Here is a 115,343-nt window from a genome sequence, read left to right on the forward strand (position 1 = left end):
TTGATCTCCAGGCTGCCAAGCCAGTCCGGCAGGGTTGGCTGGTGCAGAGTCAGGCGGCCCTCAGCGGCATTGGGATGCAGTCCCAGCAGGGAGAAGAGCAGTGTCACGGGGGCGCCGGCTGCCCAGGCCTGCGGTGAACACGAAACCGGGTAGCGCGTAGGACCGTAGCCCTCGCGGCGCTCAAAGCCACAGTAGAGCTCGGGCAGGCGCGCATCGGGAAAATGCTGGCTGGCCTCAAACAGGCTCTTGAGCAGCTGACCGGCTTCCTGCTTGCCACCATAAAGCGCGAAGCCGCTGCCCACCAGGGCCGTATCGTGGGGCCAGACCGAGCCATTGTGATAGCTCAAGGGATTGTAACGGGCCGCCTTTGTGGACAGGGTACGCATGCCCCAGCCACTGAACATATCCTTACGCATCAGGCGCTCAATGATCTGGCGCGCTTTATCGTCTGGCAGGATGCCGGTCCAGAGGCACTGCCCGGCATTGGAAGCCACGACATCGCACGGCTCTTTATTCTCAGCCAGTGCCATGTAGACGCTCTGCTCAGCCTCCCACCAGAACTGCTCCAGAAAGTTTTTCTGCAGGGTCTCGGCCAGAAGATCCCAGGTGCGGGCCTCCTCGGCTCTTCTGAGACGGCGCGCCAGGTAGCTACCCGCGCGATAGGCTGCGTAGGCATAGCCCTGCACCTCGCACAGCGCCAGCGGCGAACGAGCGATCCTGCTATCGCTATGGGTCATGCTATCCCAGGCATCTTTCCAGCCTTGATTCGCCAGGCCCGTACTGGCCTTACGGCTGTATTCAAGGAATGAATCCCCATCCTGGTCCCCATAATTGATCATCCAATCAATGGCGGCCTGAATATGAGACCAATGCTGCTCCAGGAAGGAGATATCATCGGTCCAGCGCATATATGCCTCGAACAGGATTACAAACAGCGGGGTGGCATCAATTGTTCCATAATAAGGAATATAGGGAATTTCACGGCAGGCGGCCATCTCACCTTTTCGGAACTCATGAAAGATTTTGCCGGGCTCCTCATCGGTGAACGCATCTATCTTTGTGCCCTGGTAGGCTGCCAGGAACGCCAGGGTGCCACGGGCCACCTGTGGATATAAGGGTAGGAATTCCAGCGCCGTAATCAATCCGTCGCGCCCAAAGGGACAGTTGAACCAGGGGATGCCGGCATATGGATAATAACCGTGGGGTGTCATCGTGCTCAGCATCATCAGATCCTGAATGCCGCGCTCCAGCAAACGATTGAAGAAGGGATGGTCGGTTTCGAGCGTCGGCCGTTGCGTTTCCCGCCAGAGCGTGATGGCCTGGGCGGTCTCTATTGTTTCCTGGCTTGACTCGCTCATATGGAGCAGCAGGCTAATCTCTACAGGCTCGCCGCGCGTAAGCTGCAACTTCCAGTCCATCTGCTCGCCTTGATTGGAGGACGGTTCGGGAGAGGCCTGAATCGCCGTTGAACGCGTTACCTGGTCGAGTCCTTGATAACTGAGCTGCACGCCGTTCTGACCAATCTTGATCGGCTGCTGCACACCACGCTTCTCGCGCACCGTGCCACGCACTTCAAACATATCGCAATAATCAGCGCCCACCATAAGGCTTAGAGTCAGAGATAGATCAGTAGTATAAAAATTAGTGATTGTAAACGTTTGTTTGAGATAGTCTTGTTCTAGTTCGATAAAACGATCAACATGGACCACACCCTGTTCCAGGAGCGTCTCCTCTGTCAATTGTAATGGCATATTCGTCAGGTCGATATGGCATGCATCGCTCATTGTTGAGGTCTGATGTGAGAGAGCAACCAGTTTCTTCCCTTCCAGAAAAAGATTGCACGAACGCAGGAAGCGCGTCCCATGCCGGAATAGTCCCATTTCCTGGCGCGTGGAGAGAAGATCGCCACACACATCTAAGAGAAGGAAACTATCGCCGCACTTAAGCGTAATCGATGTAGCGTTAACCTGCTGTTGTTCTTCTTCCTCAATGAGCTTGATTGCCGCTGGTTGTACCTGCTGACCCTCAACTATTGGTAGCAGGGCCGCATGCATTTCATCATCTATCATGACAGATTTCCTACCTGGTATAAAGAAATGCCTACGTTTTACCGTAGGGTGAATGCACAAATGGGTAACAGTGGCGCGATGGCTTGCTACACTGAGAGGTCTACCACAAAGGGGTGCACCAAAAAGAATGCAGTGTGTCCAGAAAAAGTATAGGATGCACATTACATCCGGGGCATCTCTGCCTCCCTGGCACGGCTCCTGACGAAGCCGCTGTGGGTGTACTTCTACCTCTATGTCTAAGTACCCTTTGATACTTATCGTACCTCATGCTACCTATAACTATACATCAGAAGAGGAATATTTAGGCCAGAGTATTAGGACATTTAGTGTTTGGCTATAGTACCATAGTGTAGTCGGGCTATGAATTATAAAGATACTTAGTGGCACAGATTCGGGTATGCTGTAGAAAAATGATTGTATATATAAAGCGAGGGGGCGATTTGCAAATCGCCCCCTCGCTTTATATATACATATGATCTGTTTACCAGCGGGAGTGGACCTGGGCACGGATGCGTCGGTCGTAGAGGTCCTGGATGCGGCGCATGGTATCGTCGCTTAATGGTGCCAGGTTCGCGGCCTGGGTGTTGCCACTGGCCTGTTCAGGATTTTTGGCGCCCGGAATCACGGTTGAGACTTCCGGGAACATTAAGATCCAGCGCAGGGCGAACTGAGCCATCGTAGTACCTTCGGGGACCAGGTCGCGCAGTTCTTCGACCGCCTGCAGGCCGGTCTCATAATCAACGCCGGAGAATGTTTCACCCTGGTCGAACGATTCCCCATGGCGATTAAAGTTGCGGTGATCTTTGGCGTCAAACTGCGTATCGGATTTGAATTTACCGGTGAGCAGACCGCTGGCCAGCGGGACGCGCACAATGATACCAACGTTGCGCTCGCGCGCGGCGGCAAAGAATGCTTCGGCCGGTTTGAGGCGGAACATGTTGAAGATGATCTGGACCGTCTTTACATTGGGATACTGGATAGCTTTGAGCGCTTCTTCAACCTTCTCGACGCTGACCCCATAGTTTTTAAGTTTGCCTTCGTGAACCAGGGTATCCAGATGGCCGAAGACCTCTGGCATATCATAGACCTCGGAGGGCGGGCAATGGAGCTGCAGTAGATCCAGGGCCTCAACATCCAGGTTGCGCAGGCTGCGCTCTACAAAGCCTCTTAGATTCTCAAGATTGTTGTAGCCTGAAGCCACATGTGGCTTCAGGCGGCGGCCAGCTTTGGTAGCGATAAACAGGGGCTCGCTGCGTTCTTTGCGTACCCGGGCCACTAGCTGCTCCGAATGCCCATTGCCATAAACATCGGCGGTATCGATAAAGTTGACCCCTTCGTCGATCGCTTTATGCAAGGCCGCCAGCGCGACCGAATCATCCGTCTGCCCCCAGGCATCGCCACCGATACCCCAGGAACCGAAGCCAATCTCAGAGGCATTCCATCCGGTGCGTCCAAGCGTGCGATAGTGCATTGTGTCATCCTTTCTGGAACTTATCTAGCTCTCACTGTGTCCCTATAGCTTATCGCAGAGTAAAGGACAATGCCAAATCAACACGAGAGATTTTAATGTGTTTTTTATACCTCCGCAAATATTTCTATGTCCACAAAAGATGTGCTAATATTTTTATGGCTATTATACATGCAAAAATAGAGTAGTTATATAGTCCTGTATTTTGGTGGATTGTTTGACTCAATATCATGTTATTGATTAAAGTTTGTTGATGTAAGTACTAAATATTTTATGCGTCGTATGTGGTGCTTGCTTACATTCAGATTACTATGAAGCATAGATTGAGAAACATCTGAATGCGAATAAGTGTAGTGTTAGCTGTGTAAGATTGAAGGTAATTCGTATGTCGTTTAGAGATCGTGATGATAAAGTTGTTACTGGGGTTCACAAAAGCGCTGCTTCGGCAGAGCAAGTAGGTGGGAATACAGGCGAGTTCGTTGAGCAATTGTCGTTCCCTGAGCAGCAGCCATCTCCTAATACCGATGCATTGATGGCTGTTCCAACTGCGAAGAAGTCTATGTCTGTTGCTACTACCTCGGACGCTTCGATGATGCCAGGCTCGACACAGAGCAAGCTTACGACGACATCGGTACGTATGCCCATTGTTATTCCTGGAAATGGCAAGCCGAAGGCAGTTGCTACGCGCCCTGCGCTGAAGAGAAGAATGGTTGTCCATGCGGGTGTGGCGCTGGTGTTGCTATTTATTGTTGGGGGAGCATTGATGGCCGCGATTCCATCGGGAAAGAGCGAGGCATTCAACTTCGGTATGCCGTTCCAGCCATCGACAAGCAATGTGGTTGGGAGGCAGAATAATACAGCGCTGATTGCCGCGCAGGCCGCGACCGCGACCGCGGTGACGCAAGACGGTTTTGATCCGGGCAATGTGACCTATGCCGGTGTAAAGCAGAATCCGGTCCCGGTCGCTCCGGCGCCAGTTCCGACGCTGGCGCCGACACAGGCTCCGGTGACAGCTCCGGCTCCGGCTCCCACTCCCGCCCCAGTAACCACCCTTGGCGGCAATGCTGATAGCTCAGGCCGCTTCTTTGTCGGTCAGTGTACCTACTGGGCGAATATCCATTATCATGGATTGACTGGCTGGTGGGTTGAGTGGTTGGGCAATGCGAATGAATGGGCGGGCAATGCGGCCGCTTATGGCTGGATTACGTCGTCAGAACCCAATCCAAATGGCCCTTCAATTATTGTGCTGCAGGCGTATACGCAGGGTGCGGGCGCGTATGGACACGTTGGCGTGGTGGAATCTGGTGTGAGTGCGGCGAGCGCGAACGCGAATGGTGTGACTGTCAGCAACATGAACTGGAATGGCGGTTGGGATCAGGTAAGCTACGCGACATTCCATCCTGGACCTGGTGTTACTTTTATCTGGCATCCATAGACGAGCACCGATTTTAAGTTGTAGATATTTGCTTCTGCTAAATAAGGAGGCGGCGGGAACGAGCCAGAGCGGTTCCCGCCGCATCTCTTTTGTGTTTTGGGAAGGCGTATGCCACCCTTGTTTTTAGATCAGAGCACCAGCTTCTTGAGCAGGTGACTGAGCGCGTTTTCCGGCTGCTGGCAGAGTCCTGAATGGACGGGAGAGATTTGAATAATGGTGCTGCGGGGCGAGACCAGCCAGTGAAAGCGTTCCGACTGCGAGAACTGGCCGATGGGACCGCTACCCTCGTTGCCCGAGCAGACTAGCAGCAGGTGATCAAGCTGGGTTCGCACGGCTTCAAGATCTAAGGTAGGGGCAAACGCGCGAACGCGTGCTTCATCCAGATGTATGCGTGCTTCCATGAAGCGGCGCGTGCGGCAAAACAAAATTACCCCGACGTTTATGCATTCACCGCGCTCGACATCTGGCACAAGGCGGATAATTGCATAGTCATAAGAGCTGATCGCGGGCACGCAGGGCCTCCTCTACAAAAATTGATGAATGCTCCAGGCGATCCAGCAGATAATCTAGATATGCTTGTCGATGGAGGGCGGGTGTGGCGAAGGTGGCGTCCTGTTCCAACCAGGATTCCGGAATCAGATCGATGATTGCTTTGAGGTTGCTCGCATCCAGGCGGCTTTGGAGGTTCTGGTTAGCCTCCGGTAGCATGCTGGCCACCGGCAATAAGACGTGGTTCTTGATGGTGGTAAATGGAATGCGGCTGCGGGACATATAGTCTGCGTTGACGTGATGGAAATAGAGCGAGGCCCCATGATCGATCAGCATCAGGCGACGATGCCACCAGAGCATATTAGTATTGCGGGGTGTGCGATCCACATTTGTCACGAAGGCATCAAACCAGAGAATCGACGACGCCAGCATGGGATCAAGATTGACCGCGTCCAGGGCATCAAAGGTCAACGCCCCTGGTAGAAAGTCCAGGCCCAGATTCAGGCCCGCGCTGGCCTTCAGCAACTCTTGAATCTCAAAATCTGGTTCAGAGCGTCCCAGCACGGGGTCCAGTTCCATAAAGACAATTTCGGGCACAGGAAGCCCCAGCGTGCGCGCTATCTCGCCCGCCACCAGCTCAGCAATCAATGCCTTCAGTCCCTGGCCAGCGCCACGAAACTTCAGAACATAGAGGCCATCGTCATCGGCCTCGACCAACGCTGGCAGTGATCCTCCCTCGCGCAATGGGGTCACATAGCGTGTAGTGGTAATTGTTCTCAACATACCAGTATTTTAGCATAGCTTTACGCTGGCCGTATGCCGAGAATAAGTGCCGACATCACTGATGAGCTAAATGTCCCAATTTATTTTTTCGATTGTACGTTTGGTATCCCTTATTCGTGTTATAGCTATATACCAAATGCATCTATTTTCAAAAGATCCAGGCATATTTTTGTTTTAAAAGAGGTTTACAAGAACATATGGTAAATTTATTACAGGATAAAGTTGCCCTGATCACGGGAGCATCATCGGGAATTGGCGAAGCGTCGGCGCTCTCGCTGGCGGCCGAGGGGGCGTATGTGGCGGTCGTGGCGCGACGTGGAGACCGCTTGCAGGATTTGATTCGTCGCATCCATGAGCGAGGCGGCCGGGCGCTACCGATCGTCGCGGACGTCGCCGACGAGCAGCAAGTGGTAGCGATGGTCACGCACGTCAAAAATAAACTGGGGCGTATCGATATCCTGGTCAATAATGCTGGCGTGATGCTGTTAGGCCAGATTGATGGTGCCAACACCGAGGACTGGCGGCGCATGGTCGCTATCAACGTAATGGGATTGATGTATACGACGCATGCCGTCTTGCCGATTATGAAAGAGCAGAATCATGGGCATATCGTCAATATTTCTTCGGTAGCGGGCCGTGTCGCGCGGGCCGGTAGTGGCGTTTATAATGTGACCAAATGGGGCGTGGTGGCTTTTTCCGAGGCGTTAAGGCAGGAGAGCTATAAAAATAATATTCGCGTCACCGTGATCGAGCCGGGAGCGGTCGCCACCGAATTGACCGATCATATTACCGATGAGAACGCTAAAAAGCAGCAGGGGGAGTGGTTGCAGGGATTGACTCCGCTTGAAAGTGAGGATATCGCTGCGGCGATTGTTTATGCTGTGACGCAGCCCGAGCGTGTGAATGTCAATGAGATTTTGATTCGTCCCACCGGGCAGGATCGCTAGTTAGAGGGTATGGAAAAGGCACGTGCGCGCCTTTTCCATACCCTCTAGCTGTCAGCGGAAGCGTTTGTTGGTTTCAGCCTGAATGAGGTTTTTGATGTCGGTTGGGTGGAAGATGGCGATATCGCCCGGCGTGCAGCGTTTAAGAGCGGCCAGGGCGTTGCCAAATTCGAGCGGCGTCAGGCCGGTCTCACCACGCTGCGAGGCCAGTTCGTGGTAGAGTGACCCTTCCATATATGCATAAAGATAACCGGCGGCAAAGGCATCACCTGAGCCGAAGCGGGCGTTGCCCTCGGTCGGGAAGCAGGGGACGTGGGCGTATGTCCCATGGTCCAGGTGGGCAGAGCCCGCGCTGCCGAGCGTCAGAACCAGCGTCTTGTCAGAGCCGAAGCGCCCGGCCATCTGTTGTAGAACCTCGGCGGGCTCGCCTTCAAACCCCCATAGTTCGGCGGCGTCAGCACTGGCACAGAAGAGGATGCTGGACTGCTGACATGCCTGTTCGATCTGCCTGGCCGCCTCCTGCGGGGACCAGAGCTTGGCGCGATAGTTGACATCGAAAGAGAGTGGTACCTGGCTGGTGTGGGCGCGCTCCAGCAGACGCTGAAAGATCTGCCGCGCCTGGGGGCTGAGTGCGGGCGTAATGCCCGTGAGGTGGAGCATGCGCGCCTCATCGACCAGCGTATATGGCACCGTCGCGGGATCGATCAGAGCACAGGCCGAGGCGGCGCGATCATAGTAGACCTGCAGTCCCAGTGGCGATGGCGACTCCTCGGCATAGAAGGTTCCCAGGCGTGCCTGTGGGGAGGCCCAGCTAACGAAACTGGTATCAACACCATGGCTGCGCAGCTCGGTCTCTATGTGCTTTCCTAGCGGATTATCAGGCAGACCCGACAGCCAGCAGACCCGAAAGTTCAGACGCGCCAGGCTGGCCAGTGTATTAGACTCGCTGCCCCCGACATAAATATTCAGAGCTCGCGCGGTCTCAAGCCTGTTCCCACCTGGTGTAGTCAGGCGGAACATCGTCTCTCCGAAGCTAACAACATCTACTGGCATGCTCTTCTCTCTACCTTCCTTTTAGATAAAACATCAATTGCACTGTTTTTGTTTATTGATGCATCAGAGGGGCATCTACTACTCTAATGCATCAATACATATTTACCCTGGACTACGCAGATGCAAAAGCTCGTGTTTGCCCGCACACGCGCAGATGCTGCGCATCCGCGCGTGCGGGGGCGCGAGAGGACCTCCAGGGTGACGGAAGCCAGGCACATTCTGACACAAAATATGTTGCTCGGGATGTATATTGGTACATGATATAATGAGTTAACTGCAAAAGACAACTACATAAAGGATCGTGCTATGTCACAACGAAGCGTTACAACGCTTAAACCTCGCATGCCAATCGCTATTGTGCGCCTGGATAATCTGGATAACGCACTTGAGATCAGCGGCGCCTTGCTTGAGGGGGGCGTTGACACCATTGAATTTACATTGACCAATGCGAAAGCGAATGAAATCATCACGCAAGTACGGCATGAATTTGGTGACCGCCTGATTGTAGGCGCGGGTACAGTTCTGGATGGCGACATGGCTCAGGGTTCTATTGATGCCGGTGCTCAGTTCCTGGTGACGCCGATTCTGGCTCTGGACGTGATAGCGAGGGGGAAGGAACATGGCATCCCAGTAGTGTGTGGCGCGTATACCCCAACCGAGATCTGGACCGCCTGGAAGGCTGGTGCCACCCTGGTAAAAGTCTTCCCCGCCAGTCAACTGGGTCCGACCTACTTCAAAGATATCCTGGCGCCTCTGCCTGATCTACAACTGGTTCCAACGGGCGGTGTCAATCTGCAGACCTGCGGCGCCTTCTTAAAGGCTGGAGCTTATAGCGTCGCGGTGGGCAGCCAGTTGGTCAGCAAAGATATCGTCAATAATAAAGACTGGCCGGGTCTGGCCGCGCTGGCGCGCCAGTATCGAGAGGCATGCCAGTAAAGTAGACGAATCGGTTATCATCGTGAAGCTACTTGTGCCGATAGGCCGTGCCAGTGCTGGCGTTGAAAGGAAATCACATGATGAATAGTGTCGAGCATATCTTACCGTGTCGGGATAAGCTGGGGGAGGGACCAGTCTGGAGCGTGGACGAGCAACTTCTCTACTGGGTAGACATCGAGGGTGAGTGCTATCATCGCCTGGACCCGTTATCAGACAGGCACGAGGTGATTCCTGTGGGCGTGCCCATTGGTGTGCTGGCGCTACGCGAGTCGGGCGGCCTGGTCATGGCTACTAAAAAAGGTTTCGCCTTCTGGGATGAGGAGGAAAAGAAGCTTACCTACATTGCTCGCCCCTTTGGAGACAATCCCGATCTGCGCTTCAATGATGGGGCCGTCGATTGCCGGGGACGCTTCTGGGCGGGCACCATGGCTGATGGCCTTCTCTCACAGGCTCGCGGCACGCTCTATCGTCTGGACCCCGATGGTTCTGTCCATGAAATGATTCATGATATCGGTGTCTCCAACGGTATTGGCTGGAGCCCGGATAATCGGATTATGTATTTTACGGATTCCCCGACCTACACCATCGTCGCTTATGATTTTGACGCCGAGACCGGCAGCATCTCTAATCGCCGCATCTTTGTCGAGACGCCTGCCGAAGAAGGTGATCCGGATGGATTGTGCGTGGATACTGAGGGATACATCTGGAGCGCCTACTGGAACGGTTTTAAGGTGGTCCGTTATGATCCCCAGGGACAGGTGGACCAGGTAATTGAAATGCCCGTGCCGCGTCCAACCGCGCCGGTCTTTGGTGGCCAGTATATGGATGAGCTATATATTACCTCGGCTCTGCCAGTGGAGGAGCAGCGGTCAGACTATCCTTTGTCGGGTGACCTCTTCCGCGTCAAGGTCGGTATCAAAGGTCTGGCTAAATATAAATTCGCCGGTTAAGTATGTCCATGTGCTTTGCATAGCTGAAAAGAGGAATGCTCATGCATGTCCAGATTCCATATGGAAGTGTTACCCGTACAATTAGCGTGCCCGAGCAGGCGACTGTTTTACACTCACACCCTATTCCGCCTTTGAAGAATGAGAGGGAGACGTTCTTCAAATCCTTGCAGAATCCCATTGCCAGTGTGCCCCTGGTGGACCGCTTGAGCTCGAATGACCGTGTCGCCATTGTCATTTCGGATATCACGCGTCCGACGCCCAATGAGCGCATCGTCCCCTGGCTGTTAGAGGCGCTCTCTTTTATTCCACGCTCACAGATAGTCATTCTCAATGGCAACGGATCGCATCGGGCCAATACTCGCGAGGAACTGATTCAGATGCTTGGGCAGGAGATCGTCGATAGCGTTGAGATCGTCAACCACAATGCTTTCGCGCCCGAGGAACTTGTCTTATTGGGAGATAGCGTCTCCGGTGTGCCGGTGTGGGTTAATCGGCGTTACCTGGATGTTGACTTCCGCATCGTCACCGGTTTTATCGAGCCCCACTTCTTTGCCGGCTTCTCTGGTGGTCCCAAGGGCATTATTCCTGGCCTGGCCGGCATTCAGACTATCCAGGCTCTGCATAGCGCGCCCCTGATAGGAGACCAGCATTCAACCTGGGCTCTCCTCGAAGGAAATCCGATTCACCAGGGCATTCAGGACGCGGTCAGGTTATGTCCACCGGAATTTCTGGTCAATGTGACGCTTGATCAGGAGAGGCATATCACAGGAGTTTTTTCCGGAGATTATATTCGCGCCCATTATGTAGGCTGCGCCGAGGTGGCGCGAACCGCCACGCAGGCTGTGTCCAGGCCATTTGACATTGTAATCACCAGTAACAACGGCTATCCGCTCGACCAGAACCTTTATCAGAGCGTCAAAGGTATGACGGCGGCGGCGCAGATTGTGCGCCAGGGAGGGGCCATCATCGCGGTCGCCGAGTGTCGCGATGGCCTGCCCGAGCATGGCAACTTCAAGGCATTGCTGCAGATGCGCGAAGATCCGGCGGCCCTGCTGGAGATGATCAACCAGTCGGACTTCCAGATGCACGACCAGTGGCAGGCCCAGAAGCAGGCCCTGGTCCAGATCCAGGCCGATGTCTATCTGCACTCGAGCCTATCCGATGACGTGGTACGGGCCGCGCAACTGTTACCAGCACCTGATCTTCAGGCGACCCTCAATCAGCTAATCCAGCACTATGGACCCGATCCCTCAATCGCCATCCTACCCGAGGGTCCGGTGATGGTTCCTTATGTAGCCGCCCCGACAGCCACCGTCTGAGATCATGTTAAAGAGTGATGCGGAAGGCGCGATTGCGCGCCTTCCGCATCACTCTTTAACATGGGTGTTTTCTATATTTTCTAAAAGAGGTTAAAGACACCGCCGAGGCTCTCCCACCCACTGATCGAAGGATACCATGCAGAGCCGGTCCAGGCTTTATGGTACATGGCGTTATCGGTACCTAGTCCAAAGATATCGAGGCGATTGGGCCCCCAGGCTACTGCCCTGGGTGGACTGTTAAAGACGCCTCCGAGGCCTTCCCACCCACTGATCGAAGGATACCATGCGGAGCCGGTCCAGGCTTTATGATACATAGCGTTATCGGTGCCCAGGCCAAAGATGTCGAGACGATTAGGTCCCCAGGCCACCACGCAGGGATCACTATTAAAGACGCCGCCTAGCCGTTCCCATCCACTGATCGAAGGATACCATGCGGAACCGGTCCAGGCTTTATGGTACATGGCATTGTCAGTGCCCAATCCGAAGATGTCGAGACGATTAGGGCTCCAGGCGACCGCGCAAGGATTGCTGTTAAAGACGCCGCCAAGATTTTCCCAGCCACCACCGGAAGGATACCATGCGGAACCGGTCCAGGCTTTATGGTACATGGCATTGTCAGTGCCCAATCCGAAGATGTCGAGGCGGTTGGGGCCCCAGGCGACCGCGCTGGGATTACTATTAAAGACACCGCCAAGACCTTCCCAGCCTGTGGGTGAAGGCGCCCAGCGTGAGCCGGTCCAGGCTTTATGGTACATGGCGTTATCGGTGCCCAGCCCGAAGATATCGAGGCGATTGGATCCCCACGAAACAGCGCAAGGAGGGCTATTAAAGAGGCCACCGAGGTTCTCCCAGTCCGTGGGTGAGGGTGCCCAGCGCGAGCCGGTCCAGGCTTTATGGTACATGGCATCATCGGTGCCGATACCAAAGATGTCAAGCCGATTTGTACCCCATGAGACCGCGCTAGGAGGATTGATAAAGGCGCCACCCAGCCCTTCCCAGCCGGGGATTGAGGGGGACCAGTGCGCGCTGGCCCACGATTTGTGGTACATGGCATCGTCGGTGCCGATGCCAAAGATGTCAAGACGATTGGCCGACCATGTAGTGACGCCCGCGTTGGCACCGCGTGGATTAGCCGCGGCCAGCGCTTTGGCTGAGAACAATGGGAGTACACTCCCTGCAAGAAAGGTACCGCCAATCCCGGCCAGCACCACGCGCCGAGATATCAAATTGCCAGATAAGTCAGACAGATGCTCGGAGAGCACTTCATGCTTTTCCATTATATCACCCTCCCACATATGAATAACATGCTATTAATTTATTCTATTTATATTTTACTTATTCATCAAAAGTAGATCGGAAAGGAACGTGTCTGACTTGCGTCGTGTACGCCTTCTTTCCTCATGAGCTTTGGATTTCGGTGAGCTCGCCACCTTTTTGTATGTTGGTGCATGCGGGGCGCATCTGCGCCCCGCATGCACCAACATATAAAACCAGCGCGGCTGCGCAGCGGCCGCGCGTGCGGGGTATTCGTGTGCCCACAGGGTAACAAGAGTCTGATACTCTGTCAGGGGAATTGGAACATAAATTTTAAAAGCACTTAAAGCTAATTTACCGTTAGTTAATAATCAAATGTTATACTATGAATGATAGGGCTCCTTATAGAATAGATGCAACCTTAATGTTATTTAAAAGAGGGGATATTAATAGTGTTTAAATTTTGGCGTACGGCAGTTTCTGCCGTGGCTCTGGGATCCGTGCTGGTAAGCGGCGCTGTTGTAGCGAACGTATCCGCTAAATCGGCGGACGTGAATCCCCAGGCCCAGACACAAACCACTACACCAATTCAGCACGTGGTGGTAATTTTTCAAGAGAATGTATCATTTGATCATTACTTTGGTACTTACCCTAATGCCACGAACCCTGCAGGAGAGCCTGCTTTTTATGCCGCTAAAAACACGCCATCGGTAAATGGTTTAACGGCTGGTCTGCTGACGAACAATCCTAATGCCGCCAATCCACAGCGCCTGGATCGCTCACAGGCCGTGACCTGCGACCAGGATCATGCGTATACAGATGAGCAGAAGGCGTTTGATCATGGCCTGATGGATAAGTTTGTGGAGTCCGCCAGCGGTGGCAGCTGTGCAGACAAATCTATTGTGATGGATTATTATGATGGCAATACCGTCACCGGCCTGTGGAATTACGCTCAGAACTTTGCGATGAACGATAATTCCTTTGGCACTACCTTTGGTCCTTCGACCCCTGGCGCGCTGAACCTGGTTTCCGGTCAGACCCATGGTACGACGCCCGCGAACTTTGGCTATCCTGGTTATCCAGTGGCCTCGAATGGCACCCTGCTCAACGATATTGATCCAGCCTATGACGATTGTTCCGCTAAGGGCACGACCGTTGCTATGTCTGGTAAAAACGTTGGTGATCTGCTCAATGCCAAAAACGTGACCTGGGGCTGGTTCGAGGGTGGCTTCGCGCCATCGTCCACTACGAATGGACAGGCCGCCTGTGCCACCTCTCATGCCAATATTGCTGGCAAAACCTCAAAGGATTATATTCCGCACCATGAGCCGTTCCAGTATTACCAGTCGACCGCCAATCCTCACCACCTGGCTCCGACCTCGACGGCGATGATTGGTAAGACCGACCAGGCCAACCACCAGTACGACCTGACCAACTTCTGGTCAGCCGCCAACGCTGGTAACATGCCAGCGGTAAGCTTCCTGAAGGCCAGCGCTTACCAGGACGGCCATGCCGGCTACTCTGATCCCCTGGATGAGCAGCACTTCGTGGTTGATACCATCAACCGCCTGCAGAAGCTGCCTACCTGGAAGAATACCGCGGTCGTCATTTCTTATGATGACTCGGATGGCTGGTATGATCACGTCATGTCTCCGATCATCAACCAGTCGAATGATCCCAACGATGCTCTGACTGGCCCTGGACAGTGTGGCACAGCCAAGGCTGGCGCTTACTCCGGCCGCTGTGGATATGGCCCACGCCTGCCTCTGATGGTCATCTCACCATATGCCAAACAGAATTATGTTGACAATACCATGACGGACCAGAGCTCGGTCCTGAAGTTCATCGAGGACAACTGGCAGCTGGGCCGTATCGGTGATCAGTCCTTCGACGCCATCGCCGGTAGCATGACGAACATGTTCGATTTCTCTCATCCTGAGGGAGAAGGAAACCACACACTGTTCCTTGATCCACAGACAGGCGAGCCCACACATCGCTAGCATAGCGTTATATATCCGCTCTATCAGAGTCATGCCCCTCAATTTCTGAGGGGCATGACTTTTTATGCACCGTTTTATGAATGAGTGCTGCAGGGTCGCATTCGCGACCCTGCAGCACTCATTCATAAAATGATTCCCTGTTCGTGTTGGAGGAGCCAGTGTTTGCGCTGCAGGCCACCGGCGTAGCCTGTGAGCGAGGCGTTGGCTCCGATGACGCGGTGACAGGGCAAGACGATGGCGATTGGATTGAGGGCGTTGGCGGCCCCGACGGCGCGCGAGGCTGTCGGCTTGCCTAACCGGGTAGCCAGTTGACCATAGGTAGTAGTGGTACCGGCGGGAATGGCACGCAGGGCGGACCAGACCTGCTGTTGAAAGGTCGTCCCCCCGGTATTAACCGGAATAGCGTCCAGGCAGCGATAATCGCCCGCGAAATACGCGCGAAGCTGGCTGCTAACGCCACAGGGATCTGACGCGCGTGTCAGCTGGAACTCTCCGTAGCGTTTGCGCAACAGGGTCATCATACGCGACTCATAATCGGTGTAATCAAGTGAGCACAACTGATCTCCATCCACCACCAGCACAATGGTTCCGATTGGCGAATCGATTGTATCGTAGCATAGTTCTTTCATCTTCACCTACCCCTTTCAATTAAAGAGTTTGCCACCAACAATCATACTCCTCTTAAGCATCGGAGGCTAGCGTATCGCGGACATGATTCGGAGCTGGTATGCGCATTCTTCCTCACGATAATGGTGCAGCTTTTTTGTCGATGTGAAGGCGCAGGTGCTATGCTTAATGGGATTAGAGCCACAAGGGCAATAATGAGAAATTACTGGCATGTGAGAGCCGTATTATGAGAGGAGTGCGTTATGTTGCCATGGTCCGCACCGTTGAGCGGGCGCTTTGATGAAGTCGTATTTGAGAGCGAGGTCCTCAAGGACAATCCACTGCATGATCCTTATCAGCGCCCATTATGGATTTACCTGCCACCCGGCTATGACGAGGAGCCAGAACGGCGCTACCCCTCGGTGTACATGATCCAGGGGTTGACAGGGCAACTGGATATGTGGCGCAACCGTTCCGCGTTTCGCAAGAACTTTCCTGAACTGGCCGATGAGCTTTTCGCGAGCAAAGAGGCGCCACCCTGTATTATCGTGTGGGTAGACTGCTGGACCTCGTATGGGGGAAGCCAGTTTGTGGACTCGCCGGCGACTGGGAGATACCATACATACCTGTGCGATGAGATTGTGCCCTGGGTGGATGCGCACTATCGTACGCTACCGGCGCGCGAGCATCGCGGCATCGCCGGTAAATCGAGCGGTGGCTATGGCGCGATGATCACACCCATGTTGCGCCCCGATCTGTGGGGCGGTCTGGCCACCCATGCCGGAGACGCGTTGTTCGAGATGTGCTATCTTCCAGATTTCCGTCACTCCATCCGTACCCTGCAGAGCCGCTATGATGGTTCCTATGAAAAGTTCTGGCAGAGCTTCCGCAGCCGCGTGCCATTTACCCAGTCCGGTGACGAAGCGCCTATGAACGACTGGTGTATGGCCGCCTGCTACTCGGCCGATCCCGATGGCACCGTGCGGTTGCCCTATGATCTGCAAACCGGTGAACTGATCCCCGAGGTATGGGAGCGCTGGCTGGCCTGGGACCCCGTGCGTATGGCGCCCAAACACGCGGAATCCCTGCGCAACATGAAGGCGATCTATATCGATGCTGGCAATCGCGACCAGTACTATCTGGATCTGGGAGCCAGGGCCTTCTACAACGTTCTGAAGCGGCTTGGCGTAAACGAGGTTTTCTTCGAGTTGTTTGATGGCACACATTCCGCCATCGAGTACCGCTATCCGATCAGCCTGAAATACCTGGCCGAGCGTCTGGCCCCCTGATACCTCCTTGACGAATGACCAGCAGTCATCTATGATTAAGTGACTGATGGTCATTTATTATGTATGGAATAACAAGGTTGAGGGAGAAGAGAGATGGGATCGTTAGAGGGACGGCGGCGCGCTGTCCATGATGTACAGAAAGAGGAGCGGCGCCAGGCGATACTGGAGCAAGCCTGGCAGTTGTTTTTAGAGCACGGGTATGAGGCGTTGACGATGAGTGAGATCGCGGCCGCCACCGGTCTGGCTAAAGGAACTCTTTTCCTCTACTTTAAGACCAAGGAGACACTGTTTTTAACCCTGGTGGAGCAGCAACTGGATATCTTTTTTGCCCAGCTCAATATACGCCTGGAGGAGGCGCGATCCACGGTAACTAGCGCAGGCGTGGCGCGGCTGATCTGTGATGTACTGGTAGCCCATCCGGGCCTGACACGCCTGTTGTCGATCGTTCACACTATTCTGGAGCAGCACATACCCCTTGAGACTGCCCTCCACTTTAAGCAGATGCTGCTCCAGCATTTTCAACAGACAGGTAGTTTGCTGGAGGGTATATTGCCCTTTTTGCCTGCCGGAGAAGGCGCGCATGTCTTGCTGCAGGCTTATGCCCTGGCGTTAGGTGTCTGGCAGATCTCCGATCCTGCTCCAATTGTGCGGCAGGTTCTGGATAGCCAACCGGCGTTGCAGCCATTCGACGTGCAGTTCGCTCCTGAGTTTACGGCTGCCCTGCAGGCGCTTTTAAACGGCCTGGAGCAGGCCGTTCGGAAGATGGATTGATGGGAGCTTTGTGACTGCACATGAATCATACTGCACATGAATCATATATAACACAGGCATCGGGGGGGCAACCGCACCCCCAATGCCTGTGTTATATATGATTTTTTGATTATGTGGTGCCGAGTTTAGAGGTTGCGTACGCTGGGGTGATAGGAGCGCCATTTGCCGTAGCCGAGTTTGGCGTAGAAGTCGGTCAGCTCGACCCAGTCGATAAAGCAGTTGGTGACGCCGCGCTCTTTCAGTATTTCGGATGCCCCCGCTACCAGTGCGATGCCGATGCCGCGTCCGCGCTCGCTTTCCGCGACGCCCACGGCGCTCATCGCGCCCCCGTTTTCTCCCATCAGATTCTGCCAGATCAGATCGGTGCGTTCGGGATGTGACTGGGCCGTCGAGTACATAATCAGCGTACCCAGAATGCGGCCATCTTCATCCCGCGCCACTAGCAAGTCACGATAGTCACCCAGGTCGGCGCACAGCTCATATTGAGGGAGCCAGTTGGCGAAATTTTTGGCCTCGAAGGCCAGCACATCCGTCACGTTCTGGCTCTGCGCGCTGGCAATAGTGATCTTTTCTTTCTGCAGCCGCTGGATGACGCGCTCGGGAGTCTGGTAGTTGGAGAGGTCCTGGGACAGGTCGTAGACTGTGCTGGAGAGGTCCCAACCGCGACTCTTAAAGAAGACCACGGCACCGGGAAGGTTATCGGGCGCCCCGCACCAGAAGCGTGGGCTGACGCTACCCAGTCGTGCCGATTGCAGGTCCTGCGAGCGGAAATGCTCCATAGCGGCCTCATGCAGCGCGGTGCCAATACCCTGTCGCTGCATATCAGGATGAATCAGCAGTGCCAGCAACTGGCCTACTTTTTCTGTTCCATAAGAGCGTTTCAACGTGGCAACAAAGCCAACGATCTTACCGTTGATGCGGGCCACAAAATGCTGCGGTTCGTTGCCATTGAGCACTTTTTGCAGGCGCTCCTGCGTCAGGGGCCATTCCGAAGAGAGGGAAGCTTGCCAGAGCGCGTAGACATCCGCAGCATCGCGGTTCGCGTCGTAAGGCTGAATATGTTCAGTTGTGACTTGCATTTCGCGTATCCTATCTAACAGTGATCCAAGCAGCAGATTACGAAGACAGAGAGTATATGCCTGGGATGCTAACAGGGAGTTTTCCCTGCGCGGCGACCTCGCCGAAGAGCACGCTGGCTGCCGCGCGTAAGGCGGGCGGTGTGCATTCATACGTCACCAGATACGTCCCCAGCTGTGGCATCGCCAACAAATCGTATGGATTGTATACAGCCAGCCCGATGGTTGGTTTTCCGTATTGCAGCACGTGTCGGACAAACTCACCCTGGTAGTGATCCAGATTTGCATTTACTGTTACTACTATAATCATAGCAAAATCACTCACCCGTTGGTCAATCCCCCGCATGCTTTCCGTGGCATTTTCCGCCGTCACCACCACGCTCTCGATATTGGCGTGTCGCTGGCGCAGTTCGCTGACAAACGACTCGGTGGCCTGCGTTTTGTCGGCCGCGAAGGTATAGCTGGAAGGCTGCAGGATCGTCACCAGCAGGTGTTGCTCGGGAGCCAGGGCCAGGGGCAGGAGCTGTGGTGTATCGCGTACTATGGTGGTAGAGAGCGCGTAGGCGCGGTCACGCAGTGCCAGATGGTCCGGCTGACCAATGATGGTTAACTGATCCTTCGTGGGTAGCGTATCCCAGGATAGCATACGAGCTTTCAGGCGTAAAACACGTTCACAGGACTCCTGAATGGCCTGCGGCGTTATCTCACCCGTCTCCAGAGCCTGCATAGTAGCTTCGATGCCGCCTTTCTGGCGCGTGTATTGATGGGAGATCAGGATCAGATCGTTGCCAGCCTGCAGGGCCATGACGGCGCCGCGTTCAACGCCGATCGTTTCAGCGACGGCATTCATCTCCATGCAATCGGTAATGATCAGGCCCTGATAGCCAAGTTTGTGGCGCAACAGTTCGCGTACAATTGCTGGCGACACCGTGGCGGGCAGCATCCCATTGGCCGGCATCAGGGCGGGTAGATAGAGATGGCCGATCATGATGCTATCGGCTCCCGCTTTGATCCCTGCCTGGAACGGGATGAGCTCCAGGTTCTCCAAACGTTCGAGGGTGTAGGGAAGACTGGGCAGGGCCAGGTGAGAATCAATGGCGGTATCACCATGGCCGGGGAAGTGTTTCAGGCTGGTAATTACCCCAGTATCCCGGTAGCCCTCGACCATCGCCGCCACGTGGCGGGCCACGCGCTGTGGATCTTCTCCGAATGAGCGTGTGCCGATGACCGGGTTGGCTGGATTGTTATTGACATCGGCGACCGGGGCCAGGTTCATATTGATGCCCAGCGCCTTCATCTCACGGCCCGTGGCCTGGGCGATCTCACGCGTCAAATCTGGCGCATCGATGGCCCCCAGGGTCATGTTGCCAGGAAAAATGGTGGTGCTATCGCCAAAGCGGCGCACCATGCCGTTCTCCTGATCGATGCTGATCAAGAGGGGATAGCGATGGCCGGCCTCGCGAGCGATCTGCTGTAGAGATTGTGTCAGCTCTTGAATTTGCTGGATATCCTGCAGGTTGCGTTTGAATAAGACGATGCCACCTACATGGTAGCGCTGGATCAGCTCTTTGATCTCGGGTGTTACTGTCAGGCCGGGCAGTCCAGCGACAAATAGCTGGCCGATCTGTTCTTCCAGGGTTAAACCTTCGGTAAGATACTGTTGCATTGTGTGCTTCTTTCTTCCCTGTCTATACGCGAGTCCAGTGCTGGAAGCCGGTCAGGTGGATAATTGTGCGGGCCGCGCTGAGGGCTGGCTGCTCGATCTGCACTACCGGGTCCAGGGGTTGTACGCTGGCTAGTTGTTTTAGGAAGCGGTTCTGGAAACTGGCTTCGTTCAGCAATAAGCCGCCGCCCAGCGCCAGGGGTAGGGCTTGCCGGGGGGTAAAATCGAGTTTGGCGGCGACCGTTTTCACTACCAGTACCAGTTCGGCAATGGCGTTTTGTACCAGCGCGGCCGCGATCGCGTCTCCGTCCCGTTCGGCCTGCAGGACACAGGTCGAGAGGCGGGCGATCTTCGACTTATCCTCGCTGAAATAGACGGCGCCGATCAGTTCCTCCGCATTTGTGAGCTCCCAGGTCTGTAAGATACGTTCCAGAAGAATGGTTTGGGGCGCGCGCCCGTCGGAGGCGCGTACGGCGGCCTGCAGGGCCTGGATGCCCAGGGCATAGCCGCTGCCCTCGTCGCCCAGCAGATGACCCCAGCCTCCAGCGCGGCTGGTCAGGCTGTGGGCGTTGCGGCCCAGCGCGATCGAGCCAGTTCCGGCGATCACTACCACGCCAACCGCGTCCGGCAGTACGCTTAATCCCAGTTCCGCGTCATTGGTGAGATAGACTGTCCGGGCCAGATCTTGTAGCCGGGGCATCAGTGCGGCATGATCGGCTGGTCTATCGACCCCGGCAACTCCCAGCCATGCTTTTGAGATAGTGGTTTGCGGATCGAGGGCACTGAGCGCCTGTTGCGTCGCCGTATAAATATTGGAGACGGCGGTCGCCAGCCCTACGCCGGTATAATTCGCGCTACCGGCCAGGCCACGCCCGACCTCCTCACCCCGCTCATTCACCAGCACGGCCAGCGTTTTGCTGCCGCCACCATCTATCCCCAGATAATAAGACGCAGGCGATGTCGCCTGCGGAGAAGGATTATCGTTCGTCATCATGACTGCATTGCCTCGAGCGTGTTTCGCAAATTGTGGTTGTGTGCCGCCAGCTGCGCCCTGGCAACGTCGGGTGAGACGTGCAGGCGACCGACTACGATCGCCGTCTTTGTCTCTCCCTGTGTTGAGCGCAACAGGGCAACGGCCTGAGCGCGATCCAGTCCCGTTGCCTGTTGCACGATACTGCTGGCCCGCTGTTCCAACTTATAATTTGTGGCCACCACGTCTACCATCAGATTGCCATAGGTCTTGCCCAGCAGCACCATCGTCCCCGTGCTGAGCATGTTCAGCACCATCTTCTGGGCGGTGCCGGACTTCAAGCGCGTCGAGCCCGTGATGGCCTCGGGACCCACCAGCGGTACGATGGCGATCTCCACTCGTCGTTCAAGGGGGGAATGCTGGTTGCAGGCCAGGCCGATGGTCAGGGCACCCTGGTTCTTCGCGTACTCGATGGCACCCAGTACGTAGGGAGTGCGACCGCTGGCCGCGATACCAACCACAGTATCCAGTTCCGTCAGCCGCAGGTGTTCCAGTTCCGCTCGACCGGCGGCGGGATTATCCTCGGCATCTTCAACCGCGCTGGCGGTGGCGATGGGACCACCCGCGATCAGGCCGACGATCTGTTCTGGCGAGGTGCCAAAGGTGGGGGGACATTCCGAGGCATCCAGGATGCCCAGGCGACCAGAGGTGCCCGCGCCGATATAGATCAGGCGTCCTCCCTGGCTCATGCGGTCCGCGATCGCCTCGATGGCCCGCGCGACTTCTGGCAGCACCAGTTCAACGGCCCGCGCCACCTTCGCGTCCTCCGCGTTAAGGGCCTGTACAACCTCCAATGGACTCATGCGATCGATGTCAGCGGTGGCTGGATTGCTTGTTTCCGTAGCCAGGGTGCTGATGGCTGGGGTTCCCTCTGTATGAGGTACATCAGACATATGCTCACCTCTCTAGTTTCAGTACCCTCAACCGGGTCGAGAAAGAATGCTCATGCCTGCCGCCTCTGACGGACAGAGTATATTTCTCAAACTCGACAAGGTCAAGTGGAAATGCACTAGGGCATCAACTGCTCACGTTTAAGGTTGGTATAGTACGTGTATTTATTGCCACAGTACATAGCGCGGGCATACTCGATGGGGGTATCTCGTTCGGTGTAGGTCGTACGGCGTGTAAAGAGGGCGGCGCTATTGACCGGCACCTTCAGCAACTGGGCCGACGCCTCATCGAACAGACCGGCCTCAATCTCCTGCTCCGCCTCCACTAATGGAAGTCCATAGCGCGTCTCCAACAGTCGGTACAGGGAGTTCTGTTCCAGGTCCTCTTCCAGCAATTTCTCGCAGCCCATGAAGCTTAAGTGAGAGACCTCGACCGCCAGTGGCTCATCGTCAGCCAGGCGCAGGCGCTGCAGATAAAAGATGGGCTGCCCGGTTTTTATGCGCAGGCGTTCGGCCGTCGTCTCATCCGCCGGACTCATCTTCGCGGTCAACACTTTGGTGCCAGGCCGCTGACCACGGGCGCGGATATCCTCCGTAAAGCCGGTCAGATGCAGCAGTTGCTGTGTGATCTTATGGCGACTCACGAAGGTCCCCTTACCCTGTTCGCGGTAGAACAGACCCTCGTTGACCAGTTCGGTAATCGCCTGACGGGCGGTCATGCGGCTGATGCCATATTGCTCACCCAGTTCACGTTCAGAAGGAATCAAATCGCCAGGCTTCCACTCGCCGAGGCGAATCTTTTCGCGCATAATCTCTTTCAACTGATAGTAGCGGGGAAGCGGACCTTTACGAAAAACTGTGCTCATGTACTATTTCCAATCCTTTGTTGCTTCTGCTCCAATGTATTTTCCTACCGTAACAGATACGCACAAGATAGCCTTTCAGTGGCAGCAAATAGCTAATTTATCGCCGGGACCGTGGAATAGGCGACCTTCGATGCTCCCATGAGCCTGGGCAAGCTGGTATAATTGGTATATCGTCTATACCACATCTCTACCTTAGATAATCACAGATATTCTCGCAAACGTCAAGCTTTAAGACGAAACTGATAAAAATCAGACCGAAAAGTGAAGCCTGATTTTTTATTTTCGACCGGTGTAGAAAAGGAATGAGAGGTGGTATAATTGGCATATTGTATAGACCACCCTTAGTTACTATATTTGCATGCTAAAGATGGTATGCGCGTGAAGAGAAAGTCTGTGAAAAGAGGGGAAACTCAATGCGGTTTACATTACAGGGTGCTCATCTTGTAGACGCAACAATGGATGTTGAGCGAGGAAGTGTTGTTGTTGACGGTACACAGATTCAGGCTGTTGGCCAGGATGATGGCGCGGAGGGACTGCGTATCGACGCTTCCGATAGCATTATTTTGCCGGGATTCATCGAGGTACATACCCATGGTGGTGGTGGATTTAATCTGCACACGACTGATGTTGAAGAGGTGCGCTCATACCGTCGCTGGATTCCGACCACCGGCGTAACCTCTTTTCTGGTAACGGTGGTGGGGACGCCAAACGCCCTGCCGGAGGCGCAGTTGCAGACGGCCGTGGCCGCGATTGAGCAGGCCCACCAGAACTCATCCGAGCCCAGCGCGGAGCCGATAGGTATTTTTCTTGAGGGTCCTTACATCAGTGTCAAGAAGCGTGGCGCCCATCCTCCCATCTGGCTGCGCATACCAGATGAAAAAGAGACCGAGCGCATCCTGAAATTGACGCGTGGATATTTGCGGCTGCTAACGATCGCCCCCGAACTGCCCGGCGCCCATGATATGATTCGGCGGCTGGTCGAGGAGGGCGTAACCGTCAGCATTGGTCATACAGATAGTGATTATGAGCAGGCACGCGAAGCGATTCAATTGGGCATTACCCATGCCACACATTGTTTCAATGCCATGCGCCAGTTGGAGCACCGCGATCCGGGTCCCCTGGCCGCGATCGTGCAGGCCGAGCAGGTGCTGGGTGAGTTGATTGGTGACGGCGTACACGTGCATCCGGCCATGATGGATATGTTAGTCCGCATGCTGGGTTCGCAGCGCACAGTGGTCGTAACTGATGCCCTGGCCGGCGCTGGTATGACCGATGCCACCTTTGAGTTCGCGGGTCAGCAGGCGCGCGTTATCTGCGGAGCCGCGCGCCTGGAGGACGGAACGCTGACCGGAAGCGTTCTCACCATGGACCAGGCTCTGCGCAACATGCTGGACATGACGCCTATCTCCCTTTCCGACGCATCTGGCATGCTCTCGCTGAATCCGGCTCGTTCCGCCCAGGTCAAGGACCGCAAGGCCCTGCTCAGGGCGGGCTACGATGCCGACCTGGTCATCTACGATCGCTCTCTACAACTGCAGGCCACCATCTGCCGAGGGCAGGTCTGCTATGCCACCGACGCCTGGCGCCAGCGTCTCTCCCTCGATACCATCAAAGAAGCATAAAAGCAATCTCATAGTCATGAGTTACCCCGAACTTTAAGAACGGGAGTTCAGAGGTAGGAAAAAAGGGGGAAAAAGGCACCAAAGAACCCTTCTGAGATAAAACATATGTAGAACAAACCACTCAGGAGGGTTCTTTGTATGCACACACAGTATCGCACAGTTCCGGAACAGGAACAACTCATGACGCGCCTTGACCAGGAAGTGGCGGGCCAATTCGTCCATCGCTTGGATGCATGGCTCGCTCCGCTCTACGTCCTCTTAGATGCTTATCTCGATCGCCGCCTGGTTCGCACCTTTGCCGATGTGATTGTCAGCATCATCCAACTGCGGCATCGGGAAGCGGGTCTGTTGCAAACAGAATTGGGGGCTATGCTGCTGTCGCCCCAACATGCCCCGGCTGCCAGCAAGCGGATCCAGCGACTCTTGAGCAGCACCAAGTGGGGAGCCTGGCTCATTGACCAGTTTCTGTGGCAGCAAGCGACCAAGCAGTTAGAGACGTTGGAACACCAGGGGTGCCTGGCGCTGGTTCTCCATGATGGCAGTGAGTTGGAGAAACCCGAAAGTGTCAAGGTCGAAGGGTTGTGCCCGGTTCGTTCGTCCAAAGGACGGCGACTGAGCCGCCCGCGCCCCAAAGCCCACTGCATCAGCCCAACCAAGGGGGCTCCCATTCTGGTTCCAGGGATCCATTGGCACGGGGCCGTGCTCATCGGACTGCAGAGCCTGCCAAGTGTCATCAAGATGCACTACTGGAGCAGCCGCGGAAGCCATGCGAGCACGGGCCGGATTGAGGAAGAACGCGTGGTGCGTCACCTGGCTCAGCAGTGGGGCCGGAGGGTGATTCATGTCTTTGATCGCGGATGGGCTGGTGGCCCGTGGTTACAGGTCATGCATCGACTCGGGCAACGGTTTGTTGAGCGTTGGACGGGTCGCTATGAGTTGGTGGATGAGCAAGGTACCAAGCGCAAAGCGTGGGAAATTGCCCGGGGCAAACGCCAGAGCGTGCAAGGAACGCTCTGGTGGGCCGCGTTTGGTCGGGAGATCACCTTGACTATCAAATGGCGCCTCGTGCGGCATGCGGAGGTGGAAGGCATGCCGCTCTATCTGGTGGTGGCCAGTGCCAAAGAATGGAGCAGTCCCTGGTATTTGCTCACCAATGAGCCAGTTGAGGAAGCTGAAGCCGCCATGCGAATCGTGAACATCTACTGCCGCCGCTGGCAAATCGAGTGGAGCTTCCGCTTTGAGAAAAGTGAATTGGGGATCGAGCATATGCGGGTACGTGGATGGGAGAGGCAGCTGAAATTCCTGGGAATGGTAACGCTGGTCTATGCCTTTTTGCTCCAGCTGCTGATGTGTGAAGGGACGCTGGTACGTCTGTGGGCGCTCGATCGCTGGGATCATCAAACCGGCAAGCGGGCGCGTCAGACCCGGCAACCGCTCTATCGGCTGCGCCGAGGTCTCTCACGGTTATGGCAAGCGTACCGTCCGCAAGCGCAGGATCGGCCAGCGTGGCTCGGGGCCGATCTTGCGACGAGGACCCCGAACTTTTGTTCAGAAAGTTCGGGGTAACTCATGATAAATACTCAGATCCCTTTTCTCTATGAATTTTGGTCTAGTGGTCTAGATGTCTTGACAATGCTGCTAATCCATTGTAATCTATTTTCATGGATTAACCACTGATATTTCACCTGGCATACATCTATTTGTCACGTCTGCGGTACCCAGGAGTTATTTTTAAGTTGGTGCATAGGGTGCGCATCCGCGCACCCTATGCACCAACTTAAAAATAACACTGCGGCCGTGTAGCGGACGCCCGTGCAGGGGCGCTCATGTACCCTGACCGATGTTGCCCTTTTTGGTTGTTGGAGTGGCTGGATATGCCACACCTATAGTCTAGTAGTCTAGATAGCTATAGACATATGGTTTTATCATCTTTGACGCGCTGTTTTTTATAACCTTCAGGAGGTTTTAGCGTGGCTCCAACTCTCATCTCATCGATCAATGGGAAGAAAAGCAAGGCAGGGATGGCCTTCTTTTCGCTCCTGGTTATCCTGGCTCTGGCGCTAGCTGCGTGTGGAAATAGCAGCGGCAGCACCAGCTCAACTGGCAAGAAACATATTTTAACGATTGGCGCCCACGTAGGTGGCGACTTCACCAAAGCTCTGAGCCCTTACAATCCTACCCTCGTCAATGAAGGCATCCAGGGCATGGTCTATGAGACTCTCCTCTTCTTCAACCGCAACGATGGCAAAGTCACGAATCTACTGGCCACCGATTATAAATGGAGCGCCGATCAGAAGCAATTGACCTTCACCACGCGCGATAACGTCAAGTGGTCGGACGGCAAGCCGTTCAGCGCCTCAGATGTCGCTTTCACCTTTAACATGCTCAAGAAGTATCCGGCGGCTGACTCTAAAGGTATCTGGACCGATTTAAGTGACGTCTCGGCCCCGGATGCGAAGACCGTGGTGATGAATTTCAAGACCCCCAATCCTCCCCTGCTGTGGTATATTGGCGGACAGACATTCATCGTGCCCGAGCATATTTTCCAGAATGTCGATCCCACCAAGTTCGACAACAGCAATCCCGTAGGAACCGGCCCCTTCAAGTTCTCAAAATTTTCTCCTCAACTGCTTACTTATACCAAAAATCCAGGCTACTGGCAGGCCGACAAGGTCCAGGTAGACGAGTTGCTTTATCCAGCCGTTAAAGATAATCAGACCCTGCAGCTCAAGTTGATGAAGGGTGAGATCGACTGGGGAAGCTTCTTCGCGCCCGACCTGGATAAGACCTATGTGCAGAAAGACTCGACCCACAACCACTACTGGATGGCGCCAACTGATATGTTTACCCTGTATGTCAATCTGAGCAAGGCTCCATTTAACGATGTCAATGTGAGACAGGCTATCAGTGCAGCCATCGATCGCGCGCAGCTCTCCAAGCAGGCTGAAAGCGGTTATGTGTCTCCCGCCAGCACGACTGGATTGATATTGCCTAATGCACAGTCGTACCTGGACCCCAGCTACCAGAACGTGCAGTCCACGGCTGACGTGGCGAAAGCTGCCCAGTATCTGCAGAGCGCTGGCTACACCAAGGGCTCTGATGGCATCTATGCCAAAAACGGCAAGAAGCTGAGCTTCAGTATCAAGGTCGTCAACGGCTGGACCGACTGGGAGACGATGGCCTCGGTGATCAAGCAGAATCTGAAGGATGTCGGCATCGATGCCACCGTTGACGATATTCAGGATACCGCCTACTTTGATGCCCGCAACAATGGCAACTTTGATGCCCTGATCGGCGGTCTCTTTGGTGGTCCCACGCCTTACTACCTGTATGATACCCATCTGAATAGCGCCAACCTTTCACCCAAGGGCTTCAACTGGGGGAAATGGAAGGACAGCTCGACCGACAAATTGCTGCAGGACTATGCCAGCACCGTAGATCCGACCAAACAGAAGCAGGCCATCATGGGACTGGAAAAGATCTACGCCAGCGAGCTCCCGAACATCCCACTGGTAAACGCGGCCTCGTGGTATGAATACAGTACCAAAAACTTCACCGGCTGGCCCAGCAAGGATGATCCCTACGCCGTTGGCGCAGCCTACTCGGCCCCCGACAACCTGATGGTTGTCCTCAACCTGAAGCCAGCCGCTTAACACGTTCCGTCGGCGCCCTTCTGGCTGATGGATCGCGGGGAGGGCGCACGCAGAGCAGGGGAGGAGATGCTACCTGTCTTGTCAGATGTGAGCTGGTAGCGTCACCCCTGCATTTCCCCTTCACAAAGGATTCAGAGATACGTATCGAAGGAGTGCTTACATGCGCCATTTATTTCGCCGCATCTTCTTCTACCTGGTGGCGATCTGGATATCGGTTACTCTCAACTTTTTCATCCCCCGGCTGGCCCCCGGCAATCCCGCCCAGGCCATGCTCACTCGTCTGGAGCGCCGTGGTCCCATCAGTCCCGCTGCCCAGAAAGCCCTGGAGGCTGCCTTCGGCATCAACACCAGCGACACCATCTGGGTGCAATACTTTAAATATCTGAGCAACATGCTGCATGGAGACTTTGGTATCTCATATGTTCAGTACCCGGTCCCGGTTACCTCGATCATCGCCCAGAACATCATCTGGACCATCATCCTGGGCTCGGTCGCGGTGATGATCAGCTTTATCCTTGGTTGTCTGTTTGGGATTGTCATGGCCTGGAGGCGCGGCTCCATGATCGATACGGTGCTCTCGCCAGCGATGACCTTTCTCTCGGCTATTCCCTATTTCTGGTTAGCACTGATTATCCTGTATTTCTTTGGCTTTACCCTTAACTGGTTCCCCTTCGCCGATGGATACGACACTACGCTGGACGTGGGCTGGAGCTCCGACTTTATTATCAGTGCTATCTACCATGCGATCCTGCCGGCCCTTACCATTGTGCTCTCTTCGATCGCTGGCTGGATGCTGGTCATGCGCAACTCGATGATTACCACGCTATCGGAGGACTACGTCTTGATGGCGCACGCCAAGGGACTGACCCGCCGCCGGGTGATGTTCCTGTATGCCGCGCGCAACGCCATTCTACCTAATGTGACCGGCTTCGCCCTGGCAATCGGCTCCATTGTTGGTGGTCAGCTGTTGACCGAGATCGTCTTCTCTTATCCCGGAATTGGCTTCTCACTGTTGCAGGCGGTGCAGGGGCAGGATTATCCGCTGTTGCAGGGCATCTTTCTGATTATCGCGCTGGCGGTGCTAGGGGCGAACTTCATCGCCGACCTGGTCTATGTCGCGCTTGACCCACGTGTACGTCTGGAGAGGAGCGCTTAAATGGGAACATCTTCATCACAGTTCAGCGGATCGGTAAGCAACGGCTTTCAGCGCCAGCCGCAACGCTCTCCGAATACCTCCACCATTGAAGCTTTGCGCCATCCCTGGTATGAGCGCCTGGGACATGCCTTCCAGACCGTATGGCGTCAGCTGACCAGGAACAAGAAGGTCACCATCGGACTGGTGATCGTCTTCTTCTTTATTCTGGTTGCCGCCTTTGGTCCCCTGTTCATCCATAGCGATCCCAATCGCCTGTCGGAGGATGCGCAGGCCGCGCCATCGGCGGCCCACTGGCTGGGCACGACCGCTGTGGGGCAGGATATCTTTAATCAACTGGTCGTTGGGACTCGGTCCTCTATCTTCTGGGGCTTTGCTACCGGCATTGCCGTGACCGTGTTGTCGATTATCGTTGGATTGGTAAGCGGCTACTTTGGCGGGGTCATCGACGAGGTTCTGTCGCTGCTCACCAACGTATTCCTGGTACTGCCGGCGCTGCCGCTGGCGATCGTGCTGGCCTCATATTTTCCGCGTGGGCCTCTGACCGTCGCGCTGGTGATCACCTTTACCAGCTGGTCATGGGGCGCGCGCGTCCTACGCTCGCAGACCCTCTCGATGCGCAGCCGCGAGTTCGTGACGGCGGCGCGCGCCAACGGCGAGACCACCTGGCGCATCATCTTCTTTGAGATTTTTCCCAATGAGATCTCGATCGTGGCCGCCAACTTTGTCAGCACCACCCTGTACGTTATTCTGGCCTCCGCCTCGCTCGAATTCCTGGGATTGGGAGATCCCAACGGGATCAGCTGGGGGGATATGTTCTACTGGGCGCAGAAGGCCAACGCACTCATCTCGGGACTCTGGTGGTGGTTTATCCCGCCGGGCATCTGCATCGCTGTCCTTGGGGCGGGTCTATCCCTGATCAACTTTGGCATCGACGAGATCGCCGATCCACGCCTGCGTAAGGAGAGGGCGCCGAAGCTAATCACAGAGGGGGGAAATAAATGAAGAATGCTCCGTGCCGACGTTGCCAGCGGAGCAATACAGCGCAGGGTCTGGTCGAGAGTCTTATCATTCAAAAGGGTTGGTGTCTGATGCTGGTAGGGGCATCAGTTTAAAAGCTGCAGGTCTGGTCGACGATATAATCCACCAGAGCATGAAAATCACCAGTACGCTGATAGAAAGCATGCTGGCGACGAGCCCCATTACCCTCCTGTAATATGCGGTAGGTAGTGGCTGAGACGCGTTGCCAATCGCCTTCTGCTTCGAGCGCCGGCCGTAAAAAGGCCAGAAACTGCTCAACGCACTGCCGGGCTGGTACGGTACGCTGGGCCTGCACATCGAACAGGCGATCATCCAGACCATAGCGTGCCGCGCGCCAATGCATTGCTCGTAGCTGGTCGGTAGTCACATCTGGAAAAGGCATCTTGCGCATCACCAGGTCATATGCCGTGCGAACCAGGGCGCGGATCAAGCCGGTAACCATCACGGCCTCGTCGATGGTCATACAGACATCCATGATGCGAAACTCAAGCGTTGGAAAGCGTTCCGAGAGGCGTACATCCCAATAGATTTTGGTCGCATCGTCGATGCTCTCGGTCGCGATCAGGTGCTCAATTGTACTGCGGTAGTCATTATAAGAAGCAAAAGAGGGAGGAGGGCCGGCCAGCGGAACGGTCCACCACAGACCGGTACGATAATCTTGATAACCGGTGTACTCTCCCAGCCAGAACGGGGAATTGGCGGTCAGAGCAATAATCGGCGTGAGCCAGGAACGGGTATGATTGAGAACCTGGGTTGCCACCTCCTGATCAGGTATGCCGATGTGGACATGGCAGCCAAAGATAACCTGCTCACGTATCAATTGTTGATACGTCTCGATCAAAGTACGGTAGCGCTCTTTCGGGGTTACCTGTTGCTTATTCCACTGGGAGAAAGGATGGGTGCCAGCGGCCGCGATGAGTTGTCCCGCCTGATTGGCAGCCGCGATCACACCGCTGCGCATGCGCGTCAATTCATGTTGAACATCCGCCAGCGAATGGCAGATGGGGGTCGCGATCTCAATCTGAGACAAAATCATCTCAAACTGTACTTCATCCTCACTCAACGTGGCCTGGGCCTGTGGCAAGATCTCATGAGCCTTCTGGCTTAGCTCACGGGTATGAGGATCGATAATCTGATACTCTTCCTCGACGCCAATAGTAAAAGAATGAGATTGCAGGGACATAGAAACGCCTCCTTGCAATGATTATGGTCGGAACATATTACATACAATACGAAACCCTGCCCAATAAGTATACAGTATAAAGTGTAGTTTAGAGCTCTTATGCATCATAAGGCCGGAAATTCTTTATATGTTGCATACTTTTAGGGATTCTTTTTGTGCACAAATACCAGCAACGGCTGTCGAATAGCCTGTTTCTATTATGTAGCACTCCAAAAGTCCTTTACTTTAGTGCTATTTATTGACATATAATGTCTCTTTTAATTATAGTAACTGAGGCATGCCAGGCGTTCAATATGATACTAATTTGCTGTTTACATTAAGATATGAATTTCTATTATTTTGAATGCATGGTATATATATACTATTTTGCAGATATCATGCCTTTTTTTCTTTCTGCAAAAATCTTCTCTTTTTTTATTTGAAATAACTCCTTATGGAGATTAATGGTTCGCAGAACCAGGTGAACAATGAATACGATTTCGGGTCATGAACAAAAAACAACTCCAGACGAGTTGAGACCGCAAGCTCCACATCGACGTGGAAAAATTTTACTTTCTTCTGTTCTGGCACTGGTTGTATTAGTGGGTGCAATTTTTTCAATCAGTAGCGTTGTCACTCAGCACACACCTACCAAAGCTGCTTCCACCACAGGGCTCGTGGGTGATGTGGCGGCAATGCAAAAAGAGAACCAGCCGTACATCCATGCGATCCCTCCAACGCGAAAAAGTTTCCCGGCCAGAAACTTTGCCACGACAACCGCCGTGCCCGCTTTCAATAATGTTGGCATCAGCACCAGCAAGAACCTTTCAGCCGCGAATTTTGATGGCGCCAACCATAGTTATTCTTATGATGCTTTACTCTCCACCAACCTGGAGCCAGGGTTGCCATTCGTGTATGATGGACTCCAGTTCAACTGGCCAAATATCAATCATGTCGACTCGCCGACGTCTGCTGATAACTGGCAGGCCAATGGGCAGGTGTTGCCTCTGTCTCAGACAGGTACTGATGGACGGCTTGGTTTTATTGGCTCAGCCGCGAATGGTTCATATTATGGCAACCCCGTTATTACATTCAGCGATAATTCAACGCAGACTGTAGATCTGAACATGAGCGATTGGACACTCGGTGGAGGAACACAGCCTCTTGCCTATCGCAATAAAATTGTCTCTGCTATGTCCAAACGTGACGGCGCTGGTGGCGAACAGAATGTAAAGACCTATTTGTTTTACGACGTCATTTACTATGATGGTAGCAAAACACCGGTTAGCGTGACCCTACCAAAGTCTGCAGGCAATCGCCTTCACATCTTTGCCTATTCCAATACCTTTGCGCCAGATCCTGGATACAACAACGTTGGCATGAGTAACGATGCCTACACCACCCCGGGCAACTTTGATGGTGCTGGTAACAGCTATTCGAGCGCGGATATCAGCTGGGGAACGGGATATACCATTTACTCCGATCCCAACATTACTGGTGATAAATATGAAATGGCCTTTCAATGGCCAGATGTTTTGCCCGGTACACCCGATAACTATCAGGCAGATGGACAGACTATTCCGGTCACACCCGTTGCTGATGCCGCCAAAATCGGCTTTGTAGGAGCGGCCACCGGTGGTCCTTCCTACGGTGCTGGTTATATTAGCTATGACGATGGTACACGTCAGGCGTTTACTCTGGGTTTCAGCGATTGGACCCTGAACGCTTACACACATGCCCCGTCCTTTGGCAATCGTTATTTTGACGGTATGACCTATCGCAATACGCGTGGAGGTCAACAAAATACACGTGCCTTTTTATTCTATACCGATGTAGCTCTGTTGCCGGGCAAGACCGTCACAAGTGTCACACTTCCTGCCTCAACCAATCAAGGTAAGATCCATGTCTACTCAATCGCTACTGGTGTGGCTGGATTTTATGATAATGTAGGCGTTACCGCCGATAACAGTCCAGTGTTTGGCAATTTCGATGGGGCAGGGCACAGCTACTCAGGCGTAGCCATGAGCAATGCTGGCGTTACGTTTACAGCGCCGGGCGGCAGCAGTTCTATGCTTGTGAATGGTATTACTTTTAAACTAATGTATGGAGCAGGTGGATCTCCTGATAACTGGGTGGCACATGGTCAGGCGATCAGCGTCAATCCTATATATGGAATGTCAACTCTGGGATTTATCGGCTCAGCCGTTAATGGTAGCTCGACTGGTAAAGGGCTTATCACCTATACCGATGGCACGACACAGGAATATAGTCTGAGTTTCAGCGATTGGTGTGCTCCTACACCTCAGTATAATAATAGCGTTGTAGCAACCATGCCGTATCGTAATAGCCCTTATGGTACGCAAAGCGTTAAAAACCGCCTGTACTATACTGAGATTAGTGTACAAAGCGACAAGACTATCGCCAACGTTCAGTTACCTACAACCACTGGTGGTTTGATGCATATCTTCGCCGTAGCTGGACGGTCGGGTACCTATAACAATGTTGGTATTAGTAATCAGTACGCTACCAAACTGGGTAATTTTGATGGTGTTGGTAGCAGTTATGATGAGCACGCTCTGGCGCTTAATAATATTGCAAGCGGTCTGACTTATCAACATGGTGGCTTCAATTTCAGCTTTAGCGATTCAGGTCCAGGTTCTACCATTGCCGGTTGGCCTGACAACTATATCGCTAAAGGACAGACTCTCGATGTAACTATGCAGACTGTCTCTAATATGACCAGTATTGGTTTTATCCTTTCGGCGACCAATGGTGGGGCATCTGGAACCGCTACGCTCACCTATACCGATGGCACAACGCAAAATATCGTATTAGGAGCATCTGATTGGTGTGATAGTTCGACAGTAGCCAGGTATAACGTTTCTGTTGCGGCCTCTATGCCTTATCGCAATACACCTACTGGTCAGCAGAATGTGAAAAACTACCTCTACTTTAGTAGCTTTTCGATCAACTCAAGTAAGCGTGTGCAGACGGTAACATTGCCCAATGTTTACCAGCTACACATTTTCTCGATCGCCTTCAAATAAACTCGCAGATTGAAAAAGATCAGGCATCACTCCCATAGAAGTGATGCCTGATCTTTTTGTAGGTCAGGAGGGTATAATGGCCGGGTTAGAAAATATGATAGGATAAGAGCATATTGTGGGACAGTAGGTTAATATAGTTCTGCTTACACGTGGTATGTTCGTTTATGTGGGAGGAGATGATTACATCATGCAGAGCAAGACTTCTGTAAGTATGGTGAAGGAAAAGTGGCCGGCGTTACCATTTGAAGCCTGGAAAGAGACCTGCGAGACGCTGCACCTGTGGACGCAGATGGTGGGCAAGGTACGACTGGCGTTGAGTCCATACTGCAATCACTGGTGGCAGGTAGCTCTCTACGTCTCGGCGCGCGGCCTGACAACATCAACAATCCCCTACGGGCACGGCTGCTTTGAGATCAGCTTTGATTTTATTGATCACAAACTTCTGATCGCCACCGACGATGGTCGCAGCAGAACATTGTCTCTCTATTCGCGTTCGGTCGCAAATTTTTACCATGAATTCATGGCGTCCCTGCGCGCGCTCAATATTCAGGTTACCATTGATCCGCGCCCCTGTGAGATTGAGCATGCCATCCCCTTTGACCAGGACCTCAACCATGATACCTATGATCCGCTGTATGCGCAACGCTTCTGGCATATCCTGCAGCAGGTTGATCGGGTTATGAAAGAGTTTCGCGGTCGCTTCATCGGCAAATGCAGTCCGGTTCATTTCTTCTGGGGAAGTTTCGACCTGGCCGTGACCCGCTTCTCGGGCAGAAGGGCTCCCGAGAGGGAGGGAGCCGACCGCATTACGCGTGAGGCGTACTCACACGAGGTTATCAGCTGTGGTTTCTGGCCTGGCAGCACTGCCTCACCCCGGGCGGCCTTCTACGTTTACGCGGCCCCCGAACCGCCTAACCTGGGCAGCGCACCCATCAAGCCGGATAAAGCATTCCATAATGATGACCTGGCCGAATTCTTCTACCTCTACGACGACATGCGCCGGGCTCCAGATCCCGAGCAGGCATTGCTGGACTTTTTCCAGAGCACATACGAAGCCGCCGCCAACCTGGCCAACTGGAACCGCGCCGCGTTGGAGCGAAGTAGCTAGAAAAGCGCCCGCGAGGGGCGCACCTACGGGATATCCGACGGGGAAGCGCCCGCGAGGGGCGCACCTACGGGATATTCGACAATAGCGGTATGAATATGCTATGCTGTACGACAAAATTTTATCAAGACATGTGGTGAGCACGATTGATATAGTTTGATCATATTGTGGCTCATGGTGGGAGTATCGCATGCATATCATCCATGGTTTCTGGCTTCCTGACGATGCGCAGGAGTTCATGCAGGGTGGAAGTTTTTATCTCTGGGTTGAGACGGATACGGTGCAAGCTGTGGCGAAGTCGGGACCAGACACTGTTCATCCACGGCACCTGGCAAAGAATGCTCTGGAGACGTTTCTGGTGGAGAAGTTGGGCCTGCAAGAGCTTTTCCCTGGTACACTGGCGAATACCCTGTGCAGCCGCTACCTGTTGTTGCCAACCGTGGATAGCAGGCCCGTGCCCTCTTTTGAGCTGTTGCGCTACGTCGAAGAGGAAGAGCCACTCGAATTTGAGCTCAAGCCCTGGCCGATCTGTTGCTACCGGGTGACGGAGATCATTACTACCCTGAACGCTATTCATTTCAAGGCGCTCAATGGGGCTGAAGATTTCCAATTGGGGACGGATCTCCTGTTCTGGCAGCAATATACCCAGGCCCTCAAAGCGATCATCGCCAAAGACCAGTATATTCCGGCTTTAAAGTACCAGGCACTTGAGACGGTGGGGGAGAAGGGGAAGAGCGGCAAAAAAGCGACCCGTTTCACGCTACATCCAGCCTGGGAGTTGATTTCAGATAGTTATGAGACGAGCATCCAGCGCTACCTGGCCGCCATGCCGGGGGCGTGTGTGGCCGGAGCCCATAGTCCAGAGAGCGCGGCCCTCTTCGACAAAGAAGCGTTGTTGCGCCATTTCTCTGAATGCCTGCTCCACACCATTGTCACAGGCACCCCTTTCACCGGTACCTTTGATCACCAGATCGCTGACACGCTGCTCTACCGGTGCATTTATCCCTACCGTCCCACACCTACTCAAGAACGCGCCGAGGCACTGCAGGAGTATAAGGGCTGGCTCGCCTGGCGCAATAATCTGACGCAGGCACATACGGGGGCCGGATTCACGCTTTGCTTGCGCTTAGAGGAGGCGAGTGCCGGGGATGTTGATAGCTGGCACATGCATTTTCTGGTTGCATCCAGGCGCGATCCTTCCCATCAATTGAGTCTGTTCGATTACTGGGAAATGGAGCCTGGAGCGCGCGCCGAGGCGGTACGCTCCTTTGGTGACGACTTTGAAAAGAATCTTTTATTGTCCCTGGGCTATGCCGCGCGCATCTATCCACTGATCTGGAAGGGTATGAGCACAGATAAGCCGATCGGCTTCCATCTCAGGCTTGAAGAAGCATTTACCTTCTTGAAAGAGGGGGCCTGGGTACTGGAGGATGCTGGCTATATCGTGATCGTTCCCTCCTGGTGGACGCCTGAGGGCAGGCGGCGCAGCAAGGTTCGTCTCAAGACATCACTGCGTTCATCTAAAGGATCTACAGCGGCGCCTGGAGGCGATCATTTCAATCTTACGAAAATCGTTGACTATAACTATCAACTCTCGATTGGCGGACAGGTTGTCTCAGAAGAAGAATGGCGCCAGCTGGTTAACTCCAAATCGCCGCTGGTCATGTTTCGTGGTCAGTGGATGGAGCTTGACCGTGAAAAGATGCAGCAGATGCTCGAATTCTGGCAGAAGCACAAGAACGAATCCACCGAGATCTCACTGATGGATCTGATCAAGCTGGGCGCCGAAGGAGGCGATGATCTGGAATGGGAGTACGACCAGGACCTGCAGGACATGCTGTCACAGCTTGACGATAAAAACGCCATCACCCCCATTGATGATCCCGTGGCACTGCAGGGGAACCTGCGTGAGTACCAGAAGCGCGGCGTCGCCTGGCTCCACTATCTTGAGAGCCTGGGGCTGAATCCCTGCCTGGCCGACGACATGGGATTGGGCAAGACCCTGCAGGTGATTGCCCGTCTGCTCAAGGAGCGCGAGGCGAGCGAGTCCGTCGGGCCGACGCTGATCATCGCCCCCACCTCGGTGCTGGGCAACTGGCGCAAAGAGATTGAGCGCTTTGCACCTCAATTGAAGGTGCTGGTACACCAGGGCGGCACGCGTCCCAAAGAGAAGAAGGCATTTCTGGAGCTGTATCAAGGACAGGACGTGATTTTAACCTCGTTTGCCCTGGCGCGACTGGACGAAAAGCTATTGCAGAGTATCGACTGGCATCGCGTCGTGGTCGACGAGGCCCAGAACATCAAGAATCCACAGGCGGCGCAGACGCGCGCCATCCTCAAGCTGGACGCCATCCATCGGCTGGCTCTGACCGGCACCCCGGTCGAGAATCGCCTGCGCGACCTCTGGTCTATCTTCAACTTCCTCAATCCCGGCTACCTGGGTAAGGAAGCGCAGTTTCGCAAAAACTTTGAGCTGCCGATCTATAAAGATAACAACGCGCTGCAGTCGACGACCCTCAAAAAGCTGGTCGAACCATTTATCCTGCGGCGCGTCAAGACCGACAAGCGCATCATCAACGACCTGCCGGACAAGGTTGAGCAGAAGATGTACTGCACCCTCTCGGCCGAGCAGGCCTCGCTGTACGAGGCGGTGGTCAAAGACGTAATGGAGCAGCTGGACGAGGCCGAGGGCATACAGCGCAAGGGCATTATCCTGGCCACCCTGCTCAAGCTCAAGCAGATCTGTAACCATCCCATGCAGTTTTTGCAGGATGGCAGCGCCTTCACCACCGAGCGCTCCCACAAGCTGCAGCGACTGACCGAAATGGTGGAAGAGGTCATCGAGAGTGGGGAGAGCGCGCTGATCTTTACCCAGTTTACAGAGATTGGTGACGCACTGCAGCGCTACCTTGAGCACAAGAAATACTACAATACGTATTATCTACATGGTGGGACCAATGTCGCCAGGCGCGAAAGGATGGTAAGCGAATTTCAAGATCCGGCGACCGAGCCATCCCTTTTCATCCTCTCGCTACGCGCGGGTGGCGTCGGCCTCAACCTCACCAAGGCCAACCATGTTTTTCACTTTGACCGCTGGTGGAATCCATCCGTTGAAGACCAGGCCACCGATCGTGCTTTTCGCATCGGTCAGCGCAAAAACGTCTTCGTACACAAATTTATCGCCATGGGGACCATGGAGGAGCGCATCGACGCCATGATTGAAGATAAGAAGCGGCTCTCCTCGCTGGTCGTGGGGAGCGACGAATCCTGGTTGACGGAACTGGATAATAACACATTTAAAGAGCTAATTGAGCTGCGGCGCAGCGCGATCGTGGAGTAGGAATGATGACACAGTTTAGCCGTACATGGTGGGGCCAGCGCTTCATCCAGGCCCTCGAACAATTTACCGACACTGGCCGCCTCAGTCGTGGACGCTCATACGCCACCAACGGCCGCATCATCAACTATAAGATCGACCGCAGCACTGTCCAGGCCAGAGTGCGCGGCTCCATCAATCCCTACTTTGGCGTCTTTGAGGAACCCACCTACAAGACCTCGATCATTCTGAGATCCATCAATGCTAGAGATTGGAGCAAGGTGATCCAGAACATCGCCAGCCGGGCCGACCTGCTCACCAAACTGCTGATGAACGAGATGCCTGACACCATCGAGGATGCTTTCATCGAGCAGGGTTTGCACCTGCTGCCGCACAGCGCCCGCGACTTCGAGACCGACTGCTCATGTCCCGACTACGCCAATCCCTGCAAGCACATCGCCGGCGTCTACTATCTGCTGGCATCCGCCCTGGACAAAGATCCCTTCCTCATGTTCACCCTGCGTGGGTTACCGCGTGAAGAACTGCAGGCCGAACTGGCCAAAACCCCACTGGGAGCGACCCTGGCCTCCGCGTTAACCACCAGCGAACCCAAAGTCCAGCCCGTGGCATCCTACTACACCCATCCAACCACGCAACCCCAACAGATCGCCAGCCACAAAGAGTTCTGGACCGGCGCGACGCGCCTGCCAGCGCCCCAGCAGACGGTGGCCGCGCAGCCGGCCGTTTCCGCCCTCCTGATCAAAAAGCAGGGCGACTATCCCGCTTTCTGGCACAAAAACGCCTCCTTCATCGGCACTATGGAAGAGTTCTACGAACGCGTCCGCACCAAAAACAAACAGATGAAGTAGGAGCCTTTATTTGCTATATGGGGATAAGGGTGCAGCCCTTATCCCCATATAGCAAATAGGTTCCATTAAGCAAACTGGTATGGAGTTGCAGATAGTTGAAAATGCCCGTGGTCATAGAAATATGACCACGGGTATCCCGTTTCCTATTCCACAGTTACGGATTTGGCGAGGTTGCGGGGCTGGTCGACGTTGCAGCCACGGGCGACGGCTACGTGGTAGGCGAAGAGCTGCAGGGGGACCGATGCCAGCAGGGGACTGAAGATTTCGAGCGTGGCCGGGACGTACATAATGTCGTCGGCGTGCTGGCGAATGTTTTCGTCTCCTTCGGTGGCGACGACGATGATGTGGGCGTCGCGCGCGCGTACCTCCTGAATGTTGCTGACCACTTTCTCATAGACATGGGAGGTGGTGGCGATACCAACCAGGGGCGTCTCGGGATCGAGCAGGGCGATGGAGCCATGCTTGAGCTCTCCGGCCGGGAAGCCTTCGGCGTGGATGTAGGAGATCTCTTTGAGCTTCAAGGCGCCTTCGAGAGCGGTTGGATAGCCGACGCCACGGCCAATGAACATCATGCTGTTGACCGAGGCCATGCGCTTTGCCAGTGGTTCAATGATATCGCCTTTGCTGTTGGCGTGGTCAAGAATGTGCTGGATCTGATCGGGGAGCTGATCCATGGCGGTCAGGAATTCGCGCATCTGCTCCGGCTGGATGCGGTCACGCGACTGACCCAGGTAGAGTCCCAGCATGTAGAGGACGGCGACCGAGCTAACGAAGGTCTTAGTGGCGACCACGCCGATCTCGGGTCCGGCCTGCAGGTAGAGGACCGCGTCGGCCAGGCGGGTAATGGCGCTGGAGACGATGTTGGTGACGGCGATCACCGGCGCGCCATGCTCGCGGGCCTGGCGAATACCGACCAGCGTATCGGCGGTCTCACCGGATTGGGTGACGGCGATACACAGGGTCTCTGGTCCCACAATGGGATCGCAGTAGCGGAACTCGGCGGCCGTAATAGTCTCGACCGGGATGCGCGCCCACTTCTCGATGGCGTACTTGGCGATCATACCGGCGTGATAGGAGGTGCCGCAGGCCACGACCAGGATGCGCTGGATGTTATTGAGCAGTCCCGCGTGCTCCATGCGCTCAAGCTCGGGCAGATGGAGCTGGCCATCGCGGCTGCGGCCGGTCAAGGCACGGCGCAGAGCCTCTGGCTGCTCGTTGATCTCTTTGATCACGAAGTGGGGATAGCCGCCCTTCTCGGCCGCCTCGATATCCCAGTCGATAGACATCGGTGCGCGCTCGATCGGCGTTCCATGCAGAGTCGTCAATTTAACGCCCTCGGGACGCAGCTCGGCAACCTCGCCCTCTTCGAGGATGAGGATGTTGCGCGTATGTTTGAGGATAGCGGGGATGTCGGAGGCCAGGAACTGCTCGTTTTCGCCCAGGCCAACGATCAAGGGACCGGCGCAGCGGGCGCCGACCAGCAGGTCTGGATGTTCGCGGCTGACCACACCGATGGAGTAGGCGCCGGTTACGTGCTGCAAGGCGGTGCGTACCGCCAGCACCAGATCGTGATTGGCGGGCCCGAAGTATTCACGCTCGATCAGGTGGGCTAGCACCTCGCTATCGGTCTCGGACTGGAAGACGTGGCCATCCTGCTGGAGCTCGCGACGCAGTTCGGCATAGTTCTCGATGATGCCGTTGTGTACAACGGTCAGGCTACCGCTGCAATCGGGATGGGGATGGGCATTAGTATCGTTTGGTCGCCCATGGGTGGCCCAGCGTGTATGACCGATACCCAGCGTGCTATCGCCGGGTCGGGAACCATTTTCAACGGTCGCAACGAGGTTCGCGATCTTGCCAGCCTGGCGATGGAGATCAATCGTACCGGTGGAGTTTAGAACGGCGATACCGGCGGAATCGTATCCGCGATATTCGAGTTTGGAGAGGCCATCAAGCAATATGGAAGTGACATCGATCTCTTTTGAGCCGACGTAGCCTATGATACCGCACATGGTGTCGGGTACCTTTCTATGTTGTATGTAATAAAACGCAATTGTTCTACTACACCACTGAGAACGGTTTGTCCTGACCGTTACCGGCAGGCGTTGTGTGTTCTCTTCTCAGGGACGTGATCATCCCTGGAGGCTCCCCGCTGACAGGTTCCGAACAGCCTCCTCCTCGTCAACCGGACTCCCTCCTCTAGTCCGGCCCATGCGCTACTAATAACAATGACATATCAAAATGCATTTAGTCATGCAGTTCAGAGTATACCACGGCTGTGGTGAAGATACGGTGTTTGCCTGGTTAAGGTCCTATGCGCATAGTACAAATGGTTTGGTATTGCCTTAACAGACCGCATCCAATCATCTATGGGGCCAGGTACATCTATATCTATAACGACGGAGATAGTGTTATTTTCTCCATCAGAAATATTATGGTATGCCGAGGGAGAAATCGGCACAAAGTGACCGCAAGGGTCAAAGCTGGGGCAAGCCCAGCACCTACTGGTAAAATCGACAGGGTGAAAAACCGTCTTGTTGGACAGTGTGTTGAGCGCGAAAATCTACTATACTTTCTGATAGAAGAATTTAAAATGAGTAGACTTCGGACTTTGTGCGCAAAGTTACAAAGCAATTAAGAAGAAAGTTTCTTGTTGGGAGAGTAATCAGGTATGGGTTTTCATCGCATGGGAGGGGGGATGTCCTCCTATTTAGAGGAGCAGAAGCTGCGGGGCCGGAAGACCGATGCACGCACGGTCAGGCGCGTCGCAGCTTCGTTTACGCCGTATAAATGGCAGGTCCTCTTCGTTTTAATCGCCATTATTCTGACCACTGTATTGGGTTTGATCAATCCTTTGTTGATCGCGCGCATCTTTGATGACGCGATCGCCAAAGGAAATATGAGGCTGCTGATCATTTACGTGATAATTATGATCGTCACCCCGGTTGTCACTGGCTTGATCGGCGTCTGGCAATCCTATCTCAACAATATTATCGGGCAGCGTGTGATGCGCGACTTCCGCAACCGCCTCTATGAGCATCTACAGAGCATGTCGCTGCGTTTTTTCACCGCCACACGCACTGGCGAAATCCAGTCACGGCTCTCCAATGATGTCAACGGCGTGCAATCGGTGGTCACCAATACCGCCACCAGCATCGTTTCGAATATATCGACCGTTATCAGCACCATCATCGCCATGCTGGTGCTCAGTCCCATCTTGACGCTTATCTCATTGGGACTGTTGCCCATCTTCCTCTGGATCACCGTCAAAGTTGGCGCGATCCGGCGTACCACCAGTAAAGAGACCCAGCAGACCATGGCCTCTCTGACCGCCATGATGCAGGAGACCCTCTCGGTCAGCGGTATCTTGCTGATGAAGACCTTTGGACGCCAGAAGTACGCACAAAAGCTGTTTGAGGACGAGAACCAGAAGCTTACCGACCTGGAAGTGCGCCAGCAGATGATTGGACGCTGGTTCTTTATGTCGATCAACATCTTTTTTTCGATTATCCCGGCCGTTGTCTATCTGGTGGCGGGCTCGCAGATCATCTCGCATAGCGATCCCTTTATGACCTTTGGTAAGATCGTAGCCTTCACCACCCTGCAGAGCCGCATCTTCTTCCCGATCGGCCAGCTCCTAACGGTCCAGGTTGAGGTGCAAGGTTCTCTGGCCCTGTTCGACCGTATATTCGAGTACCTGGATATCCCGATTGAGATCAAAGACAAGCCCAATGCCCTGCACCTGACGGCCGAGGAGTCCCGTGGACGCGTCACCTTCAAGAATGTTTCCTTCACTTACAAGAAGGATATACCGGATGTATTGATTCCCCTGCCCGAGGCGGCCAAAAATAAAAATAACGGCAACGGCAAACGCGGTTTATTCTCTCTGCGCCGTATGCCAGTAGAGGTTGTACCGGCACCGGCCAATGGCAGGGATGGGAGCAACGGCAAGAACGGTATCCATGAAAGTGTGGAGGAGGAAGCACCGCGCCAGACGCTGCACGACGTCTCTTTCGAGATTCAGCCGGGCCAGCTGGCCGCGCTGGTCGGACCCAGTGGTTCCGGCAAGACGACCATGACCTATATGGTGCCCCGGCTCTATGATGTTGATGAGGGTGCGGTAGAGATCGATGGTCACAACGTCAAGGATATCTCCCTGGCCTCGCTTGGCGAGCTTATCGGCGTGGTGACGCAGGAGACCTACCTGCTCCACTCTTCGGTACGCGATAATCTATTGTATGCGCGCGCCGACGCGACCGAGGAGGAGATGATCGCGGCCACCAAAGCCGCCGCTATCCACGATCGCATCATGGAGCTCGCCGATGGTTATGACACCATCGTGGGCGAGCGTGGCTACCGTCTCTCAGGTGGTGAGAAGCAGCGCATCGCCATCGCCCGCGTCATCCTCAAAAATCCACGTATCCTGATCCTTGACGAGGCGACTAGCGCCCTCGACACCCACTCCGAGCGCTTGATTCAGGCCGCGCTGGAGCCATTGATGAAGGGGCGTACCACTCTGGCTATCGCCCACCGTCTCTCCACCATCCTTTCAGCTGATGTTATCCTGGTGGTTGATAAAGGAGAGATCGTTGAGCGTGGTACGCATGAAGAACTGCTGGAAAAGGGTGGTGTATACGCGCGCCTCTACAACGAGCAGTTTGGCGGAGCCATCCTCAATGAAGAAGAGACGATTGTCTGAGGATACGTTTGTTTTCAAGGAGTTGGTGTAACACAACAGGTGGGCGCGGATGCGCCCACCTGTTGTGTTACACCAACTCCTTGAAAATCCAGGCGTTGTAATTATGTGCGATGGCACATACAATACGAAGAAGCTATCTGTTATTTTCTATGCTAATATATACTTTTAGAGGATTTGACATATGTATACTTCGCGCTATCGTAAACGCGGACCCGCCAGAATCCGGCGTCTGTGGCTGCTATTTTCGGCGGCTCTGCTGGCTATCTGCCTGCTGACGCTGGCCGGCTGTGGAGCTTCGGATGGTCAGAACACCAATGACAATTCGGTGGTGGTATTGCCTACTCCAACGCCGGGACCCAGCCAGGCAGTCTCACTGCAAGCTATCCATATGATCGACGATAAAACCGGCTGGGCTGTCACCCAGGACGGACACGTATTGCATACCACGCAGGGGACGGCTCAGTGGAAGGATATCACACCGAGTGCTGGCGCGCCACAACCGACCTTTAGCAACGCGACCTTCCTGGATGCTCAGAACGCCTGGATTGCCGGACAGGTCAATGACAAAATCTCCATCTGGCGCACGTATACCGGGGGCGATCTCTGGTTAGAATCCCCTCTACCCGTATCGGGCCAGGGAGTTGTGAATATTAATTTCATTGACCCAATGCATGGCTGGCTGCTTCTTAAAAGCGGCTCTAACAAGCCCACGGATGAGCCGGTGAATGTATTTTCAACAACCGATGGTGGCAACAACTGGTACCAGTTAGATAATCCCAACCAGTCGAACGGCTCCAGACTCAACACCTTGCCTGCCAATATCGAAAAAACAGGCATCAGCTTTGGAACCACCACACAGGGCTGGGTGACTGGATATAGCGCCGAGCAGAATACGCCGATCCTCTATACCAGCACGGATGCAGGCTATACCTGGACCACCCAGACCTTGAAGCTACCCGGGAAGAGCGCTATCCGTACGTTTCCACCGGTCTTTTTCAGCCAGAACGATGGTATCCTGCCTGCGCAGATAATGGACAACAGTCACGCGGTCGTCATCTACACTACCCATGATGGCGGAAAAACCTGGAGTGATAATCCCGCTTCCTCTAGCATCACCACGACGGTCAGTTTTACGGATGCCAGCCATGGCTGGGCTGCGGGCAGTGACGGGAACACTATCTACAGCACTAGCGATGGCGGTAAGAGCTGGAATCGAGATGCGCCATTAGGGAAGGGTGTGGACAAAATCGCGGCTCTGCAATTTATATCGACCAGCAACGGCTGGGTGATCGGCAGCGCAAAAGATGGGAGTGCCCAGCTCTATCAGAGCACTGACGGCGGCAAACGCTGGGCTACTATTAAAACCAGTGCCACTTCCTGATAAGCCTGCATTCTCCATGCAGGCGTCCCCATCTTTTTATGCTGGTGCATCGGGTGCGCATCCGCGCACCCGATGCACCAGCATAAAAAACAGCGCGGCTGCGTAGCGGACGTGCGTGTGGGGGCGCACACCAGCTCTCAGGGGTGATGGGCGTAAGACCCACTTCACCAGAAAGTTGGATACACATCCAACTTTCTGGCAGGAAAAGCGTAGATACATACGGAACTATCTCTAAACACCATCTAACGCATACTTTATACAAAAGGCAATAAATATATTGGAGGGTTAAGTCATGGATGCACGTTTCTACAATCTACGCGATCAGGAAATCAATATTGAAACACTGGCAAATAATCTGGTGAACGCTTATCAATCTCAAGGATATACAGCGCAATATATAGGTAATGGCGATCATGTGCTGGTGCAGTTTAAGAAGGGCAGCGACTTCGAGGCCTTCATAGGTCTGCAGGCGGCACTCTCACTTTCTCTGCAGCGCACCAATGGTGGTATCATGGCGACCATTGGACAGCAGAAGTGGATCGATAAAATGGCGGTGGGCGCCGCCGCCGTCTTTGTTCCAGCGCTGTTCCCCTTGCTGCTTACCGCTGGCTTCGGCGCTTTCCGCCAGTTTAACCTGGCCGGACAGATCTTCTCCATGCTGGATGGACTGGTGCGTCAGCAGTATCCAGACGTACAGATCAATCCAACCGCCCAGGCAAGTGCCTTCTAAGCAATCTGCAGGTAGATATCTCTTCAGGAGTTTAGAGGATGTTGGTGCGCCCGCGGGCGCACCAACATCCTCTAAACTCCTGAAGAGACGTGAAGATACACCTTTTTGTCGGGTAAAAAACGCTAATAGGAGTATGGTATAATCTATCGGGAAGAGGGCAAAGTTACTTTTTTATTGTTTAACTCTCAGCCACCACATACGTAGATAAGAGTAGATGGCTGGCACAGGTAGAGTGTTGCCTGTGCATGAACTGAAGCCAGAGAGCACGTCGTATGCGAACAATGCACCAGCCACCAGGTGGTTGTATCTATACGATACATACATGAAGCAAGCAGATAAAAATCAAGCTACGTTGGAGGATAACGGATGGATGCCCGCTTTTACAATTCAGATGATATAGACGTGGAGCGATTAGCTAGTGACATCTCCAATGTCTATATTGCCCAGGGCTATCAAGCGCAGCATTTTGGCAATCGAGATCAGATGTTGATTCAGTTAAAAAAAGGCGGCGATTTCGAGGCGATTATTGGTATGCAGGCGGCAATCTCGCTGACCATCCAGCGTACGGCGGGTGGTATTCTGGCGATGATCGGTCGGCAGCGCTGGGTTGATAAAGCAGCCGTTGGCGCGGTTGGACTGGTCGCGTTTCCGGTTCTATGGCCGCTGGCATTGACCGCCGGCGCCGGAGCATGGCGCCAGGCCAGTCTGGGAAATCAGGTGTTAAATATCGTGGATGGTCTCGTACGCCAGCAGCGCCCGGGCATCCAGGCGGGCCCCATCCCGACCTACCTTATACCGCAGATGCAGCAGCAATGGGGACAGCCCAACCAGCCACAGCAGCAGATCCCCTATTATATTCCTTCAAACACGGTTGTCGAGGAGGCGCCACAGCCGTTGTTGCAGTCTCCACAGATGGCCCCACCGGCCACGCCAGCAGGCCTGCGCTGCCCGCAGTGTAATACACCTTATGAGCCGGGAGACACCTTCTGTTCGGGCTGTGGACGCGCCCTGACCGCTCCCAAACTCTACTGCTCTAACTGCAACTCGGAGTTGAAAGCGGGCACCTCGTTCTGCCCAAAATGTGGAGCCTCGACCTTCAAAACCGCTCCGGCTTCCCAGTCATCGATCCCGCAGCGTGGTTCGGCGCCACAGGCGCCGACCTATACGCCACCGGCCGCGCCGCAGACGCCGGTTTATCAGCCACCGACACCACCAGTAGCGCCGTCGAGGCCAACTTATACACCACCGGCCGCCGCGCAGCCACCAACTCCGACCTATACACCGCCTCCGGCACCTGCGTATACGCCGCCGCAGACTCAGACGCCTGCGTCGCCGCCGCAGCCACAGGTCTACTATACGCCATCCAGCCAGCAGTCGACTGAAGCCCAGCCAAAGCCACAGCGACCACCTGAGCAATACTATGTGCCGCCGACGACCCAGGAGCCAGCCGTCAAGCCGCAGCCGAAGGTAACGATGGTGCCCAGCACGCCTCATCAGACGCCGCCGCCTCCACAGCCACGGCCTCAGAAGCAGTACTACATCCCATCCAATCCGGATGTTTTGAAGGCGCAGCAGGATGTCGCGACACAATCTACTATGCCCAGCACGGCTTCACAGGCTATCGGATCCCAACCGACGCTGCCAGCACAGGCGTCTCGCCAATCCACCGGGCCGTGGGGGACGCTGACGTTTGGTAATAGTGGACAGCAGATCCAACTGAGCGGCGAACGAGCGGCGGTTGGACGCTATGACCATGATCTGGGTGGTGTGCAACCGGAAGTTGACCTGAGCAAATTTGATGGCGCGGATACCGTCTCGCGTCTCCACGCGGTCATCGAGCGTAGCGGGAACAGCTACACACTTACTGATCTGAATAGCACCAACTCTACGCGCATCAATGGCAAGCGCCTGGAGCCAGATACTCCCACGCCTATCAACGATGGGGACACGCTCCAGTTCGGCAAGATAACCAGCACCTTCCAAAAGATGTGAGGGTGTCAGACACACTTTTTACGGGGGGCGCTCACGCCCCCCGCACAGGCGGCCGCTCACGCGGCCGCCTGTATTTTTTAGAGGTGGTGCAACACGGCGGGTGGGTGCGGATGCACCCACCCGCCGTGTTGCACCACCTCTAAGGATATCTTTATACATTGAAGAAGTATGATATGCTTAAAGGGTCGGGAAATGGGAACAATTTCTGAACTTCCACTGTAAAGGATAAGGGGCGACATGGATGTTTTTGCTGATCCCTGGACACATCAGCTCTTTTATTTTACTGCCGGGGCTGCCGTTATTATTTCAATTGTGCTGGCGGTTGTTTTTGGTTTGTTGCGCATACGCAAGCTGCGTTTGCTGGCTGAGAAGAGGCCTGCTGAAGCACGAGATTACAATGCATGGCTGATCTTGCTCAATTATATTGTTTACGCTCTGCCGGCTTTTATTTGCTCATTTTTGTTAGGGTGCGTGCCCTTGACGACGTCGTTCTACGTTGGTTCTCTGATAGGTCAAAGGCCATTTTCGCTGTTACCATTGATTACAGGTGGTACCGTCGTTGGTCTGGGTGTGGCATGCTATGTGACAACGAAATTTCTGTATGGCAAGATGACGTTTGAAGATAGCCTTCTCTCCTCGATCGTCAGCGAGACTCGTTAAGCAAGTCGGAGTTCGGGAAGAGGGGTCGCTGCGCTCCCGGTCGCGGCAAGCCCGACACCTATGGCGGGGACGTATGGTCTTGACATTTGGATTGGGAATCGATAGACTGATGTAAACAAGATGTATACTGGCCATGATCAGGAGGAGTAGGAGCAGCTCCCGTTAGAGAGGGAAGATCTAGAGGCTGAAAATCTTCCTCGGAATGAGCGCTACGAAGGTCGCCTGTGAGCCTGGAAACCAGTGTATATTATTACACAATTTCCACGGGGGTGCCCGATACAGCACTGCTGAGGATCAACCTGGAATGCGTCGCGTCATATATATGGCGGCGAATCCGTTGATCGAAACAAGGTGGTACCACGAGTTACGTCCTTTCTCGTCCTTGACGGGAAGGGCTTTTTTTATGTGTTAGTAAGAGGTGGATATGATCGAGCAGGAAAAGACACGAGAGACGACGCCGATCACTGATGTGGCGGCATTGCCCAAGGCGTACGAGCCCCAGGCAGTTGAGGCCCGGTGGTACCGCTTTTGGGAGGAGGGTGGCTACTTCAAGCCCCGTCCGAATCCGGCCCGCAAACCGTTTGTGATCAGCATGCCGCCGCCCAATGTAACAGGTGCGCTCCACCTGGGGCACGCCATTACCGCGACGCTTGAAGATATTATGATCCGTTATCATCGCATGCAAGGTGACGAGACCCTGTGGGTGCCGGGTGAAGATCACGCGGGCATCGCGACCCAGACCGTGGTTGAACGTTTGCTGGCGACGGAAGGGACCGATCGCCATAAAATTGGGCGTGAAGCTTTTGTAGAGCGTATCTGGCAATGGGTGCATCAATATAAGAGCCGCATCCAGGACCAGCATCGCCGCCTGGGCGCCTCCTGTGATTGGTCGCGTGAGCGTTTTACGCTGGATGAAGGACTCTCCAAAGCGGTACGCGAAGTGTTCGTACGTTTGTATGAAGAGGGCCTGATCTATCGCGGTGAGCGCATCATCAACTGGTGCCCCGTTTGTATGAGCGCGATTTCGGACCTGGAAGTCAATCATGTGAATACGCCAGGCAAGCTGACTTATGTACGCTATCCCTTGAAGCCGTTGGAGGGACAGGCGGCTGGTGAGACCGAATACATCAGTGTCGCCACCACGCGCCCTGAGACGATTCTGGGCGATACCGGCATCGCCGTCAATCCCAGTGATCCACGTTATAAAGACCTGGTTGGCCGCATCGCCATCGTCCCGGTCGTCAATCGCGAGATCCCGATCGTGGGAGACGAGGCCGTCGAGGCTGGATTTGGTACCGGCGCCGTCAAGGTCACGCCCGCCCACGATCCGGTCGACTTTGAGATCGGCGCCCGCCATGACCTGCCACGCGTCCAGGTCATCGGTTTTGACGCCAGAATGACCAGCGAGGCGGGTCCCTATGCAGGTCAGGATCGCTACGAGGCGCGCAAGAATCTGGTGGCCGACCTGGAAAAGATGGGTCTGGTTGTGAAAACTGAAGACTACACGGTACCGCTGGGACGGTGTCAGCGCAGTGATACCGTGATCGAGCCCTTGATTTCAAAGCAGTGGTTCATCAAGATGGCGCCGCTGGCCACGCCAGCGCTCAACGCCGTCAAGTATGGCCAGATCAAGATCGTACCCGAGCGCTTCAACAAAACGTACTTTGACTGGCTCGAAAACATCCATGACTGGTGTATCTCGCGTCAGCTCTGGTGGGGACATCGCATCCCGGTCTGGTATTGTGACGCCTGCGGAGAGATGATCGTCAGCCGTGAAGACGTGACCGCCTGCCCACAGTGTGACAGCGCCCAGATCCGGCAGGACGAGGATGTGCTGGATACCTGGTTTAGCTCCTGGTTATGGCCATTCAGTACCCTGGGCTGGCCTGATAATACCGCGGACCTGCCGCGCTACTATCCCAACGCTGTGATGGAGACGGGCTACGATATCATCTTCTTCTGGGTCGCGCGCATGGTCATGTCGGGCATCCATTTCATGGGGAACGCGCCATTCTCGACCATCTACCTGCATGGTCTGGTACGCGACGCCAAAGGCGAAAAGATGAGTAAGTCTAAGGCCAACGCCGTTGATCCACTGGAGGTGATGGATAAGTTTGGTACCGACGCGTTGCGTTTCACCCTGGCGACCAGTAGCACGCCGGGCAACGACATGAAGCTGATCGACGAGCGCATCGTTGGAAATCGCAACTTCGCCAACAAAATCTGGAACGCCTCGCGCTTCGTGCTGATGAAGACGGCCGACATCGGTGGTGGTATCCCCACCATTGACTCCCTGCGGCCACAGACCCTGGCGGACCGCTGGATCCTGCATCGCTTCCAACGGCTCACCAGGTCTGTTACGCGTTTGATTGATGACTTCCAGTTTGGTGAAGCGGGCCGCCAGATCAACGAATTCTTCTGGTCGGATTACTGTGACTGGTATGTAGAGAGCGCTAAAGTGCAGATGCAGGGAGATGAGCAGGCGCAGCAGAATACCGCCGCCATCTTACGCGCGGTCCTGGATCAGAGCCTGCGCCTGTTGCACCCCTTCATGCCCTTCGTGACGGAAGAGGTCTGGCAGTACCTGTATCACTTCAGCGAGCCCGACAAAGCGGCCTGGCCGGCTTCCGCTCTGATCGTCGCCTCCTGGCCCCAGTATAATGAGGCCCTGGTGGATGAAGAGGCGGAGCGGCAGTTCAGTCTGGTTCAACACGTCGTTACCCTGATCCGTGATGCTCGTAACCAGATGAACGTTGAAAAGTCGCGTCGAGTATCCGTCATTATGGCGGCCGGCAACGACATTGAGATGTTCGCAGCCCAGTCACCAGTGATTGAGTTCCTGGCCACCACCGAGCGGCCGCAGCTGCATGCGCAGCTTGCTCAGAAGCCCGAGCAGGCTATGAGTCTGCTCGCGGGCGCGGTCGAGATCTATCTACCGCTGGCAGGCCTGCTCGATATCGGCAAAGAACTGGAGCGGTTGGATAAAGAGATCGCCCAGGCCAGGCAAGAGGTGGCACGCCTGCAGGGTAAGCTTTCCAACCAGAACTTTGTCGCCCGGGCCAAGCCCGAGGTGGTAGAGAAAGAGCGCGAAAAGCTGGCGGCGCAAGAAGAGCGCGTCACCAAACTGCAGTCTCGGCATAGCGAGCTGGCCAGCCTGAAATAGGCCGCCAGTTCATCGATTCTGCTCTCATCCAGTAATAAAAGAAACGGTCAGGATGGTACCTCCAATTGTACCATTCTGACCGTTTCCATTAGACACAAGCACGAACAGAGGAGACACAAGCATGAACCGGAAATTATCTACCGCGTCAACGATTCTGCATTCGTCTCAACCCTTTCGCCCGCCCGCAGCTATCTACCCACTGATATATCGTTCGCTCATACAGACGACCGGCTCTATATACGCATTATTTACCTGCTAGCATAACAATAGCAGGGATTATGCAGATCCACCTCTCTTAGAAGCTGTGATCATATTTCTATGCTATTGAAAGCATAATCTATTGCCTGCCGATCTGTCAAGGTTTTTTCATGATAAAATTGACCAACTAAGTCAAGTATTGTGGTCTATCTACTATGAATGTGTCTTATTCCCACCACTTTGGGGGCACGTGAGCGCCCCCGCACTCGCGTCCGCTACGCGGCCGCATTGTTTTGGTGTGTTGGTGCAGCAGGGGCGCTTTCGCGCCCCTGCTGCACCAACACACCATGGACGTGTGAGCACCAGAGGTGCGAAAGCTCAGGCAGCCTGCAGGCCATCATCGTGAGAATCAGACACTATGGGAGTGTCTGACTTCCGCCACCCTGGGGGCATGTGAGCGCCCCCGCATGGGCGTCCGCTGCGCGGCCGCACCGGTTTTGGTGTGTTGGTGCATCGGGTGCGCATCTGCGCACCCGATGCACCAACACACAATGGACTCTTGAGCACCGCAGGTGCGAAAACGTAAGCATGCTCAGAGCGATGATCGTGAGAGCCAGACACGTTCTAAGCACCGGTCACCACTATTGGTAAGATATCGATACCCGGGCGCGGGTCGTAAGTCGTCTCTATAAGGTCAATGAATGTAACAAAGAGCGCCAGGTAAGATAGAGATGAGCAGGAACTGTTAAGGCAGGTTTGATATAAGTGCATTTATTCTGCAATACACAACGTGGTTATTTCAAGTGATAGGATGCGCTTAATGTAGGCTTTGCGGCATCTTTTTTTTGGACCAAACTACCGTCCATTGGGCGTTCATACTAGATGGATGCTTCAATTAGAGAGAAAGCGAAGGCAATCAAAGCTGCCTGAAAGCATGAGAGGAATGACAGGCATACTATTTGAGTAGGTAACTGATGGAATCATGAGAAAAGAACATTGACGAATACTAGCACAGACGATATGCTGGTATCTGATGTGATAGTATATTTAAACCTACGAGATGTATGATCCTGTATTTGTTGGTGGTAAAACATGGAAACAACGTGGCGTGAACTGCTTAGAAATGTAGCCAGTGATCCGTTAGAGCAGCAAAAAATCCTTGATAGTTTGAATATCAATGCTATGACCTTAAAACGCTGGGTGAACGGCGAAACCAATCCCCGTCCACAGAACCTGCGCTTACTTTTAAACGCCTTGCCACAATATCGGAAACAACTACTATTGCTGCTCACAACAGAATTTCCCTATATCAGGCAAGAGAACCTGCTCCAGGATGAGCATATCGCCCTGATCTCAAACGATTTTTATGAGCGTGTCATGAGTACATATGTTGGAGTCTCGCAACACATGCGCTCCGCGACTATCAGTAGTCTGATCCTGCAGCAAATTCTAAAACACCTTGACCCGGACCTCAATGGAATGCTGGTATATGTAGCACAGTGCGTGCCTCCGGATCAGGGGCAGAAGGTACGCAGTTTGCGCATGATGGCTGGTAATGGTACTCCTCCCTGGAGCACCTACGTTGAATATCATCCGCAATTCTTTGGTGCTGAATCGCTGGTAGGCTATGCCGTTTCGTCGGGGCACTCGAGCACGCTACAAAACCGCGATGAGATTCAGCGTATCTTCCCATATGATCAGATTGAGGATGTGAGGAGCGCGGTAGCCGCACCAATCCTGCTGGCCAACCAGACCGCCGGCGCCTTATATATTGCCAGCACGCAGACTGATTTTTTTTCCTATGCCCATCTATCCTTAATCCAGAAATACGTTGAACTGATGTGCCTGGCCTTTGAAAGGCAAGAGTTTTATCTCCTATCTGATATCTCGCTGGGTGTGATGCCATCGAGTGAGCAGCAGTTGTCGGCGCTGGTGACATTTCAATCGCTTGTCACGCAACAGATTATTCTGGCTGCCCAGGAGAACCGGACCCTGACCCGTTTACAGGCTGAACAGATCGCCTGGCAGCAATTGGAGGAGAAATTGTTTATGCAGATGAATGAAATAATGCATCAATCCGAAAAAACGGGATGAGCGAAGAGCAATGGAGACGATGGTTTGAACAAGTAGTGACAAGTGGCAATTGCTTCTTCCCCAACCCCACAGAGAGTATAGCATGTGCTGCCACAAAAAGCTATAAAATTCTTGTTTAAATCGAGTCAGCTTTTCAAACCTTTAAAATTTTGTAATGTTGGACAGACTTACGAATCGGTTGCCGGCGGCTCCTGCTCCCTGTTCATCGCATCCCACGCGGCGTTCTGATCGCTTTCCTGTTGCACGCTCCACATGGTAAGTCCGATATAGAAGAGGCAGGTAAGCACCAGGATAATAGAGGCGGCGAGAGCGACCGGGATCAGAAACGACAGGAGCAACACGCAGAGAGAGAAGAGTAGCTGACCAAGACCCCAGACGGTATTCATACGAAAGATCATGTGACGATAGCTGGCGCTTTCCTGCCAGTAATCAGTATAGTCTGCCATATGATCGCGAGTATGGGCATGACAGTAGCGATCCACATAGAAGAGCAGCGGTTTATCCAGGGCTCGTGTAAGCAGCGTTCCTATGCCCAGGATACCAATTGGTAGCACATAATGAATGAGTATTGAGAGCAGTGGCGAGGTGCCTGGTAACAGGACGCCAAGCATGATCCAGCCCAGGACATACAATGCCAGCAGTCCGATCAGGTCCAGGCCATGTCGTTGGTTATATTGCCAGCCTATATAGACCAGAGGGAACAGGGCCACCAGCAGCAGCGCCATCGGGGCAGCCATGCGTGCCAGAAAGAGCTGGTATAGCATATAAGGAAAAACCACATCAATAGCAATGCTCTGCAAAATAGCGCTGGGAATGACACTGGAAAAATCGAGGCGTCGGGGTGTGCTGCGTCCGCCAGCCATGGCTTTACTCTCCTTCATATTTCTCTCTATTAATTATATATCCGTCATTATGACATGGACGGTCCCAGGCGGCAACACCCACGCCTGTGGCAACTTTTCCAGGCGTCAACACATTCGTATGGACGCCTGGTTGTGTCTGGTACATGCCTGTTTTTATGAAAGGCTGGTCTTTTTCTTCTTGATAGTAGATGGTAGCTGCTGGTTTCGTTTCTGATACTCGCGTTCCACCAGCTGACCCAGGATATCGACATGCTTTATCGCCGCGTTAAAGACAAATTTCTTCCCATCCTGGCGCCAGACTTTAACGACAGAGGCAGGGTCATGATTTTTAAAGGTTGTGGCTCGTCTATAACTTACCCTTCTCATCTGCTCCCAACGCACCACCTCCACCTGATTACCCGCCACACAGATAAAACCCGCGGTATACACATGGACATGCAGGTCTTTACGCATAGGGAGCAACAACGGTTTGTAATCGCGCAACCAGCAAACCGCGAGGATCGACAGGTACAGAACTGAAACTACACCGACCAGCGCATAGTAAGCGGTACTGCTCATAGACACATTGATAGAGCAGAAGAAGCCAAAGACGAGCAGAATAATGATCGTTGGAACCGCCGCGCTTAAATAAAGGGCGTAGAAAAGATCCGAGGGCTTGTAGTTTACCTTGAGTGTAACCACAAATTGTTCCAGCTTGTGGTCTTCTCCGAGTTTATACGCCTCTGCCAGCATCTGATCGGACATATGCGGTGCAACCTCCTTGATATAGGGCATGAAATAGGCCAAAACAGGCAATTCAGACGTGGAAAGTAGTACTATAGTCATCACGGACGATATTTCGCCCTGGTTTCATTGTACAAGTAGACAATATTACTGATTGTATACATTTAAGGGAGTATACATACTAGCTATTATGCTGACGCAATAATGAACAAGTATGGATAAGAATTATTATCCGGTGCTTGACAGAATCTTAGACCTTCCGCCTGCTACAGTGCGTGAGCGCCCCATACAGGCGGCCGCATGCGCGGCCGCTCATGTTTATATGCTGTGGCGAATGATGCGAATGGTGCGCATTGCGCACCATTCGCATCATTCGCCACAGCATATAAACGTAATTGCGCATTTTTAGTGTAAAGCTATACGATCTTATTTTTTCGGACATCAATAAAGAGAGGAGAGGAGATACTTAGCGGCGAGGGGATGAGTGGACGAGGGTGGTACATACACAGTTGACATTGTGATCGCTGATCAATGGTAAGGAGCATCTTCTATGTCAAGAGACACAACGAGACAGATTATCAACGTCATTGCGACAATCGGTACGGTGCTACTCAATGTGTTTAGCACAAACATTTTTGGCCGCAGTGTAGGGGAGGTTTCAAGCCGGCATCCGGTGCCGATCACACCCGCCGGTTACGCCTTTGCCATCTGGGGAATCATCTATATTGGTCTGATCGCGTTTGCCGTCTACCAGGCACTGCCTGCGCAGCGGGAGAATCCACGGCTACGGCGAATCGGATACTGGTATGCTTTGAGCTGTGTCGCTAACGTTGCCTGGGAGTATGTCTGGCTTAACGAATGGATCAATCTCAGCCTGCTCATGATGTTCATCCTGCTGCTGGCCCTACTGACCATCTATATCCGCACCGGCATCAATAAAGAGAGCGCCTCGCCGCTGGAAAGCTGGTGTGTGAATGCTCCCTTTGGTATCTATCTGGGATGGATTACCGTCGCCAGTATCGTTAACACCGCTGTAGTGCTGGCTAATCTGGGATGGAATGGCGCAGGTATCAGTCCTGCTATCTGGACGGCGCTACTACTGGTAGTGGGAACCGCCATCGCCATCTATGTCGGGTTGACCTGCGTGGATATGGCCTACCTGGCCGTCATTGTGTGGGCATATATAGCGATCATCTTCAGAAATAGCGGCACGCCTATCATCACTATTACAGCGGGCGTGATGGTCGCGATTGCCCTGGTAACGCTGTGCATTATTGGCCTGCGGAGAGATGCGCTGTTACGCCATTTACGGACGTCAGCGTACTCATAATCACCCCCTCTCTTCTTATACAGTAATATGTTTACAAGCCCTCTCGAGAGAGGGACGGAGCAAGCGGTACACTTGCTCCAGAAACGAGTCGAACGCAGGAGGCGAAAGTCTACCTCTTTCACCTGGCTCGACCAATTAGAAAAGATCGCGCTTCGCCTCCTGCTGTTCCTGGATGGAGCGTCCATTAGAGGATCGTGCCTTCATTGAGCACCGCAGTATAAGAACACGCTGACCCAGGAACAGTTCTCTTCGAGAAGGGAGTTTGCTATGTGGTATGCTGGTATTGATTGGGCGAACGCTCACCACGATGTGTTGGTCATTGACGATGCTGGCCGCCAAGTTGGATCGTTGCGCGTCAACCATACGCCTGAAGGCTTGCATCACCTGAATGCCTTCTTGGAAGATATTACTGGCCCAGATGATCGAGACCAGATGGCTTGCATCATCGAAACATCTCGTGGGCTGCTGATCACTGCGCTGCTGGAAGCAGGTTGGCACGTGTATCCAGTTCATCCCAAAACGGTTGATCGTCGGCGGCCAGCTTCTGGGGTAAAGACGGACGCGCTTGATGCCTACCTGTTGGCGAAACATGGACGGGCTGAACTGGTGGACTTGCGGCGCTTGAAACCTGATAGCGACATCATTGCTGAATTGAAAGCATTGACCCGCGATCAAGATAGCTTGATTCAGAGCCAGACCCGACTGGTAAACCAGTTGACAGCTTGCCTCAAAGCATACTATCCAGTGGCTTTGCAGTTGTTTGCCAAGCTTCAGCAGCATTCGACGCTGATGTTTTTGCAAACCTATCCGACTCCGCAAGCGGCTATGGGGGCCTCGGTACAAGAGATTGAGGTCACATTGCGCCAGGGAAGGCATACCAATCCGACAAAGGCAGCGCCCTTGATCTTCCAGAGGCTGCATCAATCCCATTTGACCGCTGATGCGATTACAACGCGGACCAAGTCCCGCCTGATGTTGGTCCAAGTCAAGCAACTGCTGCCGCTGGTGGAAGAGATCGCCGAATATGATAAGGTGATTGAAGACCTTTTTTTGACCCACGCTGACAGTCCGATTTTCAGCAGTTTGCCCCGTGCTGGAAAACGGCTCGCCCCTCGACTGTTGGCGGAGATTGGGGATGAGAGAAGCCGCTACCTGCGAGCGAGCAATTTGCAGGCGTTGGCTGGAACCTCGCCCGTCATCTTTCAGAGTGGAACCTACGCGAAAGCCCACCGCCGTTATGCCTGTAGTAAACCTCTGCGCAATGCCTTGCACCAGTTTGCGTGGCAAAGTACCCAACAAGAACCCTGGGCGAGGGATTACTATCTGCGTAAACGAAGTGAAGGGAAAAGCCATACGGAAGCCGTTCGTGCCCTTTCTAATCTGTGGGTGAGAATCCTCTTTGCGCTCTGGAGCAAGCACGAGTGCTATGACGCTGCCATCTTTCAGTCCGCGAAGCTGGCTCATGCTCCCAGAGCCGCATAGAAAGGGCCATCTTTGAAAGGCAAAACCGCCTGTTTTTTTGCCTTCAGCTGAGCATGTCTTCTTCTGATCATGCAAGCAGCGCGGTGTCAAGGAAAGTGAAGCGGCTTGACACCGCGCTGCGGCATGATATGCTCCTTCATGCTCAGTTGAAGGCAGTCCTTGTTTCCCCAGTTTCATTTCCCCCTTTCAGCTTTTCTTGATGCGCTTTTTAGACTTGACATAGAGGATCTTTTCTCCTCGCCTTAGCGCCAGGGTAAAATCGGGGAATGCCTCTGAAGTTTTCCCATATGTATACGTTGATATAGAATGTATTAGCAAAGTAGATCTCATCCACGATAACTTCTGAGCATTGTTAGCAACTATGTGAGCCATATGGTTTTTTCTCTATTTCTTGCCGATACAAACAAAGAATGGAAGGTATCGTGCGTATTTTTTTCTATGCGGAAGTTGTTAGCGGGCGTTAGAATCATGTTATTATAAATGAGCAGAGAAAAAGATTCAGAGGAGAAATGCATGAAGCGTTGTAGGAACTGCCAGTACGAAAATATCCAGGAGAGTATGTACTGTGAGAAATGTGGCGCCCCATTAGATCATGTATATACGACGGCTGATTACACTGTGCCTTCGCAATCGATATATACCACCATTAGTAACGAGAACCAGATTTCGCCGCCGCCTCCTCCTTCTTATAGTTACACTCCACCAGCCCAGAGTGTCAACTACGCTACCACGCCATCGGCGGAAAATTATCAGGCAGATGGACCCTACAGGTATTCTTCGCCAAACAATAATTTTTACGCGCATAACTTCCCGGGAGCGCTGCCTGCTACTCCACCACCTGTTAGAGAGCGTAGCATGACCGGTTCCGTCATCAGCAGTCTTTTCTATTTATGGGGTATTTTCTGGGCGGCATTTGGTTTATTTGGCACTTTTATGGGAGATCTTTCTGAGAATTCCGACGGGGTTCTCCTGATAGGCGTCTTTCTGATTGGTATTATTGCCCTGATCTTATTACTTATTTATCACAAACAGGCGCGCCTGCGTAGTGGCAAGCGTGCGATATGGATCGTGGTTGCTTCGGTCCTCGCTTTCCTCGTATTGATAGCTTCAGAGATTATATTGATGGATCAGCGCTTGTCATCCGCAAGAGAGGATTATTTACGGAACATTTACCTTGGCATTCCGCTGTTTGTTTATGGAGTGGTCGTTGCCGTATTGGCCTTTCTTTAACGGGTCCTCTACATAGCCAGGAAACTTGCAAGTGCGCATCAAAGCGGGGAGGTGCTGGAGGGTTTTCCTGCCCTCTCGCACTTCTCCTTTTCTTTCCACCGCAGGCGACAATACACCAGATATGTCATATCTGGTGAAAAAGTAAAAGACCATCTGGTGAGCGAAATTCCACAGCACTCGAAATATCTTCAGTTTTTACTAACAGCCTTTTCAATTTTTTGATTGATTCCTCTTCGCTTTAATCTTTATTTTGCTATGCGCATCAAGCGTAGAAGCAACATTAGAGATGTCTTTTTTAGTGAAAAAAAGACATCGCTTCTATACGATTTATATAATTCCTTCCTCACACCACTTTTGGCATGAATCTTGCAGGTATTAATAACGAGAGAGCAATCTACAAAAAAACATTGAATGACAAACATTCAATGTAAAAGGCTGAAAGCAGCCGGCATAGGATTTTCTTGGAATTGTGCGCATGCACTACGCTGCATGAGAAGAGTAGAAGGAGTTAGGTGGTATGGTGGCAAAAACAATCAATGCAACAAGAAATAGTGAGACGCTCGTTTCTGAAAAAGTAGAAAAGAAACGCCGCACCAAGGAAGTCGTTTTTGATGAAGTCCCGCTTGAGGACGACAAAGATTTTTTTGAGGATTGTGAAGAAGAAGAATTGCCCGACGTTGAAGAAGATCAGCGTATGGCTGTAGATGATGCTGTCAAGCAGTATTTAAAAGAGATCGGCATGTATCCCTTACTGACATCCGAGCAAGAGCTGCAGATCGCCGAGCGCGTGGCCCGTGGTGATCTGCAGGCCCGTCAACATCTGATTGAAGCTAATCTGCGCCTGGTTGTCAGCATCGCCAAACGTTATTCCAATCAAGGCCTGCCGCTGCTTGACCTGATCCAGGAAGGCAATATCGGTTTGATGCGAGCAACGCAGAAGTTTGACTACCGGCGTGGCTTTCGCTTCAGTACCTATGCGACCTGGTGGATTCGCCAGGCCATCAGCCGCGCTATCGCGGAGCACTCGCGTAGTATTCATATTCCGGTACACGTGGTTGAGCTTATTTATAAGATCAAGCGCATCGCCCGCCGCATGTATCAGGAACAGGGGATTGAGCCGTTACCGGAGCAGATAGCCGCCGAGATGGGCCTGCCGCGTGAGCGTGTCGTAGAGCTCCTCAACGCCTCAGAGCAGCCAATTTCTCTGGATGCGCCCATGGCGGACGACGAAGAGTATCACCTGGCCGACGCCATTGAGAACACCAATATTTCTACCACCCTTGATCAGAGTGCCAACCAGATACTGCAGGCCCAGATCGAGCAGGCGCTGACCGTGCTCAGTCCGCGCGAACGTACCATTATCGAGATGCGTTATGGACTCAAAGAAGGGCACTCACTCTCTCTGGACGAGGTGGGCACCATCTTTCGCCTGACCCGTGAACGCATCCGTCAGATCGAAGTGAAGGCTTTGCGCAAGCTACGTTATCCCGAACGATACGAAGGGATAAGGGAGCTGGCCAGAGCTTGATTTTTTTCTTCCATGCTGGAAGCGGCTTTATTTTTGCCGACTGGAGGGGCTGGCACCTCCACTCAAAAAGCGTGTGATGGTGCAGGGGCGCAATGCCTCCTGCACCATCACACGCTTTTTGAGTAGGATGCATTTGTGTACCCATATCTGAACGTCCGCGCCTGCGGACGCCTGAGCGGGGGGGCTCACGCTCGCCTGGAAGACGGGAGTAAAATGGTTTTCCAGGTTAGCGAGCGCATCTAAATATCTAACATTACCGTATCTGTAAAAGATCGTATGTTCAGGGCCCTGTCATATGAAGGGGATAAAGATCGCCCGCCAGGGCTGTAAATAGTAGAAGGAATTTACCATGGAATATCGTCATTTAGGACGTGCTGGTGTAAAGGTCAGCGCCGTTTCTCTTGGAAGCTGGCTGACGTACGGCAATTCAACTGAAGAACAGACCGCCATTGATTGTATCCATCGGGCTTACGAGGGTGGTATCAACTTCTTTGATACGGCCAATGCGTATAATCGCGGCGAAGCTGAACAGGTCGTTGGACGCGCGCTAAGCGCATATAGCCGTGATTCATATGTACTGGCGACCAAAGTATTTTTCCCCATGGGTGAGGGTCCCAATGATCGCGGGCTCTCGCGCAAACATATCATGGAGCAATGCAACGCCAGCCTGAAACGGCTAGGGACCGACTACATTGATTTGTATCAATGTCATCGTTACGATCCAGAGACGCCGATCGACGAAGTTCTGCGTGCGCTCGACGATCTGGTCACCCAGGGTAAAATTCTCTACATGGGTGTCTCCGAATGGTCAACCACCAATATCGCTGATGCCATCTATACCGCTCGTGAGCAGAACCTGGACAAGATCGTCTCAAACCAACCGATTTACAATATGCTCAACCGCTATATTGAGCGCGAGATCATCCCGCTGTGTGAGCGTGAAGGGATTGGACAGGTTGTCTTCTCGCCATTGGCCCAGGGTGTTCTCACTGGTAAGTACAAACCCGGCCAGCAGCCCAAAGCCGATACCCGCGCGGGCAACAGCCAGATTAACGGCTTCATGGGGGACATGCTCAACGACAAGACGCTGACGGCCGTGCAGGAACTGCAGAAGATGGCCGGCGAGGGCGGCTACAAATTAAGTCAGCTGGCGTTGGCCTGGATTCTGCGTCAGAAGAATGTCAGCTCAACTATCATTGGCGCATCGCGCCCGTCCCAGGTAGAAGAGAACATCAAAGCGGTGGACATCAAGCTGAATGATAGCGATCTGCAGCGTATCGATGCCATCCTCGAAGGTGTCGTTCACTACTAATTCTGTGAAGGGTGCCAAAGGCGCCCCAAATAAGGTTCATGGCACATATCCAGCCCTGGATATGTGCCATGAACCTTATTTGGGGCGCCTTAAAGCTGTAGAGATCCCTGGTATGTGATTAGGAGAGAAAATCTGCCGGCATTTTGAGAAGCAGCAAGAACCGCCAGCAGATCAAAAGCTACTGGCAGTTGAGGTATTAACCCGTACTGGCGATGCTATGGGCGAGTAATATTATTGTGACGTACTCACAATAGAGTCTGGTGAAACATGTGGCATTGAACGTTGGATCAGATATCTGGTCACCGCCTGAATACTCTGCGTTTCATTGTAAACGGCGATCTGGCGATCTGCTCCCGTCCCGTGGGGATCATCCAGCAGGGCGCGTAGATAATTGATCTCCCTACGGATACCCAATTGATCCACCACATCTTCCACAAAATCCAACGTCTCATGGAGTGACTCGCGCATAGTCAGACGGCGATTCTGAGGAAAATCAACGATTACTGCATCCAGACCATAGCGCGCGGCCTTCCATTTATTTTCTTCGATATAGTTATTAGGGAGCACTATCGTATGCATATTATGCTCATAGAGCCAGGTCAACTTGCAGACCAATGCCTGGCAGAGGGCTGCTATAGCCATTGTATCCTCAAGGGTCCCCGGCATATCGCAGATGCGAAACTCGATGGTATCGAAGAACGGGTGGGGGCGAATATCCCACCAGATCTTTTTGGCATTGTCGATACAGCCATTGCGCATCAGGTCAGACACATAGCAATCGAACTCCATGGTAGATGAAAAGATGTTAGGAATGCCAGAGCGAGGAAAGCGTCTCCACACGATGGAGCGATACGATTTTATGCCAGTATAGCGATCCACCCAGAAAGGAGAATTAGACGAGAGGGCGAGCAGATGGGGGATCCAGGCTCGCAATTGATTCATCAATGGCACCGCCAGTTCATGGGCATCGATCCCCACGTGTACGTGCAGGCCACAGATCAGAATCGAACGGCCGACATCTTGAAACTCCTCTTCCAGTTCCTCATAACGTGGATTTATCGTACGCCGCTGATCGCGCCAATGTCCACTGGGATGGGTTCCCGCGTTAATCAGCGCCAGGCCCTCCCCCTCAAGAATCTGGGCTAATTTTTGCTGGCGCATAGCCAGGTCCTGCCGCAGCGCGTGGATATCAGCGCAGACGCCCGTAATGGTTTCCACCATTGATTGCAGCATTTCCGCCTTAATAAGCTCACCAAAGACCGGTATCCCCTTATCGAGAATGGTATGGACATGAGACACCAGTTGTCCTGTATTTTTTTCGACCAGTTGAAACTCTTCTTCGACGCCAAGGGTAAAACGTGGTGACATCGCTTTCTCCTTTCGGATCATATCAGCGTGCAGGTGTCGAGTGAATATACGTAGGGCCGCCTACAGGAGAGGAAGGACGCAGAGAAAAATGGAAGTGAGAAGTTGCGGCAGAAGAAAGAAAGATAGCTACCGCCAGCGGGAGAATGTACGATTGTAAAGGCCATTGTGCGCGCTCGCGCCAGACCAGCATAAAAGCACCTCTATATGGAACGCTTTCAAGCATAGGTTGCACTAGATCAGGCACTACACTAAAAAAGTATTGGGACTTATAGCGTACACAAGGGCCATGTATATGTCAAGAGGGTAGCGCGTTACAAAACAATCACAATTTAAAGGCAAATGGCAGCAGATCAGAGACCTGAAAATCCCGCTCGCACCCATCGATATACACGGTCGCTTCGGGAGCGAGATCGGCGATCCACTGGCGGCAAGCGCCACAGGGCATGCGTTCATAGTCGGGAGCATCGGCTGGCGCGTCGATGCAAGCAATAGCGATCTGGGTAATGTGCCTGGCTTGAGCGGTCAAAGCCGCCGAAAGGGCGGAACGTTCGGCGCACAGGGTCAGCCCGAAGCTAGAGATTTCAATATTTACACCCACAAACACCTGTCCATCGGCTACCAGGGCAGCCCCCACATGAAAATGGGAATAGGGGCAATAGGCTCCCTGTGCTGCTTCGCGGGCCAGGGCCAACAACGTTTCTCTTTCCATTACCAACGTATCCTTCTAGATTTTATGCTCTAGCATGCCAGCTTTCCTGAAGCTGCTGCTTTGTTTGCTTATATTTCATCGCAAAAGTATGAGTGCCGGATGCATAGTTGTGTGTTGCTATAATCTAGCTTTTTTGCCAGCCTTCGTCAAGCCGATCTTTAGCATCGCTCCAGGCCATCAGAACTGACAAGCTACTTGTCTGGCTGAATATAGCCGCATATTGTCATTCTATAGCCCAATTTGTGTCAAGATGTTACTGGCTCTTATTCCGTCCCGTTACTACAAACGGAAGCATATCCAAAATTGATATTTTAAGCAACATTGGTACATCCTAGTATTGTAATGTAGGACAGGTAGGAGGCAGAATTGAAGATCATGGTGGCGGATGACGACCGCGACATGGTAGATATGCTCAGCTACTGGCTCAAGGGTCATGGGTATGATGTTGTGCGAGCCTTTGATGGAGAGCAGGCCATCAAACGCTGGAGGGAAACGTTACCGGACCTGGTAATTTTAGACATCCAGATGCCCAAGCTTGATGGCTTTGAAGTCTGTCGCCAGATGCGCACAGAAACCAATTCCATGGTAATGATCCTGACAGCGCATGACCGTGAGGATGATGAAGTGCGGGGGTTGGAGATGGGGGCGGACGACTACTTGCGTAAGCCTTTCAGTCCACGCCAGTTGCTGGCACGCATCAAGGCTGTCATGCGGCGGGCGTCTAACACACGTGGTCCCGCCGGCTCATCGGCGATCACCGTAGGGCCTGTGACGCTAGATGCGATGCGGCATGAAGTTACTCGTGACGGCACCAAAGTGCGCCTGACACCTACAGAGAGCCGCCTATTGCACTTATTGATCTCGCACACAGGCCAGGTACTCACTACTGATATGATCATTGAGCGCGTATGGGGATACGACGAGGCTGGTGACTCTGGCCTGGTCAAGACGCACATCCGGCACTTACGCCAGAAGGTTGAGCCTGATCCCAACTCGCCTCAATACATCATGACTGTACCTGGTGTTGGTTATACCTTTACCGCTCCTATCTCGATTGAGTCATAGAGAGCTTTTCCCGCACAATTTAGAGAGCACTCCCCTGGCAGCAGGGAAGTTCAAATCGCATGCTAACGCTTGCAGCGGGTTTTTCTGATCGCCTTTCTAGCAAGCGACCAGTTATGTAGAGGAACTTAACCATTACCAGCGCATTTTAACCATACCATAACAGAATAGCTACATCTTTCACGGAAAAAAGCGCCTATACTTGCATTAAGCAGTAACTTCTTGTATCTATATGTGCAAATGCAATGGTTAAAATACAGGCTTTCTGGTTGTGCCAGGAAGAGAATGAATGTGGACGGCAGAATGACGCAGAAGAAAAAAGCTATTCCGCATCAAGCATCGAATATCGCGCAGATTTCCTCTCGATTAAAGCGGCGTATCGATCCGATTATGGAAACCTGTGAGATATGTACATGCCTCGTCTTTGACAATGTCTGTCCGATGGGCAGCCTGCCAATGGAAGGTGAGCGGGATAAAAATCAATGCATACCTGTTTCGGTTGAATTAAGCAATAAAGTTCGGGTCGCATTGAAGGACTTTTTACCTGCGCAATTTCCAATCAGCGTACTCTTACTACATGTAGTACAACGGGAATCACCCCCGCTAGCGCCTCAATCCGAGGCGTTATATCGACGCAAATGGTACCATGTTGCGCCTCATCTGCTAAACCAGGTGTTGACCCATGTGCGCCGCGCCCTGCGCATTGATGACAAATTGTTCATTTACGACACCTCGGGGGGAGCGATTATTTTCCCGGATGTAGACGCAGTTGGAAGACAAAAGATACTGGAACGCATTTATCAGAGTGTCTGCTTAATGCAGGCCGAAACAACTGATCCACCGCTGACCAGAGAGACGACCATCGCTCTGGGGGGTGTCACCTATCCGCCTCGGTCAGTTGTGTCATTTGAGCAGTTCTATTATCAGCTCGGCGAAGCGCCACACACGTTGACCTTGCGGCCGATTATCAGTGCTCACACGCGTGGGGTCAGGTCCATGCCTGTAGTTGAGTTATCGCCCATCTATACCGCGTACACCCAGCAAGAAGAGACTGGCAAAGCGGCGGGAATACCATACATGGAATTACCGCGTGTTCTGCCAGAGCGTGTAGCACAACTGATACCACATTCTGTCGCCTATGAGCTGGGATGTGTGCCAGTTGGTCGTGAGCAACAGCAATTGACTGTGGCGATGCGCAGGCCGACCGACGAGATCGCGATTGCGCGCCTGAGGGAACTGACCGGTTGCTCAATTTTTCCTGTGGCCTGCAACGAGCAAGAACTCAACAATCTATTGAATGCCGGCTGGTAAAAAAACCTTAACGGGGTCCCAAAAAGAAAGGAGAAAACTTTAAAACAAGGCGGGGCAGGATGAAACGCAACGAGACTTTATGTTATGATTATAGAGTACAAAGAAGACAGCTAAGTCCAGTGCCTTTTAGATGGGTAGGTAATGAAGATCGAACCAGGCTGAGAATAAAATTAACCAGATCGCAACTATTCCTTAACAGGAAAACGCATCAACATTGGTTACTATAACATGCAATGAGACAATAACAGTATCATTCATAATGTTCTCAGCGCTACATCGTTAGTGTCAAGTGCACTTATTTATTTAGTTTATTTTTCCAAGGAGAGGATACATGGTCGTACAGATGCTTCAAGAAGATGTTCTGCTGACGTTCAAAGAAGCAATGAGCTACCTGCGTGTTAGCCGCTCAACACTTTATCGCCTCATGTGGTCGGGGCAACTTACCGGGCACAAGGTTGGAAGCACATGGCGCTTCTACCGTGAAGATCTCCGCGCCTGTGTCGGACGTGAGGTGCCGATGGGGACGGTATCAAATTCTGTAAATTAATTATTTATCTCTCCATTTTTTTAATACGCTATATATCAGAAATTACCTATCGCGATCATTGAGAGATTTGAAAAAATGGAATCATAAACATGAGACATCCCAAATTTTAGGGATGAACTTGTGAAAGAAGCGAGCAGTTCTCCATTTTTGAAGGAGAACTGCTCGCTTCTCTTCTCTTGCAGAACAACGTGCTTTCCCCGTTTGGCTCGCTGAAAAGCACCACTGTGCCAAAAAACGGAAAAAGAGAAAGGAGCTGGTCAACCGACTTTCCACTCCCACAGCATCCCAGCGGCTTCCACAGGGCCTAGGGGTATGCTCTTTTCGCACGCATTCGCATCCTCTGTTGGCAAGACGTGTTGTACCCGATGAACACCGGACACACGCCCACATGGTCAGCCGATGCCGACCAGAGCGTCTCTCGTCACGTGGGGAACCTCCACACCGCCTCAGAGCATAATGATCTGGACGCGAGGCTGGGGCCGGGGCCGGCCAGCTACCTCCTCCCAGCGCGCAGGGATCCGTTGCCACAACCGACTCAAGGCCAGGCGCAGCCGTGCAAACGGCTGGTGTGCTTGCCGGGCATGACGGCCTGTGCGATGACAGTAGTGCCGCAACAGCCAGCGGCGTAAGAGTTCGTAAAACGGCGCCAGCAGGCTCAGCAGAAAGGCGTAGGCCAGCGCCGCCAACAGCAGCAGTTTTTCTCGCGTCTCCCACTCCCAGAGCCGCGGGCTTTGGAAGCCCAATTCGCTCTTGTTTTCTTTCCAGGTCAGTTCGATCTGCCAGCGACGCGCATAGGCAAACATAATCCGCCAGGCATCTTCCGCGGTGGTGATGGACTCGGCGGTGAGCAGATACCAGGGCAAGCCACCTTTGCGCCGGGCCACGACCAACCACAACGGCTGCTCAGGATGGTCGGGATGCCTCACCGCACAAGCGAGAACACTGCCCATGACCCACTGGTGACGACGGCAATCCCACACCCAGCGTTCTTGCCATCCTCGTTTGCCGCGGGTGATTTTCCAGGCTGCACGTCGCTGACCCTGGGCATCCACGAGCTGGTAATCTTTTTTCCAGCGCAGCACAAAGCGCAACGAGAACGCCAGCAACAGACCCAGCCAGAAACTGCTGGCGAAGCCTTGATCAAAGACATGCATCACCTCGCGTCCCCAGAGCAGAACGCCTTGCAGTAACAGTTTGGCTTGTTCATCGCGTTTGAAGGAAGCGCGCGCCCCACGGCTGGTCCACCACCGCATGCTGGCTAGTTCAGGCGGGTCGTCTTGCTGCTCGCTGCCGACCAGGACCACGGCCAACCAATGGAGGCCCGGCACAAAGATGGGGCCACGGGGCGGGGTGTAGTAACCTTTCTTGATATGGGTGAGTCGAGCGCCCTTACTCGAGCGCACCGGGGCAAGGTCGTCCGAGGCGATAGTTTCTGGCTTCTCCCACGCACTCTCATCCCACAGCGCCAGCACATCCCTTCCCATCTGTTTCCACCTTGTGAGACGTTGGCTGGCTCGATGCCACAGATACGAGCGGATCAGTTCAGCCGACCATTTGCGACAATGCAGCAGCCGAGACAGGCGTTTGGTTCCTGCCGGAGCTTTGTCGGGCGTCTCGAGATAGCCGCCCATTTCCGAAAGGAGCAAGCCATTGACGCGATCACGGAAGGTCAAGATCACCGCCACGGTCTGCACCATCGTGCGCACCAGTCGTTTGTCCATGCGGCTATCGGCTTGCATGAGCAAGGGAGCCAGAAAGTGAGCCAGAGCAGTGTACAATCCCTGCGCCATCTCGGCAGGGGGATATGCTGGAACTTGTGGCTCCTCAAGCGGTGTGAGATACTGAGATGACATAAACAACACCTCCTGGATTGACTGAATGGTGGTCTGTTTTTCCTTCAGTCTCGCTCAGGAGGTGTCTTTTTACAAACCCGACCTTAAAATTCGGGATGTCTCATGTTTATGATTGTTAGAGCTGATCGTAACTGACGATCTTCCACTGATTATTAATTAATTTTAATTGTAAGTGGGTAGTATACGATTTTTTCTGGCGGCTGACCATAATATCCATACTCATACTATCCAGGTTGTCGCCATTGTAGGAGTTGATCTGTGGTTGAGAGGGTGTATAGCGCAAGACCGGGCCATAGAGCTCATCGCGTTGGGTGGCTTGCGACACAAACTGGTCGCGTGTCAATCCTGTGAGGGATCCCTGGGGGCTGAGATAGCTATAGGCCTGAGTATATTGTTTATTTTGCAGAGCGCTATAGTAATCCGTGACGAGTTGAGTACTGCCAAAGGCCGCGCTGAATGGCTGGCTAATGAGTGAAGAACTGGCCCATGCGCACAGACCACAACTGCCAATCACGATCAGGGCCAGCACCGACAGGAGGATCCAGAGCCACTTACGCGATTGCCTGGCTGGTGGAGGACTCGCCACAAGCGGTGGTGGCAGCGTACCAGGATAATGATGTCCCTGGGGATAAGCAGGATAGCCGGGTGGAGGCATATAACCGCCTCCAGGTGCCGGGGTCATCGCTGGAGGATATTGTGCCCCGTACCCGGGTTGAGGTCCCCTATCCAACGGCTCAGGTGGGCGCGCAGCTGGTTCAGGGATTGGATGAGCTGCTGGAGTAGGTGTAGGAGTCGCCGATTTCGAGAGCTCTCTTTCATAAAACGAAGGTAGAGGAGGATAGCTCTGCCTCTGGTGCCCCGTGTCATTATTGTTAACGGGCTGGGAAGTGTCTCCCGTATGGTTGCTATTGGCAGACGGCTGACTGAACGGCGGCTGCTTTTCTTCTGGTGATTGATCGGAACTTTGCATAATTATCTTACTCTATCCAAAGAATCGTGAATAGTCGGATGGAGTAGAGATTTCCGGGACTGCTTTTTGCTGTTCTACGAATTTATGGGCTTCGTCCTCGAACTCTAATTCCATCTCTCGTTGAATCCAAAACTCGGCCTCACTACGCGAAGTCGAGTGCTGATGGGCGTACGCAATGATACGATTGAGATATGTACGAGTGATAGCTTCCCGTTGCCAGCGCAATGGCGGCATTGGCCTGAGATGTAAAAGCGCTGACGGAAAGAATTCGCGATCGCACAGCGCCACCCCCATCAGTAAGGCATATTCCGCGACTGCTTGGCAAGCAGTAGTATCTTTGAAGAAGTCCGGGTGGGTGCTGGAAACGATCAGCACACCTGCGAGCAAGCCTCCACGCAGGACCGGAACGGCGCAGGCGCTTCTTTCATATTCATCAATCTCAACCAGGGCGCGATTATTATCAGTATCATTCCATATTTGGATGCGCTGCAGAACGGCGGCTGCCCCCGCCAGAGTAGTACTACCCAGATAGGCTTTGCTATCGACTGTATCGGGCCAGGGGGCATGACCACGCATTTTCACTTCCCGTAAAGAATGAATGCCATCTTGATGCGCTGGCATCAACTTTGCGTACGTAACAGCCAATCCAAGGTGATTTGCATCCAGGTGCTCTAATATATCCTCAAACACAACTTCAGAGATCTGCCAGAAGCGTGTTTCATCATCCTGGCTGTTCGTCATAAGCTCCAACACATGCTGATAGATATCCTTATCGATCTCCCTGACCGTGGGGGGAGGATTGCCCAGGACGTCACCAAATGTCTGTTCAATGGCTGCGATCAACTGGGTGCGATGTTCCGGCAGTACTTCAGGCAAACGTTTTAAATGGATAATGCGAGGTTCAGAGGTGCCATTCATCCAACGATAGACGGTATTTTCCGCTACCGCCAGTTCTCTAGCTACACGCGATAGCTCCATACGATCGCGATACATAATAGTATGTAATAATGAGCTAAAAGGAGTAACTGAATCATCAATATTTTGTATTGTCTGATCTTGAAGCACCTGTGGACTGGCCGCAGACTCCTTGATTACCGTCCGGGTCGACCGGGTGGATGGCGTATGCTTCTGGCGTTGTCCTCCAGTGTGGGCAGTGGTTTCTGCGGCCACTTTACGCGCCCCCGGTGGACGGCCACGCTTCTTTTTTTGTGTTTCATCAGGGACCGACCTGTTACCCATGATATGTTTCCTTATATGTATTTTGCAATAGTACAATTTTCACGAGCAGCATGATAACTATTATAACATAGATGGTATATAAAATGTTAAATAAACTCGAAAATCTTAATGGGTTATTTATGTAATACTTATGAACAGTACAATATTTTGCCGCTGTAATCCATATGCGTTCGGATATCTACACTTGAACAGACAAGACCTATCGCCCTTAATGTTTTTTGCATAGTATTAATTATTTTTAATGTTTTTAATCTCAAACGTTAATACATTACAATGTTTAAGCGGAAGTCCTACAATGTCTAACAATATATTGCTTTTTCATAATATAGCATGTATATTAATGATCATCACGAATAGTGATTAAGCAAATCTAGTACACTTGATGGCTGGAGGGATAAGGCAGAAGATGGCGGTTAACAATGTTGTGCATGTTAATGAATGTGGTCTTCCACTAAACGCGATCGCGTGGTTAGTGAAGCACCATCAGAGTAAGATCCACGAGCGCACCCAGATGATTCGAGACTTGCAACTTGAAAAAGGGAGCTTTGTCATCGATGCTGGATGTGGGCCGGGATTATGGACCCCTCTCCTTGCCGAGGTGATTGGGGCCAGGGGGAAAATTTTAGGTATTGATATTTCGACTGAGGCACTGGTAACTGCCCAGAGGAGAAGTCATCATACCTGGTATCGCCAACAAGTTCAGTATAAGCGTGCGACCTTAGAGCAATTGCCGGTTGAACCGGGGACGGCGGATGTTATTTTTAGCGCCAATGTCAGCCAGTACTTACCTGATCCGGTAGCGACGTTTGCCGCCATGGGCCCATATTTAAAGCAAAATGGGCGTATTGTGATTAAGGATATTGATTTTGGCACCATGAAATTTCATTCTATTGATCCTTTTCTGCAGCAACGAGTCTTTCAGGCGCGACAATTGTGGGAGAGTGAACGCGTAGATCATGGATATGCGTACGAAGATAGCTGGGTTGGCTCAAAGCTCGCGCAGTATCTGGAAGCGGCTGGCTATAAAGATGTCCAGGAGAGCGCCTATCGTATTGTACGGCAGCATGTATTGCCCACGAATTTCCGTTTCTACCTGCAGGGGATCGCGGAGTGGTTTGTGTGTGAGGGGGCTCCATATCTGTCGCCTGACGACGTAACAGACTGGCTACAATGTTTTACAGATGATGAATGCAACGTACTGGACCAGCCTGAATTTGCCAGTGAGGAGACGGAGTACGTCGTCGCTGGCCGTTGGGATGGAGTGGTATCACGCTTTTATGCCGACATGCATATTGATATTGCACACAGAGAGCCACTTCTGATAATCAATGATTAGTACAGCTGGCGTAGAGCCTAAATGAATGATGTTGAGAAAGTGCCAGGCAATGCTTCCGATATATCTGGTGTAGCGAGATAATCGGAAGCACTGCCTGGCACTTTCTGTTTTATAGAGCGCTAAATAAAGCTATCTGACTCACAAATAGGCCAACACGAAGGGCGTCTAAACCAATAGACGCCCTCAATGTTGCGAGAGGAAATTGGCCAGGAGAGATATGGTATGCACGAATCTCTGGCATACTGTCTGACGAGTATGCCAGACCATATCATAAGGAATATATAATAAAAATTTGTGATTAAATGTAAGTTGTCCTCATGAATGAACGGTATTTAAGCGATCCGCAATCATTGCAATTGCAACATCTCCTACAATAGATTGTAGCTGAGTATGTAATTGCCCCATATTTTCCATACGTGCGGTAATAAATTCATGCTGCGACATACCATAAGCCAGACCTGCGAGGCCACGATGTGCTGCTTCGTATTCAGCACTGATCTGTGATAGCAGGCGGGCGACTTCGCTGCGTTGTTCGTGTGCTCCTAGCATGATATCCCGTTCCTTCCTAACCCTGAACCCATGGGTAACGTAACTTTATGTTGAGCGCCGTACAACAGACTTACGCACGATGTAAATACATTGTACATCGTTTGTAAGAACAACATTAACAATGCACATCACTAGTATGCATGAAGATGTCCTTTCTTGTCTAGTGGTGCAATGCTAATAATTACATAAAATATAACCATCTTTATATAATTTTCACGCTTTGCAGCTTTACAATTACAATGTTACGAGGTACCATACTACTTCCCAGGCTCAGTAATATCAAATTTTTGTGTAACATATAAATTTCCCGTTACACCCGAATGTGCAAAGAAATGTCGAAGAGTACTTAGTACTTTTGTAACAGCCAGAAAACGGCTTCACCTGTGTAATCACTAAAGATTTTTGTCCACTGGTCATAGTATGGTTTTTAATACTTTCTTTATGCTCCTCCTTACTAACATAGACTGTGATATGCAGCTTGCTTAAAAAAATATAAAAATCGCACTCGGTTTTTGTGTTAGTGCATCGGGGGCGCGGATGCGCCCCCGATGCACTAACACAACTGACACGTAAACACCAGCGGTGCGAAAGAGCAGGCAGGCCGCTGGCGCGGCCGCACCAATATACGATGGGGTAGCGGAGCACCGCCGGTGTTTACGTGTCCATTGTGTGTTGATGCAACAGGGGCGCATCCGCGCCCCTGTTGCATCAACACACAGAAACAGCGCGGCCGCGCGTGCGGGGATTGGGTCGGGGCGCATATTGATCAGTTGGTATAAAAAAAATAACAGCATATTTTATAGGTATAATTAGAAAAGAGAAATTTGTACATCGATGCTCTTCACTTTCAGTAAAAGTTATGGTATACTCTTGCTTAACGTCTACCAAGCAAGAGTTTGATCGCTCTGGATGCGGACGTATGGACGTTAAGAAGCCACATTGACTCCCCTCTGATATGATATCAGTTGCAATGTTGGCACTAAGCAAATGCTTCTCTATGTAATGTGAGGGGTAACAGGAATGGACCTGTTACGGAAGCGAAAAGGAGTAGTCCTTCATGGCACAAGTGCGTTTTAATCACGTTTATAAGACTTTCAACAAAGTGGAAGTCGTGCACGACATTAGCCTCGATGTTCAAGACAAAGAGTTCCTCGTACTGGTTGGTCCTTCTGGTTGTGGAAAAAGTACCTGCCTGCGTATGATCGCTGGCCTGGAAGAGCCGACGGATGGCGAAATTTATATCGGCGATCGCATCGTGAACGGTGTAGACCCTAAAGATCGCGATATCGCTATGGTGTTCCAGAACTACGCGTTGTATCCCCATATGACTGTATTTGATAACATGGCTTTCGGTTTGAAGCTGCGTCACTTCCCCAAAAATGAGATTAAGAAGCGCGTGGAAGATGCGGCCGAGATTCTTGGATTGCAGCAGCTGCTCAAGCGTAAGCCAAAAGAGCTGTCTGGTGGACAGCGTCAACGTGTGGCTCTGGGTCGTGCAATCGTCCGTGAAGCGCAAGTCTTCCTGATGGACGAGCCCCTTTCCAACCTGGATGCTAAACTGCGCGTTGCTACACGTGCTGAGATTATCAAGCTGCACCAGCGTATCCAGACGACAATGATTTATGTGACCCACGACCAGGTCGAAGCCATGACGATGGGTGACCGCATTGCCGTTCTCAATGGTGGCGTGATCCAGCAGTTGGGCTCCCCACAAGAGCTGTATGATCATCCCGCGAACATGTTCGTCGCTGGCTTTATCGGTTCGCCCGCAATGAACTTCATCCCCGAGGCAAAGGTCTCCACAGAAGGTAACGCGACAGTGGTTGTGCTGGAAGGCATTGGCCGTGTTGCTGTTCCTCAGATCTATGCTGAGCGCGCTCGTGCCGCCGCTGGTCGCAACCTCACATTTGGTATTCGCCCGGTTCACCTGGAGGATGCTTCCCTGGTGAGCGAGGGTAACAAAGCGGTACAGTCGTCCCTCGACGCTTCTGTCGATGTGGTTGAGAACCTTGGTAACGAACTGCAGGTGTACCTCACCACCGGTGGTAAAAACATTGTCGCTACCCTTGACCCACGCGCTCGCGTAGCCGCTGGCAACAAAGTGCGTCTGTACGTTGATAGCGATCAGATTCATCTGTTTGACTCCGATACCGGCGAGTCGATTTTCTAAGCCATACCTTACCTCCATGCAGTGTGAGGAGTAACATTGTCATGGGAGGTCAAATGAAAAAGAGGTGGGCTACAATGTGTGCGGTGCACATATTGTAGCCCACCTCTTTTCCTGTTCTGGTTAGTTGCGCAGGGGTTTGCCGGATTGCAGGATGGATTGCATGCGATCCTGGGTCTTTTCCATGCCGCAGAGGCTGAGGAAGGCCTCGCGTTCAAGATCCAGGACGTATTGTTCGGTGACGGGCGTTACCGGCGAACAATCGCCTCCTGTGAGGACCCGGGCGAGGTGATTGCCGATGACGGCATCGTGCTCGCTGATCTTGCCGGTTAGCAGCATGCCTTCGATCTGCTGTTCGAGGACGAGGCGCGCTCCCGCACCGGGTAGCAACAGCATTGGTGGCTGTGGTGTTTGCCAGGCCCCTGCCTCTTTGGCGTCCGCCAGTTTGATGGCATCGGCTTTGGCATCGCGCAGGAGTATGTCGCGATTGACCGTAATGGCATCCGTCTTACGCAGGAAGCGCAGTTCCTGAGCCTCGGCCGCACTGGTTGAGACGGTCGCCACGGCGATGATCTCGAAAGCGCGGCGCGCGGGCGTAAAGGGTCCACTGGATTTGCCGGGTTTCTGGCTCTCAGCGTTGGCGCCGTGGCGCAGCAAGAACTCCTTACAGCCGCCTCCGGCCGGGATGAGCCCCACACCTACCTCGACGAGGCCGATGTATGTTTCGGCCAGGGCGCGTGTATGGTGGGTATGCATGATCATCTCGCAGCCACCGCCCAGTGCGCGTCCTGTTGGAGCGGCTACCACCGGTATCGGGCTGTACTTCAAGAGCTGGTGCGCCTGCTGGAGTCCAGCGATGGCGGTATCCAGCATATCCCAGGCCCCCTGGCGCGCTCCCATCAAGACCAGGAACAGGTTGGCGCCGGCCGAGAAGTCGGGGGCTTCATTGCCGATGACCAAAGCGCGAAACTGCTTTGAACCCTCGCTGACGGCGTAATGAATCATCTCGACGATCCCCTCGTCGATCGAGTTCATCTTGGTATGGAACTCCAGGCAGGCAACGCCATCGCCGAGGTCGATCAGCGAGGCCGAGCCGTTGTCGCGTACCACGGCCGAGCCATTCGTGGCGGACGAACCTGCTTTAAGCGTGCTGAGCGAAATGACGCCCTGAGCGCCTGGGACCGGCTGATAGGTTCCGGTCTGGTAATCGAAGTATTGCTTCTGACCATCTTCTACACGATAGAACGTGCCCTGCCCCTGATTGCGTACCTGCTGCACCAGGGATGGTAGCTCACGCTGCTCAAAGACCTTATCCAGCAGTGCCTGATTGGCGAGCAGTACATCCCAGGTCTCAAAGCTGCCCAGGTCAAAATTAAAGCCCCAGCGCATCGCATTATCGATGTCCACGATGTTCTCCGCGATCTCGTGGGCGCGATTGGCGGCATAGATCAGGGCGTCAGCGGTCGTCTCGCGGGCCAGCTGGCTGGCGCGATCATCGCCATTTAAGACGGTGCTGATCTTCTGCTCGGGAGTCTCCATGTTGCGCGCCCGGCCGATCGAGTCGAAGCGATGTTTGGGTTGTGGCTCATATTCCAGGGTTTTCAGATTCAGCTCCAGAATGGTTGAGGAGCCATCTGGATTTTTGATGCGTTTATAGAATCCCTGGCCGCTCTTCTCACCCAGCCAGCCGCGATTGATGACCTCCTGTACCACCCCTGGGATCTGGAACGTTTCACGCTGCTCATCCTCGGGCGCGTTTTGATACAGGTTATTGGCCACGTGCATCACGGTATCCAGGCCAGACAGATCGGCGGTGCGGAAGACAGCCGACTTCGGGCGTCCCATATTGGTGCCAAGGATGGTATCGACCTCGCTGACCGTATAGCCCTCGGCGATGGCGCGATGAATGGTCGAGAGAAAGCCGTAGATGCCGATACGATTGGCGATGAAGTTAGGAGTGTCTTTACAGATTACAACGCCCTTGCCGAGGATCTCAGTGCCAAACTGACGCATAAACGACAGCAGCTCTGGATCGGTATCCGCAGTGGGTACCAGTTCCAGCAAGCGCATGTAGCGCACCGGATTAAAGAAGTGTGTGATCATGAAGTGGCGGCGGAAATTCTCCGAGCGCCCCTCAACCAGTAAGTGGGCGGGCAGGCCCGACGTGTTCGAGGTAATAATCGTCTCGGGTCGCGCCACCTGCTCAATCTTGCTGTAGAGCGATTGCTTGATATCGGGCCGCTCGATGACGGCCTCGATGATCCAATCGACCTCGGCCAGCTTTGGCAGGTCATCCTCAATATTGCCGATGCTCACCAGGCCGGCACCACGTTTACTATAGAAGGATGCCGGTTTGCTCTTGAGCGTCTTTTCCAGTCCTGTGCGGGCAATAACGTTGCGATCCTTCGCGTCGGCCGGCACGATGTCCAGCAGGAGGCTCGGGATGCCCACGTTGGCCAGATGGGCCGCGATAGCAGCACCCATCACGCCGGCTCCGATCACAGCGGCTTTACGAATAGCATATGGCATGGCTACGATATCCTCTCAATCAATGTGGCCAAGCCCTGGCCCCCACCGACACAGAGCGTGGCGATACCCAGCGTTTTATCCTTTGTCTGCAGATCATTGAGCAGGGTCGCGATCAGGCGGGCGCCGCTACATCCCAGGGGATGGCCCAGGGCGATGGCACCGCCATGCGGATTCAATTTCTCCTCGTCGATACCCAGTGTACGCACCACAGCCAGGCTCTGGGCCGCGAAAGCCTCGTTCAGCTCGATGATGTCGATATCGCTCAGCTGAAGATTGGCGCGTGAGAGCAGCTTACGCACAGCTGGTATGGGGCCAATGCCCATCACGTCTGGTCGCACACCAGCTACAGCCATCGTGCGGATACGAGCCAGGGGCGTAATGCCCAGGTCGCGGGCGCGCTCGGCCGACATCAGCACCACGGCGGCGGCGCCATCATTCAAGGGACTGGAGTTGCCGGCGGTGACGCTACCGCCCTTGATAAAGGCGGGCTCCAGACTGGCCAGTCTCTCCAGCGAGGTATCGCGGCGTGGACCCTCGTCGATCTCAAGCGTCTTGCCATTGGACAGTGGCACCGGCACGATCTCGTTACGGAAGATCCCCTTATCGGTCGCGGCGAGAGCGCGCTGATGGCTACGGAAGGCGAACGCATCCTGATCCTGCCGGCTGATATTGTATTCGCGGGCCACGTTTTCGGCGGTAATACCCATTGGCAGATAGCTGGAATAGCCGTATTCCAGTTCGCAGGGAGGGAAGGCGGACGGTTTCTGCTGATCCTTCTCGTCGCGCGGCTTCACCAGGCGTGGATTGTAGCTGGGATTGAAGCCCCCCATAGGCACGCGCGACATACTTTCGACGCCACCCGCGATCACGACATCACCCAGCCCCAGCATAATATTCTGGGCGGCCATATTCACCGCCTGCAGACTGGAGGCGCAGAAGCGATTCACGGTCACCCCACCGGCGGTCTCGGGCAGTCCAGCCAGCGCGCCCACCAGGCGCGCCAGGTTCATGCCCTGCTCACCTTCTGGAAAGGCGCAGCCCAGGATCACATCCTCGATTAGAGAGCGGTCAAGCTGTGGTACCCGCTCAACGGCCGCCTTGACCGCCAATGCGGCCAGGTCGTCGGCCCGAACCTCTTTAAGGGCACCCTTGTTGGCACGCCCGATTGGTGTGCGCACAGCACTAACAATAACGGCTTCTGCCATGATGTTTTGCTCCTTCGCATAATACACATACAAAAGCTGACGCTTTGTGTATGAAATAAGTTTTTGAATGTAGAACTTCTATTTTCTGCCAGGTTTAATGGAGGCCAACAGATAGGAGTTGGGGTTCGCGGATAAAACCAGCGGTATGGCCCGTTAAAACCACCTTGCCCTGTTGATTGCGGCAAAAGACGGCCGCGCTCATCTTCAGGCGATTTTCGCTCTTTTCAAGCTGTGTGATCGTGACCTCGCAACGCACTGTATCGCCAACAAAGACAGGTCGTACAAACTCAAAAGACATATCGTGCGCGATAAAATTGAGGTCCCCACCGATCTTGGTAGGCAGCGTGGCTGTTAGCAATCCATGGACCATGACGCGGCCCTGCTCGTCCGGCAGGATATGATGGTTACCCATATCGCCGGATATTCTTCCAAAGAGACGTACATCCTCATCGGTGAACGTCCTCTCCCAGTTTTGTGTATCACCAACTTGCATCATCTGTTTCCTCACCAGGGTATGTTTCTCCCCCATATCACCCGCGTAGCGGGTGATATGGGGGAGATGGCGGGGGCACAGCCCCCGCGCCCCCCGTCAAGGGGCTGGCCGCCCCTTGCATCCCCGCTTTTTCATCAATTGAAAGTCGATAGAATAAAATCTTTATGCTACGACGAGGCTTTATGGGTATGAGAGAAGTATCTACAAAGCCTGAAGCGTTGTTTTTTTACGCTGACTGCCTGTTCTAGGGTATCCCTTAAAGCGGGTAGCCCTGTTTCTCAACCACCAGAGCGGCGATCTCACGCTGCACCTGTACCGCGTTGAGCATGTAGTCGCCCACATATGCGCGCACGCGGCTGAGCACCTTGGCGGCCCGCTTCTCATCCACGTACGTCTGGATCAGCTGATCCAGGTTGGCGCGGAGGCGGCTCAACGCCGTCCACGAAGCCAGCTGCGCAAGTTTGATGTGGGTACCGCTATTTTCAGCGCCCTGCTTCGTCACTTTCGCGGCGCGTGCCAGGGCGCTATCGGCGGCATACAGATCGATCATCAGATTGGCCAGGTATTCAATAAACTCCTGCTCCTCGGCCAGAGCCTGGGGATTCTGCATATACTTGAGTGCGATTTGCATAGTGGCGTAGATCGTGGCATCTTTGGCGCGCTCAAGCGCGTCGGCCGCCTCGCGCAGATCCACCGGCATCTCTTCACCAGCGCCAGCCGGAATCTGGTCGCTCTTCATGCGCGCCTCGATCTCGGCATATTTAGTCATCAGATCGATCTTGCCAGCCAGGGCGCGACGGAACAGAGTCGTCACGGCCACCATGCGGTTGATCTCATTGGTGCCCTCGAAGATGCGCTGGATGCGAGCATCGCGATAGGCCTTCTCAATAGGATACTCATGCATAAAGCCATAGCCACCGAAGATCTGCACGCCCTCATCAACTACCATCGCCAGCACCTCGCTGCCATGGACCTTAGCGATCGAAGCCTCAATGGCGTATTCCTCGATGGATTTAAAGACCGTCTCGGTATCCGCGCCCGCGCTCTTCTGCGCCTGGGCGATATTGCTGGCTGTGCGGAAGACCTCGCTCTCCGCCGCATACGTCTCGGCTGCCATGCGCGCCAGCTTCTTCTTGATCATGCCAAATTCATGCAGGAACTTACCAAAGGCTTTGCGCTCGGTGGTATAGGTCGCGGCCAGATTCAAGGCGGAGCGTGACCCACCAACGCTACCGGCTCCCAACTTCAAACGGCCGATATTGAGGATATTGAATGCAATTTTATAGCCTTTGTGAATTTCACCCAGCAGATTCTCCACCGGCACCTTTACATCTTCCAGGATCACCTGGCGTGTGGAGGAGCCCTTGATGCCCATCTTATTCTCTTCGGGTCCGGTGGAGATGCCCGGCCAATCAGCCTCCACGATAAAGGCCGAAGGACGCTCATTGCCGATGCGCGCGAAGACCACAAATAGATTGGCGAATCCGGCATTGGAGATCCACTGCTTGGTGCCATTGAGGATATAATATTTCCCGTCCTCTGATAGGGCCGCCCGCGTGCTCAGCCCCATGGCATCCGATCCCACACCAGGCTCGGTCAGGGCATAGGCGGAGATCCACTCACCGGAGGCCAGTTTGGGAAGATATTTTTCTTTTTGCGCCTCGGTGCCGTAGTACACAATCGGCAGCGTACCGATGGTGGTATGGGCGCCAAAGGCCACGCTGAACGAAGCCTCGCGCAACTGTGACGCGACCAGGGCGCTGGTCAGCAGACCCAGTTCGGCGCCGCCGTACTGCTCCGGCACATCGATCATCAAGAGCCCCTGTTCTCCGGCCTGTTTCACCAGGCCTGCCATCACACCAGGCTCCTGCTTATCGATTGCCTCCACCTTTGGCAGCACCTCGCGGCTCACAAAGGTTTCCGCGGACTCCTCGATCCAGCGCTGCTCATCATCGCGCTCTTCCAGTGTAAATATTTTCGCAGCACTCTCATTGACGGATGTCGTAAGAAATGCTGTACCCGGTTCGGTCGGTTTCATGGTCGTCGACATGATAGAAATCTCCTTCGAGTTTGTTGGCCATTACGAAGTGGCACGTACAGGCAGGCGTACAGCGCCAACGAATTTGCCGGCGTATCTACTACACAGAAGCAAACCAGCGAACGCGTGTACGCCAATGAAGTCAAAGGCGCTACAATAACTTGCGCAGTTCCCTGCGTAACACTTTGCCCACCAATGATTTCGGCAAATTATCACGGAACTCTATACGTTTGGGTACTTTATAGGCGGTCAATTTTTGTTTGCAGAAGGCAACGATATCCTGTTCCAGTTCGGCTGACGGCTTAAATTCCGGCTTGAGCACGATAAATGCCGCCACCGTCTCGCCGCGATACGAATCTGGAATGCCGGCCACGGCCACCTCCGCGATGGCTGGATGGTGGTAGAGTACCTCTTCAACCTCGCGTGGATAGACATTAAAGCCGCTGGCGATGATCATATCTTTGGCGCGCTCAACAACATAAAAATAGCCATCTTCATCCATCTTGCCGATGTCGCCAGTGCGCATCCAGCCATTGACAAAAATGGCTTTGGTATCCTCATCGCGCTGCCAGTAGCCCTGCATAATGTTGGGTCCCTTGACCACGATCTCACCGATCTCACCCACAGGTAGAGGTTCACCGGTTGTGCGATCAAGGATCACCGCCTCGACCCCCGGCAGTGGCAGGCCGATACTACCGTTGCGTGACTTATCGGAGAGCGGATTGCAGTGGGTAACGGGAGCAGCCTCGCTCAGGCCATAGCCCTCGACCAGCTTACCACCGGTGATCGCCTCAAAGTCCGACTGAATCTTGGCCGGCAAGGCGGACGCCCCACTGATACAGTACTTGATCGATTGCAGATATTCTGGATGTTTGCCCGCCTCTTTCATAATGGCGACATACATGGTGGGGATACCGGGAAACATCGTAGGGTGATATTGGTGGATGGCATCAAGGACATCTTTGGCTTTAAATTGTGGCAGCAAAACCATCGTAGCGGCGGCCAGAATAGATAGGTTCATGCCCACGCTCAGTCCATACGCATGGAAGAACGGCGCGACACAGAGCGAGGTCTCCTTCGCATCCTGTGCCTTTGGCACCCAATAGCGAGTTTGCATCGCATTGGCGAGCAGATTACGATGGGTCAGCATAGCGCCCTTAGAAAGTCCGGTGGTACCACCGGTATACTGCAATACTGCCAGATCATCGGGTTGCACATGGATTGGCAGATTGAACAGTTCGATCCCCCCTTTGGCATGAGATTGCAGCATTGGCTGCATTCTATGTAGAGTGGGATCGCTCTCCAATTCTTTTTTTGTCAGAGGGGGTTGTGGCAATTTTGCATTTCTCTGACTCAGTGGATACAGCTTTTGTAGCAGCGGTGGCAGGAAATCGGCCGGGCTCGTCACAATCACATGTTCTAGTGCCGTCTGGTTGCGGACATTACGTATAATAGGATAATACATATCCAGCACGACCAGAACCTTCGCACCCGAGTCCGCGAGTTGATGCTGCATCTCGCGTTCAGTGTACAGAGGATTGGTAGGAACGGCCACGGCCCCGGCGCGCAGGGCGCCGTAGAAAGCAATGGAAAACTGAGGAATATTAGGGAGCGCAATGGCAACGCGATCCCCTTTTTGCACTCCTAAGCGCTGCAGCTCAATCGCGAAACGATTGGCCTGATTGGAGAACTGGGCGTAGGTAATCCTGTTTCCATAATAAATGAAAGCGGCCTGATTGGGATAGCGTTTGGCCGCATTATCCAACAACGAAGTGAGAGGTCGCTGAGGTATATCCAGATGCGTGGGGACACCATGGTCATAATGGTGGAACCAGGGATAAGAAGGTGTATCCTGCGCTCGTTCAGCGGAGTGCTGTCCTGCTTGTGTGTTGTGTATTAACGACGGATCAGACATACGGTAATAGCTCCTCTCCATAGGGGCATCCGGTATGGGATACCTGGGCGACAACTCTGTCGCTACCTACAAGCAACAACCCACTGATCCAATTATATGGTACCCGGATAAAGTTGACCATGTTGCCAGCTAACAATTTTTACGTCATAATGTGCAGATAGCTAACGAAATGTAACTGTTGAGGACATAGGGATGCTTGAAAACTCACGAGAACTTTCAACGTTTGCTCAGTTGGTAACGCAATATCGCTTGCGGCGTGGCATTTCGCAGGGACAGCTTGCCCAGGCCACGCGATTATCCCGAACGTATGTGTATCACCTGGAAACAGGGCAGCGCGCGAATCCTTCTCCTCAGGTAGTACAAAATATCGCTCGCGTACTGGAGTTATCGACCGAGGACAGATTACATTTTTTTGAGGCCTATCGGCAGCAAACGGGCCAGTTTGTGGATGTCGATCAGCTAGAGAGCACGCTACTGGATCTAGGGGACCTGGCGCATCTGCTGGTGCACAACACATCGTATCCGGCGCACTCGCTAGATCACCTGTGGTTTCTTCATTCCTGGAACAAGGCGGCCATCTATTTATTTGAGACGCAGGAGATGCTGGAGACCCATGAGCATATTCATCTGCTAGGGCTCGTATTTGATCCTGAGATGCGCAAGCGCTTTCACGGCTGGGAGAATCTGGCCCGGCGTCTGGTAGGTGACTTCCTCTACAATACGCGTACGCTAACGCACCTGGCCGAGTACAAAACCCTGATCAAAACTCTGCGCGAATATCCAGAATACCGGCGCATCGCCTCCTCCGTTTATGCGCGCAGCAAGCCCGCGCCATCGTTTGTATTTCAGATCCAGCACAGCGAACTGGGACGGCTCACGCTGCGTACCGCCACCACGGTCTTTACCAATCTTTCTACCTATTCTATGGTCAGTTATGTACCGGGTGATCAGCAGACGCTGGACATCTATCGCAATCATGGCTGGCAACCTGGATAGTGCGCGATGGTATTATCCGGACCGTTTGAAAGGATCTAAGAGGAAGGGGCGTTGAGACGCTGCTCCAGCCGTGCGATGGCATTTTCAGTCACTTCTAAGCCAGCTTTGAGGACCGCCTCTTTATACTCGCGTACCAGCAGTTGATATTCAAGCAGGTGTGGGCGGCGAACGGGGCGTGAACCATACTCGCGACGCGCCCAATCCATATGTGCCAGCTGCTTGAGCAGGCTTTCGCGATGGCTGCGTAGATGGACCAGGGCCACCTCATCGCTGGTTTCGCCGCAAAAGAAGAGTTTAGCCAGGAATTCATCCTTGGTGAAGCGCTCGGGCACATCTTCCTGCAGCCAGCGTGACAATTCCTCCTCACCGGCTCGTGTCAGACGATAAACTTTACGGTTAGGTCGACTGGTCTGAACGATGATCTCGGCGTCGATCAGGCCGGCTTTGTGCAGATTTTTCAGCGTCGTGTAGATCTGGCTATTGCCTGCATTCCAATAGCTGGCGATGGCACGCTCAAATGTTTGCTTGATGTCGTAGCCGCTCATGGGACGCGCCCATAACAGACCCAGCATGATGTAGCGCAATGTGTTGCGCCCAGACCCCTCGCTTGTCTCATTTCCCTCGGTAAGTGTTTCTAGTTGTTCACGCATGGAATATTTCTCTCATAAGATAAGCTCAAATATATTGCTGTGCATTATAGCACCTTCTCATCACATAGTCATGCTGAAGAGTGGGGGTGGTTGATATGCGCGGTGCGCCGCGCGTATCAACCACCTTGACTGGTGGGGTTTTTGGGGCAGGTGCGCGCCCCCGCACGGGCGGTCGCTGCGCGGCCGCACTGATTTTTTTATGGTGGCGATGATGCAAAACATGGCGCTCAACGCGCCATGTTTTGCATCATCGCCACCATAAAATTGAGGGGGTAGAGCTTGTGATTGAGGGGGCGTGGTATTGTAAGTGGATAGGGGGATGAGTCCTAAGTAGAGGTAAAGCTGTTGTATATATAGAGGGTTGGCTGACAGAGTGTCAGGCTTGTAGAGAGGTATTCTTTCCGTATGCGTTCTCAGAGTTGGGCAATTCATACAGGCTTCCATTTGTTGGTGCATCAGGGGCACATCGCGCCCCCCGATGCACCAATACAAACCAGCGCGGCCGCGCAGAGGTAGGCCTGAGCTTGCGCATCTCTGGCGCTTACGAGTCCATTGTGTATTGGTGCACCGGGGCCGCGTCTGCGCCCTCAATGCACCAACAAAAAACCAGCGTGGCCGCGCAGAGGTAGGCCTGATCTTGCGCACTTATGACGATTACGAGTTCATTGTGTATTGGTGCAACAGGGGCGCGGCGCGCCCTCAATGCACCAATACAAAAAACCAGCGCGGCCGCGCAGCGGACGCGCGTGTGGGAGTTATCGCGTCTCCCTACGATGACGGAAGTCAGACACCTCTGAGAGGGCCTTCGAGAGAATATAAAGGGGAATGTAGTCACTATGGCTGAAGCAGAACAGACTGTTGTCGTTGGAGTTTTCGAGGATCGGAAAGCTGTTATTCAGGCGATGGATGCTTTGATTAAGGCTGGTTTTAAAGAGGACCAGCTGGGTTTTGTGGCGCGTACATCCGAGGAGCATGTAGACCAGGCAAAACACCATGTTCAGCATGGACATGGTCCGAAGGCCATCGCACGTGGCATTATTGGTGGTATTCTTGGGGCCGCCGATATCTTGCTGGTCCCATTTATTGGTCCAGCGGATGCTACCAATGTGTTAGCGACGGCGCTACCTGTCACGGAAGAGGCCATTGATAAACTGCCCTATCCGGGTTCAAAGAATGATAAGGTAGCTGTAGAGCGGCCCGATGATGTCTTCCGTACTGATACGCCTGTTAGTGAGTCCCAGAGCGACGTTGTAGCGCCTGCGCAGCAGGAAGCTACGGTGGAGGAACAGGAGAGGGAACAAGAACATGAGCAGGCCGAACAGCGTAAGAGCATTGTGGCCGGTGGCGTGGTAGGAGGAGCCCTGGGAGCGGCGGCGGCAGCTCTGTTTTTGCCGGGTATCGGTCCGATCGTGGCTGGAGGTATCGTGGCGGCCGCACTGGGCGGTGGCGCCATTGGTAGCGTCGCTGGTAGCTTTCTGGGTACCCTGACGGACATGGGGATTCCACAGGAGCACGCCAGGCAGTACGCTCAGGATGTCAAAGAGGGGCGTACCATTTTGACGATGAAAGATGGAGCACGGGCCGGTGAGGCCAGCGAGATCCTACGCCAGCAGGGTGCGCAGAACATTCAGATTCACTAGTAGTTAAAGTCTGATGTTTATACACCTGGCTCAAAAATGATATGCACCCAATGCCAGCAAGCGCCTGTGCAGGCACTTGCTGGCATTGGGTGCATATAAAATTAAAATTCAAGTTGATTAGGGAAGGTTATATGGCTGTCCCTGGCGAATACGGGGTTGGCGGCGCATAAAGAAGTAGATGATGGCGCCTACCAGATGTGTAAAGAGGATAACCAGCACCCAGATGATCTTGTCGTTGCTGTCAGGTCGCTCATATTTTATGCAGTCAATAATCATCCAGATCCAGAAAACGGAGCCTAGCAGGACTACTATGCCGATCGAGCAATAGATGGCCAGGATAATGAACATTGCAATCGAACCCATAAAACTTCAAATCCTTTTGTAATTCATATGTGCGTGCTTGCTTGTGGATCAAACCCTTGTGCTTATAAAGACGCCTTACAGGAGAAAATATCCAATACAATCTCCCCCCACAAGTCCCATTGATTTGCCCGTCCTGATACAAAATGATATCATTGTCACGAAAGTAACCTCCAATTAGCGCGGGGAGGAATGAACGACGAACGCATTAACTTTTTCGCCTTTATTTAACGTGATAAGCTATGGCGGCCTGTTGTGTTGTGTGCTGGCTATTATGTTCAGTGCAGGCTATAGATTTATGTGCCATCGAGGTACCAATTATCAGTTCACCATCGCCGTTGCCGCGTGTTTGTGTTCCGCCTCATTATTGCTGCCTGTTTTTATCTGGTATCATTTCCGTTTTAATGGCTCTCATATCCATTTAAATGTAGTGGAGAGCTGGGGAATTATCGTCTATGCATCGATTTGTGGCTGGATCAATCCCATTGTCGCGGCTGTGCTGCACTGGTTCTTTTCACGTGCACTGCGGTCAGATGCAATCGCTTCAGGTTCCGTGGTTCAGTCAGGGTCGGTGAGGGCCGTAACCAGCGTACCGGCGGGGTTACCCCGTTACCAGAAAGGGGTAGAGTCGCCCTTTGTCTTTCGTCAAGATGTCGCGTGGGGCTGGCTTGAATATAGAAACGGCAACTTCCAGGGGCAGAGGCTGGCCTTGAAGCGTATGGTCGCCTCTCTGGGACGTGAAGATGACTGTGACATCTGGCTCGACGACGAGATGGCTTCACGCCACCATGCCGAGCTGGCCTGGCATGATGGTCAGGCCTATTTAACCGATTGTGGTAGCCTGAATGGCATTTTGCTCAATGGTCAGCGTGTTCAAGGCAGTGTCCCCCTTTCCTCACAGGACCAGATAGAGATTGGTCATCAGCAATTTAATTTCATCGTCGCCGAACAGAAAGAGTTACAGGCCGACCAGTATGATCCTCTAGTAAATCATACCTGGCGTTCCACTTTTGATTTGCAGGCCGATGGAGATACCAGCAGCCCGCTCCCGGCTGCCGTCGTCGCCAGCCAGAAGGCTATCCTTCAGGATGGGACTGATACCTTTTCCTCGCCCCATCTCGTTGCTGATGGTGGCTACTTGCTGATCAAAGATGGTGAACGCATGGGACAACGCCTCTCGCTAGATGGGAAAGAGATAACCATCGGGCGCGGCCTGGAATGTATGATCATGTTGAACGATGTATCGGTAGCGCAGGTACACGCACAGATCTACGAACAGGCGGGGGAGTTCTACCTGCGCGACAGTGCCGGACGCAACGACACCTTTGTCAATGAAGAGGTTATCAGCGAGGCCCGTAAGCTTAATGTGGGAGACACCATCAAGGTTGGCACGATCAGCATGGAATTTGGGAGGGCGGCACGCCTGCGCAACACAACCATGCCGCCGATTCCAGTGGCCAGGTCAACCAACGGGGGATTCGCGCCTTTGCGCCTGCCCAGCCGTACGAAACATCAATAGAGATTGTAGATGCTACCATTCCACATCTATATTTGTCAGCGGATGCAGAGCCAGAATTGGCCGACCATGACCGGGATAGAGATAGTGCACCTGTAAGCTGCGCAGGACGCGCAGCGTCTCATGCAGTTGACGACGATTGGCGCTACCACGCAATAACGGGGCTCCTCCTTGAATAGTAATCACCGTATCTCCACACAGGAGTTCCTGGCTAAAAGGATTATACAGGCAAAGGCTATCAGGAGTATGGCCCGGGCTAGAAATAACGCGCCACTCAGGATGTCCGGGGAGCCCCTCCACATCTTCCAACCAGATATCCACCAGCTTATATTGCCGTTCATACACAGGGGGGAAAAGATCTACATGTTGTAGAGGCCCGGTTAAAATGTGTTCAGCCAGGTGAGCAATCGACGAGCTATGCAACTCACCACGCTGCTGCATTATCAGATTACGTGCCACTGCCGAAGCCGCAACGGGCGCGTCACAGATGCTACGCAGCATCTCCACCCCCGACGTATGATCTGGATGAAGATGGGTCAGTACAATGAGATCGATCTGCTGGAGCGGGCGATGCAAAAAATGCTGCAGGTAGGACTGCAACTGCCGCACGTTAAGCTCAGTACCGGGATCCACCACCACCATCCGTTCTTCATTGATCAGGTAGGTATTGGCCATCGAAAAACGATCAGTAATAGTATGGACTCGGCGTGCGTGCAGCATACGTTCTCTGTCTGATGAATAGTCAGTGTAGTCAGAGTTCAAGGTATTCCTCCGGCACCCACAATTAGAAATATAATTATATCCTAGCATTGCGGTCAAGGATATACTGCATTTTTTTACTGAAATATGTTACAATGAAAAAAGTGGTTAGGGAAAAATCCCGTTTGGTCTGTAAATCCGGCCCCCGGCTCCCGTTCCGTCTTCCGGTCGCATAGGAATCACAACCTGACAACCACCAGGAGAGATGTATGTTGTATTTCTATGTATGGAAGAAAACACACACTCCTGTAATATATACCGCTGCGCTATAGTATACGTTGTATAAGATGGAACGTGTGTAATCAAGAAGGGGATGTACTACCCATGATGTTTAACGAGGGCTATCGGGATCGTGTACTTGTTTGCCGTGATTGTGGGAATGAATTTACGTTTACTGCCGGTGAACAAGAATTTTATGCTAGCAAAGGTTTGGTCAATTCTCCATCCCGTTGCCCATCTTGCCGCGCAGCACGCCGAGGTGGTCAGCAATCCAGTGCTCCACGCGCCCCACGTGAGCAGCACGAAGCCGTATGTGCCGCCTGTGGGCGCACCACGACCGTACCCTTTATTCCGCGCGAAGATCGACCAGTATATTGTAGTGATTGTTTCCAGTCTCAGCGCGCCTCCCAGCCCCGCCGAGATAACTACCGCAGCTATAGCAGCAGCAGCTACAGCGGTGACCGCGACCGCCGTGACCGTCGTGATCGCTGGTAATTGAATATCTCCCCACTTACTATATTTGTAATCGAAACCGGGTTCCGACTGGTACCCGGTTTCCTTGTGTAGAAGCCGAGGCGCGCCCAGCACCTATGAGAGGGAGATGGAAGCCGAGGCGAGCTCGGCACCTATGGGGGAGGATGTGGGGGACGGCTTACTTTTGGGCGTGGTTTTGTTTTCATTTACGCACGATATGGTATACTAAGTGGGAATTTACCGGCTCATATCATCCTCACTACTGGAGGTTCTATATTTGATGACACGCACCGATGCTGGCCAGTGGCCACATTACTCATTTGTCATACCGCATATTTTTACGCAAGCTAAAGTGCGACTGGTGGGTCTCGGTACTTATGTCCCCAAAGGCGTGATTACCAATGACTTTTTTGCCTATATTTCAACACGCCTTGGAAGTCCCCGCCGGGCGGAAGACCTGGAGCGCGTGACGGGCCTGGAGACCCGGCATGTACGTGCCAGCACACTGGCATTGTGCCGTGAAATGGCTGGCGCGGACGCACCTGGTTTGATTGAGGACGAAACCGCCCCACAGGAAGAGTCGATGGTGGACATGGCGGTAAAGGCGGCCGAACGGGCGCTGGCCAGCGCTGGTCTCAAGGCCAGTGATATTGACACGGTTGTTGGTATCTCATCCTCTGACAACGATGCTTTTCCGACTATCGCGGGCATGGTCACCCACCGCCTGGGTCTGGGTCCTTTACGCTCAACCATGCTCAAAGGTGCCTGCGCCTGTCAGACAGAAGGCTTTCAGGTCGTGTCTGAAATCCTGGCCGCCAGCACAGCTAAACGCGTCCTGATGGTAGCGTCCGAGGCTCTTTTACCCAACATCATGCATATATTAGACTGGAAAACCAGTTCTCTCTTTGGTGAAGGGGCGGCCGCCTTTATTATCGAGCGCAGCGACGAAGATACCTATGTCATTAATGGCTCCGATGCCCGGCAAGGACCGGCTCTGCTCTACCAGACACCGCTGCGTAAGGATGCCGTCGCGATGGCCGAGGTGGATATGAAGATTCGCCAGCTCTACAACGAGGGCCGGGGTGATGAGCTCAACCAGATCCTCGCGCAGTACATGGTCGGCTATACCAAGATGAACGGCAAAGAGGTATATCGCGAGGCGCCCCGAGCCATGGCCGAATGTGTCGATGCCCTATGCCGTCACGCCAATCTTAAGCCGGAAGATCTGGCGTATATCATCCCGCACCAGGCGAACTCGCGCATCACAAACCGCATGGGTGAACTGCTCATTCGTGAGTTTGGATGGCCCGAGGTGACGATGGGCAAGCTGGTCGACAACTTCCGCTATTACGGCAACCTCTCAAACGCCAGTATCGCCCTGGCCATGGTCGAACTGCTACGACAGGGAAAACTGAGCGACGGTCAATGGTTGGCCTTACCTGCGGTTGGTGGTGGACTGAACTACGGGTGCTGGCTGCTGCGTTTCCATGGCCTGAAAAATCCCCAGGCAACGCTCGAATAGCATACATTTGCTGCAGAAAAGGGTTCGGGATTGGCGTCGTGCTGTATCCCGGACCCTTTTTATGTACTGTCTATACCAGGCTACGTTCATAGGTATAGAATATAGCGTGTTCGGCCTCATACTCGACACCATCGAAGGCATCATGGATTAGCAGGGTTTCGGGTGCATATACGCGCACCTGTTCTAGCTGTAGTTCCGAGAGGCGGCGGCGCAGATCATAGGCGATAAAGCTGATGGCCTCAATAGTTGTGCCGTCCAGATAACCCACCGAGAGGCGTTGCTGCTGATATTCTTGCCGGGGCTCCGCGATCGCCAGCCCGTCCAGGCGCTCCCAGCGCTGCAGAAGATAGATCTGCTGCTTATCGATCTTCTCATCAAGGAGCTCGGCCGTAATTGGAAGCGCCTGAAACTTTACATAATAAAGGCCACCCACCAGGGGAAAGATGTTAGAAGCATTCAAATAATCAATGATCATATCCAGATCTTCTGGCGTAGCCAGCCGGATTGGCTGTTGAGGGGCGCGAGGGAGCGTGGTAAAGGGATGGGCTGTATAGAGAGAAAAATCGCCCACCCGGCGCATGTGCATGCTTTCCGACAGCTCAATTGAGGCTATGTTACGCGAATCGGTCGCCAGGCGGATGGTCGTGGCGTTCCGGCGCATCGCCTCAACCATCGCGGCCTCGTTCAAAGCTCGTGCCAGGCCCTGGCGGCGATAATCCGGATGAACTCGTAAGCCCTCTAACCACGATTCTGTCTCGGTAAGCATCTGTATATGCACCGCCCCGACTGGCTGTCCATCCACCGTCGCCACCAGTAGTTGTCCTGATGGATTATCCATCCATTCATCCCAGATCTGCTCGATGTAATCTCCCCAATCCCATGTATTGGCACAAAATGCCAGCACAGGTTCGCGATCACCAGCCTGCGCCGGTCGAATTTCTATCTGTGACATTAAAGCTCCCCAATGATTTATCGATGTCGTGCGACACATCGTTATAATATTTTATATACCCTTTGTATGATAGCACTCCTGACGGTGAGTTTTGAAGATAGCGATGGATGATAAATTGCCTGTCGATTCAGAAACCATTCGGTTGAGTCTTGCGTAATCAAAGTATCCAGAATGATTATATTCCTTAAGGAATAGATACGCATGTATTATATAAATGGCGAGGTGGAAGACATGAAGCAGGAGAAGCCCGTTAACGAGCAGTTGCAAGAGAATATGCAAGAGACGGTGGAAAAGGTTCAGCAAGAAGTGACCGAGAGCCGTTCGCCGTGGTACATGGTGTCGCGGCGGGCTCAATTTCTGATCGTAGCCTATCTGATTATTTTTGCCGCTTTTTCATTACTGGCCTGGTTTGTGCATGTTCATCCTATTCTGTCTGTAGACGTGACGATTACAAAGGAGTTTCAGGAAAACAAAAATCCTATTCTGAATGGATTGATGATCGCGGTAAGTTTTCTGGGCAACCAGCCGATACTTTTCTTTGCCCTCATTATATTGACCGCGCTGGCTTTCTGGGTAGTGCGCTTACGTCTGGAAGCCCTCTTTGTGGTTGGTCTCTCGATAGTTTCTACAGTTCTGAATCTGCTGCTCAAATATATTGTCAGTCGGCCGCGTCCAACCGCTAACCTGGTAGATGTTTTCCAACGGGCGACCGGGCAGAGCTTTCCCAGCGGTCACGTCATGTCATATGTAGCCTTTTGGGGATTAATCTTCTCGCTGGGGTTAATTTTGTTTAGAAGGGATCGCTGGTGGAACTATGTTCTGCTAATTGTGCCCGCCTTCTTTGTCGTTATGGTTGGTCCCTCACGCATCTACCTGGGAGACCACTGGGCCAGTGATGTACTGGGTGGCTACATGTTTGGTGGACTGTTGCTAGGATTGGCGCTCTGGCTTTACATGTTTTTGAAGAGCCGTGGCATACTAACTCCACTGCTGAACAATCCAAAGGAGCATCTGTTCGGGTCCCGTTCCTCCTCTCACAACGCTCATCGCTCCGCGAGTTCATAAGCGTAAATAGCATACAAGCCTTGTCAAAGATGAAATAAAGCCGCGACCCCGTCAATTTTAAGACGGGGTCGCGGCTTTATCTGACATATAGTGTGGCAATTAAAGATTGGTAGCGGGCGTATCTTCAGATTTATCCTGCGCCTGCTCCTCATCTTTCTCGCCTGCCTGCTGGTTATCTGATGTATGGATGTTGTGCGCGGTTGGATGGCGGGGAGAGGTATCAGCGTGATCGTCGGAATCCTCCTGATTGGGCTCTTCCAGCGATGGCTGGGTATGCTTTTCCACTACCGTAGGCTTATTTTTGGCCTCTTCCTCGATTGCTTGCGCTACCTCCTCGCGTATCAGAGGAGGTGGCCAGGAATGCTCATCTTTTGTCTCGACGGGCATGCTCCCCTCACCGGATTGAATGGTAACATCTTCAGCTGATGGGTTGGTGGTAGACTCGGTTGTGTCGGAAAGCTCATTTCCTCCTTCAACCGGTTCCAGGGAAGAGAGATGAAACGCCTCAACATCTGTATCGTTATGATATGAGTCGCCGGAATCGATCGCCTGGATGTTATCTGCAGATGGAGCAAACTGCTCTACATTCCCGGCCTCAGCGCCCTTAGATAGCTTGTTTGCTTTGTTCTTGTTATTAGTCTTATTATTTTTGTCGGCCTTATCGTTTTTGCCTGCTTTATCAGGTGTGGAGGGCATCGACATCTGGAGGTGAGATAACTTACCCTCAAGGTCATGGAGACGCTCGTTGCGCGTTTTTAAATCATCCTGGGACTTATGAATTTTCTTCTCAACTTTTCGCACATCTTTTTTCGCCTGCTCCACTTTGAGCATCAATTTTGCCTCTTTTTTAGCTAGCTTCTTGCGTTGCTTCAGGGTATCATTCTGTGAGGTTGCTGGTGCATCGGGAATTTGTGTCTTTGCCATGGTCTTATCCTTCTCTAGCTACAATGCCTGAACTGCAATAGAAGATATGCTCTATGCGTTGTATTGGGCACGAACACAAGCTCGTTCTCGCTTCACTCTTATCCTTAAGCGTAGGACTTTTGATACGTTTATGGGTAGGAGCTTGAGAGACCCTGGATTTATCGGTTCATGAGGTGAAATTATATTTTATAAGTATACAACATTGCCTGCTAAAAATGAGGTATGCTTTTGTGATAGACTCAGAAAAGCTTTAGAAGGAGGAACGCAAGTTTCAGATATGGATGTTAATGATACGACGGATTATCAACGTTGTTTTGCCTGTGGACAGAATAATCCTTCCGGTCTGCATATGACATTTCACATTGAGAACGATACTGTGGTCTCTGATTTCCGACCTCGTGAGGAGCACCAGGGTTTTCCGGGTGTGATCCATGGTGGGATTATCGCCACCGTTCTGGACGAGGCATTAAATCGCGCTTCTGTGCTGGCTGAAAAGCCAACCTGGACTATGACGGGACGCTTAGATGTGCGCTACCGGCGCTACGTCCCTTACGGTCCCTTACTGCGTGTGAGAGCTTCTTTAAGCTCGCAGCGCGGCCGCATGGTGCAGGCCAATGGAAAGCTTACCCTGGCGGACAATGAGAGCATGGTGCTGGCGGAAGCGCAGGGGACATTCATGGCCCTGACGCCAGAGATGCTGGATACCGTCATGCAGGACTATCCAGGCATGCGTGCTTTTTTTGAGGGTGGGCAAGGGTAAGTCGCGGAACACCGCATAGGTTCGCACAAGAAACGAGAGCCCCCGTCCTGCTAGAACAGGGGCTCTCGTTTCTCAATGAAACTATTTACTGGATCTCTGGTGGAACCACCGGTTCGCTGGGAGGAAGTGGGGGAGCAAGGGCCGTTACAGCCTGCTGTCCTACCTGGTATTGAGACTGCGCAATCGGGGCGCCTGTCTCTTCCATAATAGCGTGCAGTTGTTTCACATCGATGGTCTCATAGCGGCGTAGATCCTGAGCGATACGATCCAGGGTCGCACGATACGTTGTCAGCAGATTGACCGCCTCCTCGTAGGAGGTGCGTACGATGCGATCTACTTCCTCATCGATGACCTGTGCTGTCTCTTCGCTATAATCGGTTGGCGCGCCGGTATCGCCGCCGCCCGAGAACGGATTTTCACGTTCGCTAAATGAGACCGTGCCCAGGCGTTCGCTCATGCCCCAGCGTGTCACCATCTGACGCGCGATCTGCGTCACCCGCTGCAGGTCATTCTCCGCGCCGGTAGTGACCCGATTAAAGATCACCTTCTCGGCGGCGCGGCCACCCAGGGCGGTCACGATGCGCGCCAGCAGATACTCCTTCGAGTAGTTGTAGCGATCGTCCAGAGGCGTATACATGGTCACACCCAGAGCCTGTCCACGCGGCACAATTGTCACCTTGGTCACGGGATCGGTCCCCTCAAGCAGGAGGCCGGTCAGGGCATGTCCACCTTCGTGATAGGCGGTGACATTTAGATCCTCATCACTGAGCACCAGAGGACGCTCGGCTCCCAACAGGATCTTATCCAAAGCCTCATCGAAGCAGCGCTGATCCACGTTGTCGCGGTTGCGGCGAGCAGCCAGCAGGGCCGCCTCATTCACGAGGTTGGCCAGGTCGGCACCAACCATACCGGTGGTAGAGCGAGCCACCGTGACCAGATTGACATCGCTGGCCAGAGGAACTTTGCGGCTATGGATTTTCAAGATCGCCAGGCGACCATTCCAGTCAGGGCGATCGACGGTCACGCGGCGATCGAAACGACCGGGACGCAGCAGCGCCTGGTCCAGACCATCCGGCCGGTTTGTGGCGGCGATGACTACCACAGCCTGACGGGCATCGAAGCCATCCATCTCCACCAGCAGCTGGTTCAGGGTCTGCTCACGTTCATCATTGGTATTGATGCTGGAGCCACGCTGACGACCGACGGCATCGATCTCATCAATAAAGATGATGCTGGGGGAAGCCTTCTTGGCCTGCTCGAACAGGTCACGCACGCGACTGGCGCCAACACCGACCAGCACCTCGACGAACTCGGAGCCTGACATCGAGAAGAACGGCACACCGGCCTCACCGGCCACGGCACGCGCCAGCAGGGTTTTACCGGTTCCGGGAGGGCCCACCAGCAGCACGCCTCGCGGGATCTTACCACCCAGGCGCTGGAACTTCTGGGGCGTCTTCAGGAACTCAACCACTTCCTGCAATTCATATTTAGACTCATCGACACCGGCGACATCCGCGAAGGTCGTACTCGGGCGATCTTCCAGAATCACTTTCGCGCGGCTCTTACCGAAGCTAAAGATGCCTTGCTGGCCCTGCGACGATCGGCGCGTAAAGAAGAAGAAAAGCGCGATCAAGCCGACCCACGGCAAGATATTGATCGCCAGACTGAGCCAGATCGAATTATCCTGTGGAGGCTGATACTTAAAAGTCACATTATGGTTATAGAGCAACTGCGACAACTGCGGATCGCCGTTGGGCAGCTGGTAGGTATGAAACTGCTTATTATCCTTTACCGGCTGCTGAAACGTACCAACGATATCGGACGACCCAATAATAGTCACATCCTTGACATTGTTGGCTTGAATTTGATTAATGAAATCGGTGTACGACAACTCTTGGCGTTGTGTGTTGCCACCGGTTCCAAAGTTATTGCTGAAGATACTATATATGTACAAGGCAAGCATAATACCAACAAGGGCGAGCAGCCACTTATTGAGATTATTCGATGGTCGTTGCTGAGGCGTTTGCCCGTTCGGTCGACCTGTAGGGCCAGGACGCGTTTGCTGTTGCCTATCGTTGCCGTTTTGTAGCCAGTACACATTCTCCGGCGGTTTTTCCATTGCAAATTACCTGCTTTCTTGGCCCTTGACATGCAATACCACTGTAGTTTGTATGCATAAGGAGAATACTATAGGCCTTTTTTGGTAACACCCCATATTATATCTCACTGCTAGCAGAAATGCATCACTTAGCATTGTTTTGCATTCAGCCGCCGCCATGGACGACGGTGGATGAATGAGAGAGGGTGGCGCAGGCAGATGATTTTCCCGCATCTTCGACACACACCCCGGCAGGGGGACTTATGTCCCTTTCAAGTATAGGGTTTTCCAGGGCCTTGCCCCTTGAACCCTCTTGTGCCGCCTGACGGCGGCGCAAGGAGAGGGAAAATCAAGGGGCACCCCTGAAACCCCGCCATGGGCTGCCGCCTCTGGACCCCGCTCCAAAAAAACTATACCAGTAAGGACTTATATCCCCCTGTCTGCTATAAGGTTCGGGCTATAAGTGATGGTTTTGTGTATAAGACGCACCAGGGTCGTATTTCCGATACATATTCACTGGTGATTATGATTACTCGACTGTAATACGCTGGATATGGCGATGTGTTGCAGGTAAGCCGGGGCAAGCCTGGCACCTATGGAGGAACATGGGCGCCCAGGAGAGGAAAAGCCGGAGTGAGCCCGGCACTTACGTGAGGGGATTTTTAAATCTGGTTGGTCGGGTGATAATATTGGGTAATGGTTTATATGTTGCGATAGCTTATTAAAGCAATGGGTTGAAAGGATAGGAATAAGGTTCATGCAGGGAATTTCGGATGTGGCATTAATCGATGCATTGACTGAACGTTTACGGGCCAGTTGCCGTGGATATACAAAGCTGTGGCTTGAGTTATTGCGTTTGTTGGGCCAGGGGAGCGCGGTTGAGCCGGGTAGGCTGGCTGAGGTAATGGGTATGACTGAGGAAGCGTTGCTTGAGCAGCTTAAGGAGTTGCCGAAAATTGAGTACAATGCTAGTGGCCAGGTGGTGGCGGCAGGAATATCCTTGTTGCCAACCAAACATCATTTTCTGGTACAGGGACACGAGCTCTTTACCTGGTGCGCCTTTGATAGCCTGGCCTACCCGGTTATTTTGCAGCAGCCAGTACAGGTTGCTTCGAGCTGTCCTATCACCAACGAGATAATCAGGTTGCGCGTGACGCCCGATGGCCTGAAAGATGTTGAGCCCGAGGGCGCCTATATCGCGATCGCATTGCCTTCGGCCAATGAGATGTGCAGTGATATTCGGACCAGTTTTTGTAATCAGACGCACTTCTTCACGTCCGAGCAGGCGGCGCGGCAGTGGGTTCAGACGCATACCAACGCGGTGCCGTTGCCAGTGGGAGAAGCCTATCAGATCGTGCGCCAGGTGGCCTGGCAGGTCTATTTTGCTCAGGCCATCTAGCGGGCAAGCCCGGCATCTATGGGAACGTGGGCAACCAGGAGCAGGCGATCTGGTGCGAGCCGGACGCCTGCGGTGCGATCGTTTATCCTATAGGCCAGAGCTTGCCGAACCATGATCCGACGATGTGCTCGACGTGATCGGGTTGGCGGGCTGGCAGCGTATCTCCACGAATGCGCGCTATCTGGGCCATCGTTTCGCGCCAGACGGCACCGCGCAGAGCCAGGGATGGCCGGGAGCGCATCAGGGCCACCTGCAGCAGCTTATCCAATGGTGAATAGAGCCACGGGCGCAGCAGGCGATAGAACTGATAGGATGCCTCCTGGCGTCCCAACTGCAGCCAGGCTGTTATCCAGCCGATGATCTCGGTTGGCGTCAGCGTCTTGAGGGCCAGGGCGTAGATACGGGGATAATAGCCGGGTGTATTCAGCACGATACGTGTGTAGTCCAGCCAGCTCACGCGGTCCTTAAAAAAGTCGTTGGTCACGCGGGGACCCAGCTGCTGCAGCACGTGGCAAAAAACGTTCAACGTCTCATTGACCTGCCACGCAGGTTCGACCTGCTCGGGTTTGGCGATCATAAATTTGCTGAAGGCACGGGCGACGGCCGGAACCGCTTCGGAGGCGCGAATCTGATTTAATTCTGCGGCACTCAGGCAATTGGTGCGCAGCGCCTGCGCCAGCAGTGTAGTGATCCGCTGCAGATTGCGTACATAGGAGCCGAAGCCACAGAACGTCAAAGGAGACTGGAAGGCGGCCGCGTCTCCCAGCGAGAGGACGCGATCATAGGCCAGCACTTTGGCCTCTGGCTGCCAGGGCAGAGTAATGTTATAGCCAGCCGGAATAAAACCATAGACTGGTTTCAGAATTTCAACCGAACTGGTATCCTTATAGTCCGGAAGCAGGGCAAAAAAGTCATCAAAAAGCTCAAGCAGGTCGACGTGGCTGCCCGACTCGGCATAATAGAACAGGTAGATGGCCACCTGGTCGTCTTTCCCTGGAAACGCCTCCCAGATCAACTGGCGGCTCCGGCGGCTATCTTCCGTTGAGACCAGCACCTCGCCACTGGCAGGATCGATCTCGTCCGCGGCGTTTCCCTGCTTATAGCCGCGCGCCACCGTGCCCACTGTAGGGCAGACCAGAGAGTAGGGACGGCCACAATTGAGCTGGCAGGCGATGGGAGAGGTCGAGCCCATACCATCGATCAGCAGGCGCGCCTGATAGCTGTCCGAGTTTCCCAGCTGATCGCTGACATCGACCGTTACATTGTGGTCCGGTTGCACGGCGCAGCGCACGAAGGTTGTATTGTGCAGGATCAGGTTAGGTGCTCCGTCGCGAGGCCGATGCTCCTGGATCTTGCGTACGCAGAGGGCGGTCAGCTTCTCCGCGTCGATGGCCACATTCAGCACATCCTTTAGATGCAGTTCGGCCGGGGCGACCCGAATATTGCCGGAATGGAAGCGGACCACGCCATCCTCGTACTCGCGTTGGATCACCGACTCCAGTTCATCTGTAGTCAGCAGGCCACAATCAAGCAACTCCTGCAGCTCATCCCGCGAGATATTCCATTCGCGGTGTACCGCGCCGACCGTAAAGCGATCAAAGACCAGGACACGAAAGCCGTAGCGGCGCGTCATCACGGCGGCATGCAATAGATTCAGGCCACCGCCAGCATAGATGATATCAAAGGTATGGCCGGGCGCCACGAGGGGCCTCTTCTCGCTTACCACGACCTCTGTATAGCTGCGACGCGCTCCCGATAGCAGCATATGTTGCCAGCTCGCGTTCAGATCCTGCAGACGCTTCAGATGCAACTCGCCCTGCGGAATGCTGGCGAAGGCGCGGGCGAGATGCGGATAATGATCGGCTAGCTGCTCGATAGATGTTTGCATACGTTACTTTTCTTCGTTATTTTTTTCTAAAAATCGTCGAACGGTGGTTACAAAGTCCTGATGCCGATCGCGGCGAATACTATGTCCGGCGCCTGCGATATTGATCAGCCTGCCTGCGGGCCATGTCTCAAGGGCCTGACGGGCAACTCCGGGTGTCACGATAGCCCCGCGCACTGGATCGCCGGTAATTAGCAGTCCCGGCCGTGGTAATGCGGGGACGATGGCCTTCCATTCGCTGCTGACCTGGTACAGGCCCTGGTTAAATACCTCGACCTGAAACTGGCCCTGTGCCTCGGCCCACGTATTTACATCATCTGGCAGCCAGTATGGATTAAAATCGGCCGCATCCTCGATGCGCTCGGACAGTGGCTGCTTCTGCAACTCGCGCATGTTGGTTGCCCACTGCTCCAAGCCACTTTCCTCCTCACCAGACAGCGGCTCGGTCTCGAAGCCGCGCCATGGCGGGTCCTCAAGCAGCACCGAGCGTACCAGTTCTGGATATCTTCTGGTGACGTGGGCAGCCGTATGGGCACCCATCGAATGGCCAAGCAGGGTTACCGGTTGCAATTGCAGGGTCTGGATAATGGTCGCCACATCAGACACCAGCAGTTCGGTCGTAAAACCGTTGGCAGCCGCTCCTGAGAGACCGTGTCCCCGGGCATCGGGCATCACCACATCATAATCAGCCTCCAGCTTTTTAGCCACCGCTGTCCAGCACAGGCCCGCATCGGTGAAGCCATGCAGCAGCAGTAACGGGGGCTTGGTAGCGTCTCCCGTGCGATAATAGTGCAACCGCACATCATTTGCCTGAACATGATCCTCAAACCAACGTGACATAGCTACATCTTCTCCTCGTCAAATAGTGGTTCTGTCAGTATACGCTATTTTACCAGAGGATCGTGTTAGTGATCGTTATCAGTCGTGTCCGGTTTTTCACCCAGAGTAATAAACACCTGCCAGCGACGGCTATGCACGCGCTGTGAACGGCGCCGCAAACCAGACTGCTCTAATGGAATGAGTCCTCCAAATGGCATACCGGGTAACTCTTCGGTCGTGAATGCCTCATCGTCCATGATAGTTGTGGTTGTGCCTGACTGTTTCGGACCGTGCCTGGTACCCGAAAGTGAACGCGGGCCATATACCAGCAGGTGGATAAGGAGTAGCAAAGGTTGCAGGTAGCCAACGGGTTGCAGGTGCGCGCCCTCAATGATGATCAGGCGGCCGCCCGGACGCAAGACACGCTCAACTTCCGCAATGGTATCGGGATCATAGATATATTCAGACGGAAACGTGCTCACTACCGTATCAAAGCTATTGGCCGAGAAGGGCAGATGTTGTGCCGAGCCCTGAATCACCCAGGAGGCGGGACCGGCATGGCGCCGCTGCAGCGTCGCGCGCGCCGCCGCCACCATCTCCGGCGAATGTTCAACCGCCCGGCACATATAGCCGGCCTCCAGTAGATCGGCCAGCAGATCGCCCAATCCACAGCCCAGTTCCAGAATATCGCGTCCATGGATGCGCGAGAGGACCAGTTTTTGCCAGGTGCGCCACTGGCCTGCGAACGGAACCGTACTGGCGAAGCGATAGAGATAGCGATTTTTATACAACGTCTCAAAAAGCAATTTACGCAGATTGGGTGTCATAAGCTCTGGCCTCGGATGGTATGGTAAATATGGACAATAACTCACTCAATGGGAGCGTGTTTGACTCCCGTCATCGTTGGGCGACGTGATAGCTCCCGCACTCGCGTCCGCTACGCGGCCGCACAGTTTTTTTATATGAGTGCATCGCGTGCGCATCCGCGCACGCGATGCACTCATATAAAACTGACACGTGTGAGCACCGGAGGTGCGAGACCTCATGGAGGATCAAACACTGTCTGAAATAAGTGCGGATGAAGTGCGCACAAAAAGGGCCAGGTAGGTTCACCTGTAAAATCTCCCCGAAGGGGAAACAAGTGTAGCTACCTGGCCCTGTTCATAACATGCACCTATATATCTACTATAGAGAGCAATCAATGATGCGTCTGTCTCGGAGAGGCAGGCTTACTCTTCCTTGGTAGAAGAGAGGATATCATCGACCAGCCCATACTCAACCGCCTGCTGCGCGGTCAGATAGTAGTTACGGTCGGAGTCTTGCATGATGCGCTCAGGTGTCTGGCCGGTATGGTGAGAAAGGATATCATACAGGCTACGGCGCAGGCGCAGGATCTCACGAGCGGTGATCTCGATATCGGCCGCCTGACCCTCGGCACCACCGAGAGGCTGGTGAATCAGCATCGTTGAGTTGGGCAGACAGTAGCGCTTCTCTGCCGCGCCACCGGCCAGCAGGACGGCGCCCATACTCATCGCCATACCCATACAAACCGTTGAGACATCCGGGCGTAGCCACTGCATGGTGTCATAGATCGCCAGGCCAGCATAGATGCTACCGCCTGGTGAATTGATATACATATTAATGTCTTTAGTTGCATCTTCGCTCTGCAGGTAGAGCAACTGTCCGACAACACTATTGGCGACCATATCATCGATAGGTGTACCAATGAATACGATACGTTCTTTTAACAAGCGCGAAAAAAGATCCGAGCCATAGGTACCGCGGGGGGTCGTCTCAATAACGTTTGGGATAATGCCCCGTGGCTCCATAAACTCACGAGTTTCTTTGATCCACTTTGGATCGCGCGGATCGTACTTGGTCATGTGCGCTCCTTACTTATCTATAACGGTCATTTCTCTTTTACAATTAGAAATAAGCCGTTGGTAAAAAATGAATGTGCAGAGGAAACCCACAAATGGGGGACGTTTAACGTTATGATAGCACTTACAAGATGCGAGTGCAAGAAATGGTGGGTAAGAGTTAACGCAATCCAATTTTTGAGCCGGAGACGCCTGTCTCCGGCTCAAAAATTGGATCATTGCTATGCTAGAGTTAGCGTCTACGCTCATCCCCATTGAAGGGGCGATGGTCGCGCGCGCGATCCATAACGATCTCTCGGACGAGGTAGGTATCATGCAGGCGGGAACGGATGCGCTCGTCAATGCCCTGCAAGCCCTTGGGATTAGCGGTGATGACCGTTGGCATCGACAGGTTATAGCGGTAGTTGAGGAGCTGGAATAACTTCTCATTGGCCCAGGGCGAGCTCTGCTGCGCACCCAGGTCATCGAGCACCAGCAGTTCTGCCTCGCGCATCTTTGAGAAAAGCTGATCGTAGACCTCGGTAGCTGTGGGAGCGAAGGCGGCCCGTAAATGGTCAAGCAGATCGGGAACCGCCTCAAACAGGACGACCGCGCCACTATCCAGGCTCAGGTTCGCGATGGCGGCCGCCAGGTGTGTTTTACCACAGCCATTAGGCCCGATCAGCAGCAACCAGCCCTGGGGATTGCTCGCGAAACGCGTTGCCGCGTCGTACGCCTCCTGTACCCCTGGTGTATGGAGGCTGAAAGAGCGAAAGCTCTGGTTGCGGAAGGCATCCATATTCGACATATCGCGCAACTGCTGGCGGCGCTTCTCCTTACGCTCGGATTCCTTACACACACAGGGGATGGGCTTGCCGAAATTCGGATGTCCAAAAGGCACATCGGCCCGTAAGAAGCCCGCGCCTCTACATTTTGGGCAGATACTTTTAGCGGGCACTTTATTGTTGACAGCGGCTGGCTCGGTATCCTGTGGTGCTTGCTCCACTTCTGGCCGCACCGGTTTGAGATGGCGCGAAGAGGTAGAGGGACCTGGACGCGATAGCGGGCTACGCTCGCCGCGGGGTACTCCCCGGATCGTATGTGGATTGAGCGGTTGCGTAACGCGTTGCGAGGCGGGCAGTTCCTGTGAGCGAGCCTGCTGATTGGCAATGGCCGACGCCAGGCGGCTATCGTGCAGGTTGGTACGCATGCCGCGCGCGGGCGTCTCTGTATTCAGGCCATGCATAGTATCGGACTGTGAGCGCTGGCGATACGCTGGCGGCTGATAGGTGCTAGGTGCAGGCTCATCATAGGCCTCGATTTCCTCATCCTCATAATCATAGTCGCCGCCCTCTTGTTCCCAATCGCCATAGGTCAGACCGTTTTCTTCCCATTCCTCGACCACGTCGGCGCGTGAATCGGGCACATAGGTATCGGATGAATGCAATGAATGATAATTGCTGGTTGGTCGCGGCTGCAACGGCTGGATGCGCTGCTGGTCCTGGTGCGGCTGTGGATGATAGGGAGAGCCAGCGTCGCTCACATTGCGCCGTGGGTACGACGGCGGATAGATAGGATGATCTGCCCGTGAGATAGGTTCTGTAACGGGGCGTCCATCTGAGCCGCCGTTCTCTTGCTGATAATTCGAATAATGCCGGGCCCGTGAAGGATAATTATGAGAATAAGAAGCGGGCTGAGATGGCGTATTGGAATTGTATCTCTGACCAGAGCGCGACTGAAGCTCCGTATGATTTGTGCGGTCGGTATTAAAGCGGCGCTTCAAATGCCCCTGACCCTGTTGTGGCGTGCGACCCTGTGCTTGTTGCTCGGAAAGAGGTTGACGCCGCCCGGTGCGTTCGAATATTTCATTGAGGCGCTCCATTACTGCCTGCCTTCCGTTTCCCAGCGCCTGAGAATGGCGCGAATATAACTCCATTTACGTTTATTTTGCTCGACAGCCTCACGAAAAGCTGCTTCAATCCAATCCTGAGGATAATGATCGGCTGCGTCTTTTAACTCATCCGCTATCATTGGTGATAATAAGCCAATATTTTGCTCATATAATACAAAAATATTTGGGCGTTCCACCTCAACATGCATCGGGCGAATCGTGTTGTTGTAGCCTACAGAACTAGCATACACCTCCGCACCAACGGCCATCTGGCTAGTTTTCTGTTCAACCTGTTCATCGCGAGTGAGTAGCTGGGCAGAAATCATTTCTCCTCCCTGTAGTTCAGCGACGACCTTGCGGCTGCGAGCGGTATTAAAAAAGTACCAGCCGATCAGAACATCCTCGTTTTCACCGGCCAGGTGTAGATGCACTTTAAGCAATGTATTGCGGGCGACAGCCTGTTCCAGTCCCAGGCGTAAGCGTTCCTCGGCGGGACGTGGATCGCCACGGCGCTTCAAGCTACGCAGCAAAAGACGATCATGAAGCAGATCGCTATCGCTGACGCAGCGAGGATTACCGCGCTGCTTCGCCAGCAGATAGAAGATATGCAGGGTAACTTTCAGTTCCGCGCTATCCTCTATGTCGGGCAATAACTGTGTAAAAAAGGCCTCTGGAATGGGCACAAAAGGATTTTTGCCCGTAGGAAAACCCGTGAATCCGGTAGATTCGGTAAAGGTTGACATTAAAACTCACCCCCAAATTATTCGTCTGCTGGTGGTGAAACTTCCAGATCAGTAAAACGGGTCTGGCTGGGCTGGAAATAAAGGCTGACCTCGCCGACGGGCCCGTTACGGTGTTTAGCTACGATAATATCGGCAATATTTTTTCGTTCGCTCTCGGGATTATATACATCGTCTCTATAAATAAACATAACAATGTCCGCATCTTGTTCGATCGACCCCGACTCGCGTAGGTCTGAGAGCTGTGGAACTTTAGACTGGCGGCTCTCGACGGCGCGTGAGAGTTGGGCCAGGGCCATCACCGGCACATCCAGTTCGCGGGCCAGACCTTTGAGATTGCGGCTGATCTCGGAAATCTCCTGTACACGGTTATCGTTGCGCTTGCCAGCTGAAGACTGCATCAGCTGCAGGTAATCGACGATGATCATGTCGATGCCGTGTTCAGCCTGCAGACGCCGGGCCTTACTGCGCATCTCCATTGTCGAGATGCCGGCGGTATCGTCGAGCCAGATATTGGCCTCGGCCAGGGTACCCATAGCGAAAACGATACGTTCCCACTCGTCATCCTCAATCCAGCCGGTACGCAGACGCTGCTGGTCGATAGCCGCGTCCATTGACAGCAGGCGCTGTACCAGCTGCTCTTTACTCATCTCAAGGCTAAAGATGGCGATAGACTTCTTATGCTTGACGGCCGCGTTGTGCGCTAAACTCAAACAAAGACTGGTCTTGCCGACCGCCGGGCGCGCGGCCAGAATAATCAGGTCCGACTTCTGCAAGCCGCCGGTCAGGCGATCCAGGTCGGTAAAGCCCGTAGGAACACCCACGACGGTTCCACGACGTTCGTGAAGCTGATCCAGTTTGGCCATATAGTCGCCGAGCAGCTCGCTCAACGAAGAAAAATCCGCCCGTGCATGTCGCTGGCTGATCCCAAAGATAAGTTGTTCCGCTTTATCCAGAGCGATATTCGCGTCACCCTCCTCGTAGGCGGTAGCCGCGATCTCACCCGCCGCATGGATCAGGCGACGCAAAATAGCGGTGCGCTCAACGATACGACCATAGTACTCAATGTTACCGCTGGTTGGTACCTGGTTGATAAGCGACGTAATATAGCTGGCGCCCCCCACCTCTTCCAACTTATTTTTGCGTTCAAGCTCATCACAGATCGTAATGAAGTCGGCCGCCTCGCGTTGTTCATAGAGCTGAAGGATCGTTTCAAAGATAGTACGGTGGGCATCGCGATAGAAATCCTCGGGTGCCAGAAAATCAGCGACCTGTACGATCGCTTCCGGATCGATAATAATACTTCCGAGGACACCACCCTCGGCCTCTATATTTTGCGGTAACAACTTTTCCACGTCTTCAACTCCAGCATCTACGTATCTTCACGGATTGAATAAGTAATTAGAGACACCGCGCACCGGCGGTTTATGGGCGTACAATTGAAAGGTTAAGCAGGCTGCAAGCGATAAAAGGCGGTCAGTAAAACCAGAGAATCTGACTTCTCCATTTACACGGTATGAATAATTTTAGACCGCAGCAACAAGCATTATAGCATATGCAAGAACATTTGATCTGATGAGAAATTTGCTTATTTTTACGTCAAATCGGGCCTTTCCCGGAGCCTGCCACCCACATTAAAGCACAGCCGGACATAGGGAACAAACCAGGCTTCTGGCGACAAAGTTCTCTGGTATCGGTGATCTTGCGTCTTCAAAGTGTAACGAATAATGCGGATGAAATCAAATGATCCCAAAGGGCCTGTAATGTGGATATGTGGATAAACTTTGCGTAATTTTGCACGGAAAAGTCACAAAAACACGTGTTTTATGGACTTATCCACACAGAAAGTGGAGTTTTCCCCACTTATCCACAGAGTTATCCACCAAAAATGTCATCAGATGTGGATAACTTCGTCTGCCTTAGAGAGAGGGAGGGGGGAATCATGGGCTAGAGACACCGATCGACGCGCTAAAAGGGATTTACCGGAGCAGCTATAATATGATTCAAAGGACGAATACAAAGAAGGACCTTTGGCCATTTTTTTGTAGACCCCGGTCCCTTTGTGCGGGCCTTCAGCATAGCGGGACTTGACCATAAAATACAGTAAGGTTTATTATAGACCAATAAATACGCGAGTCCGTGTCGGTCACGTAATGAAGAAGGAGCATTTAAAAACACCTCATGCCAAAGACCACTAAACGTTCAGAGAGCAGGCGTGCCGCCAAAATAGCTCGGGCACACTCTACCCAGTTACCAGATCTAGGAACAAACAGCCCCGAGCGTCGACGTACTGACGCAGGCTATAAGGCCCCGGCTCGTGGAATTGCTCGTTATCCCTGGGCCTCCATTATTATTTTATGCCTGGTAGTAGCCGGTATTTTTCTTGTTCTTTATGTCAATCACTATCCGCCCTTTGCGCAGGCGAAAAACAGCACGCCCGCCAAGCCAGCGGCGACCGCCACGCCGAAGGCCGCGACCACGCCCGCATCCACCCCTGCCTCGGTGGTGAAGAGTGTCGTAAATGACGCCGCCTCGGTTTGCGCTAAACCAGGCATGGTCAGCGCGGTCACCAAAACCGGCGCGCCCAGCGCGGACGACGTTAAAAAGATCAATCACACGTACAGCGGCGCGCAGAACGTGATTGACAACAACAAAGTGTACTGCGCCGGCATCAACACCAACCGCGGACTCATCGTCCTGGAGCTTGACCCCAAGATTGCCCCCAAGACGGTCAACAACTTCGTCTTCCTGGCCCAGAATCACTTCTATGACGGGCTCACCTTCCATAGAGTGCTCAAAAGCCCGATCGCCATCGCTCAGGGTGGAGATCCCGAGGGCACTGGCAGCGGTGGTCCTGGCTATAAATTTGCCGACGAGCCAGTTAAGGGTTCCTATACCGCAGGCACGGTTGCGATGGCCAACTCGGGTCCTAACACCAACGGCAGCCAGTTCTTTATCGACACGGGGGATAACTCTTCCCAGCTGGGCAAGCAATACAACCTCTTTGGGCATGTCGTAGACGGATTGAACGTTGCTCAGGCGCTCACCCCGGTTGAGAATGGCAGTGCCACACCTGACGTCATGAACTATGTTGTTGTCAAAGCTGCCTCCTGATGAAGTGATCAAGGGTAGTGTATAAGACACAAACTTGACAGCATACAATAAAATGTTAAGGGCTTCCTATGAGTGTAGGGAGCCCTTAAACTGTAAGAGCGGCTTATTTACAGAGCTGTTCTGAAGTAATGGAAGGAGAAATATTCTTGGCTAAGCAATATAGCACTCCCCCAGCAATGCAGATCGATCCCAGCAAGAAATACACGGCGATTTTCCATACAGACAAAGGTGACATCACCGTAGACCTGTTTGCCGCCGAGGCGCCAAACACCGTCAACAACTTTGTCTTCCTGGCCCGCGACGGCTTCTATAACAACACCACCTTCCACCGCGTCATCGGTGGCTTCATGGCCCAGGGTGGAGATCCCGAGGGCAGCGGCCGTGGTGGTCCTGGCTATCGCTTTGACGACGAGAAGAGCGCCCTACGCCTGCGCCACGAGGGTCCTGGCATCTTATCCATGGCGAACGCGGGTCCCAACACCAATGGTTCCCAGTTCTTCATTACCTATGATAGCCAGCCTCACTTGAATGGCAAGCATGCTGTTTTCGGCAAGGTTTCCAAAGGGTTGGATGTGCTGCGTTCATTGCGTGAGCGTGATCCTATGCGCGACCGCAATCCCGGCGAAACCCTCCATTTCATCGAGATTATCGAGAGCTAAGTGATAGAGAACAAACAAAAAGCTCACATTCCCCGCTGGGGAATGTGAGCTTTTTGTTTGTTCTCTATCCTTGGCGGTGGGGCGGGCGCTTCGCGCCCGCGATTTTTTAAGTGGGTGTAAAAATTGTGGATTGAGGGAGGGGTGAAGATTGTGGATTGAGAGAGGGGTGAAGATTGTGGATTGAGAGAGGGGTGAAGATTGTGGATTGAGAGAGGGGTGAAGATTGTGGATTGAGAGAGGGGGTGTGGTCGCTAGTGAAGAGGTATTACGTCGGTGGGGGTGCTTCGCACGTATAGAAAGAAAGAGCAGTATGCAACGAAATTGGAAGAGGCAGCTTTCGAGGCTGTGAATGTTGACGGGAGGTGTCATGTATGGGCACAAATAGAGTTGAGATTGTGAAAACGGTGATCGCAGCTTTGCAGGGGGGGGAATTTGAAGTTGCGGCGGAGAAGATTGATGATGGTTTTACAATGACCGGATTTGCCCCCAGGAGCCTGAATAAAGCTCAGTTCTTGAGTTTGCACTATGCACTACTGGTGGCGATGCCAGATCTCTCTTATAACCTCGACAACGCCGCACGTACGGAGCAGGAGAATACGGTGCGTGCTTCAATCACTTTCATGGGAACCCATACAAATGATCTGTCATTGTCGTTATTCGGGCTAGAAAATATTCCCGCCACCGGTGTTAGTGTGATATTGCCCCAGACGAATCTAACCTGCCACGTCGAACATGACCGTCTCACCCGGCTTGAGTTTGAGAACATTACCGGAGGGGGACTGGCAGGTCTACTGCAGCAACTGGGCTCGGAGATACCGCTACTGAGCGAAGAGCTAAATAACCCTAACGTGTAATTCTCTATTGAGAAGGAGTTGGTGCGATATAACAGGTGGGTGCGGATGCACCCACCTGTTATATCGCACCAACTCCTTCTCAATGTTTTTTACTCTTCAGCCAGAGCCTGTTCTTCGGCCGCAGCCTGTCTGGCCAGGTAGTAGGGATGTTTTCTGGTCGCTGTAAAGGAGCCCCAGAGACCGATGAGAGCATCTACAACCGCCCAGATCAGCGCGAACAGCAGCAAGGCAAAGATGCCGCTTAGAGGGGAAGCCCCGGCGACTGTGCTACTGACATGTCCGGGATAATTTGGAAGGTACTGGACCAATGAACTGCCAAGGTACGAGATAGCGCCCACCAGCGCTCCGGCATAAAAGCCGTAGAGGCGGCGCACCGCCCGCTTACCGACCACAAAGCCAGCCACAAAGCCAAGGATCAACGTCACTATATAGGTAAGGCAGGCCAACCCGGCTACATACTGGGCCGTCCCGTAAGAAATCTTATCGCCGGAACGTGCCACTTCCTGGAAGACCGAGGCATTCGAGAGGGTTGTAGCAATCGAGATGAGAGCAGCCACCACACCGCCGGCAACGCCGATCGCCAGCGCCAGTGCCAGGCCATTGGGTGGCAAGGATGGAGATGCAACGTACTCTCTCTCATTTATATAATCATTACGAGGCGTAACAGAATCTGGATCGTAGTGCTCCGAATTTGACATTGTGCGAAGTTTCCTCTTACTTATGTGCTGGTATGTCCTTAAAGACATCCGGGTAGGTATTGATAAAATGGAGATTTGGAAGTGGCCAGAAGACGACAGACGCTTTACCAACGATATAGTCTTTCGGCACAAAGCCCCAGGAACGCGAATCATCGCTTACGGGCCGATTATCTCCCATGACAAAGTACTCGCCCGCAGGAACCTTCCAGGTGCGGCCCTCTGGATTGCTGGGGGCGCTGATATATGGCTCGTTTAAAGTCTTGCCATTCACCGTCACATGATCGCGATCAGTGGTTATGGTATCTCCAGGCAGCCCGACAATGCGCTTAATAAAATCTTTTGTCGTATCCTGTGGCCAGTGGAAAACGATCACATCTCCACGAGCTGGTTCATGAAAGAGATAGGAGACCTTATTAACCATAACAAATTCGTTGTTAACAAGTCCAGGTTCCATACTGGGTCCATCGACGCGATAGCTCTGAATTACAAAGCGAACAACCAGAAATATCAAGAGTGTCAGTGCCAATATTTCGACTATTTCGCGTACTAATTGTGAACGTTTCAACTCAAACCTCTCTTATTTTTGATCGACCCGGGTAGTATATGCGGCGATAAGGTTGGTACCATTGTGCTCTGTTTTTTGCATTGTTCCCATTATAGCTGATTACCACGCTGCTTTCACCTATACAAACCCGTTTGGCTGTGCTTTTATGATGGGTATGGCTAATCTGCGAGAAAGAGCAGCAGTTTAGAACCAGGATCGAAGGAACGGAAAGTAACTATATTGTTTATAGCACGCGATGGAACATGGCAAAGCTCATGGTTATATAGTACTAAGGAAGCGCCTGACTTCTTCTTTTAGTCAATCCGGAGAGGAGGGTTTTGTAAGTATCCAGGAGGAGCAAGGAATAGTTTTCCCAGGCATACTGATGATGCAGAAGCTCCGCCTCCTCCTCTGTATGCCTGAAGGCTCGCCTGGGTGCCAGCAGCATGGCCTGCACCAATGAAGCCTGGTTGCCGGGTGTATAGAGGATACCGCCGTGGTGGGGGAGCAGCCCATGGAAGCGAGGAAGGTTAGGAGAGATAATGACACATTCATAAGAATAGAAGAGCATGGCCAGTTCGGGCACCCCGGCCATCTGCACCGTGATATAGGGTAATACCAGCGCATTGGTCGCGGCTATATAGGTAGCCAGCTCATCCGGTTGATATTCCAGAAACACATGGATGGACGAATTGAGGGCCGCGCGCTTCAAAAGCTTCAACGGCTGCTTTTTGTCAACGGGTGTTCCCACCAGTAACAATTGTGGATTAAAGGAAGCATGCTCCTCCGACTTCAGCAACTGGATGCGCAGTTTACTAAAGGCTTCCATACATTGGATGACCTCGCGCTCGGTATGCAGGAACGCCGGGCAGAGATATACATAATTCGCATCCGCTTGAATTCCCAGTTGCTGTCGAGCCGTGGTAGTATCGCTGATCTCAGGCAAGATGCCGAGCATACCCGGGTGAGGCAGGTAGGTAGCACGAGTCCACCAGGACTGTTTTTGATAGAAACGCTCGGCATGGCGGGTGAACGTGAGCACGAGATGGCTGGTGTCAAAGATTTTATTCTCGAAGGCACGCCTGGCAGCGAACTGCAGGCCGCGTGCATTATGCCATGATCCTCCGGCGTCGGTGCTGACGATGCCGATGCCCAATTTACGGGCCAGCCACAGGGTAAAGAACAACTGCCAGCGCCGCCACCAGCGCAAAGAGAGGGAACCGGGTTGATAGAGGTGGATAATGCCGATGGCCGTTTCCTGATAGGCCCGATGACGCCAGATCCAGGAGAGAGGAATGTGGGCGATGCTGGTTGTACAGCGCATATCCTGTTTATCTAAAGCCTGGATGGGCCAGCGCGTATCCAACGCTGGCGATTGAACAAACAGGATGAACGGCGTATGTAGTATTGCCGGCGCATGGTTGCTCAGCACAAATTGCTGCTGGATGCGTCCCCAGCTATGTGCCTGCGCCATAGCGGCAATGAGCCGTTCGCTCGTTGGCTTGCGCGCCAGTGCCAGCAGTAGACGATGAGCAAAGGCGATCTGCAGCCAGATCTTCACCTCCGGCCACAGAGAGAACAACGTCTGCAGGAAAGAGCCACCAGCCGTATCATGAGTATATTTCGCCGCGGCATAATGGGCCAGGATGTCTGAACGTCCCTGCCAATACGCGCGTCCTACCAGAAAAGGACGGCTCAGACGCGCCCGCGACACGCGATGCAGAACCAGCGCCGACGGCTCATACCAGAGCGCGTACTGCTGCTCGCGTAGCCGTCGACACAGATCCACCGTCTCCACATTAACGGGATTATGCAAGCGTTTCGTCAGGAAAGGAGAGAAGCCTCCCACCCGCTGCAAGGCCGTGCGCTTAACAGAGAAGCAGCTATTGCTAAAGTTCAGCGCTTCCGGCAGGCGGGTGCGCGAACGGAACGGCATATAGTAGCCAAAGACCTCCAGCAGATCGTCGTTCAGCCAGTATGGACGGGGCGACTCCCAATGCAGATCGACGCGACCGCCAATGGCATCGGCCCCGGTCTCCTCATAGGCGCGCCAGAGATGCTCCAGAAAATAGCGATCGACCAGCACATCATCATCGAGAAAGACAAGCACCTCACCGCAGGCGGCCATGAGAGCCGTATTACGTGCATACGCCAGGCCATTGCGTTTCTCAAGCAGACACTGCACCCGCCACTGCTCTTCCGAAGCATGACGATGCAGCACATCCGTGCTGAGATAGGTTTGAAGGGCATTGAACGTGCCATCGACCGATCCATTATCGACCACGATGACCTCAAAATACTTACATGGCAGTGATTGCCGACGCAGACCGGCCAGCAGCGCCAGCATCATATTGCGACGATTGTATGTACAGATCACCACACTAAAGCGCGGTGGCTTAAGCATCGGCTGT

Annotated in this window: 88 protein-coding genes and 1 pseudogene (2 of these 89 only partly in view); 46 read left to right on the plus strand and 43 right to left on the minus strand. The window is 53.3% G+C overall.

Annotation, left to right across the window (positions count from 1 at the left end):
* Together KTT_RS12590 and KTT_RS12595 are read right to left on the minus strand one after the other, a co-directional pair.
* On the minus strand, positions 1-2,069 hold the 5' portion of the coding sequence (locus KTT_RS12590; RefSeq protein WP_160145829.1) for an amylo-alpha-1,6-glucosidase. It extends 112 nt beyond the left edge of the window; 2,069 of the gene's 2,181 nt are visible here — the first part of the coding sequence; it begins with the start codon at positions 2,067-2,069; the stop codon falls past the left edge of the window.
* Between the two features lie 481 nt (positions 2,070-2,550).
* The gene (locus KTT_RS12595) at positions 2,551-3,540 is read right to left on the minus strand and encodes an aldo/keto reductase (protein ID WP_126596306.1); all 990 of its coding nucleotides are present in this window, start codon (positions 3,538-3,540) and stop codon (positions 2,551-2,553) included.
* 382 nt (positions 3,541-3,922) lie between these two features.
* Here KTT_RS12595 and KTT_RS12600 point away from each other — a divergent pair, with 382 nt between their 5' ends.
* The gene (locus KTT_RS12600) at positions 3,923-4,972 is read left to right on the plus strand and encodes a CHAP domain-containing protein (RefSeq protein ID WP_126596307.1); all 1,050 of its coding nucleotides are present in this window, start codon (positions 3,923-3,925) and stop codon (positions 4,970-4,972) included.
* 128 nt (positions 4,973-5,100) lie between these two features.
* Here KTT_RS12600 and KTT_RS12605 read toward each other — a convergent pair whose 3' ends face one another.
* Positions 5,101-5,484 carry a DUF3037 domain-containing protein gene (locus KTT_RS12605; protein ID WP_126596308.1) on the minus strand — a complete coding sequence of 128 codons (384 nt, stop codon included), beginning with the start codon at positions 5,482-5,484 and terminating at the stop codon, positions 5,101-5,103.
* Positions 5,462-6,244 (minus strand): HipA family kinase, encoded by a 783-nt coding sequence (locus KTT_RS12610; protein WP_126596309.1) that lies wholly within the window; start codon positions 6,242-6,244, stop codon positions 5,462-5,464. Before KTT_RS12610 ends, KTT_RS12605 begins: the two co-directional genes overlap by 23 nt.
* A gap of 197 nt (positions 6,245-6,441) precedes the next feature.
* On the opposite strand from KTT_RS12610, the gene KTT_RS12615 reads away from it, so the two are divergent.
* Positions 6,442-7,191: an SDR family NAD(P)-dependent oxidoreductase gene (locus tag KTT_RS12615; RefSeq protein WP_126596310.1), complete on the plus strand. Its 750-nt coding sequence runs from the start codon at positions 6,442-6,444 to the stop codon at positions 7,189-7,191.
* A 51-nt stretch (positions 7,192-7,242) separates the two neighbouring features.
* On the opposite strand, the gene KTT_RS12620 is transcribed toward KTT_RS12615, so the two are convergent.
* Positions 7,243-8,241, minus strand: a complete 999-nt coding sequence (locus KTT_RS12620; RefSeq protein WP_126596311.1) for a sugar kinase — start codon at positions 8,239-8,241, stop codon at positions 7,243-7,245.
* A gap of 306 nt (positions 8,242-8,547) precedes the next feature.
* Between KTT_RS12620 and KTT_RS12625 the strand changes: the two genes are divergently transcribed.
* From KTT_RS12625 to larA, 3 genes are all read left to right on the plus strand, one after another.
* Complete coding sequence (locus tag KTT_RS12625) at positions 8,548-9,177, plus strand: bifunctional 4-hydroxy-2-oxoglutarate aldolase/2-dehydro-3-deoxy-phosphogluconate aldolase (protein ID WP_126596312.1); 630 nt, start codon at positions 8,548-8,550, stop codon at positions 9,175-9,177.
* Positions 9,178-9,254: 77 nt separating this feature from the next.
* A complete protein-coding gene (locus KTT_RS12630; RefSeq protein ID WP_126596313.1) occupies positions 9,255-10,127 on the plus strand; it encodes an SMP-30/gluconolactonase/LRE family protein in 873 nt (290 codons plus the stop codon).
* A 41-nt stretch (positions 10,128-10,168) separates the two neighbouring features.
* Positions 10,169-11,446 carry a nickel-dependent lactate racemase gene (gene larA / locus KTT_RS12635; RefSeq protein ID WP_126596314.1) on the plus strand — a complete coding sequence of 426 codons (1,278 nt, stop codon included), beginning with the start codon at positions 10,169-10,171 and terminating at the stop codon, positions 11,444-11,446.
* Between the two features lie 80 nt (positions 11,447-11,526).
* On the opposite strand, the gene KTT_RS12640 is transcribed toward larA, so the two are convergent.
* Positions 11,527-12,723 carry a PLL family lectin gene (locus tag KTT_RS12640; RefSeq protein ID WP_160145830.1) on the minus strand — a complete coding sequence of 399 codons (1,197 nt, stop codon included), beginning with the start codon at positions 12,721-12,723 and terminating at the stop codon, positions 11,527-11,529.
* 429 nt (positions 12,724-13,152) lie between these two features.
* Here KTT_RS12640 and KTT_RS12645 point away from each other — a divergent pair, with 429 nt between their 5' ends.
* Complete coding sequence (locus KTT_RS12645) at positions 13,153-14,700, plus strand: phospholipase C (RefSeq protein WP_235845688.1); 1,548 nt, start codon at positions 13,153-13,155, stop codon at positions 14,698-14,700.
* Positions 14,701-14,822: 122 nt separating this feature from the next.
* Here the strand turns inward: KTT_RS12645 and KTT_RS12650 are convergent, their stop codons facing one another.
* On the minus strand, positions 14,823-15,329 hold the full coding sequence (locus KTT_RS12650; protein ID WP_126596317.1) for a methylated-DNA--[protein]-cysteine S-methyltransferase: 507 nt from the start codon (positions 15,327-15,329) through the stop codon (positions 14,823-14,825).
* Between the two features lie 240 nt (positions 15,330-15,569).
* On the opposite strand from KTT_RS12650, the gene KTT_RS12655 reads away from it, so the two are divergent.
* Positions 15,570-16,595, plus strand: coding sequence for an alpha/beta hydrolase (locus KTT_RS12655; protein ID WP_126596318.1), 1,026 nt, complete (start codon positions 15,570-15,572; stop codon positions 16,593-16,595).
* Between the two features lie 93 nt (positions 16,596-16,688).
* A complete protein-coding gene (locus KTT_RS12660) occupies positions 16,689-17,366 on the plus strand; it encodes a TetR/AcrR family transcriptional regulator (RefSeq protein WP_126596319.1) in 678 nt (225 codons plus the stop codon).
* A 125-nt stretch (positions 17,367-17,491) separates the two neighbouring features.
* Here the strand turns inward: KTT_RS12660 and KTT_RS12665 are convergent, their stop codons facing one another.
* The 5 genes from KTT_RS12665 to KTT_RS12685 form a co-directional block, all read right to left on the minus strand.
* On the minus strand, positions 17,492-18,445 hold the full coding sequence (locus KTT_RS12665) for a GNAT family N-acetyltransferase (RefSeq protein ID WP_160145831.1): 954 nt from the start codon (positions 18,443-18,445) through the stop codon (positions 17,492-17,494).
* 37 nt (positions 18,446-18,482) lie between these two features.
* Positions 18,483-20,108 (minus strand): glycoside hydrolase family 3 protein, encoded by a 1,626-nt coding sequence (locus tag KTT_RS12670; protein ID WP_126596321.1) that lies wholly within the window; start codon positions 20,106-20,108, stop codon positions 18,483-18,485.
* Between the two features lie 22 nt (positions 20,109-20,130).
* A complete protein-coding gene (locus tag KTT_RS12675) occupies positions 20,131-21,099 on the minus strand; it encodes an N-acetylglucosamine kinase (RefSeq protein ID WP_126596322.1) in 969 nt (322 codons plus the stop codon).
* Entirely contained in the window at positions 21,096-22,028 is a 933-nt protein-coding gene (gene murQ / locus KTT_RS12680) for an N-acetylmuramic acid 6-phosphate etherase (RefSeq protein WP_126596323.1), read from the minus strand. The genes KTT_RS12675 and murQ overlap by 4 nt, the downstream gene beginning before the upstream one ends.
* A gap of 116 nt (positions 22,029-22,144) precedes the next feature.
* Complete coding sequence (locus KTT_RS12685) at positions 22,145-22,891, minus strand: GntR family transcriptional regulator (protein ID WP_126596324.1); 747 nt, start codon at positions 22,889-22,891, stop codon at positions 22,145-22,147.
* Between the two features lie 413 nt (positions 22,892-23,304).
* Here KTT_RS12685 and nagA point away from each other — a divergent pair, with 413 nt between their 5' ends.
* The 5 genes from nagA to KTT_RS12710 all read left to right on the plus strand — a co-directional run bounded on the left by nagA (position 23,305) and on the right by KTT_RS12710 (position 30,324).
* Positions 23,305-24,513, plus strand: coding sequence for an N-acetylglucosamine-6-phosphate deacetylase (gene nagA / locus KTT_RS12690; RefSeq protein WP_126596325.1), 1,209 nt, complete (start codon positions 23,305-23,307; stop codon positions 24,511-24,513).
* Between the two features lie 138 nt (positions 24,514-24,651).
* Positions 24,652-26,079, plus strand: a complete 1,428-nt coding sequence (locus KTT_RS12695) for a transposase (protein ID WP_126594302.1) — start codon at positions 24,652-24,654, stop codon at positions 26,077-26,079.
* 404 nt (positions 26,080-26,483) lie between these two features.
* Positions 26,484-28,166 carry an ABC transporter substrate-binding protein gene (locus tag KTT_RS12700; protein ID WP_126596326.1) on the plus strand — a complete coding sequence of 561 codons (1,683 nt, stop codon included), beginning with the start codon at positions 26,484-26,486 and terminating at the stop codon, positions 28,164-28,166.
* 160 nt (positions 28,167-28,326) lie between these two features.
* Positions 28,327-29,322 carry an ABC transporter permease gene (locus tag KTT_RS12705; protein ID WP_126596327.1) on the plus strand — a complete coding sequence of 332 codons (996 nt, stop codon included), beginning with the start codon at positions 28,327-28,329 and terminating at the stop codon, positions 29,320-29,322.
* Positions 29,323-30,324, plus strand: coding sequence for an ABC transporter permease (locus KTT_RS12710; RefSeq protein WP_126596328.1), 1,002 nt, complete (start codon positions 29,323-29,325; stop codon positions 30,322-30,324).
* A 106-nt stretch (positions 30,325-30,430) separates the two neighbouring features.
* Here the strand turns inward: KTT_RS12710 and KTT_RS12715 are convergent, their stop codons facing one another.
* A complete protein-coding gene (locus KTT_RS12715; RefSeq protein WP_126596329.1) occupies positions 30,431-31,543 on the minus strand; it encodes a carboxylate-amine ligase in 1,113 nt (370 codons plus the stop codon).
* A 674-nt stretch (positions 31,544-32,217) separates the two neighbouring features.
* Between KTT_RS12715 and KTT_RS12720 the strand changes: the two genes are divergently transcribed.
* The 4 genes from KTT_RS12720 (at position 32,218) to KTT_RS12735 (ending at position 39,859) form a co-directional block, all read left to right on the plus strand.
* Entirely contained in the window at positions 32,218-34,569 is a 2,352-nt protein-coding gene (locus tag KTT_RS12720; protein ID WP_126596330.1) for a hypothetical protein, read from the plus strand.
* Between the two features lie 187 nt (positions 34,570-34,756).
* Positions 34,757-35,677, plus strand: a complete 921-nt coding sequence (locus KTT_RS12725) for a DUF5996 family protein (RefSeq protein WP_126596331.1) — start codon at positions 34,757-34,759, stop codon at positions 35,675-35,677.
* Between the two features lie 187 nt (positions 35,678-35,864).
* Complete coding sequence (locus tag KTT_RS12730) at positions 35,865-39,014, plus strand: DEAD/DEAH box helicase (RefSeq protein ID WP_126596332.1); 3,150 nt, start codon at positions 35,865-35,867, stop codon at positions 39,012-39,014.
* A gap of 5 nt (positions 39,015-39,019) precedes the next feature.
* Positions 39,020-39,859 (plus strand): SWIM zinc finger family protein, encoded by an 840-nt coding sequence (locus KTT_RS12735; RefSeq protein WP_126599580.1) that lies wholly within the window; start codon positions 39,020-39,022, stop codon positions 39,857-39,859.
* A gap of 143 nt (positions 39,860-40,002) precedes the next feature.
* On the opposite strand, the gene glmS is transcribed toward KTT_RS12735, so the two are convergent.
* Positions 40,003-41,871, minus strand: coding sequence for a glutamine--fructose-6-phosphate transaminase (isomerizing) (gene glmS, locus KTT_RS12740; protein ID WP_126596333.1), 1,869 nt, complete (start codon positions 41,869-41,871; stop codon positions 40,003-40,005).
* A gap of 686 nt (positions 41,872-42,557) precedes the next feature.
* On the opposite strand from glmS, the gene KTT_RS37405 reads away from it, so the two are divergent.
* From KTT_RS37405 to KTT_RS12775, 7 genes are all read left to right on the plus strand, one after another.
* Positions 42,558-44,558, plus strand: a complete 2,001-nt coding sequence (locus KTT_RS37405; protein WP_268904505.1) for an ABC transporter ATP-binding protein — start codon at positions 42,558-42,560, stop codon at positions 44,556-44,558.
* Between the two features lie 181 nt (positions 44,559-44,739).
* Entirely contained in the window at positions 44,740-45,939 is a 1,200-nt protein-coding gene (locus KTT_RS12750) for a WD40/YVTN/BNR-like repeat-containing protein (protein WP_126596335.1), read from the plus strand.
* A gap of 292 nt (positions 45,940-46,231) precedes the next feature.
* Positions 46,232-46,669, plus strand: coding sequence for a hypothetical protein (locus tag KTT_RS12755; RefSeq protein WP_126596336.1), 438 nt, complete (start codon positions 46,232-46,234; stop codon positions 46,667-46,669).
* Positions 46,670-47,035: 366 nt separating this feature from the next.
* Positions 47,036-48,661: a double zinc ribbon and FHA domain-containing protein gene (locus KTT_RS12760; protein ID WP_126596337.1), complete on the plus strand. Its 1,626-nt coding sequence runs from the start codon at positions 47,036-47,038 to the stop codon at positions 48,659-48,661.
* 237 nt (positions 48,662-48,898) lie between these two features.
* Positions 48,899-49,321 carry a hypothetical protein gene (locus KTT_RS12765; RefSeq protein ID WP_126596338.1) on the plus strand — a complete coding sequence of 141 codons (423 nt, stop codon included), beginning with the start codon at positions 48,899-48,901 and terminating at the stop codon, positions 49,319-49,321.
* A 424-nt stretch (positions 49,322-49,745) separates the two neighbouring features.
* Complete coding sequence (locus KTT_RS12770; protein WP_126596339.1) at positions 49,746-52,484, plus strand: valine--tRNA ligase; 2,739 nt, start codon at positions 49,746-49,748, stop codon at positions 52,482-52,484.
* 1,290 nt (positions 52,485-53,774) lie between these two features.
* Complete coding sequence (locus KTT_RS12775) at positions 53,775-54,776, plus strand: GAF domain-containing protein (RefSeq protein WP_126596340.1); 1,002 nt, start codon at positions 53,775-53,777, stop codon at positions 54,774-54,776.
* Positions 54,777-54,943: 167 nt separating this feature from the next.
* Here KTT_RS12775 and KTT_RS12780 read toward each other — a convergent pair whose 3' ends face one another.
* Positions 54,944-55,657 carry a DUF3159 domain-containing protein gene (locus KTT_RS12780; protein ID WP_126596341.1) on the minus strand — a complete coding sequence of 238 codons (714 nt, stop codon included), beginning with the start codon at positions 55,655-55,657 and terminating at the stop codon, positions 54,944-54,946.
* Positions 55,658-55,792: 135 nt separating this feature from the next.
* Positions 55,793-56,383, minus strand: coding sequence for a DUF6585 family protein (locus KTT_RS12785; RefSeq protein ID WP_126596342.1), 591 nt, complete (start codon positions 56,381-56,383; stop codon positions 55,793-55,795).
* A gap of 529 nt (positions 56,384-56,912) precedes the next feature.
* Here KTT_RS12785 and KTT_RS12790 point away from each other — a divergent pair.
* The 5 genes from KTT_RS12790 (at position 56,913) to KTT_RS12810 (ending at position 63,244) form a co-directional block, all read left to right on the plus strand.
* Positions 56,913-57,692, plus strand: coding sequence for a TspO/MBR family protein (locus KTT_RS12790; RefSeq protein ID WP_126596343.1), 780 nt, complete (start codon positions 56,913-56,915; stop codon positions 57,690-57,692).
* A 267-nt stretch (positions 57,693-57,959) separates the two neighbouring features.
* The gene (locus KTT_RS12795) at positions 57,960-59,174 is read left to right on the plus strand and encodes an IS110 family RNA-guided transposase (protein ID WP_126594464.1); all 1,215 of its coding nucleotides are present in this window, start codon (positions 57,960-57,962) and stop codon (positions 59,172-59,174) included.
* A 513-nt stretch (positions 59,175-59,687) separates the two neighbouring features.
* The gene (locus KTT_RS37975) at positions 59,688-60,404 is read left to right on the plus strand and encodes a zinc-ribbon domain-containing protein (RefSeq protein WP_503826468.1); all 717 of its coding nucleotides are present in this window, start codon (positions 59,688-59,690) and stop codon (positions 60,402-60,404) included.
* A gap of 517 nt (positions 60,405-60,921) precedes the next feature.
* Positions 60,922-61,932 (plus strand): sigma-70 family RNA polymerase sigma factor, encoded by a 1,011-nt coding sequence (locus tag KTT_RS12805; RefSeq protein WP_126596345.1) that lies wholly within the window; start codon positions 60,922-60,924, stop codon positions 61,930-61,932.
* Positions 61,933-62,281: 349 nt separating this feature from the next.
* A complete protein-coding gene (locus tag KTT_RS12810; RefSeq protein WP_126596346.1) occupies positions 62,282-63,244 on the plus strand; it encodes an aldo/keto reductase family protein in 963 nt (320 codons plus the stop codon).
* A gap of 231 nt (positions 63,245-63,475) precedes the next feature.
* Here the strand turns inward: KTT_RS12810 and KTT_RS12815 are convergent, their stop codons facing one another.
* Positions 63,476-64,612: a carboxylate-amine ligase gene (locus KTT_RS12815; RefSeq protein WP_235845690.1), complete on the minus strand. Its 1,137-nt coding sequence runs from the start codon at positions 64,610-64,612 to the stop codon at positions 63,476-63,478.
* Between the two features lie 322 nt (positions 64,613-64,934).
* On the minus strand, positions 64,935-65,321 hold the full coding sequence (locus KTT_RS12820) for a cytidine deaminase (protein ID WP_126596348.1): 387 nt from the start codon (positions 65,319-65,321) through the stop codon (positions 64,935-64,937).
* Between the two features lie 375 nt (positions 65,322-65,696).
* Between KTT_RS12820 and KTT_RS12825 the strand changes: the two genes are divergently transcribed.
* The 3 genes from KTT_RS12825 (at position 65,697) to KTT_RS12835 (ending at position 68,241) form a co-directional block, all read left to right on the plus strand.
* A complete protein-coding gene (locus KTT_RS12825; RefSeq protein ID WP_235845843.1) occupies positions 65,697-66,386 on the plus strand; it encodes a response regulator transcription factor in 690 nt (229 codons plus the stop codon).
* A 300-nt stretch (positions 66,387-66,686) separates the two neighbouring features.
* Positions 66,687-67,694: a GspE/PulE/PilB domain-containing protein gene (locus KTT_RS12830; RefSeq protein WP_160145832.1), complete on the plus strand. Its 1,008-nt coding sequence runs from the start codon at positions 66,687-66,689 to the stop codon at positions 67,692-67,694.
* Between the two features lie 331 nt (positions 67,695-68,025).
* On the plus strand, positions 68,026-68,241 hold the full coding sequence (locus tag KTT_RS12835) for a helix-turn-helix domain-containing protein (RefSeq protein WP_218030882.1): 216 nt from the start codon (positions 68,026-68,028) through the stop codon (positions 68,239-68,241).
* Between the two features lie 446 nt (positions 68,242-68,687).
* Here the strand turns inward: KTT_RS12835 and KTT_RS12840 are convergent, their stop codons facing one another.
* Both KTT_RS12840 and KTT_RS12845 read right to left on the minus strand, forming a co-directional pair.
* Positions 68,688-70,094: a transposase gene (locus KTT_RS12840; protein WP_126594639.1), complete on the minus strand. Its 1,407-nt coding sequence runs from the start codon at positions 70,092-70,094 to the stop codon at positions 68,688-68,690.
* 115 nt (positions 70,095-70,209) lie between these two features.
* A complete protein-coding gene (locus KTT_RS12845) occupies positions 70,210-70,749 on the minus strand; it encodes a hypothetical protein (protein ID WP_126596351.1) in 540 nt (179 codons plus the stop codon).
* On the opposite strand from KTT_RS12845, the gene KTT_RS36165 reads away from it, so the two are divergent.
* On the plus strand, positions 70,740-70,877 hold the full coding sequence (locus tag KTT_RS36165; RefSeq protein WP_160145833.1) for a hypothetical protein: 138 nt from the start codon (positions 70,740-70,742) through the stop codon (positions 70,875-70,877). The genes KTT_RS12845 and KTT_RS36165 overlap by 10 nt on opposite strands.
* A 199-nt stretch (positions 70,878-71,076) precedes the next feature.
* Here KTT_RS36165 and KTT_RS12850 read toward each other — a convergent pair whose 3' ends face one another.
* On the minus strand, positions 71,077-72,303 hold the full coding sequence (locus tag KTT_RS12850) for a GAF domain-containing protein (protein ID WP_126596352.1): 1,227 nt from the start codon (positions 72,301-72,303) through the stop codon (positions 71,077-71,079).
* 406 nt (positions 72,304-72,709) lie between these two features.
* Between KTT_RS12850 and KTT_RS12855 the strand changes: the two genes are divergently transcribed.
* Positions 72,710-73,639, plus strand: a complete 930-nt coding sequence (locus KTT_RS12855) for a methyltransferase domain-containing protein (protein WP_160145834.1) — start codon at positions 72,710-72,712, stop codon at positions 73,637-73,639.
* Between the two features lie 315 nt (positions 73,640-73,954).
* On the opposite strand, the gene KTT_RS12860 is transcribed toward KTT_RS12855, so the two are convergent.
* A complete protein-coding gene (locus KTT_RS12860) occupies positions 73,955-74,188 on the minus strand; it encodes a hypothetical protein (protein WP_235845693.1) in 234 nt (77 codons plus the stop codon).
* A gap of 1,057 nt (positions 74,189-75,245) precedes the next feature.
* On the opposite strand from KTT_RS12860, the gene KTT_RS12865 reads away from it, so the two are divergent.
* Positions 75,246-76,358, plus strand: coding sequence for an ABC transporter ATP-binding protein (locus KTT_RS12865; RefSeq protein ID WP_126596355.1), 1,113 nt, complete (start codon positions 75,246-75,248; stop codon positions 76,356-76,358).
* A 120-nt stretch (positions 76,359-76,478) separates the two neighbouring features.
* On the opposite strand, the gene KTT_RS12870 is transcribed toward KTT_RS12865, so the two are convergent.
* From KTT_RS12870 to KTT_RS12890, 5 genes are all read right to left on the minus strand, one after another.
* The gene (locus tag KTT_RS12870) at positions 76,479-78,884 is read right to left on the minus strand and encodes a 3-hydroxyacyl-CoA dehydrogenase/enoyl-CoA hydratase family protein (protein WP_126596356.1); all 2,406 of its coding nucleotides are present in this window, start codon (positions 78,882-78,884) and stop codon (positions 76,479-76,481) included.
* Between the two features lie 2 nt (positions 78,885-78,886).
* Entirely contained in the window at positions 78,887-80,089 is a 1,203-nt protein-coding gene (locus KTT_RS12875) for a thiolase family protein (RefSeq protein WP_126596357.1), read from the minus strand.
* A gap of 94 nt (positions 80,090-80,183) precedes the next feature.
* The gene (locus tag KTT_RS12880) at positions 80,184-80,582 is read right to left on the minus strand and encodes a MaoC family dehydratase (protein WP_126599584.1); all 399 of its coding nucleotides are present in this window, start codon (positions 80,580-80,582) and stop codon (positions 80,184-80,186) included.
* Between the two features lie 256 nt (positions 80,583-80,838).
* On the minus strand, positions 80,839-82,632 hold the full coding sequence (locus tag KTT_RS12885) for an acyl-CoA dehydrogenase FadE (protein ID WP_218030883.1): 1,794 nt from the start codon (positions 82,630-82,632) through the stop codon (positions 80,839-80,841).
* Positions 82,633-82,771: 139 nt separating this feature from the next.
* A complete protein-coding gene (locus KTT_RS12890) occupies positions 82,772-84,535 on the minus strand; it encodes a long-chain-fatty-acid--CoA ligase (RefSeq protein WP_126596358.1) in 1,764 nt (587 codons plus the stop codon).
* Positions 84,536-84,727: 192 nt separating this feature from the next.
* On the opposite strand from KTT_RS12890, the gene KTT_RS12895 reads away from it, so the two are divergent.
* Positions 84,728-85,531: an MmyB family transcriptional regulator gene (locus KTT_RS12895; protein ID WP_126596359.1), complete on the plus strand. Its 804-nt coding sequence runs from the start codon at positions 84,728-84,730 to the stop codon at positions 85,529-85,531.
* A gap of 35 nt (positions 85,532-85,566) precedes the next feature.
* Here KTT_RS12895 and KTT_RS12900 read toward each other — a convergent pair whose 3' ends face one another.
* Positions 85,567-86,181: a PadR family transcriptional regulator gene (locus tag KTT_RS12900; protein WP_126596360.1), complete on the minus strand. Its 615-nt coding sequence runs from the start codon at positions 86,179-86,181 to the stop codon at positions 85,567-85,569.
* Positions 86,182-87,017: 836 nt separating this feature from the next.
* On the opposite strand from KTT_RS12900, the gene KTT_RS12905 reads away from it, so the two are divergent.
* Positions 87,018-87,821: a hypothetical protein gene (locus tag KTT_RS12905; RefSeq protein ID WP_126596361.1), complete on the plus strand. Its 804-nt coding sequence runs from the start codon at positions 87,018-87,020 to the stop codon at positions 87,819-87,821.
* A 117-nt stretch (positions 87,822-87,938) separates the two neighbouring features.
* Here KTT_RS12905 and KTT_RS12910 read toward each other — a convergent pair whose 3' ends face one another.
* Positions 87,939-88,184, minus strand: a complete 246-nt coding sequence (locus KTT_RS12910; RefSeq protein WP_218030884.1) for a PLD nuclease N-terminal domain-containing protein — start codon at positions 88,182-88,184, stop codon at positions 87,939-87,941.
* 295 nt (positions 88,185-88,479) lie between these two features.
* Between KTT_RS12910 and KTT_RS12915 the strand changes: the two genes are divergently transcribed.
* Entirely contained in the window at positions 88,480-89,700 is a 1,221-nt protein-coding gene (locus KTT_RS12915; RefSeq protein WP_160145835.1) for an FHA domain-containing protein, read from the plus strand.
* Positions 89,701-89,712: 12 nt separating this feature from the next.
* Here the strand turns inward: KTT_RS12915 and KTT_RS12920 are convergent, their stop codons facing one another.
* Positions 89,713-90,417 carry an MBL fold metallo-hydrolase gene (locus KTT_RS12920; protein WP_160145836.1) on the minus strand — a complete coding sequence of 235 codons (705 nt, stop codon included), beginning with the start codon at positions 90,415-90,417 and terminating at the stop codon, positions 89,713-89,715.
* 366 nt (positions 90,418-90,783) lie between these two features.
* Between KTT_RS12920 and KTT_RS12925 the strand changes: the two are divergent.
* Both KTT_RS12925 and KTT_RS12930 read left to right on the plus strand, forming a co-directional pair.
* Positions 90,784-91,077, plus strand: a pseudogene (locus KTT_RS12925) (zinc-ribbon domain containing protein); the annotation flags it as partial.
* Positions 91,078-91,429: 352 nt separating this feature from the next.
* A complete protein-coding gene (locus KTT_RS12930; protein ID WP_126596364.1) occupies positions 91,430-92,671 on the plus strand; it encodes a 3-oxoacyl-ACP synthase III family protein in 1,242 nt (413 codons plus the stop codon).
* A 70-nt stretch (positions 92,672-92,741) separates the two neighbouring features.
* Here KTT_RS12930 and KTT_RS12935 read toward each other — a convergent pair whose 3' ends face one another.
* On the minus strand, positions 92,742-93,623 hold the full coding sequence (locus KTT_RS12935; protein WP_160145837.1) for a GNAT family N-acetyltransferase: 882 nt from the start codon (positions 93,621-93,623) through the stop codon (positions 92,742-92,744).
* A gap of 201 nt (positions 93,624-93,824) precedes the next feature.
* Here KTT_RS12935 and KTT_RS12940 point away from each other — a divergent pair, with 201 nt between their 5' ends.
* The gene (locus KTT_RS12940) at positions 93,825-94,688 is read left to right on the plus strand and encodes a phosphatase PAP2 family protein (protein ID WP_126596366.1); all 864 of its coding nucleotides are present in this window, start codon (positions 93,825-93,827) and stop codon (positions 94,686-94,688) included.
* Positions 94,689-94,787: 99 nt separating this feature from the next.
* On the opposite strand, the gene KTT_RS12945 is transcribed toward KTT_RS12940, so the two are convergent.
* The gene (locus KTT_RS12945; protein WP_126596367.1) at positions 94,788-95,612 is read right to left on the minus strand and encodes a hypothetical protein; all 825 of its coding nucleotides are present in this window, start codon (positions 95,610-95,612) and stop codon (positions 94,788-94,790) included.
* A 277-nt stretch (positions 95,613-95,889) separates the two neighbouring features.
* On the opposite strand from KTT_RS12945, the gene KTT_RS12950 reads away from it, so the two are divergent.
* On the plus strand, positions 95,890-96,372 hold the full coding sequence (locus KTT_RS12950; RefSeq protein WP_126596368.1) for a PaaI family thioesterase: 483 nt from the start codon (positions 95,890-95,892) through the stop codon (positions 96,370-96,372).
* A gap of 85 nt (positions 96,373-96,457) precedes the next feature.
* Here the strand turns inward: KTT_RS12950 and ftsH are convergent, their stop codons facing one another.
* Entirely contained in the window at positions 96,458-98,491 is a 2,034-nt protein-coding gene (gene ftsH, locus KTT_RS12955; RefSeq protein ID WP_126596369.1) for an ATP-dependent zinc metalloprotease FtsH, read from the minus strand.
* Positions 98,492-99,227: 736 nt separating this feature from the next.
* On the opposite strand from ftsH, the gene merB reads away from it, so the two are divergent.
* Positions 99,228-99,869 (plus strand): alkylmercury lyase MerB, encoded by a 642-nt coding sequence (gene merB / locus KTT_RS12960; protein WP_126596370.1) that lies wholly within the window; start codon positions 99,228-99,230, stop codon positions 99,867-99,869.
* An 82-nt stretch (positions 99,870-99,951) separates the two neighbouring features.
* Here merB and KTT_RS12965 read toward each other — a convergent pair whose 3' ends face one another.
* The 7 genes from KTT_RS12965 to dnaB form a co-directional block, all read right to left on the minus strand.
* Positions 99,952-101,757, minus strand: a complete 1,806-nt coding sequence (locus tag KTT_RS12965; RefSeq protein WP_126596371.1) for an NAD(P)/FAD-dependent oxidoreductase — start codon at positions 101,755-101,757, stop codon at positions 99,952-99,954.
* A 3-nt stretch (positions 101,758-101,760) separates the two neighbouring features.
* Complete coding sequence (locus KTT_RS12970) at positions 101,761-102,594, minus strand: alpha/beta fold hydrolase (protein WP_126596372.1); 834 nt, start codon at positions 102,592-102,594, stop codon at positions 101,761-101,763.
* Positions 102,595-102,659: 65 nt separating this feature from the next.
* Entirely contained in the window at positions 102,660-103,400 is a 741-nt protein-coding gene (locus tag KTT_RS12975) for a class I SAM-dependent methyltransferase (protein ID WP_126596373.1), read from the minus strand.
* A 402-nt stretch (positions 103,401-103,802) separates the two neighbouring features.
* Entirely contained in the window at positions 103,803-104,402 is a 600-nt protein-coding gene (locus KTT_RS12980) for a ClpP family protease (RefSeq protein WP_126599594.1), read from the minus strand.
* Positions 104,403-104,685: 283 nt separating this feature from the next.
* Positions 104,686-106,368: an ATP-binding protein gene (locus tag KTT_RS36730; protein WP_218030885.1), complete on the minus strand. Its 1,683-nt coding sequence runs from the start codon at positions 106,366-106,368 to the stop codon at positions 104,686-104,688.
* Positions 106,314-107,066 carry a DnaD domain-containing protein gene (locus tag KTT_RS12990; RefSeq protein ID WP_126596374.1) on the minus strand — a complete coding sequence of 251 codons (753 nt, stop codon included), beginning with the start codon at positions 107,064-107,066 and terminating at the stop codon, positions 106,314-106,316. Before KTT_RS12990 ends, KTT_RS36730 begins: the two co-directional genes overlap by 55 nt.
* 17 nt (positions 107,067-107,083) lie before the next feature.
* Positions 107,084-108,418, minus strand: a complete 1,335-nt coding sequence (gene dnaB, locus KTT_RS12995) for a replicative DNA helicase (protein WP_126596375.1) — start codon at positions 108,416-108,418, stop codon at positions 107,084-107,086.
* Positions 108,419-109,244: 826 nt separating this feature from the next.
* Here dnaB and KTT_RS36735 point away from each other — a divergent pair.
* The 3 genes from KTT_RS36735 to KTT_RS13010 all read left to right on the plus strand — a co-directional run bounded on the left by KTT_RS36735 (position 109,245) and on the right by KTT_RS13010 (position 111,690).
* Positions 109,245-110,177: a peptidylprolyl isomerase gene (locus tag KTT_RS36735; RefSeq protein WP_218030886.1), complete on the plus strand. Its 933-nt coding sequence runs from the start codon at positions 109,245-109,247 to the stop codon at positions 110,175-110,177.
* Positions 110,178-110,323: 146 nt separating this feature from the next.
* Positions 110,324-110,836: a peptidylprolyl isomerase gene (locus tag KTT_RS13005; protein ID WP_126596376.1), complete on the plus strand. Its 513-nt coding sequence runs from the start codon at positions 110,324-110,326 to the stop codon at positions 110,834-110,836.
* Positions 110,837-111,207: 371 nt separating this feature from the next.
* Positions 111,208-111,690, plus strand: a complete 483-nt coding sequence (locus tag KTT_RS13010) for a hypothetical protein (RefSeq protein ID WP_126596377.1) — start codon at positions 111,208-111,210, stop codon at positions 111,688-111,690.
* An 89-nt stretch (positions 111,691-111,779) separates the two neighbouring features.
* On the opposite strand, the gene KTT_RS13015 is transcribed toward KTT_RS13010, so the two are convergent.
* The 3 genes from KTT_RS13015 to KTT_RS13025 all read right to left on the minus strand — a co-directional run.
* Complete coding sequence (locus tag KTT_RS13015; protein ID WP_126596378.1) at positions 111,780-112,388, minus strand: hypothetical protein; 609 nt, start codon at positions 112,386-112,388, stop codon at positions 111,780-111,782.
* 16 nt (positions 112,389-112,404) lie between these two features.
* Positions 112,405-112,953 (minus strand): signal peptidase I, encoded by a 549-nt coding sequence (lepB, locus tag KTT_RS13020; RefSeq protein WP_126596379.1) that lies wholly within the window; start codon positions 112,951-112,953, stop codon positions 112,405-112,407.
* A gap of 268 nt (positions 112,954-113,221) precedes the next feature.
* On the minus strand, positions 113,222-115,343 hold the 3' portion of the coding sequence (locus KTT_RS13025; protein WP_126596380.1) for a glycosyltransferase. Its footprint extends 101 nt past the window's final position; only the last 2,122 of its 2,223 coding nucleotides appear in the window; its start codon lies beyond the right edge, outside the window — the gene reads right to left on this strand; the stop codon is at positions 113,222-113,224.

The sequence above is a fragment of the Dictyobacter aurantiacus genome (assembly GCF_003967515.1).
Classification (GTDB): domain Bacteria; phylum Chloroflexota; class Ktedonobacteria; order Ktedonobacterales; family Ktedonobacteraceae; genus Dictyobacter; species Dictyobacter aurantiacus.

Coding starts and splice junctions, on each gene's coding strand:
- KTT_RS12650 (WP_126596317.1), bottom strand. CDS start 15,329: ATGAAAGAACTATGCTACGATACAATCGATTCGCCAATCGGAACCATT.
- KTT_RS12630 (WP_126596313.1), top strand. CDS start 9,255: ATGATGAATAGTGTCGAGCATATCTTACCGTGTCGGGATAAGCTGGGG.
- KTT_RS12780 (WP_126596341.1), bottom strand. CDS start 55,657: ATGAAGGAGAGTAAAGCCATGGCTGGCGGACGCAGCACACCCCGACGC.
- KTT_RS12875 (WP_126596357.1), bottom strand. CDS start 80,089: ATGGCAGAAGCCGTTATTGTTAGTGCTGTGCGCACACCAATCGGGCGT.
- KTT_RS12775 (WP_126596340.1), top strand. CDS start 53,775: ATGGAAACAACGTGGCGTGAACTGCTTAGAAATGTAGCCAGTGATCCG.
- KTT_RS12710 (WP_126596328.1), top strand. CDS start 29,323: ATGGGAACATCTTCATCACAGTTCAGCGGATCGGTAAGCAACGGCTTT.
- KTT_RS12810 (WP_126596346.1), top strand. CDS start 62,282: ATGGAATATCGTCATTTAGGACGTGCTGGTGTAAAGGTCAGCGCCGTT.
- KTT_RS37975 (WP_503826468.1), top strand. CDS start 59,688: ATGAAGCGTTGTAGGAACTGCCAGTACGAAAATATCCAGGAGAGTATG.
- KTT_RS12765 (WP_126596338.1), top strand. CDS start 48,899: ATGGATGTTTTTGCTGATCCCTGGACACATCAGCTCTTTTATTTTACT.
- KTT_RS12735 (WP_126599580.1), top strand. CDS start 39,020: ATGACACAGTTTAGCCGTACATGGTGGGGCCAGCGCTTCATCCAGGCC.
- KTT_RS12975 (WP_126596373.1), bottom strand. CDS start 103,400: ATGACACCCAATCTGCGTAAATTGCTTTTTGAGACGTTGTATAAAAAT.
- KTT_RS12845 (WP_126596351.1), bottom strand. CDS start 70,749: ATGCCTCCACCCGGCTATCCTGCTTATCCCCAGGGACATCATTATCCT.
- KTT_RS12715 (WP_126596329.1), bottom strand. CDS start 31,543: ATGTCCCTGCAATCTCATTCTTTTACTATTGGCGTCGAGGAAGAGTAT.
- KTT_RS12980 (WP_126599594.1), bottom strand. CDS start 104,402: ATGGAGCCACGGGGCATTATCCCAAACGTTATTGAGACGACCCCCCGC.
- KTT_RS13010 (WP_126596377.1), top strand. CDS start 111,208: ATGGGCACAAATAGAGTTGAGATTGTGAAAACGGTGATCGCAGCTTTG.
- KTT_RS12970 (WP_126596372.1), bottom strand. CDS start 102,594: ATGTCACGTTGGTTTGAGGATCATGTTCAGGCAAATGATGTGCGGTTG.
- KTT_RS12655 (WP_126596318.1), top strand. CDS start 15,570: ATGTTGCCATGGTCCGCACCGTTGAGCGGGCGCTTTGATGAAGTCGTA.
- KTT_RS12720 (WP_126596330.1), top strand. CDS start 32,218: ATGCAAAAAGAGAACCAGCCGTACATCCATGCGATCCCTCCAACGCGA.
- KTT_RS12790 (WP_126596343.1), top strand. CDS start 56,913: ATGTCAAGAGACACAACGAGACAGATTATCAACGTCATTGCGACAATC.
- KTT_RS13015 (WP_126596378.1), bottom strand. CDS start 112,388: ATGTCAAATTCGGAGCACTACGATCCAGATTCTGTTACGCCTCGTAAT.
- KTT_RS12860 (WP_235845693.1), bottom strand. CDS start 74,188: ATGCTAGGAGCACACGAACAACGCAGCGAAGTCGCCCGCCTGCTATCA.
- KTT_RS12965 (WP_126596371.1), bottom strand. CDS start 101,757: ATGCAAACATCTATCGAGCAGCTAGCCGATCATTATCCGCATCTCGCC.
- glmS (WP_126596333.1), bottom strand. CDS start 41,871: ATGTGCGGTATCATAGGCTACGTCGGCTCAAAAGAGATCGATGTCACT.
- KTT_RS12600 (WP_126596307.1), top strand. CDS start 3,923: ATGTCGTTTAGAGATCGTGATGATAAAGTTGTTACTGGGGTTCACAAA.
- murQ (WP_126596323.1), bottom strand. CDS start 22,028: ATGTCTGATGTACCTCATACAGAGGGAACCCCAGCCATCAGCACCCTG.
- KTT_RS12610 (WP_126596309.1), bottom strand. CDS start 6,244: ATGTTGAGAACAATTACCACTACACGCTATGTGACCCCATTGCGCGAG.
- KTT_RS12695 (WP_126594302.1), top strand. CDS start 24,652: ATGCACACACAGTATCGCACAGTTCCGGAACAGGAACAACTCATGACG.
- KTT_RS12915 (WP_160145835.1), top strand. CDS start 88,480: ATGTGCCATCGAGGTACCAATTATCAGTTCACCATCGCCGTTGCCGCG.
- KTT_RS12615 (WP_126596310.1), top strand. CDS start 6,442: ATGGTAAATTTATTACAGGATAAAGTTGCCCTGATCACGGGAGCATCA.
- KTT_RS12920 (WP_160145836.1), bottom strand. CDS start 90,417: ATGCTGCACGCACGCCGAGTCCATACTATTACTGATCGTTTTTCGATG.
- KTT_RS12855 (WP_160145834.1), top strand. CDS start 72,710: ATGGCGGTTAACAATGTTGTGCATGTTAATGAATGTGGTCTTCCACTA.
- KTT_RS12820 (WP_126596348.1), bottom strand. CDS start 65,321: ATGGAAAGAGAAACGTTGTTGGCCCTGGCCCGCGAAGCAGCACAGGGA.
- KTT_RS12750 (WP_126596335.1), top strand. CDS start 44,740: ATGTATACTTCGCGCTATCGTAAACGCGGACCCGCCAGAATCCGGCGT.
- ftsH (WP_126596369.1), bottom strand. CDS start 98,491: ATGGAAAAACCGCCGGAGAATGTGTACTGGCTACAAAACGGCAACGAT.
- KTT_RS12830 (WP_160145832.1), top strand. CDS start 66,687: ATGACGCAGAAGAAAAAAGCTATTCCGCATCAAGCATCGAATATCGCG.
- KTT_RS12905 (WP_126596361.1), top strand. CDS start 87,018: ATGGCTGAAGCAGAACAGACTGTTGTCGTTGGAGTTTTCGAGGATCGG.
- KTT_RS12890 (WP_126596358.1), bottom strand. CDS start 84,535: ATGTCTGATCCGTCGTTAATACACAACACACAAGCAGGACAGCACTCC.
- KTT_RS12895 (WP_126596359.1), top strand. CDS start 84,728: ATGCTTGAAAACTCACGAGAACTTTCAACGTTTGCTCAGTTGGTAACG.
- KTT_RS12795 (WP_126594464.1), top strand. CDS start 57,960: ATGTGGTATGCTGGTATTGATTGGGCGAACGCTCACCACGATGTGTTG.
- KTT_RS12870 (WP_126596356.1), bottom strand. CDS start 78,884: ATGCCATATGCTATTCGTAAAGCCGCTGTGATCGGAGCCGGCGTGATG.
- KTT_RS36730 (WP_218030885.1), bottom strand. CDS start 106,368: ATGGAGTTATATTCGCGCCATTCTCAGGCGCTGGGAAACGGAAGGCAG.
- KTT_RS12725 (WP_126596331.1), top strand. CDS start 34,757: ATGCAGAGCAAGACTTCTGTAAGTATGGTGAAGGAAAAGTGGCCGGCG.
- KTT_RS12825 (WP_235845843.1), top strand. CDS start 65,697: ATGGTGGCGGATGACGACCGCGACATGGTAGATATGCTCAGCTACTGG.
- merB (WP_126596370.1), top strand. CDS start 99,228: ATGCAGGGAATTTCGGATGTGGCATTAATCGATGCATTGACTGAACGT.
- KTT_RS12595 (WP_126596306.1), bottom strand. CDS start 3,540: ATGCACTATCGCACGCTTGGACGCACCGGATGGAATGCCTCTGAGATT.
- KTT_RS12990 (WP_126596374.1), bottom strand. CDS start 107,066: ATGTCAACCTTTACCGAATCTACCGGATTCACGGGTTTTCCTACGGGC.
- KTT_RS12625 (WP_126596312.1), top strand. CDS start 8,548: ATGTCACAACGAAGCGTTACAACGCTTAAACCTCGCATGCCAATCGCT.
- KTT_RS12675 (WP_126596322.1), bottom strand. CDS start 21,099: ATGATGACGAACGATAATCCTTCTCCGCAGGCGACATCGCCTGCGTCT.
- KTT_RS12670 (WP_126596321.1), bottom strand. CDS start 20,108: ATGCAACAGTATCTTACCGAAGGTTTAACCCTGGAAGAACAGATCGGC.
- KTT_RS12880 (WP_126599584.1), bottom strand. CDS start 80,582: ATGCAAGTTGGTGATACACAAAACTGGGAGAGGACGTTCACCGATGAG.
- KTT_RS12945 (WP_126596367.1), bottom strand. CDS start 95,612: ATGGCAAAGACACAAATTCCCGATGCACCAGCAACCTCACAGAATGAT.
- KTT_RS12850 (WP_126596352.1), bottom strand. CDS start 72,303: ATGGGTAACAGGTCGGTCCCTGATGAAACACAAAAAAAGAAGCGTGGC.
- KTT_RS12785 (WP_126596342.1), bottom strand. CDS start 56,383: ATGTCCGATCAGATGCTGGCAGAGGCGTATAAACTCGGAGAAGACCAC.
- KTT_RS12940 (WP_126596366.1), top strand. CDS start 93,825: ATGTATTATATAAATGGCGAGGTGGAAGACATGAAGCAGGAGAAGCCC.
- KTT_RS12865 (WP_126596355.1), top strand. CDS start 75,246: ATGGCACAAGTGCGTTTTAATCACGTTTATAAGACTTTCAACAAAGTG.
- KTT_RS12760 (WP_126596337.1), top strand. CDS start 47,036: ATGGATGCCCGCTTTTACAATTCAGATGATATAGACGTGGAGCGATTA.
- KTT_RS12840 (WP_126594639.1), bottom strand. CDS start 70,094: ATGTCATCTCAGTATCTCACACCGCTTGAGGAGCCACAAGTTCCAGCA.
- KTT_RS12660 (WP_126596319.1), top strand. CDS start 16,689: ATGGGATCGTTAGAGGGACGGCGGCGCGCTGTCCATGATGTACAGAAA.
- KTT_RS37405 (WP_268904505.1), top strand. CDS start 42,558: ATGTCCTCCTATTTAGAGGAGCAGAAGCTGCGGGGCCGGAAGACCGAT.
- nagA (WP_126596325.1), top strand. CDS start 23,305: ATGCGGTTTACATTACAGGGTGCTCATCTTGTAGACGCAACAATGGAT.
- KTT_RS12770 (WP_126596339.1), top strand. CDS start 49,746: ATGATCGAGCAGGAAAAGACACGAGAGACGACGCCGATCACTGATGTG.
- KTT_RS12805 (WP_126596345.1), top strand. CDS start 60,922: ATGGTGGCAAAAACAATCAATGCAACAAGAAATAGTGAGACGCTCGTT.
- KTT_RS12930 (WP_126596364.1), top strand. CDS start 91,430: ATGACACGCACCGATGCTGGCCAGTGGCCACATTACTCATTTGTCATA.
- KTT_RS12705 (WP_126596327.1), top strand. CDS start 28,327: ATGCGCCATTTATTTCGCCGCATCTTCTTCTACCTGGTGGCGATCTGG.
- KTT_RS12640 (WP_160145830.1), bottom strand. CDS start 12,723: ATGGAAAAGCATGAAGTGCTCTCCGAGCATCTGTCTGACTTATCTGGC.
- KTT_RS12900 (WP_126596360.1), bottom strand. CDS start 86,181: ATGCGTGAACAACTAGAAACACTTACCGAGGGAAATGAGACAAGCGAG.
- KTT_RS12620 (WP_126596311.1), bottom strand. CDS start 8,241: ATGCCAGTAGATGTTGTTAGCTTCGGAGAGACGATGTTCCGCCTGACT.
- KTT_RS12950 (WP_126596368.1), top strand. CDS start 95,890: ATGGATGTTAATGATACGACGGATTATCAACGTTGTTTTGCCTGTGGA.
- KTT_RS12755 (WP_126596336.1), top strand. CDS start 46,232: ATGGATGCACGTTTCTACAATCTACGCGATCAGGAAATCAATATTGAA.
- KTT_RS12665 (WP_160145831.1), bottom strand. CDS start 18,445: ATGCAAGTCACAACTGAACATATTCAGCCTTACGACGCGAACCGCGAT.
- KTT_RS36735 (WP_218030886.1), top strand. CDS start 109,245: ATGCCAAAGACCACTAAACGTTCAGAGAGCAGGCGTGCCGCCAAAATA.
- KTT_RS12685 (WP_126596324.1), bottom strand. CDS start 22,891: ATGAGCACAGTTTTTCGTAAAGGTCCGCTTCCCCGCTACTATCAGTTG.
- KTT_RS12835 (WP_218030882.1), top strand. CDS start 68,026: ATGGTCGTACAGATGCTTCAAGAAGATGTTCTGCTGACGTTCAAAGAA.
- KTT_RS12910 (WP_218030884.1), bottom strand. CDS start 88,184: ATGGGTTCGATTGCAATGTTCATTATCCTGGCCATCTATTGCTCGATC.
- larA (WP_126596314.1), top strand. CDS start 10,169: ATGCATGTCCAGATTCCATATGGAAGTGTTACCCGTACAATTAGCGTG.
- KTT_RS12885 (WP_218030883.1), bottom strand. CDS start 82,632: ATGTCGACGACCATGAAACCGACCGAACCGGGTACAGCATTTCTTACG.
- KTT_RS12730 (WP_126596332.1), top strand. CDS start 35,865: ATGCATATCATCCATGGTTTCTGGCTTCCTGACGATGCGCAGGAGTTC.
- KTT_RS12935 (WP_160145837.1), bottom strand. CDS start 93,623: ATGTCACAGATAGAAATTCGACCGGCGCAGGCTGGTGATCGCGAACCT.
- KTT_RS12815 (WP_235845690.1), bottom strand. CDS start 64,612: ATGTCACCACGTTTTACCCTTGGCGTCGAAGAAGAGTTTCAACTGGTC.